Genomic DNA, 107,071 nt, shown 5'->3' with positions numbered 1-107,071 from the left:
AGGTCAAAATCAAAGAATCCACTAGCTTGTGATGAAATCTCAAGATAAGCACGATCTGCCACTGCTTGCAGCGAAGACATCTGCTGGTTCGTTAAGCCTCTCCGATTTCCGAAGGATCGAATCTGCTGCGAGACTGCATCGAATAGCTTTCGAATCTCACCATCGAAAGACGGATTCGCTTCGGCACATTCTTTGATTACTTCGAGTCTACGTTCCAGGACCTCGAGTCCCACACGGTTCGGTATCCAAAGCCTCCCATCGAGAAGCCTGAGCGCCGCGACAAATTCCGAGCGCGCCTGAAGATTAAATCTATAGATGTCGAACAACGCGTTGGTATCGAATGCCACCAGCCCATCCGATATGAATTCCCTAAGCTCTTCGTCGCTTGGCAGGAAATAGCCTGGAAATACGTCCCGCAGGCCACTGGCGGTCGAGTCGCCATTTCCAGCCGACTCGTCTCCCGATTTCACACTGTCCACTTAGTGGATAATAGCTATGAGTTCACGACATTGCACGGGTTTCGGCACAGACCGACCGAGCCTGACCTGAGGATTTCTGATCTGGCCGCGCCGCGATCTGCGACGTAGCCGCTCTGCCCGTATCCGTCGCGCGTGGGCGCGCTGGCCGCGACCGGCCGGAGAGCCGCAGCGCGGCCAGCTGGCGCCCGGACGCGCCGCGGGCCGCCGCAGGCGGGCCGCCTTGATCACGTACAGAGAAGTTGCTTTCGTCGTCTCCGTAGACGTCGCCAGGGTCTAGCTTGATACGGCTTCGCGCTGTTCCAGGCGCGTTCGAAGCTGCTCAGGTAGACGTCCGCGACTCCTTCGCTCTCGACGGCTCTGAGGTCGACCACGGGGGCGCGTGCGGCTGGGGTGCCATAGGCGTGGATGTTGACGAGTAGGTGATCGTCGGCGCGGTAGATCGAGTTGTAGAGGGTCGTACGGTGGAGTCTGATCTCAGCCTGGTCGACTCTGTCTAGAGATGAGCAGAGGGCGAGCGAATTCCTGATCCTCGCCGCCATCACGTCGGCCCCGATGGTTTCGTCTTGGCCTCGCGTGGCCACCTCGGGGCAGTCCGGATCGCCGAGCAGCACCCGGACTCTGACACCCGCGCGAGCGCGCTCGGCAATGAGGTTGAGGATCCCGGCGTCTTCCATGAGGAAGAGCCCGCTGTAGGCCAGGATGTCGATCTCCCGGTCCGCCTCCTCGAACAGGCGCCGCCATACGCTCTGCGGTACTGCCCAACGATGCGGGTAGATGGCCTGCACCTCATCCGAGATCAAGCGCTGCTGCTGGGCGGTCTCGGGCCACAGGTCTGTCTCGTCGACATGGAGGAGATCAGCGACGGCCCATCGATGTCGTGGGTAGGGGAGGCGTCCCTTGAGCCAGCGGTTGACGGTCTTGGGATCAACCGCCAGGCGTGCGGCCACATCAGCGGGCTGGAGGCGGGCATTGATGAGGGCCTGGCGAAGGTTGTCGTTCATGCGGCGCACCTCCGGGGGAGACCGGTCCTGACCGCGAACGTAACACGAGACGTCCCTAGACGTCCCGGAGTCGTGGTGTAGAGGTTCCTTGCTAACGGCGACTCTCGATTCACCAACCGTGACCTCGAAGGGACCGCCCCCGCCATGAACAGCACCCTGGAGCACCGGCGCGCCTACCAACAACGCCTGCTGACCGCCCTGCGCGAAGAGCTGACCGCCCGGGACATCCCCGCCGTCCTGGTCGTCACCGCCGATGGGCGCCCCGGCCTGGACGTCACCGACTCCCGATGCCGTCCCCGCCGCGTCTTCGTCCACCTGCCGTTCTGCTGGTTCTACTGGGGCGACCAGCAAGATGAGCGCGTCACCTTCCTGCGTCTGCCCGCCGCCGTCGATCGGATCGAACAGGCCGCGCGGGACGGCTGGCACGAGGGCGAGCAAGGGGAACTCAGCATGGACCTAAGCAAGATCACCGATGCCTACCGCTCCTGACACCGTGCCCGAGGAACGCCAATGGCTCACCGGCTGGCGGGTCTACACCCAACTCGCCGACCGGCTCCGCGAAAGGATCGCGGCCGGCACCTACCCGCCGGGCACCGCGCTTCCCTCGGAAGCCGAGTTGTGCGAGGAATTCGGCGTCGCCAGGAACACCGCCCGCCGCGGCCTGGCCCTCCTGGAGGGTGAAGGGCTGATCGTGGCCGTCCCGGCCAAGGGGCGAGTGGTCGCCGGCGCAGACCTCGCCGCCCCCTACCGCTACCAGGTAATCGCTGACGACCTGCGCCGCCAGATCCAGCACGGCCACCTACCCCCAGGGACCGCGCTACCAAGCGAACTCGCCCTCAGAAGCCGCTACCAGGCTTCGCGCAACACCGTCCGGCAAGCGCTCGCCGTACTGGAGAACGAGGGCCTGGTCGTCGCCGAGCACGGCAAGGGCCGCTACGTGTGTGAGTGAGACGTCCCAGGACGTCTCACTTGTGCCTCTAGTCCGCCCCCGGTGCCCGCTGACTATCGTGAACAGCGTGGGACAAGCTGAGTGGGCCTGTGACCTGGCCCAACACCTGCTAGAGACGACGCTGCCGCGACGCTGGGCGCACACCCAAGGGGTAGCCGCCCGCGCCATGTCGCTGGCCCCGATCCTCGGCGATGAAGCCGACACGCTGACCGCCGCCGCGTACCTGCATGACATCGGTTACGCCCCGGATCTGGTCGACACCGGGTTCCATCCCCTCGACGGCGCGCGGTACCTGCGCGATGTCGCTAAGGCGGACGACACCCTGTGCCGCCTGGTGGCGCATCACTCATGCGCGGTCAACGAGGCGCTCAACCGGGATCTGTTCGACGCGCTCACCGCTGAGTTCGACGAGGAACGCCCAGAGCTGGTGGAGGCGCTGACCTACTGTGACATGACCACCGGCCCTGACGGCACCCATCTCGACGTCACCGAACGCCTGGCTGAGATTCACTCCCGATATGGCCCCGAGCATCTCGTGTCCCGCTCGATCACCGCATCAACACCGTGCATCCTGGCCGCTGTCCAAGCGGTCGAGAAGGGCCTATCCGCGGTCAGGCAGGGAGGGAACCTTTAGCTCGGGACGCGGTTTGCCGAGTATGCGCGTCATGTACTCCCAGAACGACCGGTAACGGTGAGCGCCGGGATACCAGATGGCGAAATCCCATACCTCCCACTCGCCGTCGGGCGTGATCACGTGAGGGTTGAGCATGAGGGTCTGGCCCTCGATGTACTGGGCGATGCGGAGGGTATCGGGGATGTATTCACACCGCAGGTGAATACAATCCTGCTCCGGGCCGTAAACGAAGTACTCCTCATCCGGGACGGTCGGGCGGCTCTCGCGCGCTGGTCCCCAACTCTCGCCCAGCGCCGGATCGACATCCCGAGTCCACCCAAGCTGGCACAGGTGCAGCAGCGGCGGGAGGACAACAGTGCCACGCCACCCGTTGGCCACCTCAAGGAACTGCCGATAGCTCGGCGGCAAACGCCGCCCGAGTCGCTCCTCATGGTGCGCGATTTCCTCATCGGTGGCCCCGAGTGGCACCGGCGGCGTACGAAGAGACTGCTCGCGGAGCGCTACGACTTGGAGGTATTCAGCCCAGGGGTAGCGAGGGCCGCCGTTCCGGTTCATGGTGGAGACCTTAACGATCAGTCCCGACATTTCAGCCGATGTACGGCTCCGCGCGTCCGGCTAGGTAATGCGCGATCCGCATCCGCATCGATCGATCCATCTGCAAACCGGCGACTTCCCCACGGGGGACCCATCGGACCTCGCGGGACTCGTCGCTCGGCGTCGGCGATCCGGCAACCGCACGCCCGATCAGCACGATGGAGAACTCCTGCCGTGCCTCGCCGTTGGAGGTGTAGAGAACCACATGTCGGGGGTCGCTGTAGGTCCCCACGAGGCCGGTGATCTCGCACGTGATGCCGGTCTCCTCCAGCGTCTCGCGTACGGCGGCCGCCGGGATCGACTCGCCCAGGTCGATCGCGCCGCCGGGGACGGCCCAGTTGTCGTTGTCGCTGCGCCGGATCATGAGGAGATCCCCATTGGCGTTGGTCACCACGACGTTCACGGACGGGACGAGACTGTTCGGCGTGGGAGCGTCGGGATCGTCGTAGAAGTCGATCCGGCGAAACATCGTCAGTTCCCCCTGAGGCGGGATGCGTCCTCGGCTCCGTCGGCCTGGCGCTCGGTGCCGGTGTCGAAGAACGTGTCCAGGTAGGCCTTTGGTTCGAGGTCGCTGTCACGCAGGAGGGAGAAGACCTCCGCGCCGGACTGGATCGCCTCGTCTCCCAGGTGGTAGGCCTGCGCGAGGTTCAGGTAGTCGCAGGGTCCTGCTTCGCCGTATTCGGCGGCCTCCTGCTCGGCCAGCTCGATGGCCTCGGCCAGGGAGGTGGCCCGCCAGATGGTGATGCGCTCCTCGTAGCTGTCGTGCGGCTCCTTCCAGTGGAACAGGCACCGCACGGCGTACCACTCAGCCTTGCTCTTCTTCGGCTTCTTGCCCCGTTTGCGCATGTCACGAGCCTAGCGGCGTTGCTTCATCCCACGTCTTCTCAAAGCTCCGCTCGTAGGTGCTGACCATGTCGCCCCCGGGCACCCGTCGCAGATGCAGGACGGGGGCGTCGCCGGCGGGCTGGCCGTATGCGTGGGTGTTGACCAGAAGCTGATCGTCAGCACGGTAGATCGAGTTGTACAGCACCGTCTGATGCAGCCGGATCTCAGCCCCCGAGGGGGAGAGCTTGCTGCTGTACCAATGAATGGCGTTTCGGCAACGCTCAATCTGGCTATCCCCCACGCCCTCATCCCGGCCGCGCTGGACCACATTCGGACAATCCGGGTCACCAAGCAGAATCCGAACCCGGACATCGGCGCGCGCCTTGTCGGCCAGCACCCGCATCAACCCGTGATCGTCGTGAATGAACGTGCCGCTGTAGACGAGAATCCCGATCTCCTCGGACGCCTCGGCGAACAGACGTCCCCAGACATCCCTGGGTACGGCCCACCGGTGCGGATGGACCGTGATGATCTCACTCTCTGACGCTGAGGCCACCTGATCGCGCGTCAACGCCTGCGGCCACAGATAACTCTCGTCCGCCCCGAGGTACGAAGCCGCTGCAAAACGGTGTCTTCTGTACGGCGGACGCCCCTGCGTGATCCATCGCTCGACCGTCTTGGGATCCACTTCGATCGCCGTCGCGAGCTCGATGACGGTCACACCGCGCTGCAACAGGGCCGCGCGCAACCTCTCGTTGGCCATCTCACCTCTTCGGGGGGACGTCCAGGGACTCCGACATCGTAAGCCGGACGTCTTGAACATGTCCCGTCGTGTAGTGATCTCGTCCTCACCCTCCGTCGCATTCTCGGTCTGCAAGCAAGAACGGCGACCGAAAGGAGAGGTGATCACATGACAGACGAGATCTACCCCACCCCCACGTGCGAGTGCGGCGCGCAGCTGGACGAGACCCGGACCCGCTGCCTCAAGTGCCTGGCCCGTGACCGCTGGCTCAAGAAGCAGACGGCCAAGAACAAGCGGCGCGGCGAGACCCGCCGGCCTCCGCGTGGTCAGCGCAAGAGCTTCAAGGCTGGGGTGATCTGGTCATGATCGCGCTCATCGTCGCTGGACTGCTCGGCCTCGCTGTACTGGTCGGCTTCGTGGCGGTCGTGGTACGCATCCACCTCGACGACAGGGCGATGAGCGCGAGCGTCCGCGCCCGGATGGCTACGAGGGGCGTTCAGTGGACGTAGTCAGTTGCTCCTCGACCCGCGCCAGCCGTACCGACAGCTCTTGGACGGCTGAGCGCAGCTCGGCGACCTCGCCGGCGAGGTCTTCAACGGGGGCCTCGTCGACATCGCGGACGAAGACGCCCTTGCCCTGCTGGCCGATCACCAGGCCCTCGTTGCGCAGGATGCCGACGGCCATCTTCACCACTGACAGCGACGCATCGTACTGCGCGGCAAGTTGGGCCGTGGAGGGCAACGGACTGCCGGGCGCGAGGGAGCCGCCGCAGATCTGCGAGCGCAGATCGTCAGCGATCTGGAGGTAGCCGGGCCGTCCGGTGTGCTTGACCATCGCTCCAATCTCACCACACCAAGTCACCCACGCCAACATTGACAACTGGGACCACTAGGTTAACTATGTTGGCTAGGAAGAATAAGGAGGTCAGACCCTATGCGCTCGATCCCCATCCCTGTGGATGTCAGCAAGCTCGCCATCACCTGCGTGAAGGCCCCGCGCCCACGAGTCCTCAACCGCGACACCGGCGAGATCAAGACCGACAAGAACGGCAACACCGTCTACGAAGTGACCGTCTCGATCGAGGACGAGTTCGGCCGCATCGAACTCGTGAAGATCGGCATCACCGGAGAGCCGCCCATCAAGACCGGCGACCAGGTCAACGCGGTCGGCCTGCTCGGCTACGTCTGGGAGATCGCCGGACGGTGGGGTATCGCCTACCGAGCCTCGGCCCTGCTCCCCGCGCGGGAGGACGCCGATGTCTGAGCCGCTCGCCCTGCTCACGGTCCTGGCCACCGTGGTGGTCGGGCTGTGGGCTTGGCGTCATTACCACTACCAGTCGTTCTGGCTGGCTCTCGGCTTCCCGCTCACGGCGATCAGCGTCCGCGCGTCCTGGCGGCGCGTCGCCCTCGGCTGCGGGCTGACCAAGAAGCGGCAACGCTGGTGGTTCACCCTCACCCCCGGTGCTGTCGCCTCGACCGGCCTGGTCAAAGTGCGTCGCCGCTTCCAGCGGGTCGCCGTCGACACCAAGCCGTTCATGTGGCTCCCGTTGCCCACGCGGTACGGCTGGCGCGTCACCCTGTGGACCCTGGAGGGCCAGATCCCCGGCGACTACGCCGAGGCTGCCGAACGGCTGGCGCACTCCTGGGGCGTGCACGCGGTGCGCGTCTCCTCCGACAAGCCAGGCCGGGTACGGCTGGCCGCCACCATGCGGGACCCACTCGTCAAGGTCGACCAACTCCCGCCCTCGCCCGACCTGCTCAAGGTCACCGTGGGACGGCTGGAGACCGGCAAGCCGTGGGTGGTCGACTTCCGCACCGTCCCACACTGGCTCAACACGGGCGCGACCCAGTCCGGCAAGTCCAACCTCGCCAACGCCCTCATCGTCGGCCTGGCCCCGCAACCGGTGGCGCTGGTCGGCTTCGACCTCAAGGGCGGCGTCGAATTCACTCCCTACGCTGCTCGGCTGTCAGCGCTGGCAACGTCCCGCGCCGAGTCCGTCGACCTGCTGAGCGACCTGGTCGGCCTCATGATCGATCGGATGGGGCTGTGCCGTCAGGCCGCCGCCCGCAACATCTGGCAACTCCCACCGGCCATCCGACCGGTGCCGGTCGTGGTCCTGGTCGACGAGTTGGCAGAGCTCTACCTGATGGCCGACAAGAGCGAGAAAGACGAGATCGCCAAGACCTCGACGGCCCTCCTGCGAGTGGCCCAACTCGGGCGGGCGTTCGGGATCTACCTGTTCTGCTGCGGCCAGCGGATCGGGTCCGACCTCGGCCCCGGAGTCACCGCGCTACGCGCCCAGTGCTCCGGACGCATCTGCCACCGGGTCAACGACCCCGAGACCGCCACCATGACCCTCGGCGACCTCGACCCCGCCGCGCTGGCCTCGGCCCGCACCATCGCCGCCGAGACACCCGGCGTCGCCATCGTGGCCTCCTCCGACGGCCAGTGGTACCGCGCCCGCTCCTTCTACGTCAGCGAGCAGTCCGCCGAACACGCCGCCCGCACCCACGCCCACCTCGCCCCGTCCTGGGACGAGATCACCGCCCACCTGTCCGAGCCCGTCAACGCCTGAACCACGAAAGGGGATGCGACGATGCGACGCTTCGCCTGCTGGCTGGTCGACACCGGCCCGGTCCTCGTCCTGGCCACCATCGCGGGTGCCGGATCGTTCACCCACATCCGCGACACCGCCGCCGACCACGGCCAAACCGGCTGGATGTCCTGGGCGGTAGCGGTCTGCATCGACCTCACCTGCGTCATGGCCGCCCGCGAACGCCAACGCGACAAGAAGACCGACCGGATGCGGCGCGGCCCAGTCTCCTGGCCCGTCCTCGTCCTGGCGGGCGGCATCGTCCTGTCCCTGGCGGCCAACCTCGCCCAAGCCGAGCCAACGGTTTGGGGCTGGATCACCGCCGCCACCCCTGCGGGCGCCTTCCTCGTCGCTATCTCGATGCTGGAGCGCCGCGCGAGCGAGCCTCGTCCCGCGCCGTCCCCGGCAGCTGTCCCCGTCCTGGACGCCAAGGACGAACAACAGGACGAGCGAGAGAACGCCCCTGCCCCGGCCCTGCTCGACTACGCCCGCCGCGTCGCCGACGAACACCACGCCAAGCACGGCAAGCCCATCACCCGCGACGCCCTCCGCACCCATCTCGGCGTCTCCAACCAACTCGCCTCAGACCTGCTCCACACCCTCCGCACCGCCTGACCGAAAAGAGAAGACCCATGACCGACGACAACCGGACCGCCCTCATCACCGGCCTGCGAGACCTAGCCACCTTCTTGGAGGCCAACCCCGGCCTCCCCGTGCCGAGGAACACCACCATCCACTACTTCCCGCGCCAACCCAGCGACGTCGACCTCTGCGCCGAGATCGACCAGATCGCCGCCCAACTCGGCTCGACGGTCCACGTCGACGAGGGCCCGCACGGCCATTACAGGACGTCGCTCCACTTCGGCCCCGTCGAGTACCGCGCCGTGGCCATCCTGTCCGCCGCCCGCGCCCGCTACGCCGCTCACGACAGCTACCACGGCTGTGTCCAGCCTGAATAGGAGCACCGACCATGCGAATCCGCCTCGACGGCACCCGCGCCGAAATCGTCGACGCCCTATTCCGCCTCCGCCTGAACTTCACCGTGGCCGGCGTCTCCCGCGCTTACCCCGACCGCGCACATCCGCACCACTGGCGGGTCTACGTCAACACCACACCCCGCGAAAGGAAGTGACCACCATGACCCGCCTCGCCTGCTGCACGTGCAACGGGACCGGACTCGACCTCGACCGCGAGACCTGTCGCGACTGCGACGGCACCGGCATCGACAACCACGGCGCATAGCGCAGCGCCCCCGGCCTGGCCGCACATCCGCCAAGACACACGCCAGGTCGGGGGCCATCCCCTCACCCGAACGAGCGAAGGGAGGACTCCATCTTGCCCGCAAACACCACACATCCGCACGCCATCACGGGCCTGATCACCCGGCTCAACGCCCCCGACTTCGACCGCTGGGCCGCCCAGATCCGCGCCACCGCAGGATGCCGACAGCCCATCCACCTACGCGGCAAGGTCGAACACTACGACGCCGCCACCGGCGCCCTGCTCCACCGCTACACCACGCGCAACGAGCCGGACGGCGTCCTGCGCCTGCCGTGCAAGACCCGCCGCGCCTCCCGCTGCCCAGCTTGCGCCGAGGTCTACCGCGCCGACACCTACCACCTCATCCGGGCGGGCCTCATCGGCGGCAAAGGCGTCCCTGACACCGTCACCGCCCACCCCACGCTCTTCGTCACCCTGACCGCCCCTTCATTTGGCGTAGTCCACCTCCGCAGGGAGAAGAACGGCAAGACCCTGCCCTGCCACCCTCGCCGCGACGCCAAGACCTGCCCGCACGGCAACGTCATGTCCTGCACGGACAAGCACCACAAGGACGATCCCCGTCTCGGCGAACCGCTCTGTCCCGACTGCTACGACTACACCGGCTCAGTCCTGTTCAACGCCCTGGCGCCGCTGCTGTGGAAGCGCTTCGCCGACTCCCTCCGCCGCCACCTCGCCAAGCTCGGCGGCTTGGCCCTCAAAGACCTCCGCGACCACCTGACGGTCTCCTTCGCCAAGGTCGCCGAATACCAGCGCCGCGGCGTCGTCCACTTCCACGCTGTCATCCGCCTCGACGGCCCCGGCGGACCCGGCGCACCACCACCGGCGTGGGCCACCGCCGACGCCGTGAAGCGAGCCGTACGGCACGCCGCAACCGTGGTCAGCGCCCTGATCCCCGCCATCGACGATCAGCCCGCCCACCTGTTCAAGTGGGGCGCCCAGCTCGACATCCGCCCCATCACCCTGGACGGCGACCTCACCGAGCAAGCAGTCGCCGGCTACATCGCCAAGTACGCCACCAAGGCCGCTGAGTGTGTCGGTACCCTCGACCGCCGCATCAACCCGCTCGACAACCTCGACGCCTTCAACCTCCGCGACCACGCCAAACGCCTGATCGCCGAATGCCTACGCCTCGGCGCGATCGAGGACCTAGCCGACCTCCGGCTCACCCAGTGGGCGCACATGCTCGGCTTCCGCGGCCACTTCTCCACCCGATCCCGCCGCTACTCCACCACCCTCGGCGCACTCCGCGCCGCCCGCGAAGACCACGCCCGCGACCACGAAATCACCACCGGACGCCTCCCGCTCTTCGACGAGGACACCGTCCTCGTGATCAGCGAATGGACCTACGCAGGCAAGGGCCACTCAGCCGGAGACCAGCTCCTCGCCGCTGCTCTCACCGGGACCAGGGACCGCCCATGACCAGGCTCCTCCTCACCGTCCCAGAGGCCGCGGAAGCCCTCGCCATCTCACGCAGCAAGCTCTACGAACTGCTCACCACCGGCGCTGTCGCCTCGCTGCGTATCGACGGCTCCCGCCGCATCCCCGTCACCGCTCTGACCGACTACATCACCCGCCTGACCACGAAGGAGGACGCAGCATGACCAAGACCCTCGCAGGAACCCCGGACGAACAACCCCGCAAGCGTAAGAAGACACCCAAGCTGCGCGACGGCGTGGTGAAGCGCGGAAGCACCTGGTCGTACGTGATCCGGGTCCGAGACCCCGAAACTGGCGAGAGTCGCCCTCGCTGGGTGAGCGGCTTCCCCACCGAGGACGAGGCCAAGGCCGCCCGCGACGAGGCCCGCGTCAAAGCGCGGCGCGGTGAGTACATCGACCGGAACGCGACCACTGTCGCCGAATACCTCGCCGATTGGATCGAGGGCCACGCCGTCGAGATCAAACCGCACACCCTCAAGGGATACCGCGACATGATCCGTCTCTACATCGTCCCGAGGATCGGCAAAGTCCGGCTGCAAGCACTCCGCCCGTCAGCGATCACGAAGCTCTACCGCGACCTCCTAACAAGTGGCGGCAGAACAGGCGGGCCTCTTGCGGCGAACACCGTCAAGCACGCCCACATTGTCCTGCGTAAGGCGCTGACCGACGCGGTGCTCGTCGACGAGCTCATCCCCAACAATCCCGCCGAGCGCGCGAAGCTGCCTCGCGTGCACGCCACCGAACCCGGCATGATCTGGACCGCCGCTCAGCTGCGGGCGTTCCTCGAGACGGCCTCCGACCACCGCCTGTTCGCCTTCTTCCGCCTGGCCGCCTATACCGGTGCGCGGCGCGGTGAACTGCTCAACCTGCGCTGGCGGGATGTCGACCTGGACACGCCTCAGATCCACATCAGAGGCTCCGCAGCTGTGATCGACCGTCAGCGTGTGGAAGGCACCACCAAGAGCGGACGCTCCCGCATGGTCTCGCTCGACGCCGGCACAGTCAGGGTTCTCAAGGCCCATCGCGCCCGCCAGGACGCCGACAAGCTCAAGCTCGGCGAGAACTGGAAGGGGAAGGACACCTACGTGTTCACGACCGGCTGGGGAGAGCCGGTGTTTCCTGACACGCTCAGCTCACTCATGCCGAAGCTCATCGAGGCCCACAACAAGAAGACTCCAGGTCTCCCCCATGCGCGCCTCCACGACCTTCGCCACATCCACGCGACGACGCTGCTCCTGGCGGGAGTTCCCGTCCATGTCGTCGCGGCCCGCCTGGGGCACGCCGACCCAGCCATCACCCTCCGGGTCTATGCACACGTCATCCATGAGCAAGCGGCGACGGCCGCCGACGTGTTCGCGGACGCCGTCAAGAACGCCGCCTGAAGATTCATGCCAGGTACGAGGGCTCTCCAAGCTCGGGAGGGCCCTCTTTTCCTATTCTTCTGGCCAGGCGGCGAGGATCTCGATGCCGATCACTCGGCCGCTCTCGTCCAGGCCGAGGTTGGCCATCGGGCTGTCCACCGTGACCGTCCGCGCCACACCACCGGGCGCGATCGGGCCCCGCAGATAGATGTACGCGGCCTCCGCCTCGGGGTCGTAGGTCCACGTGCCGGGATGCTCTTCGAGGGTCACGAAGTCTCCTGTTAGCAAGACTGTTAGCAAGATCTCAAGATTGTCCTGACAAATGAGAAGCCCCTGAACAGGTCATCCCTGTTCAGGGGCTTCTCGCAACAGAGCCGACGTGGGGAATCGAACCCCAAACCTTCTGTTTACAAGACAGATGCTCTGCCGATTGAGCTACGTCGGCACGGCCCAACAGTCTAGACGCTACCGCCGCCGATGACGAGCGACCTCGTACAACGTCACCCCAGCCGCCACCCCCGCATTGAGCGACTCCGCCGCCGCATGCATCGGGATGCGGGCCACCACGTCGCACTGCTCGCTCACCAACCGCGACAACCCCTTCCCCTCGGACCCGACCACCACGACCAGAGGCTCCTGCAGGAGCTCCACCTCGTCGATGTCGACGCGGCCCGCGCCGTCCAGGCCCACCACGAACAGGCCGGCCTCGCGGTACTCGCGCAGCGCGGCCGTCAGGTTGGACGCGCGGGCTACGCGGAGGTTGGCGAGGGCGCCCGCCGAGGTCTTCCAGGCGCCGCCGGTGACGCCGGCCGCCCTGCGCGAGGGGATGAGCATCCCGTGCGCGCCGAAGGCCGTGGCCGAGCGGGCGATGGCGCCCAGGTTGCGCGGGTCGGTGACGCCGTCGAGCGCGACGATCAGCGGGACCTCGGCGGCGTCGTGCGCGATCTCGAGGAGCTCGGAGGGGTGCGCGTAGGAGTAGGCCGGGATCTGCAGGGCGACGCCCTGGTGGACGGCGCCCTCGGTGAGCCGGTCGAGCTTGTCGCGGCTGACCTCGAGCAGCGCGACACCGTTGTCCGCGGCGACCTTGATGGCCTCGCGGACGCGGTCGTCGTTGTCGATGCGCTGGGCGACGTAGAGCGCGTTGGCCGGGACGCCCGCCACAAGCGCCTCGAGGACCGGGTTGCGCCCGCCGATGTACTCGGGCGCGTCCTCGGAGCGCTTCTGCCGTACCGGAGCCTTGGAGGAGGCTCCGCCCCGATCCTCGCGGGCGATGCGCTCACCGCGCGCCTTGTCCTTGTACCAGTGCCTCATGTGCGCAGGCGGAGTCGCGCCCTTGCCTTCCAGGGACCGGCGTACGTTGCCACCTGTGCCCTTGGCCGGTCCCTTCTTCTTGGAGGGTCTGCCCGACGCTCTTCCACCTGCTGCCATGCAACCAAGGGTACTAGCGGGACAACTCCCATCGCGCCCCATGCGGAGTGTCCTCGACCGTGACGCCCGCCGCGGTGAGCCCGTCCCTGATCGCGTCGGCGGCCGCGAAGTCCTTGCGCGCCCTGGCCAGGGCGCGCTGGTCGAGCGCGACCTTGACGAGCGCGTCGACCACGGGACGAAGGCCGGAGTCGCCCGTGCGCCACTGCGGCGAACGCGGGTCGAGGCCCAGGACGTCGAGCATGGTCTGGGTTTCGGCCAGCAGCCTGGCCACGGCCTCCTTGTCGCCGCGCGCCAGCGCCACGTTGCCCTCGCGCACCACCTCGTGGATGACCGCGAGGGCCTGGGGCGTGCCCAGGTCGTCGTCGAGGGCGTCGACGAAGGCCTGGGGCAGGGGCGCGTCGGCGTCGACGTCGTGGATGACCTCGGCCGCCCGTGTGACGAATCCCTCGATGCGCTGGTAGGCGGCGGCCGCCTCGAGCAGCGCCTCCTCGGAGTAGTCGATCGAGGAGCGGTAGTGCGGTGCCGCCAGGTAGTAGCGCAGCTCCACCGGCCTGACCCGCTCCAGCAGGTCGGGGATCAGCAGCGAGTTGCCGAGCGACTTGCTCATCTTCTCGGCGCCGATCTTGAGCATGCCGTTGTGCATCCAGTAGCGGGCGAACCCGTCACCGGCGGCCTGCGACTGCGCGATCTCGTTCTCGTGGTGCGGGAAGATCAGGTCGATCCCGCCGCCGTGGATGTCGAAGGTGGAGCCGAGGTACTTGGTGGCCATGGCCGAGCACTCCAGGTGCCAGCCGGGACGGCCAGGCCCCCACGGCGTGGGCCAGATCGGCTCGCCGGGCTTCTCGCCCTTCCACAGCGCGAAGTCGCGCGGGTCGCGCTTGCACGACTCGTCGTCGGTGTCGCCGGCGGCGCGCATGTTCTCGAGCTTCTGGTTGGACAGCTTGCCGTACTCGGAGGCGTAGGACTGGACGTTGAAGTAGACGTCGCCGCCCGAGGCGTAGGCGTGGCCGCGCTCGATGAGGCGCTGCATGAGCGTGACCATCTCGGGCACGTGCCCGGTCGCTCGCGGCTCGACGGTCGGCGGCAGGCAGCCCAGCGTGTCGTAGGCCCAGGCGAAGGCGCGCTGGTTGCGCTCGGCGACGACGAACCACGGCACGCCCTCGGCCGCGGCCACCCGAATGATCTTGTCGTCGATGTCGGTCACGTTCCGGCAGAACGTCACGTCGTAGCCGGAACGCGTCATCCAGCGCCTGAGCACGTCGAAGTTCACACCGGAGCGGATGTGCCCGATGTGCGGAGGCGCCTGCACGGTGGCCCCACACAGGTAAATCGACGCCCGGCCGGCTTCGACCGGAACGAATTCACGGATGGCGCGCGTGCTGGTGTCGTATAGGTGCAGGCTCACGAACGCAAGGCTAACGCCTCACCCCGCCTCACAGGCCGAAGAATCAGCCCCTGAGAGTCACCTTCTCGGCACGGATGCGCACGATCAGGCGCTCGTTGCCGGGCGTGTCCTCCCACGGCTTGCCCGTGTACTTGTGCGAGAGCTCCTGGATCAGCTCGCCGGTGGGGTCGTCCTCCATGACCACGCGGCCCCGCACCTCGGCGTACCTGAACGGGTTGGCGGGATCGATGACGAGGATGCTGGCCCTGGGGTCGCGCGCGAAATTACGCGGCTTGCGCCGTCCCTTCACCGTGGAGAACAGGACGTCGTCCCCGTCCGTCCGCACCCACACCACGCTCGACTGCGGTCCGCCGTCGGGGTTGATGCTCGTCACTGTGGCGTAGTTGGCGGCGTCGAACAGCTTACGTACGTCCTCGTTCATGAACACCATTGTTCTGTAGGCTCGAACCCGCCATGGATGTGACTCCCCCCTCCGCTCTGCGCCGCATCGGCATCGCGCTCGCCGGGCTCGCCGTCGCGGGCCTGACCGCCGCCGCCTGCGTCCTCTCCTTCGACGACCTGCGCGCCCTCGCCGTTCTCGGTACGGCCCGCGCCGACCTCGCCTATCTCTACCCCGCGGGCTTCGACGCCCTGCTGGTGGTCGCGCTGATCAGCGTGCTGCTGCTGCGCTCGGGACGACTGCTCGTGCGCGCCCAGGCGGCCGTCGTGCTGGTCCTGCTCATCGTGGCCGCCGCCACCGTCAACGTGCTCGCCGCGGTCGGCGGTCTCGGCCGCCTGCCCGCCCAGCCGGTGGCGGTGGGTGTGGCGGTCGCGCCGTGGGTGCTGCTGGCGGTGGCGCTGTGGCTGTGGCTGGTGCTGATCAAACACGTGCAGACGCGCCGCGCGACCCCCGACGAGCCAGGCGGTACGGCGGAGCCCGACATCCTGCCCTTCCGCGGACATCGTGAGGCGCCTCCCCTGACCGGCTCGGCCGAGCAGGAGCCCGAGCCGACCCCGGTGATCGGGCCCACCCCCGCTCCGGAGACGCCGCCGGTGTCGCAGCTCCCCTCGGTCCCCGAGCCCTCCATCCCGGTGTCGGAGCGTGTCGCCCGATGGGAGGCCGAGTCGCACAGGAGGGTCGAGGCGGAACGGCGCGCCGTACCCGAGCCACGCCTGGACCCCGACCCCCTGGATCTGGAGCCACGCCCGGACCCCGACCCCTCGGGCCAGGCGCCCGCAGGCGCTCCCGGCACGGCCGAGACCAACCCGACGGCAGGCCACCCGACGGAGGCCCACCCGACGGACGCCTACCCGACGGAGACCCGATCAGCGGACGCCTACCCAGAGGACGCCGCCGCGGACGAGCCCGTCCGAGCGGATGACGCCGTAGAGGCGGCTCGCGCCGCCGAGGAGGCCCGCGCGGAGGACGCTCGCAGGGACAAGGCTCAGGCGGAGGCTCGCGCGGAGGAGATCCGCGCGGAAGCTCTCCGGGCAGAGGCTCTCCGGGCCGAAGCTGAGGAGGCTCGCCTGCGGGAGGTCGCCCTGGAGGAGGCTCGACTGCAGGAGAAGGCTCGCAGGGAGGAGATGCGGCTGGAGGAGAGCGCGCCGGTGACCTGGGAGGCCCCGGAGGACGACACCGCGCCGCAGCACCCGCTCTCGCAGGACGACACGGCGCCGCACCACATCCCCTCGGCGGCCGCGCACCCGGAAACCCAGGAGCCATCGGCAGCCCCCCGAGTCGCCGAAGTCGAGCCCGCCCACGAAGCCGCGCCCGTTCCTGAGCCCGCACCCATGCCTGAGCCCGAGCCCGAGCCCGCGCCCGAGCGGCGGCGGCCCGTTCGCTGGGGGGATCTGCGCAGGACCCCGCCCGCCGACGTGCTCGTCCACCCCCGCCCCGACGCCAACCGCGACGCCGACACCCAGCCCGTCCGCGTCATCACCGACCACACCCCGAACCCCCAGAAGACGTTCGCCGCGGCCGACGGCCCCGACCCCGGCCACGGCCCCGAGGCGGCCGACGAGACCGAGCCCACGCACGGCCCCGCCCAAGCCGGCCCGCATCCCACCGGAGATGCCACAGCGCCGCAGGACCCCGGTGAGCCTCCGGCACAGGACCGTGCCGCGGACCCCTCCGCTCCGTCCCCCGGGGACTCCACCGGCGAGCACGACGCGCCGTACGCCGACGCCCCCTCAGGACGCCTGCGCAGCACCCCACGCCCACCCGAGGAGTAACCCTCGAGCCCGCACCAGCGGAGGAGTGCTCCTCGAGCCGCGCCCTCCCAAGGAGTGACCCCCAAGCCCGCGACCTTTCGAGGAGGGCGAACCGACGCGGGAAGTGGTTCACACCGGGAGACTCTTACGAGCCCAGGCGACCAAAGCGGCTCTGGAGAGCGAGTCGGACGGCCCTAAGCGGGAGAGTCGGCCGCGCCAGGCGAGCGGCCGAGAGCGGCCGCAGCGGGCGGCCGAGAGGGGGCCGCAGTGGGCGGCAGGAAGGGGCGCGGTGGGCGGCGGAGAGGGGCCGCGGTGGGCGACTGCCGTACGAGCCGCTCCCCCGCCCCCTGCACACCGCCCGCAAGCCACGATCGCCGGTGCGCTGAGCGCACCGGCGATCTGATGGCCTAGAGGTCGGTCTCCCTGAGGGATGCTGCTGAAGAGGGAACGGGAGACAGACCCGTACTACGGGACGGCGGCAGCCTCCGTCTCAGCGCGCGAACGCCTCACTCCCCGAGGTTCGGCGAGGCTGAGAGGAGCCTCCTGCCGCCTAAACGCTCGTGCCGCGACGGAGGCCCGCCACGATGCCGACGCCGACAACGGCCAGGACGACCTGCATCACCAGTTCGATCCAGTCGATGCCAGGGGTCGTCTGTACGCCCAGGACCTGGGCGAGAGCGGTGCCGATCAGTGCCGCCACGATGCCGACCACGATGGTCAGGATCCAGCCGATGGCCTGCCTGCCGGGAAGCAGAAGACGACCGATCGCGCCGATGACGGCACCGATGACGATGGCGCCGAGGATGGATGCGATTGTCATGAGAACCTCCCCGTGAGAGTGAGCTCTTCACTTCTCACGGGAGTCGATTACCCCTCTACACCGTGATTATCGCGTCCATGCCGAAGACGCAGGTCAGCGTGTACCCCTGCTCATCTGGGCCCGCGCGAGGATGAACACTCCTATGACCGCGAAGAGGATCTGCAGGCCGTGCTGGATCCAGTTGATGCCCCGCGTCTCGCTCACGCCGAGCAGGTAGGCCACGAAGGTGCCGAGCAGCGCGCCTACGACGCCCACCACCCAGGTCATGGCGATCGACATGTCCTGCTTGCCGGGCACGATGAGCCTCGCGATCGCGCCGATGATGATGCCGAAGACGATCGCGGAAATGATCGCACCGATCATGTCAGTCTCCCCCCGTGACGATGACATGTCAGAACGGGACATACCCGGCATTGGCGCAGTTTACGCACGCCAAAGGCGACGGTCCGTACCGCGCCAGTGACGGACCGTCGCCCTCGGTGGCATGGCGGGCTAGACATCACCCGCCGGGATTACCCCTCGCTAGAAAGACGCGCCAGAGCCCGTATCGGTTGTCCTGGCGACGACGAGCGCGGTCGCGAACGCCGCGATGCCCTCGCCCCGCCCGGTCAGGCCGAGGCCGTCGGTGGTGGTGGCGCTGACGCTCACGGACGCGCCCACGGCGGCGCTCAGCGCTTTCTCCGCCTCGGTACGGCGGGGCGCCAGCTTGGGTCTGTTGCCGACCACCTGGATGGCCACGTTGCCGATCTCGAAGCCGGCGGCGCGCACCACACGGGCGCTCTCCTCCAGCAGCGCGACGCCGGTGGCGCCTGCCCAGCGTGGATCGGACGTGCCGAACAGGCCGCCCAGGTCGCCGAGGCCCGCTGCGGACAGCAGCGCGTCACAGGCGGCATGAGCGGCGGCGTCGCCGTCGGAGTGGCCCTCGAGCCCTGTCTCGCCCGGCCAGTGGAGGCCGGCCAGATGGAGCTCACGGCCAGACGCGAACGGGTGGACGTCGACTCCGACGCCCACCCGTGGCAGATTCGTGTTCAGGAGTTGAGAACCTCGTCGAGCAGGGCCTCAGCCTTGTCCTCGTTGGTCTTCTCCGCGAGAGCCAGCTCGCTCACCAGTATCTGACGGGCCTTGGCGAGCATGCGCTTCTCGCCCGCCGACAGGCCGCGCTCGCGGTCACGACGCCAGAGGTCCCGAACGACTTCGGCGACCTTGTTGACATCACCCGACGCGAGCTTTTCAAGATTTGCCTTGTAACGCCGCGACCAGTTGGTCGGCTCCTCGGTGTGGGGCATGCGCAGAACGTCGAAAACGCGCTCAAGGCCTTCCTGGCCAACGACATCGCGCACACCGACAAGTTCCGCGTTCTCCGCAGGCACCTGGACGGTAAGGTCGCCCTTGTCGACCTTGAGAACCAGGTAGGTCTTTTCCACACCCTTGATGGTCCGGGTCGTGATTTCTTCGATCCGTGCAGCCCCGTGGTGGGGGTAGACGACAGTGTCGCCGACCTGGAAAGTCATGTGACAAGTACCCCTTCCGCTGTACTCCAGGGTACCACGCGTTCACAGCCTCCCGGAACAGTGAAATCACCATAACTGCAGGTCAAAGGCGCATATTACCACTTGACAACCGTTCAACTCTGTGAATCACAGAGTCTGACATACCGAATGACCTGCGGGGGCGCGGATATGACCATGAAGGCGGATGGATAAGGTAGGCGCTGCCCCAACTCGCACGCGCGCCATAAGGAGAACCCGCCCGTGACCAGCCGTCGCTGGATTATCGCCGCCGCTGCGTTCCTTGCCGCACCGGTACTGGCCGGCTGCGCCGCCGGATTCGACGCCAACACCAACCAGCCCTATGCCCCGAACGAGGCCGCCGCACTCATCCAGGACGGCTCCTACGGCACGCGCGGCATCAAGATCCCCCAGGCGTTCGTGCTCGGCCCCGACTCGGGCGCCAAGCTCGCTCAGGGCGGCTCGGCCCCCGTCTACCTCCACGTCGTCAACACCAACGGCGCGGCCGACCAGCTCGTCGGCGTCGTCGCCGCAGGGCTCGGCAACGTGAAGCTCGCCGCCCCGATCGCGCTGCCGAGCAACCAGGGCGTGAACACCGGCAAGCCCACGCCCCAGATCATGATCGAGGGCCTCACCAAGCCGCTGAGCGGCGGCGAGAGCGTCAAGCTCGACCTGCAGTTCGCCAACGCGGGCGTGGTGCCCGTCACGGTGCCCGTGATCACCCGTAGCCGTGAGTACATGGCCTACCCCATGGCCCCTGGCGCCACCCCCGCTCCGCCCAAGCCGACGCCGTCCGCGACGACCGCCGCCGAGTCGGGTCACTGACGCCGCTCTCCGTCCGGAGGGGCGCTCTCCGCGCCTCTCCGTACGACAGAAGGCTCTCTCCGCGCCTCTCCGTACGACAGAAGGCTCTCTCCGCGCCCTCCCCGCACGACAGGCGCCTCTCCTCACACGGCAGGGGCTTTCCGTGTCCTCCCCCTACGGCACGCCCGATCGGCGCCTCCGTCCCCGCGGGGTGCCCGTCCGGCGCGGGCGTGCCCCGGGGGGACTCCGGGTCCCGCCGTCACGGCGAGACGTCACAGGGCCCCTCAGCCCCCCGGAACAGCGAAACCCCGCCTGCCGTACAGCAGGCGGGGTTTTCGGTGTGGCGTCAGTCCTCGACGGGGTCGAACTTGTAGCCCAGGCCACGCACGGTCAGGATGCAGCGGGGGTTGGAAGGATCGGCCTCGACCTTGGCGCGCAACCGCTTGACGTGCACGTCGAGCGTCTTGGTGTCGCCCACGTAGTCGGCCCCCCAGACCCTGTCGATGAGCTGGCCACGGGTCAGCACCCTGCCCGCGTTGCGCAGCAGCACCTCGAGGAGCTCGAACTCCTTCAGCGGCAGCTGCACCTGCTCGCCGCGCACGGCCACGATGTGCCTGTCCACGTCCATCCTGACGGGCCCGGCCGCCAGCACCGCCGACTCCAGTTCCTCCACCGTGTCCCCCTGCCGCCGCAGCACCGCGCGGATGCGGGCGACGAGCTCCCTGGAGGAGAACGGCTTGGTGACGTAGTCGTCGGCGCCCAGCTCGAGGCCGACCACCTTGTCGATCTCGCTGTCCTTGGCGGTCAGCATGATGACGGGCACCTTGGAGCGCTGCCGCAGCGAGCGGCAGACCTCGGTGCCGGGCAGCCCCGGAAGCATCAGGTCGAGCAGCACCAGGTCGGCGCCGTTGCGGTCGAAGGTTTCGAGCGCCTCGGGGCCGGTCGTCGCGACCGAGACCTCGAACCCCTCCTTGCGCAACATGTAGGACAGGGCGTCGGAGAACGACTCCTCGTCCTCCACGACGAGAACGCGGGTCACAATCCCTCCTTTGTCGGGTTCGCGACCCGAAGCGTGAGCTGGTTGGTGTTGGCTTCGCGCCGCTCAGCCATTGGCGGCCTCCAGGGAGCGTTGGACGGGTACGGCGGAGCCGCCGAACGCCGGCAGGCGCAGCGTGAAGGTGGAGCCCGAACCCTCCTTGCTCCACACGCTCACCTCGCCCGCGTGCGCCACGGCGACGTGCTTGACGATGGCGAGGCCGAGGCCGGTGCCACCGGTCGCGCGGGACCTGGCCGCGTCGACCCTGAAGAACCTCTCGAAGATTCGCTCCAGCGACTCCTCGGGGATGCCGATGCCCTGGTCGCTCACGCTGATCTCGACCGAGTCGCCCGCGGGCCTGGCGCTGACCACGACCCTGGTGTGCTCCGGGCTGTAGGCGATGGCGTTGTCGATGAGGTTGCGCAGCGCGGTGACGAGCAGTTCGTCGTCGCCCCAGATGCGCAGGCCCTCGGTGCCGCCCGCGACCAACGTGATGTCCTTGGCGAGGGCCTTGGTGTTGCAGTGGTCGATCGCGTCGTGGACCGCCTCGTCGATCGGGACCTGTCCAGGCGTCGGGATGGGCTCGGCGCCCTGGATCCTCGACAGCGTGATGAGGTCCTGCACCAGGTAGGTGAGCCTCGCCGCCTCGTGCTGCATCCTGCCCGCGAAGCGGGTGACCGCCTCGGGGTCGTCGGCCGCGTCCTGGATCGTCTCGGCGAGCAGGCTGAGCGCGCCCACCGGGGTCTTGAGCTCGTGGCTGACGTTGGCGACGAAGTCGCGGCGGACGGCCTCGACCCTGCGTCGCTCGGTCTGGTCCTCCGCCAGCACGAGCACCTGGCCGTGGGAGCCGAGGGGCGCCACGCGCACCGCGAAGTTCGTGACCTCCTGGCCGAACTTGTGTCCGGCGACGTCGATCTCGCTCTCACGGATCTCACCGTCGCGCCGTACCTGCCTGGCCAGCGCGAGGAGCTCGGCGGCCATCATCCGGTCACCCTTCACTAAACCGAAGGCCCTCGCGGCCGAGCTGGCGCGCAGGACGCGGTCGTGAGCGTCCAGCACCACCGCGGAGGAGGGCAGTACGGCCAGAACGGAGGCCACGCCCTGCGGAAGAGCGCCGGTCTCCGCGTCATCTGCTGCGTCGGCCTTGCCCGGAATCTCGATCTGGTTCCGGTAGAACAGGACAGCGACAGCCCCGACGACGAATCCGGCCAAGGCCGCAAAGCTCATGGCCATCTCACCCATGCGCATCCTTCCTGAGTCCTACGACTCGATGGTAGGCGGCCTTTTCGGGCTTACAGACCCCTCACCAGGGCATGAACGGGGCCTTTCCCGGAAAGTTCATCTCTCGGTCGGGGTTCGTTCATCGCGTGACACGTACGGTGACGGCATGCGTGACGCCTACCACGAAGAACTCGATTCGCTGACTGACAAGCTGGTGGAAATGACCAGGCTTGTCCGCTCGGCCATCTCGAGGGCCACCACCGCCCTCCTCGACGCCGACCTGCCGCTGGCCGAGAGCGTCATCTCGCACGACGAGGAGATCGACCGGATCTTCGCGGACATCGAGGCCTCCATCTACGAACTGATGGCCAGGCAGCAGCCCGTCGCCATCGACCTGCGCATGGTCATCACCGCGCTGCGCATGGGCACCGACCTGGAGCGCATGGGCGACCTGGCCGAGCACGTGGCCAAGGTGGCCCGGCTGCGCCACCCAGACTCGGCGATCCCGCCGGAGATCCGCTCCACGATCGTGCAGATGGGCCAGATCGCCGAGAGCCTCATCACGAAGGCGGGCTCCTGCGTGGCCAGCCGCGACGTGGAGGCGGCGATGGAGCTCGAGCATGACGACGACGCGATGGACAGGCTGCACAGGCGGCTGTTCAAGGAGATCCTGCACAAGGACTGGAAGCACGGCGTGGAGCCGGCGATCGACATCACGCTGATCGGCCGCTACTACGAGCGCTACGCCGACCACGCCGTCCGCGTCGCCCGCGACGTCGTCTACCTGGTCACCGGATCCCGTCCGTCCTGAGGCCGTCCGGCGGCCACCGCCGGCTCACCGTGCGCTGTCGAGGAAGGTCAGCACGGCGAGGACCCTGCGGTGGCCGCCGTCGGAGGGCGGCAGGCCGAGCTTGGAGAAGATGTTGCCGACGTGCTTGTGCACGGCGTTGTCGGTGACGAACAGCCGCTTGCCGATCTCGGTGTTGCCGAGGCCCTGCGCCATCAGCGCGAGCACCTCGCGCTCACGGTTGGTGAGCGCGTCGACGGCGTTCCCGCCTGCCATGAGCTGGGCGATGACCTCGGGGTCCATGACGGTCCCTCCGTCGGCGACCCTGCGCAGGTCGTCGACGAACTCGCCGACCCTGCTCACCCTGTCCTTGAGCAGGTAGCCGACGCCGCCGGAGCCGTCGGAGAGCAGTTCGCGCGCGTAGACCTTCTCGACGTACTGCGACAGGACCAGCACCGGCAGGCCCCTGTGCGCCTGCCTGATCGCCAACGCCGCCCTGATGCCCTCGTCGCGGAAGGTGGGCGGCAGACGGACGTCGGCGATCACGGCGTCGGGCCTGTGGTGCTCCACGGCCTCCATGAGCCCTTCCGCGTCGGTGACGATGGCGGCCACGTCGATGCCCTTGGTGCCGAGCAGCAGTTCGAGCCCTGCCGAGAGCAGGACGTTGTCCTCGGCGATCACGACGCGCATGGCAGCTCCACGGTGATCGCGGTGGGCCCGCCGGGCGGGCTGGAGACGAGCACGGTGCCGTCGAGCGCGGCGGACCTGCGCCGGATGCCGACCAGGCCGGTGCCGCGGCTCTCGTCGGCCCCGCCGATGCCGTCATCGGTGACCTCGACGATCAGCCTGCCGTCGTGCCTGCTCATCCGCACCGTGACCCGGGTCGCTCCGCTGTGCTTGGCGGCGTTGGTGAGCGTCTCGGCCACGATGAAGTAGGCGGGCGCCTCGACGGCGGCCGGCAGCCTGCCCAGCTCGCCCAGATCGAGCTCGGCGGGGACGGCCGAGCCTGCGGCGAGCGAGGCCAGAGCGCCTTCGAGCCCCCTGTCGGCCAGGATCGGCGGATACATCGTGCGGATCACGTCGCGCAGCTCGGTCATGGCCTCCTCCGTCCCCTCGTGCGCCTCCTGCAGCAGTCTGGCGAGCGTGCCCGACTCGTCGGGAGGAAGCGCCTCCCTCGCCACCCCCAGCCGCATCGCGATGGCCACGAGCCTGGCCTGGGTGCCGTCGTGCAGGTCGCGTTCGATGCGGCGCAGTTCGGCGCCGTGGGCGTCGAGCACGCCCGCGCGGCTCTCGGTCAGCTCGCCGACCCGTTCGGCCAGCTGCTCCTCGGCCGAGGGCTCCAGCGCGGCCAGGCTCACGCGGGCCTCCCACCGCGCCAGGCGCGGCATCGCCCACGCGGTGAGCGCCCCGCCGAGCACGATCTGCACGGCGCCCAGACCGAGCGCGCTGCCCCATCCCGTCACGGGGACCGCCAGCAGAACCGTCATCGGTTCGTCCGCGGGGAAGATCCACCACAACGTGGCCGCGATGAGGCCGCCCACCGGAAGGCCGACGCAGAGGAGCGCGCCCAGCCCTGAGGCGAGGCCGATCACGATGTGCTGAAGGGCCCAGCGCAGGTCGCGCCTGTTCCCTCTGTCGTCGAGCAGCTGACGCCACTGCGCGCCCACGCCCTTGGCCAGGGTCGCGGACCGAGGGGTGATGGTGACGCCGAGCAGCTCGGCGGCTCTGCGGCGGTGCCACTCGGCCCACAGCCGCAGGCCCGCCACCATCCGGGGGAACACCACGAGCCCGACGCCGCCCAGCCCGGTGGAGAGCGCGCCGACCGCGAGGAATGGCACGACGAGAATCGCCGCGAGCGCCGTCGGCAGGCCGATCAGGAGATATCGGCTACCGCGCCACACTTGGTCCCAACGTTCACGCATGCCGTCCAGTCTGCTGTAACGCGCGAACCGCTCGCACTACAGCAGACTCCACCTTCCGGCCGTACGGCCCGTCAGCGTCCCTGGTTGGCGACGGCCTCGATGGCCGCCTTCGCCGCCGCGGGGTCGAGGTACTCGCCGCCGCGCACGAGCGGGTGGAAGTCGGCGTCGAGCTCGTAGCGCAGCGGGATGCCCGTGGGGATGTTCAGCCCGGCGATGTCCTCGTCGGAGATCCCGTCGAGGTGCTTGACCAGGGCGCGCAGCGAGTTGCCGTGCGCGACGACCAGCACCGTGCGGCCCGCGACCAGGTCGGGCACGATCGAGTCGTACCAGTAGGGCAGCATGCGGTCGACGACGTCCTTGAGGCACTCGGTCCTCGGCATCAGCTCCGACGGCAGCACCGCGTAGCGGGCGTCGCCGACCTGGGAGTACTCGGCGTCGTCGTCGAGGGGCGGCGGCGGCACGTCGTAGGAGCGGCGCCACAGCATGAACTGCTCCTCGCCGAACTCCTCGCGCGTCTGGGCCTTGTTCTTGCCCTGCAGCGCGCCGTAGTGGCGCTCGTTCAGCCGCCACGAGCGGACGACCGGCAGCCAGGCCAGGTCGGCCGCGTCGAGCGCCAGGTTGGCGGTGCGGATCGCGCGGGTCAGCAGGCTGGTGTGGACCACGTCGGGCCTGATGCCTGCCTCGACCAGCAGCTCGCCACCCCTGCGGGCCTCCTCCTCACCCTTGGGTGACAGGGGGGCGTCCACCCATCCGGTGAACATGCCCTTGACATTCCATTCGCTCTCGCCGTGCCGTACGAGCACCAAAGTCGCCATGCGGACAAGCCTAGCGAGCGGGCTTGCGTGCCACACCACACAGGAAATACGGGGGCGAATCCCTGAACGGGACGTGGTCGGGGTCCTCGGGGCGCCACTCGGGCAGGTTGACCATCCCCGGCTCCACCAGCTCGAGACCGTCGAACAGGGCGATGATCTCCGCCGAGCCGCGTGCGGTGAACGGCGCGGACGCCTCCTGGTAGACGCGCTCGACGCCGGGCGCGATCTCGGGCCTGATGTCCTTGCAGGCGTGGGAGAGCGCCATGAAGCTGCCGGGCGCCATCGCGGAGGTGAGCGTCGCCATGATGGGCGTGGGGTCGTCCTGGACGAAGTGGACGATCGCCACCATCAGGACGGCGACCGGCCTGGAGAGGTCGAGGTGCTCGCCGGCGTCGGCGAGCAGGCGCTCGGGCTCGCGCAGGTCGCCGTCGATGATCCGGACGTGGGGGCTGTCCTGGAGCAGGGCGCGGGCGTGCGCGAGGACCTGGGGGTCGTTGTCGACATAGACGACCTTCGCCTCCTCGCCCGCCAGCTGGTGCACATTCTCCTGCGTCGGCAGGCCGGTGCCGATGTCGAGAAACTGGGTGATGCCCTGCTCCCTGAGGAAACGGACCGCCCGCCCGAGAAAGGCGCGATTCTCCCTCACCATGAAGGGGACGTGCGGAACGATCTCCAGCACTTTCTCCGCCGCTGCGCGATCGGCGGGGAAGTTGTCCTTGCCGCCGAGGTAATAGTCATACATTCGCGCGACATTAGGGATACTGGGATCAAAGCTCACGAATCGCGATCGTACGGCAACGAAGGCGGGCCGATCATCTGATTCGGCAACCGATTCGTCGGGCTACGAGGGTGACCGGTCCGGGTCGGCGAAGCGGGCGAAGGCCCGCAGATTGGCCAGCGACTCCCCTCGCTTGGCCCGCCACTCCCACTCGCGCCTGATCGAGGAGGCGAAGCCGAGCTCCAGCGCCCTGTCGAACCACTCGTCCGCGTAGGTGAGCACGCAGCCGAGCAGCCTGTCGAGCTCCTCCTCGCTGATCGCCGCGAGCGGGACCCTGCCGACGAGGTAGACGTCGCCGACGGGGTCGACGGCGAAGTGCACGCCGTACATGCCGCCGTTCTTGCCCAGCAGCCACTTGTAGAACTCGGCGTGGTTCTCGTCGGGCTGGCGGCAGAAGAACGCCTCCACGTGCAGCGCCTGGTCGCCGACGATGAGCCAGGTCATCGTGGCCAGCTTGTGCTGGCCCGGCAGCTTCACCAGGAACGCGCCAGGACGCGGCTCCTCGAAGGAGACCTCGGCGGACTTGAGCGCGGCTTCCAGCACATCCCTCATACGGCAAGCCTAGACATGTCGCGCAGATGTGACACGGCGCCGCCGTAGACGTCCATCAGCCTGGCGGCCGTGGCCGACCAGCCGAACGCGTTGGCGTGCGCCCGCGCGCCCTCGGACAGCTCGTCGCGCCACCGCGGCTCGGTGACGAACCTGCGCAGGACCCGCGCCCACGTGTCGGGGTCGTGGCCGTCCACGAGCACCCCCGAGACGCCGTCGTTCACGGCGGTGCGCAGCCCGCCCACCGAGGCCGCGGCCACGGGGGTGCCGCACGCCTGCGACTCGAGCGCGACCAGGCCGAAGGACTCGCTGTAGGACGGCACGACCGTCACGTCGGCCGCGCGGTACCAGTCGGCGAGCTCGTGCTGCGGAGCGGGGGGCACCAGCCGTACGACGTCGGAGATGCCGAGCTCGGCGGCCATCTCGGTGAGGATCGAGGGGCGGGCGAGGCCGTTGCCCGAGGGACCGCCGACGGCGGCGACCACGAGACGGCCGCGCAGCGAGTGATCCTCGATCAGCATCCTGGCGGCGGCGCGCAGCAGCACGTCGGGGGCCTTGAGCGGCTGGATCCTGCCCACGAACAGCAGCACGTGGGCCTCCTGCGGCAGGCCGAGCCTGTGCCGGGCGGCGCCCTGCGAGGCGGGCTGGAAGACGGTGAGGTTGACGCCGGGATTGACCACGGCCACCTGGTCGGCGGGCGCGCCGTACAGGTCGACGAGCTCGCCGGCCTCGGCCTCGGTGTTGGCCACGAGGCGGTCGGCGATCTCCACGACCTGCTCCTCGCCGAGCACCCGTGCTTGGGGCTCCGGCTTGTCGTCCTCGGCCAGCAGCAGGTTCTTGACCTTGGCCATGGTGTGCATGGTGTGCACGAGCGGCACGCCCCAGCGCTCCTTGGCCAGCCAGCCGACCTGGCCGGAGAGCCAGTAGTGGGAGTGGATGAGGTCGTAGTGGCCGGCCTCGTACATCGCCTCGGTGCGCAGCACGCCGGAGAGGAACGCGCACAGCTGCCCCGGCAGCTCGCGGCGGTCGAGCTCCTCGTAGGGACCGGCGGTGATGTGCCTGACCAGCACGCCGGGGGCCAGCTCCGCCACGGGGGGCAGGTCGCGGGCCGTCTGCCTGGTGAAGATCTCCACTTCGACGCCGAGTTGGGCCAGCCGTTTGGCGGTTTCCACGATGTACACGTTCATACCGCCGGCGTCGCCGGTCCCCGGCTGGTCCAGCGGAGACGTGTGCATGCTCACCGTCGCGACCCTGTTGACGCGTCGCCTCACCAGACATCACCTCCAAAGGGGCTATAACTAGCCAGAACTTTCCGACATTCCCGCGGAAAGATCAGCGATTCGTGCCCTGGCAGGATGGGGGTCATGAAGAAGACGGCAGTGGTGACAGGCGCGAGCAGCGGGATCGGAGAGGCCACCGCGCGGCGGCTGGCCGCCGAGGGCTACGAGGTCGTGGCGGGGGCCAGGCGCAGGGACAGGCTCGACAAGCTGGCCGCCGAGGTGGACGGCATCACGCCCGTGACGCTCGACGTCACCTCCCAGGAGTCGGTGGACGAGCTGGCCGCCTCCCTGTCCCGCTGCGACGTGCTGGTCAACAACGCCGGAGGCGCCATCGGGCTGGAGTCCGTGGCCGAGGGCCGCGTCGAGGACTGGCAGCGGATGTACGACACCAACGTGCTCGGCTCGCTGCGCGTGACGCAGGCGCTGCTGCCCAAGCTGGTCGCCTCGGGCGACGGCGTGCTGCTGATGCTGACCTCGGTCGCCGGCCTCGTCTCCTACGAGGGAGGCGGCGGCTACTGCGCGGCCAAGCACGCGCAGACCTCGATGGTCGAGACGCTCAGGCTGGAGCTGGTCGGCCAGCCGGTGCGGATCATCGAGATCGCGCCGGGAATGGTGCACACCGAGGAGTTCGCGCTCACCCGCTTCCGCGGCGACGCCGACGCGGCCTCGCGCATCTACGAGGGCGTGCCGGGACCGCTGACGGCCGACGACGTGGCCGACGCGATCACCTGGAGCGTCACCAGGCCCGCGCACTTCAACGTCGACCGCATGGTCATCAGGCCGCGCGCCCAGGCCGCGCAGCACAAGGTGCACCGCGTCAGTGGCTAAACCCGTCGGCAGCGTCACGAGGGGCACGACCGGCGTCAACAGGCTGCGCAGGGCCGACCGGTGGCTGACCGCCGTCCACGGCAGGCTGCTGCGGGCGGCCGAGCGGCCCCTCGTGGTCGACCTGGGGTACGGCGCGTCCCACACCACCACGCTGGAGCTGTTCACCCGAGTGCGTGCGGTGGCGCCCGACGCCGAGGTCGTCGGGATCGAGATCGACCCCGCGCGGGTGGCGCTGGCCAGGCCGTACGAGAGGGAGGGGCTGTCCTTCGTCCTCGGCGGCTTCGAGCTGCCCGTCTCGCGCCCGCCGACCGTCGTCAGGGCCTTCAACGTGCTCAGGCAGTACGGCGAGGCCGAGGCGTGGGGCTACTGGGACCTCCTGCGCGGCAGGCTCGCGCCCGGCGGTGTCCTGGTGGAGGGGACCTGCTCGGAAACCGGGCACAGGGCGGTGTGGGTCTGCCTCGACGCGTCGGGGCCGAGGACGCTGACGTTCTCGGCGAGGTTCAACGCCTTCGAGCGGCCGTCGGACCTGGCCGACCGGCTGCCGAAGACGCTCATCCACCGCAACGTGCCTGGCGAGCCGATCCACGCCTTCCTCCGCGACTTCGACAGGGCGTGGGCCTTCGCCGCCCCCTATGGAGCGCACGGCCTGAGGCAGCGCTGGCTGGCGGCCGTCGAGACCCTCGTGGAGGGCTGGCCGGTGTACCGCACGGCGCCGCTGGGTGGAACGGGGCGCTGGCGGCTGGGCGAGCTGACCCTGCCGTGGGCGGCCGTGGCGCCGATCTCGTAATCTGCCCCCTATGTTGCGTTTTGTCCTGAGCCCTGAGCTGACCGAGGACCTCTTCGACGACGTGCTGGACTGCTGGGTCGATGTGACCAACGCGGGAGGCGCGGTCGGATGGGTGCCGCCTGTGACAGCGGACGACATCAGGCAGGTCGCCACCGCGACCTTCGCCCGCTGCGGGGAGAAGGGCCCCGACAGCCTGCTGGTCGGCCTGGACGGCGAAGGCCGGGTGGCCGCCTGGGCCGTCCTGGTCGCCAACGCCAACCCCCTGATGGCGCACTGGCGCACCGTGATGCGCGTGATGGTGCACCCCAAGCACCAGGGCAAGGGCTACGGCGCGGACCTCATGCGAGCCGTGGCCGACGCGGGCCTGCGGCTCGGGCTCGAGGCGCTCAAGCTGACCTGCAGGGGCGGGCTCGGCCTTGAGTCCTTCTACGCCGGGTGCGGCTATCAGGAGATCGGCCGCCAGCCACTGGCGATCAGGGTCGCGCCCGGCGACGACCGCGACGAGGTCGCCATGGTGACATTTCTGGAGCAAAGGGCGTGATGTCGCTCTCATCTGCCTCCCAGATCCCAGCTCGACAGCCTGTAGTACTACGCTGATGAGTGTGAAGGGTCTTGGCGAGCTCGAACGCAGCATCATGGACATCCTCTGGGCGCAGAACACCCCGTTGACGGCCCGTGAGGTCGGCAGGCTCATCGAGGAAAGAGACCTGGCGCCCACCACCGTCATGACCGTTCTCGACCGTCTCACCCGCAAGGGCTTCCTCGACAGGACCCGCGACGGCAGGGCCTGGCGCTACCAGCCGGCCGAGAGCCGCGACAACTATGTCGCTGAGCTTATGCTTGAAGCCTTGGACATGACGGGCGACCGCTCGGCCGCCCTGACCCGCTTCGCCCAGGCCGTGTCAGGCCCGGAGGCGGAGATCCTGCTCAGAGCTTTGTCGGAGCTGGAGGAAGAGTGATCACGGCGGCGGCGTTGTCAGCGCTCGCCGCGGCGTGCGCTCTTGGCGCCTGGCGCTTCACCACCGCGCGCTGGACCTCACGCGCGCCTCGCCTCGCCATCGCGCTGTGGCAGTCGCTCGGTGTCACGTGGGGTCTGGCCAGCATCGGAGCCCTGCTCGCCTACGCCGTCACGCCGTACGACAGGGGCGTGATCCACGGGCTGGCCGCCTTCGCGAGGGGAAGGAAGCCCGACGCGACCTGGGACCTCTGGCACGCGCTCGCGATGATCGCGGGCCTGACCCTGCTGGCCGTGCTCGTGGCGGTCCTGGTGACCGCCGGCGTGCAGACCCTGCGCGCCCGCCGCCGCCACCGCCTGGTGCTCTCGCTGATCGCCCGCGAGGAGCCCGGCATCCCTGGCGTGCGGGTGCTCGACCACCCGGGCGCCGCCGCCTACTGCGTGCCGGGCCTGCGCTCGCACGTCGTGGTCAGCTCGGGCACGCTCGCGCTCCTGTCGCACGACGAGCTGACCGCGGTGCTCGCCCACGAGTCGGCCCACGTCCGCGAGCGCCACGACCTGGTGCTGCTGCCCTTCGGGGCGCTGCGCAGGGCGCTGCCGTGGTCGAAGGTCGTCAGGGACGCCCAGGCGCAGGTCGAGCTGCTGGTCGAGATGGCCGCCGACGACCGCGCCCGCCGCTACTGCTCCCCTCGCCGCCTGGCCACCGCCCTGCTCCGCTTCGGTACGGCGGGAGCCGTCCCGACCCCGAGCGGCATGCTCGGCGTCGCCCAGTCTCAGGTCATGGCGAGGGTCGACAGGCTGATCAAGCCGCGCCCCGAGCTGTCGCGCTCGACGCGCTACGGGCTGGTCGCGCTGAGTGTGACGTTGACCACGTCCGCCCCCTTCCTGTGGGCGCTGCCCTTCTGACCTCACTGTTCGCCGCTTGCAGGTGTTAGCTGTCCGTTTGCAATTGCAAGCACGGCGAGGCAGACTACAGGTATGGCACTACCCAAGGTCGGCTCGATCGGCGAGTACATCCGCGAGCAGCGGCAGCAGGCGAAGATCTCGCTGCGGCAGCTCGCGGCCGCGGCAGGGGTCTCCAACCCCTACCTCAGCCAGATCGAGCGCGGCCTTCGCAAGCCGAGCGCCGAGATCCTGAACCAGATCGCCAAGGGTCTGCACATCTCGTCTCAGGCGCTCTATGTCCAAGCAGGCCTGATCGAGGATCGCGAGCCGCCGAGCGACGTGATCACCGCGATCAGGAGCGACAGCCTCATCACCGAGCGGCAACGCCAGGTGCTGATCGATATCTACGAGTCGTTCCGCAAGGAGAACAGCGCCGAGGACGAGCAGACCTCCCAGAATGCTCATCCCCGGCACGGCTCCGACACGGACGACGAGCCGCCGCTGCCAGAGGAATTTCTCGCCGCTCTTGAGCCCTTCGCGGCGACCTCGAACAACGGCATCGTCACCCAGGAAACCAAGGAAGGTTAACCCATGACGCTGGCCACCGAGGTCAAGAAGCTCACCGAGTCCAAGCCGTTCTACGCCGTCGCGGGCGCGGGCGACTTCGCCGTGGAGAAGCTCCGCGAGTTGCCCGAGCAGCTGCAGAAGCTGCAGTCGCGGCGCACCGACATCACCAAGGACCTGCCGGTCAAGGCGCGCGAGGTCCGCACCAAGGCCGAGGAGCTCGCCCGCGAGTTCCCCGAGAAGGCCCGCGTGTACGCCGACCAGCTCGGCAGCAAGGCCACCGAGTTCTACGAGGAGTTCGCCACCCGCGGCCGCAAGGTCGTCAGCAAGGTGAGCGGCGAGGCCGCGCTGGAGCTGGAGGAGGTCTCCGAGGCGGCCGAGCCGCCCGTGGCCACCCCGGTGAAGAAGACCACCCGCGCTCCCAGGGCCACCACGAAGGCCTGACCAGGAAGCACCGAGGACCCTCGCCCGCAGTGCGGGCGGGGGTCCTTCGCACATCGGCGGCCGTTCAACCCGGTGAAGCGGACCCGGGAGGTCTCGGGCTTGCTTGCCGTAAGGGATTGGCAACCGGTTAGGGTGGGGGGCGACATTGCGGTACTGGGCGGAGCGAACATGATCTCCTTTGGACTTGACCTCATTTTCGCGATCCTCGCGATCATCGCGTTCGGCATGACCGTGTGGGCCCTCATCCACGCGATCCGCACCCCTGCCAACGCGTTCGTCGCCGCGGGCAAGCTGCAGAAGAAGTGGTGGCTTCTGATCCTCGGCCTCGGCACGCTGTTCTCGTTCGCCACGGCGTGGGGCTATTTCGGCGCGAGCGGTCTGGCGCGGCTCAACATTTTCGCGATCGCCTCGGTCATCGCGGCGGGCGTCTACCTGGCCGATGTCAAGCCGGCTGTCACCGGAATGGGCAAGGGTGGCAATAACGGTCCTTACGGGCCGTGGTGACATAGGAAACCATCTGTTAACGCTTCCGGAACAATGCTACGTTCGCGGGAGCGCTCCCACCCTGCGCGCATCATCCGGTGTGTGGAGGACAGATGCCAGATCAGCCCACCCTCGCACAGGTCGCCGCCGAAGCCGGAGTCTCCCCGGCGACCGCCTCCCGTGTCCTGACCGGGTCAGTCAGGGTCACGACCTCGACGCGTCGTCAAGTGCACGACGCGATGTCCCGCCTTGGTTACGTACGGCGGCGCGCGCCGCACGGCGTCTCCTCGCGCAGGACCGACCGGTTCCTCGCCGCCGTCGTGTGCGAGCCCGCGCCACGCCTGTTCGGTGAGCCCTTCTACGCCAGGCTGCTGTCGGCCTTCGAGGAGGCGCTGGCCGAGCACGGCGTCCCCCTCATGGTCATGACGGCCGCGCACGCCGTGCCCCCTCTGGTGGCCAAGGGGATCGACGGCGTGCTCCTGGTCGGGGCGCGCGACGGGCATCCGCTCGCGGTCACGCTGGCCGCCTCGGGCATCCCCGTGCGCTGCGTCGGGCGCCCGCCCGACGGGCTGGCTCTGCCGTACGTGGATCTCGACAACCGCGACGGCGGACGCCAGGCCGCCGAGCACCTGCTGCTGTCGGGCAGGAAGGCGATGGCGGTGATCGCGGGACCGCCCGCGATGCCCGGCGCCCGCGCCCGGGTCGAAGGCTTCCTCACCACGCTGACCAGCGCGGGCATGACCAACGTGCCCGTCGCCTACGGGGACTTCAGTCACCTGTCGGGCGCGCAGGCGATGCGGTGGCTGTTACGCCGCTTACCCCACCTGGACGCGGTGTTCGCCGCCTCGGACGTCATGGCGGTGGCCGCGCTCCAGGTACTCCACCGAGCGGGACGCCGGGTACCCCACGACGTCGCGCTCGTCGGTTTCGACGACGCGCCGGTCGCCAGGCACGTCAATCCGCCGCTGACGACGGTGAGGCAGCCGGTGGAGGAGCTCGCCGTCGTCGCCGCCCGCCTCCTGCTGAACGGCCAGCGGCACAACCCCGTCCTCCCCACCGAGCTGGTGGTCCGTGAATCCGCGTGAGGGCGAGCTGCTCGCCAGGCGGTACGAGCTGCAGGAGCGCATCGCCACCGGCGGGATGAGCGTGGTGTGGCGGGCCTTCGACAGGTCGTTGCACCGCACCGTGGCCATCAAGCTGCTGGCCGGGCCGTTCTCCTGCGACAGGGAGATCATCAGGCGCGAGGCGAGGGCGGCGGCGCGGCTGGTCCACCCCGACGTGATCGAGGTGTACGACTACGGCGAGACCGTCACCCCCGGCGGACGGCTGGCCGCCTACGTCGTGATGCGCCTGCTCGACGGGCCCTCGCTCGCCGACAGGATCGCCTCGGGCCCGCTGCCGTGGCCCGAGGCGGTGACGGTGGCAGGCCGGCTGGCAGGAGTGCTGTCCGCCGCGCACGCCCAGGGCATCGTGCACTGCGACGTGACCCCTGCCAACGTCCTGCTGACCTCCGACGGCGCCAAGCTCCTCGACTTCGGGATCGCGGCTCCGGCCGGGTCGTCGTACGAGGAGCTGTCGGGGACCCCGCCCTACGTGGCGCCCGAGCGGCTGGCGGGCGCGCCCGCCGACCCCGCCGTGGACGTGTACGCGCTCGGGGTGGTGCTCTTCGAGATGCTCACAGGACGGCTGCCGTACCCGGAGACGACGTGGGAGGACGTGGCGGCGGCCCGCCACCACGGTCCCGCGCCGGTGCCCGAGGGCGCTCCCGAGGTGGTGGCCGGGCTGTGCCGTGCCTGTCTCTCGCCGGATCCCGCCAGGCGTCCGACCTCGCGTGAGGCCGCCGCAGTCCTCCGCTCCGCCTGTGCGCGGGAGGGCACGCACCCCGCCCCCTCGTCCGTCGCAGGGGCGCCGAAGAGCTCGCGGAAGGGCGCGCGGAGGGTTCACGGGTGGTCCGGGCGGGCGACGATGACGGCGGGGGCGCTGCTGTTGTCCGGCGCCGCGCTCACGGTCGCCACCGGGTACGGGCTGCCCGACGCCACGCCGTGGATGGCCCTTCCGCTCCCGATCTCCACCGCCACCGCCGAACCCGTGACCCCTGCGTCGCCGAAGGGGAGCCCTCCGGCCACGCCCGCGAACGCTTCCTCGGCGACCCCCTCACCCCGCCCGGGAAGCGGCCTCGAGAGCAGCCCCGTGTCCGATCCGATCGGCACGGAGAAGAACCCGCCGGTCGAGCCCCCTACGGCCGGCCCTGGCCCCGATGGCGGGACGCGTGCATCCGCCGATCCCGTGGGACGAGAGGCCGCGGCGGCCCCGCGTCCCACGGTCGAGGAGGCCGTGGCCGAGTTCAACGACGCGCTGGACAGGGGGCTGGCAGGCGCGTCGATCCGGTACGACGTGGCGCTCGACCTCCGCCAGGTCCTGGCCAATCTGGCCCGTTCGGGCTCAGGCGACCTGGAGCAGGTGCGCGTCAAGCTGCACGACCGCCGGCGCGAAGGGGTGCTGGCCACGGACCTGCTCAGGGTTCTCGACCGCCACCTCGGCGCCGTCGAGAACGCCCTCCGCGCCCGCTAGCCCGGTCCTGCCGCGCGGCGGACGGGCATCCAGGTGGGTGTGGGGCCTGTCGTCAGGAAGTCGGTGATCAGCCTGACGCACAGCTCCGGCTTCTCGTGGAGGAGCAGATGGGAGGTGCCAGGGACGACGGCCAGCTGCGCGTCGCGCAGGCCCCTGTACAACGCCAGCGTGTGCTCCAGGGTCACGATGTCGTCGTCGGCGGCCATGACCAGCGTGGGGCAGGTGACGGCGTCCAGATCGGCGCTCGCCAGCCCCTGCTCCTCGCTCACCGACCTGGCGACCTTGGCGATCACGACGGGGAAGTGGTCGGGGCCGTCGGGCGACACCTCCGCGTAGGCCGCCACCAGAGGCGCGGGCGGCGGAGCGTCGGCGGTGGGCCGCAGGATCATCCCGTCGGGATGGAAGCCGCCGCTGACCAGGACGAGCCGTTCGACCAGGTCGGGACGGCGCACGGCGACCCACAGCGCCACGATCGCGCCCGCGCTGTAGCCGGCCAGCCGTACGGGCCCGTCGACGGTCTTCTCCAGGAACGCGATGGTGTCCTGGGCCATCACCCCGATCGTGATCGGCCCTTCCACGTCGGCGGTGTGGCCGTGTCCCCTGCGTTCGGGCAGCAGGAGCCTGAACCGGTCGGCCAGCGCGTCGAGGTTGCCCGTGAAGTCCCTGCTGTCGGTGAGACCGCCGTGGAGCAGCACCACCGGATCGCCTTCGCCGCGCTCGTCGTACCAGGTCCGCACGCCGTTCACGTCCACGTAGTCAGCCATCGTGCCGCCTCTCCTTCGACTCCGGGTGAGTGTTCATGCCGGTGGTACGAAGCGGCGGCCGGAAACTCATCGGAACAGCGCTTCGGCCTCCTCACCCGACGGCAGGCCGAACAGGGGGAAGAGCCTGCCTGCGTCGAGGTAGGTCGTCAGCTCGGTGATCAGGCCGCCCGACAGCGAGAGGACGACGAGGGCGAACGGCTCGTGCCTGCCGTACGGGCCTGTCGGCAGGTACTGGGCGAAGGCCGGCGAGCCGTTGGCCACGGTGGGCAGCAGGCGGGCGCCCTCGCAGGGACGGCCCGCCGCGAGCAGCATCTCGCGGATCTCCGCGCGGCCGCGCCGCCACCACGGGAACGGGGGCATGGACGTCGTGGCGTCCTCGTGCAGCAGCGACACCAGGCTCTCGACGTCGTAGCGCTCGAAGGCGTCGCAGTAGCGGGCCAGGAGCCGCCGTTGCTCCTCGTCCATCGGCCGGTACGGCTCGGCGGGCGCGACGGGCACCGTCCTGAGCGTCGCCCTGGCGCGTTGCAGCGCGCTGGTGACCGACGCGACCGAGCTGTCGAGCAGCCGAGCGACCTCGTCGGCCTTCCAGCACAGCACGTCGCGCAGGATCAGCACCGCCCGCTGCCTGGGCGGCAGATGCTGCAGCGCGGCGACGAAGGCCAGGCGGATCGTCTCGCGCTGCGCGGCGACCTCCGCGGGGTCGCCGTCGGCGCGCACGAGCCTGCCGTCGGGAATCGGCTGCACCCAGGCGCTCTCGGGAAGCGGCGGGCCCAGGTCGGGACCTGCCTGGGCCTGCGGGCCCAGATCCATCGCGCGGGCGCGACGCTGCGCGCTCCGCAGCATGTCCAGGCAGACATTGGTGGCGATGCTGTACAACCAGGTGCGCAGCGAGGCCCTGCGCTCGTCGAAGCGGTCCAGGCTCCGCCAGGCGCGCACGAGCGTCTCCTGCACGGCGTCCTCCGCCTCGAAGGGCGAGCCGAGCATCCGATAGCAGTATCCGACCAGTTCGGACCTGTGCGGTTCCAGCTCTCTCGCCTCAGGCACGGCCGGCCTCCTTCATGGGGGCGACAGTACCCCGAGGGGCGAACGAAGGCGTGAGCGGCGGCCGGGCGCCCCGTCACCGCTGAAAGTTTCATCCGCGCCGGTCGGGGGCGGCGGGGTGTAGCCGCAGCATGGGTGCCGGATGGGAGCAGGCGCCGGCGGGAGCGCCCCGACCGCTCGTTGACATCACTGGAACGCATCGCAGAATGTGTCTTGGGAGCGCTCCCACGATCCCCCCGCATCTCCCGCAGAGGAGCACCTCCAGCATGTCCAAACCCCGCGCCCGCAGGCGCCTGACCATCGCGGCGCTGGTCGTCATGGCCGCCGGCACGGCCACGATCACACCAGCGCACGCCGCCGTCGCCTGCGGCGTCGACTACACGATGAACGACTGGGGCGGGGGTTTCACCGCCAACGTGAAGATCACCAACCTCGGCGACCCGCTCACCGCGTGGAAGCTCGGCTTCGGCTTCCCCGGCACCCAGAAGATCTCGCAGGGCTGGAGCGCCACCTGGAACCAGTCAGGCGCGAACGTCACCGCCGACAGCCTGTCGTGGAACGGCAACCTGGGCACCGGCCAGTCGACCACGATCGGCTTCAACGCCACCTACACCGGCCCCAACGCCAAGCCGTCCGCCTTCACCGTCAACGGCACCGCCTGCACGGGCGCCAACCAGGCTCCCACCGTCAAGGTGACCTCGCCGAGCGCCGGGGCGACGTTCACCGCGCCTGCCACGGTCGCCGTCGCGGCGGAGGCGGGCGACGCCGACGGCAGCGTGGCCAAGGTGGAGTTCTTCCAGGGCAGCACGAAGCTCGGCGAGGACACCACCGCGCCCTACGCCCACAGCTGGGCGGACGTGGCCGTGGGTGAGTACTCACTGACGGCGAGGGCGACCGACGACAAGGGGGCGATCACCACCTCAGCCCCCGTCGGCATCAGCGTCAAGGCCGACAGCGCGCCCGCCGTCGTGGCCACTCCCAGTGGCGTCACCGTCCCCGAGGGCGGCGAGGCCTCCTACGAGGTGAAGCTGTCCAAGCAGCCGGCGGCCGGCGTGACCGTGGCGACGTCCAGGACGTCGGGCGACACCGACCTGACCGTGAAGTCGGGCGCCTCCCTGACCTTCACCACCTCGAACTGGAGCACCGCGCAGAAGGTGACGATCGCCGCCGCCGAGGACGCCGACCAGACCTCGAGCAGCGCCGAGTTCACCTCCACCGCGACCGGCCACGGCGCGGCCAAGGTCACCGCCTCGGAGGCGGACAACGACCTGGGCGGGGACAACGAGTACACCAAGCGCTTCATCGAGCTCTACAACGACCTGAAGGACCCGGCCAACGGATACTTCTCGCCGGAGGGCGTGCCGTACCACTCGGTGGAGACGCTGCTGGTCGAGGCGCCCGACCACGGGCACGAGACGACCAGCGAGGCCTACAGCTACTACCTGTGGCTCGAGGCCGCCTACGGCAAGGCGACGGGCAACTGGGCGCCGTTCAACGACGCCTGGGCCTCGATGGAGAAGTACATCATCCCCGCGACGGCCGACCAGCCGACCAACTCCTTCTACAACGCCGCCAAGCCCGCCACCTACGCCGGTGAATGGGACGACATCGCGCAGTACCCGTCGAAGCTGGACACCGGCGTCAGCGTCGGCCAGGACCCCATCGCCGCCGAGCTCAAGGCCGCCTACGGCACCAGCGACATCTACGGCATGCACTGGCTGCTCGACGTCGACAACACCTACGGCTTCGGCCGCTGCGGCGACGGCACGACCAAGCCCGCCTACATCAACACCTACCAGCGCGGCCCCGAGGAGTCGGTCTTCGAGACGATCCCCCAGCCGAGCTGCGACACCTTCAAGCACGGCGGCAAGAACGGCTTCCTCGACCTGTTCACGGGCGACGCCAGCTACGCCAAGCAGTGGAAGTACACCAACGCCCCCGACGCCGACGCCCGTGCCGTCCAGGTGGCCTACTGGGCGCACACCTGGGCCAAGGAGCAGGGCAAGGAGTCGCAGATCACCGCCACGGTGACCAAGGCCGCCAAGATGGGCGACTACCTGCGCTACGCGATGTACGACAAGTACTTCAAGAAGCAGGGCTGCACCAGCACGAGCTGCCCCGCCGGCACCGGCAAGGACAGCTCGGCCTACCTCATGAGCTGGTACTACGCGTGGGGCGGCGCGCTCGACACCAGCGCGGGCTGGGCCTGGCGCATCGGCTCGAGCCACAACCACTCCGGCTACCAGAACCCGATGGCGGCGTGGGCGCTGTCGAGCGTCGACGTGCTGAAGCCGAAGGGTGCGACCGCCGTACAGGACTGGGGCACCAGCCTCAAGCGGCAGATCGAGTTCTACCGCTGGCTGCAGTCGGCCGAGGGCGGCATCGCGGGCGGCGCCACCAACAGCTGGCAGGGCCACTACGCCACCCCGCCCGCCGGCACGCCGACCTTCTACGGCATGGCCTACGACTGGCAGCCCGTCTACCACGACCCGCCCTCCAACCAGTGGTTCGGCTTCCAGGCCTGGTCGATGGAGCGCGTCGCGGAGTACTACAACGTGACAGGCAACGCCGAGGCCAAGGCCGTGCTCGACAAGTGGGTGAAGTGGGCGACCGACCACACGACGGTCAACACCGACGGCACCTACCAGATCCCCTCGACGCTGGTGTGGACCGGGCAGCCCGACACCTGGAACGCCGCGAGCCCCGGGGCCAACGCCGGGCTGCACGTCACGGTCAAGGACTACACCACCGACGTCGGCGTCGCAGGCTCCTACGCCAAGGTGCTGATGTACTACGCGGCCAGGTCGGGCGACACCAAGGCGCGTGACATCGCCAAGGGCCTGCTCGACGGCATGTGGAAGAACAACCGCGACGCGAAGGGCGTCTCGGTGGCGGAGACGAAGGCCGACTACAAGCGCCTGGCCGACAAGGTCTACGTGCCCGCCGGATGGACCGGCACCATGCCCAACGGCGACGTCATCAACAGCGACTCCACGTTCCTGTCGATCAGGTCCTTCTACAAGAACGACCCCGACTGGCCCGAGGTCGACGCCTATCTGAAGGGCACCGGCCCCGTTCCCTCCTTCAACTACCACCGCTTCTGGGCGCAGGTCGACGTGGCCGTCGCGCTCGCCGAGTACGGCCGCCTGTTCAGCTAGAGCACCGGAGGGGGCGGCTCGCCAGAGCCGCCCCCTGACGGAAGGAATCCCTCATGCGCAAGGCGCTCATGGCGTTGCTGTTACCCGCGTCCCTGCTCGTCGCCCAGCCCGCGCAGGCCGCCACCTTCGAGTACGGCGAGGCGCTGCAGAAGTCGCTGTTCTTCTACGAGGCCCAGCAGTCGGGCAGGCTGCCGAGCTGGAACCGCGTCTCGTGGCGCGGCGACTCGGGCCTCGACGACGGCAAGGACGTCGGACTGGACCTGACGGGCGGCTGGTACGACGCGGGCGACCACGTGAAGTTCGGCCTGCCGATGGCGTTCACCGCCACCATGCTGGCGTGGGGCGCGGTGGAGTACCGCGACGCCTACGCCGCCTCGGGCCAGCTCACCCACCTGCAGAACAACCTCAAGTGGGTCAACGACTACTTCATCAAGGCCCACCCCTCGCCCAACGTGCTCTACGGGCAGATCGGCGCCGGAGGCCCCGACCACGCGTGGTGGGGCCCCGCCGAGGTCATGCCGATGGCCAGACCCTCCTACAAGATCGACGCCTCCTGCGGGGGTTCGGACCTGGCCGCGGAGACGGCCGCCGCGATGGCCGCCTCCTCGATCGTCTTCCGCCCGACGAACCCCACGTACGCCGACACGCTGGTCACCCACGCGAAGCAGCTCTACACCTTCGCCGACACCGTGCGGAAGAAGTACAGCGAGTGCATCACCGACGCCCAGAGCTTCTACAACTCCTGGAGCGGCTACAACGACGAACTGGTGTGGGGCGCGATCTGGCTCCACCGGGCCACCCAGGACCAGGCGTACCTGGCCAAGGCGGAGTCGTACTACGACAACCTCGGCTCCGAGCCGCAGTCCACGACCAAGTCGTACAAGTGGACGATCGCGTGGGACGACAAGTCCTACGGCGCGTACGTGCTGCTGCACAAGCTGACGGGCAAGCAGCGCTACCTCGACGACGCCAACCGCTGGCTCGACTACTGGACGGTCGGCGTCAACGGGCAGAAGATCAGGTACTCCCCCGGTGGCCAGGCCGTCCTCGACCGGTGGGGTTCGCTGCGCTACGCGGCCAACACCGCCTTCGCCGCGCTCGTCCACAGCGACTCGATCTCCGACGCCACCCGCAGGACGCGCTACCACGACTTCGCCAAACGCCAGATCGACTACGCGCTCGGCGACAACCCGCGCGGCAGCTCGTACGTGATCGGGTTCGGCGCCAACCCGCCGAAGAACCCGCACCACCGCACCGCCCACGGCTCGTGGACCGACCAGATCAGCTCCCCCGTCGACAGCCGCCACGTCCTGTACGGCGCGCTGGTCGGCGGTCCGCCCGACCCCGACGACAAGTACACAGACAGCCGCCAGGACTACGTGATGAACGAGGTGGCCACCGACTACAACGCCGGGTTCACCAGCGCGGTGGCCAGGCTCTACCAGGAGTACGGCGGCGCGCCCGACGCGGCCTTCCCCGTGCGGGAGACCCCGGACGGCCCTGAGATCTTCGTGGAGGCGGGGGTCAACGCCTCGGGCACGGCCTTCACCGAGATCAAGGCCATCGTGCGCAACCAGTCGGGCTGGCCGGCCCGCGCGCTGAACGACGGCTCCTTCCGCTACTACTTCACCCTCGACGGCGACACCACCGCCTCGCAGATCAGCGTCTCGGCGGCCTACAACCAGTGCAAGGCGCCGACCGTGCAGCCGTTCGGCGGCAGGACCTACTACGTGAACGTCGACTGCTCGGGCACCTCCATCGCCCCCGCAGGGCAGTCGCAGCACCGGCGCGAGGTGCAGTTCCGCATCGCGAGCACCGGCACGTGGGACCCCTCGAACGACTGGTCGTACAAGGGCGTCGCCACCACGCCGGGGGCCACCCCCGTGCTCGTGCGGAACATCACCCTCCACAGCGGGGCCACCAGGATCTGGGGCAACCCGCCCGGCGACGAACCTGCCGACCAGAGCCCGCCCACCAGGCCCGGCAAGCCCTCCGTCTCCGGCATCACGGGCACCACGGCCACGCTGACCTGGGCCCCCTCCACCGACGACGTGGGCGTGACCGGCTACGACGTCTACGACGGCACCACCAGGCTGGCCACCTCGACCGCCGCCACCACCACGCTCACCGGCCTCACCCCTGAGAAGGCGTACACCGTCCACGTGGTGGCCCGCGACGCCTCGGGCAAGAGCTCGCCCGCCTCCGAGGCCACGGCCTTCACCACCTCCGACGGGCCTCCGCCCGGCGACTGCACGGCCACCTACAAGCTGGTCAACTCCTGGCAGGGCGGCTTCCAGGCCGAGGTCAGCGTCACCGCGACAGGCGGCTGGACGGTCGGCTGGACCTTCCCCGGCGACCAGAAGATCGGCCAGATCTGGAACGGCACGCACACCCAGAGCGGCGCGGCGGTGTCGGTGAAGAACCTCGCGTGGAACGCCGACGGCGGCACGTTCGGCTTCACCGCCACCGGCTCAGGCGTCACCCCCTCCCCGCTCACCTGCGTCAAGCCCTGAACCCGACGCCCGGGGAGCAGGCGCTCCCCGGGCCTTCGAGGAAGCCCATGAGACTCCGCCACGCCCTGGCCGTCATGGCCGCCGCCCTGCTCGTCCCCCTCGCCGTCCAGCCCGCCCACGCCGCTACCGGCCTGCACGTCTCCGGCACGAAGATCCTGGAGGCCGGCGGCCAGGAGTTCGTGATGCGTGGCACCAGCCACGCCCACACCTGGTATCCGACCAGGACCTCCTCCTTCCAGGGCATCAAGTCGCTCGGCGCCAACACGGTACGCGTGGTGCTCAGCGGCGGACGCTGGACCAAGAACGACACCGCCGACGTGACCAACGTGATCGGCCTGTGCAAGGCCAGCAAGCTCATCTGCGTGCTGGAGAACCACGACACCACCGGGTACGGCGAGCAGTCCGGCGCCTACACCCTCGACCAGGCCGTGGACTACTGGATCAGCGTGAAGGCCGCGCTCCAGGGCCAGGAGGACTACGTCGTACTCAACATCGGCAACGAGCCCGTCGGCAACAACGCCGTCACCCCCGCGTGGACCGAGGCCACCTCCAACGCGATCAAGCGACTCAGGACGGCGGGGTTCGAGCACCTGCTCATGGCCGACGCGCCCGCGTGGGGCCAGGACTGGAAGAACGAGATGCGCGACAACGCGGCCACGGTCATGGCCGCCGATCCGAAGCGCAACACCGTCTTCTCCGTCCACATGTACGGCGTCTACGACACCGCCGCCGAGATCGTCTCCTACCTCGACGCCTTCGAAGCCGCCGGCCTCCCTCTCGTCATCGGCGAGTTCGGCTTCAACCACTCCGACGGCGATCCCGACGAGGACACGATCATGGCGGAGGCCCAGGCCCGCGGGGTCGGCTACCTCGGCTGGTCGTGGAGCGGCAACGGCGGCGGCGTGGAGTACCTGGACCAGGTCACCGATTTCGACCCGGCGAGGCTGACGAGCTGGGGCCGGCGCCTGTTCAACGGCGCCAACGGCATCGCCGCCACCGCGAAGCAGGCGGCGATCTACGGCGCCGTCGTCCCGGACACCGAGAAGCCGACCAGGCCGGGCGCGCCCGCCGTCTCAGCCATCACCGCCACCACCGCCACCCTCACCTGGGCCGCCTCCACCGACAACGTCGGCGTCACCGGCTACGACATCCACCATGGCACCACCAAACTCGCCAGCTCCACCGCAACCTCCACCACCCTCACCGGCCTGACCCCCAACACCCCCTACACCGTCCACATCATCGCCCGCGACGCCGCAGGCAACCTCTCCGATCCCTCGCCCAGCGCCACCTTCACCACCACCACGTCCACAACCACCTGCACCTCCACCTACAAACTGGTCAACTCCTGGCAGGGCGGCTTCCAAGGCGAAGTCACCGTCTCCTGCCCCCCAGGCACCACCGGCTGGAAGACCACCCTCACCTACCCCGCCGGCGTAACCGTCACCCAGACCTGGAACGCCTCCCTCACCGGCACCTACACCTTCACCAACCTGTCCTGGAACACCTCAGGCGGCACCTTCGGCTTCCTCGGCACCTGGACAGGATCCGGCACACCACCCACCCCGACGATCTCCTGACCGACCCCGGGGTACGGCCCTCCCTCTCTCCGAGGGGGAGGGACGCGCCTCAGGCGGGGGCGGACGTCGTCTGCAGGGCGCCGGCCAGCCAGCGGGCCAGCTTGTGGTGGCCGCCGAGCGTGGGGTGCACGCCGTCGGGCAGCAGCACCTCCGAGCGCCTGCCCTCGATCCAGCGCCTGGCCAGCGGGTCGAGGAAGGCCACCCGCTCGCGCGCCGCGACCTCGGCGAGGGCGTCGCGCAGCAGGTAGGCGCTGGGTGGGGCCCTGTCGATCCAGATCGGGCCGACCATGACGATCCTGGTGCCCGGCCAGTGGGCCTTGACCGACCAGACGAGCCTGGCGGCGGCCTGCCGTACCGTGGCGGCGGGCCACCTGCTGTCGTTGTGGCCGCCCGAGATGACGAGCAGGTCGGGGGCGGGGCGCCAGGCCAGCTCCGCCATGAACGACTGCTCGAAGGTGCGGCCCACCCTGCCCTCGTTGACGAAGCCCGTGCCGCCCGCGCCCGCGATCACCGGCTGCCAGCCGAGCTGCCTCGCGCTCTCGCTGGCGTAGGTCTGCCATGTGCGCACCGGCCCGGAGCCGACGGTGAAGCTGTCGCCGACGAACATCATCACCGGCGCCGCCTTCCGTGCGGGCTGCTGTGCCGCCTGCTGGACGGCCGGCACCAAGAGTGGCGGCTGCGACGCGGCGCCATTGCACCCCGTGATAGCGGGACATATCCCGAAAATCGTGGCGGCCGATGCGAGCAGACGACGCCGCAGCAAGCCGCGCATGACCACCTCGAGAGCTCTAGGCTGCCGACATGAGCTTCGATACCCACGGGCGCACGCAGCGGCTCGAACTGTCCGACCAGAACCTGCGCGCCTTCGAGGCGGTCGTCCTGGAGTCGACGCCAGAGGGAATCGTCTTGAGCAAGTCGGCATTCTACCCAGGAGGCGGCGGCCAGCCGGCGGATCACGGAGTTCTCCTCTGGCAGGGGGTGGAGACCAGGATCGTCGGCGTGCGCAAAGGCGACGATCTCCACCTGATTCCGGCAGAGGGCGACCCGATCCCGCCCGCGGGCACGGTCGTCGAGGCCGCCGTGGCCGACGAGCGGCGATCGGCCCTCATGCGCACCCACTCGGGGCTCCACGTGCTGTGCGGCGTCGTCTTCCGCGACTACGGCTCGCTGGTCACCGGCGGCAACATGGAGCCGTTCTCGGCCAGGATGGACTTCAACCTGCCCGAGGTGCCGCCCGGCTTCAAGGAGGCGGTCGAGGACGCCTGCAACGCCGAGATCACCGCCGACCGGCGCATCGACGTTCGGGTGCTGCCGCGCTCGGAGGCCTTCGCGATCCCCGACATCATCCGCACCGCCACCAACCTGGTGCCCGACGACGTGGAGGACGTCCGCGTCGTCGACATCGTCGGCCTCGACACCCAGGCCGACGGCGGCACCCACGTCGCCTCCACCAAGCAGATCGGCCGGATCAAGGTGGCGAAGATCGAGAGCAAGGGCAGGGGCTTCCGCCGCCTGCGGATCACGATCTCCGACTGAGCCAGTCGGCCAGCTCGCCGAAGCCGTTGCGCCTGGCCGCCCCCTCGGCGTCGACAGGCTCCCAGCCGGGCAGCCACGACGGGTCGGCCCCGCGCTCCAGGAGATAGGCGGCGAGCTCGCGCTGACCGCCGTGGGCGGCGTACCAGAAAGCCAGGTCGAGGTCGAAGGGCTCGGTCATGCGATCCAGCAGCCCGAGCGCCGCCGCCTGGTGCGCCTGCACCGAGGCGCCCCTTTCGACCAGCCTGCGCGCGGTGTTCCACTGCGCGAAGGCGACCGCGTCCGCCAGTGGCGTGCCGCCACCGATGACCGCCCCTTCGGCCTCGATGTCGGCTCCCGCGTCGAGCAGCGCGTCGAGCGCCTCGACGTCGTCGTTGCTGGCCGCCCAGTGCAGCGGGGTCTCGGTGTGCGCGCCGACGAACCGGGCGTCGACCTCGGCGCCGTGCGCGACGAGCGTGGCGATCGTCTCGGCCACGTGCGGCAGGTGGCCCGGCCAGTCGGTCGCGACGTGGAGCAGTGACCTGCCCTCGATCCTGGCCCCGATCAGGTCGGGGTGCTCGGTCAGCAGGCGGTCGAGCTCGGCGAGGTCGCCCGCGCGGACGGCGGCGACCACGGCGAGCGTCCTCGGCTCCTCAACGTCCATGCCCGCCATCCTCGATCATCGCGGCCAGACCGTCGAGCTGCAGCTTGAGCCCCAGCTCGAACAGCGCGTCGAGGTCGAGGTCGTAGCCGTCCCCGACGCCCTTCACCATGGCCGCGAAGGCGGGATAGGCGCCCGTGTCCATCAGCGTGCGCAGGCCGGGCTCCTGGGCGTCCATCCACTCGTCCTCCGTCAGCCCGGTGACGGCCTGCGCCTGGGTCTCGCGCTCGGCGTTGACCGCCAGGCCCTGGATGAAGCTGTAGAACAGCACATGCAGGTTGAGCCTGGTGACGGGGTCGAAGCCGAGGCTCTCGATCGCGGCCAGCGCCTGCTCGGCGTGGACGGCCAGGTGCGGAAGGACGACAGGACGGCTGAGCGGCGTGACCTGGGCGAGCCACGGATGGCGCCTGTGCAGGGTCCACAGCGTCCTTCCCACCAGCTCGAGCCGAGCCCGCCAGCCCTCGGGAGGCGGCGTCGGGTAGCCGAGCTCGGCGTAGGCGGCGTCGGCCATCAGCAGGACGAGGTCGTCCTTGCCGCCGACGTACTTGTAGGCCGACATCGGGGCGACGCCCAGCTTGGCGGCGATCCCCCGCATGGTCAGCGCGCCAAGCCCCTCGGCGTCGGCGATCTCGATCGCGACGCGCACCACCCGCTCACGTGACAGCGCCGTCTCGGGCAGGGGTTCGGGCAGGGGTCCGGAGGAGGGCGAGGCCACGACCGTGCCCACGCGCGGCCTGGCCACGACGACCCCCTGCTGCTGCAGGGTGTTCATGGCCTTCGTGGCGGTCGCCAGAGCCACACCCCACTGCCTGGCGACCTGTCTGACGGGCGGGAGCCGGTCACCCGGCTTCAGCTTGCCCGAGGCGATACGGCGTTTGACGTCGTCGACGATGTCGAGATAGGGCGACTGCACTAGTACACAATACATCGTACATTCAGAGCATGACGAACATCCTGATCTCCGGGTCGAGCATCGCGGGCGCCACTCTGGCCTACTGGCTGCGCCACCACGGCTTCTCCACCACCGTCGTCGAGCGCACCGCGGGCCTGCGCCCCGGCGGCCAGGCCATCGACGTGCGCGGCGCCGCGCTCACCGTGGCCGAGCGCATGGGCGTCCTGGACGAGATGCGCGGCCTGCGCACCACCTGGCGCGGCATGTCGATGCTCGACGGCGACGGCAACGAGGTCATGCGCGACACCGAGGGCACCTACAGCGGCGGCAGGTTCGACAGCGGCGACGTGGAACTGCTCAAGGAGGACCTCACGCGGATCGTCCACGACCGCGCGCGGGACGGGGTTGAGTACCTCTTCGACGACACCGTCACCTCCATCGGCCAGGACGGCGAGGTCACCTTCGAGAACAGCCCCCCGCGCCGCTTCGACCTGGTGATCGGCGCGGACGGCCTGCACTCCACCGTGCGCCGCCTGGCCTTCGGCGACGAATCCGACTTCATCCACCACCTGGGGATGCACCTGTGCATCTTCACCATGGACAACATCCTCGACCTGGAGAACTGGCAGATCTGGCTCAGGGACGGCGACGCCGGGCTCGGCCTGTTCCCCGTGCGCGACAACACCCAGCTCAAGGTCAACCTGGGCTTCCACAAGGAGCGGCTCGACTACGACTACCGCGACCTCGACCAGCAGAGGCGGCTGGTCGCCGAGCACTGCGGCGGCCTGCGGTGGGAGGCGCCCAGGCTGCTCGAGGCCATGTGGAAGGCGCCCGACTTCTACTTCGACTCGATGGCGCAGATCAGGATGCCCTCGTGGTCGAAGGGGCGGGTCGCGCTGGTCGGCGACGCCGGTTACTGCGCCTCACCGCTGTCGGGCCAGGGCACCAGCCTGGCCATGGTCGGCGCCTACGTCCTGGCCGAGGAGCTGGGCAGGTCGCTGGAGGGGGCCTTCGACAGGTACGAGTCGCGGATGCGGCCCTTCGCCGAGGCCAACCAGGCCCTCGCCCTGGAGAACCCCGGAGGGCCGGCCTCCGACGAGTCGGTCGCCAAGGCCAAGAACGCCATCACCCTCTGACCGGCTCCCTTCAGAGGGAGCGGAACTGGCGGGTGGAGGAGATCGCGCCCGAGGTGGTGGTGGTGAAGGTGCGCATCGACCCGGCGAACTTCGACAGGTCCCACTCGGCGGGCCCGTGGTACCAGTAGAGGTTGTCGGCCTGCTGGCCGTTGCCCGTGACCGAGGCCACCACCCTCGACCAGTGCTCCACCCCGTCGAAGATCACCGCGTAGGGCAGATAGCGGGAGAACAGCTCGACCCTGTGCTGCTCGGGCACGTTCCCGAGATCACCGGTCATGAGGTAGTGGCGGAAGCCGAGCGTGTGGGCCAGCGCCGCCGAGCCCTTGGCGGTCTTGGCGGGCATCGACTGCCCGCCGATCGCCAGCGCGGCGCCCGCGATGATCACGGCGAGGCCGAGCAGGCCGTAGGTGGTGAACCAGGCCAGCGCCACCGTGGCCGCGACCCCGAGCAGGCAGAGCCCGACCCCGGCCGTGGTCCACCTGGTGCGTACGGCGTCGGGCCTGCGGGCGAACCAGCCCTGCCGTACGACGTCGGTGTAGAGGGCGTCGCGCACCTTGCCGAGGTGGGCGTGGAAGGCGCCGGACAGCTGCGAGAGCAGCACGCTGTCACGCCCTTCGAAGATCGCGTCGTACAGCGCCCTCTCGTACGGCAGCAGCGAGGCGATCGGCGCGTTGGGCAGCCTGACGAGCACCCAGTCGGGCGCGTCGTAGGTCTGGCGGGGCTGCTCGTCGATGCGCAGGTAGCCGCGGACCGCGAGGTCGACGATGGTGGCGGTCACGTCGATCACGTCGGCCTGCTCGTCGATCAGCGTGCCGATCTGGCCTGGGCGCACGCCGTCGGGCGGGGTGAAGTGGCCGTCCTGGACGGCGGCGACGGCGCCCTGCTCGTGACCGACCGCGCGCGCGTCGCGTCCGCGGGTCCACCACAGCAGGCCGACGCCGCCCAGCAGCAGGGCCAGCAGCCCGGCCAGCGCGCCGCCCGTGACGGTGTCGAGAGTGAACGCGCTGGTCATCGACCAGCGCCGCTCCAGGATCGGCTCCCCGCCGCTGGTGCCCTTGGGATAGCCGAGCACCACCGTCAGCGCCTGGCCCGCGTTGAGGCCCTGCTGCTCGAACTCGGCGCGCACGCCCGTGTGGTCCATCGAGGCCGAGGTGCAGCCGATCGCGGAGGTGAGGTCGCCCGCGAAGCAGGACAGGTTCTGGATGGCGGCGGGCCCCGAGACCTTGACCGTCGCCTTCGCCACCGGAGCGCTCCAACCGCCCACGGCGAACCAGCGCAGCTCCTCTGTGCCGCCTACCGGCGTGACCGCGCCGGTGACGTCGTAGGAGACGGTGCCGTCGCCCTGCATGGTGAGCACGTCTCCTGCGAGGGTGCCGCCCTTGACGTTGGAGATGCGGTAGATCCTGTCGAAGTCGTCGTCGAAGCGGGTGCGGGTGAGGAATGTGCGCTCGACCTTGCCGCCAGCGCCGCTGATCTTCTCGGTCACGTGCAGGACGCCGCCCTTGCCGAGCTCCAGCGTCACCTCGTCGGTGAGAGGCGCCGTCTGCGCGGCAAAAGGCATCGCTCCCATGAGGAGAGCGATGAAGGCGACCCTGATACCCGTCATGGCGGCAGATCGTAGCGGTTGGCACCGACCCTCTGAGTGGGTACAGCTTTGACCAGGGGGAATGCAAATGTTGCGGGCTTTGTCAGCGATCTACGACGCGGTCGCCGTCGTCCAGTGGGCCTATGCGCCGGCGCCCGGACGGGGTTTCATCGGCGGTATGCCCCCGCCGGAGGTGTCCTGATGGCGCTGCCCTCCTACGAGCCGATGCTCGCCAAAGCGGGGCCGCTGCCCGCCAAGGGCGAGTGGGCCTACGAGATGAAGTGGGACGGGGTCAGGGCGCTGGCCTACGTCGAGGACAGGGGCGTCAGGCTCGTCTCCCGCAACGGCAAGGACGTCACCGTCGCCTACACCGAGCTGCGCATGCTGGGCGGCGCGGTGGGCGGGCACGATCTCGTGCTCGACGGCGAGATCGTCGCCTTCGACGCGGCGGGCAGGCCGTCCTTCGGCGCGCTGCAGCCGCGGATGCACCAGCGCAACCCCGTCAGGATCGCCGAGCTCGTCAGGTCGGTGCCCGTGACGTTCATGCTCTTCGACCTGCTGCACATCAACTCCGCCAGCGCGGTCGGCCTGCCGTACACCGACAGGAGACGGTTGCTGGAGGAGACGGTCACGCCGGGCGCGCGCTGGCAGGTGCCCGTCTGGTTCCACGGCTCGGGCGAGGAGGCGGTGGCGGCGAGCAAGCAACTGGGCCTCGAAGGGGTGGTGGCCAAGCGGCTCGACTCGCCCTACCGGCAGGGCCAGCGCTCGGCCGACTGGACGAAGGTGAAGAACTTCAGGATGCAGGAGGTCATCATCTGCGGCTGGAAGCCAGGCGAGGGACGGCGGTCGGGGATGATCGGCTCGCTGCTGCTCGGCGTGCACGACGCCGGCGGACGACTGGTCTTCGCGGGGCACGTCGGGACCGGGTTCACCGAGCGCATGCTGGCCGATCTCGGCTCACGCCTGCGGCCGCTGGAAAGGCCCGACCCGCCCGTGCTGGGCGTGCCGCGCGAACACGCCCGCGACGCCCACTGGGTGGAGCCCGTGCTGGTCGGGGAGGTCCGTTACGCCGAGTGGACGCCCGAAAGAAGTCTCAGGCACCCGTCGTGGCGTGGGCTGAGGGAGGACAAGGGGCCAGGCGAGGTGCGCGTCGATCAGGCCTCGTGAAGGATCGGCCAGACCTCGACCTGGTCGGCCGGCAGCTCGGCGGCGAGCTGCAGCGCCCGCTCCTCGCTGTCGACGTCGAGGAGGTACCAGCTGGCGAGGTACTCCTTCGACTCCAGGTAGGGGCCGTCGGTGACGACGGGCGCGCCGGTCACGGTCCTGACCATCTTGGCCTGGGCGGCGTCGGCCACGCCGAACGCGCCGAGCAGCTCGCCGCTCTCCTTGTGCTTGGCGGTGAAGGCGTCGAAGGCGGCGGCCGTGGCCTGCCACTCCTCGGCGGGGATCGACTCCCAGAGCTCCTTGTTGCCATAGATGATCATCACGTACTTCATGTCAGCAACGATACTGAGGGCGTGCTGTCCTATGACACGCTCCGCGCGGCCGGGGCCGGGGCGGGTGACGACGTCGCCTTCGCCCACGCCCTGCTGCGGTGCGGCACTCAGGAAGAGCTCGCCGACGACCCGGAGAGCCGCCTCCGGCTGACGCTCGGCCTGCGCAAGGAGAACGGCCGGTGGGTCGTCGCCCACGAGCGCCACTCGTTCCCGATCACCGGCTAGGACGCTCAGGCCGGTCGGTCACAGGCGGATCAGGCCGCGTTCGACCGCCACGGTGACGGCGGCGGTGCGGGTGTCGACGCCGAGCTTGCCGTACACGTGGACGAGGTGGGTCTTGACGGTCGCCTCGGTGATGAACAGCGCCCTGGCGATCTCCTTGTTGCCCGCGCCCTTCGCCAGGAGCTCCAGGATCTCGATCTCCCTGGGGGTCAGCGCGGGCCCGGGGTCGCGCATGCGGCGCATCATCCGCGTGGCCACCTTGGGCGACAGGACGGTCTCTCCCCTGGCGGCGGCCTTGATCGCCTGGAAGAGCTCGTCGGGAGGGCAGGCCTTGAGCACGTAGCCGGTGGCGCCCGCGTCGATGGCCCTGACGATGTCGGCGTCCGTCTCGTAGGTGGTCAGGACGAGCACCTGCGGCGCGTGGGGAAGCGCGCGGACCAGCCGCGTGGTCTCCACGCCGTCAGGGCCGTCGCCGAGCTGCAGGTCCATGAGCACGACGTCGGGCTCGCGCAGGGCGATGCCGCGCACGGCGTCGTGCGAGGTGGCCGCCTCTCCGACGATCTCCATGTCGGGCTCGCCGCCGACGAGGGCGGCGATGCCCGCCCTGACGACGGGGTGGTCGTCCACCAGGAAGAGTTTCAAAGCGGGATCCTCGCTGCCACGGCCGTGCCCTCACCGGGCACGCTCTCGACCACCAGCGTGCCACCCACCTCGGCCAGCCTGTCACGCATGCCGCGCAGGCCGTACCCCCGGCCTGGCCCTGGCGCGGCCTGGTCGAAGCCGACGCCGTCGTCGAAGACGTCCAGGGTCACCTCGCCCTCCAGGTACGACAGGGTGACGACCACCCTGCTCGCCTGGGCGTGTTCGCGGGCGTTGGCGAGCGCTCCCTGCGCCACCCTCAGCAGGACGGCCTGCGTCCTGGCGTCGAGGGGGTACTCGGCCCCCTCCTGGCGGAAGTCGTCACAGATCGACTTGAGTGCGTCGGGCAGCGACCTCTCGGCCAGGTCGGCGGGCCCGAGGTCCCTGACGAACCGCCTGGCCTCCTCCAGGTTCTCCCCCGTCGAGGTCATCGCCTGCCGCAGGTAGGAGCGGGCGAGGGAGGGGTCGCTCTCCCATGCCCTGTCGGCGGCCTGCAGCAGGATGCGCTGGCTGGTCAGGCCCTGGGCCAGGGTGTCGTGGATCTCGCGGCTGAGCCGCTCCCTCTCCTCCAGGACGCCCGAGCGGCGCAGCTCCCAGAAGATCACCACGGTCATGGCCGCGACCGCGATCGGCGCGAGGACCTGGCTAGGGTCGAATCTGTCGGCCAGGTTGATCTGGGCGACGATCACCGAGACCGTCAGGACGGTCGCCGCCACGATCGTCAGCGGGGGCGAGAGCAGGCGCAGGCAGACGAAGAAGAGCGGGATCGCGCACCACGAGAACGACGGCGCCATCTCCACCAGCACCAGCCAGAGCAGGAGCACCGCGACGAGCCACGCCAGGCGCCCGCGGTGGCCGAGCGGTCGCCAGAAGGCCACGCCCGCGGCGTAGAGGAGCCCCAGCACCGCGGCGAGGCCGACGTTGACGGCGCTCTCGGCGTTGAGACCGTGCCTCACCAGCAACCGGGAGGCGGAGGCGACGAGCAGCAGGAAGAAGCCCACGTGCATGGCGCGGTTCAGCCGGACGCGTTCCACCTGCTCCTCCTCCCTCCACATCAACCAATCGGTTGACGTACGGCTCAGCCGATTTCTTCCCCCGCTTCGACCGGACGTGCGATGGCCCCCGCCACGGGCGACGGCAGGCTGGAGAACATGAACCTCAAGAGCTTCCGCATCCGCACCGCCGCCGCCGGCCTGGCCGCCCTCGCCGTGGTCGGTGGCGTCACCGTCTCACAGTCCGCCGCCATGGCCGACCCCGGCGCCCCCGCCGTCGTCCAGACGAACGTGCTGTCGGCCGACGCCGCCCTGAAGATCGCAGAAGCGGTGCAGAAGGAGGCGGCCAAGCAGAAGCAGCGCGTGACCGTCGCGATCGTGGACCGCTCGGGCGCGACCAGGCTGATCCTGAAGGGTGACGGCGCGGGCCCGCAGACCGAGGAGTCGGCCAGGCGCAAGGCGTTCACCGCCGTGTCGTTCGGCCAGGCCACCAGCGCGCTGTCGAAGAACCAGGCGCTGGCCGCGATCCCCGGCACGCTCCTGCTGGGCGGCGGCGTTCCCGTCGCCTCCGGTGGCAGCCCGATCGCCGGCATCGGGGTCGGCGGCGCGCCCTCCGGCGACATCGACGAGGCCCTCGCCCAGGCCGGTCTCAAGGCCGTCCAGGGGCAGCTCGGCTGATCCCCGATGCCTGTCGGTCGCAGACCTCCGACGCGCAGGGCCGTGCTCCTCGCCGCGGCCCCTCTCGCGCTGGCCGCGTGCGCGGGGCCCGCCGGTCCCGAGCCCGGGTCACAGACTGCGCGACCAGGCATGAAAGGATCGAATGTGCTCACAGGACAACTGCTCACAGCCGCCGCCGCGGGCGACACCACCGCCGTCAGGGAGGCCGTCACCGAGGGCGCCGATCTGGAGGCTCGCGACAGCCAGCAACGCACCGCGCTGCTGCTGGCCAGCGCGGCCGACCACGTCGAGGTCGCGGAGCTCCTGGTCGCGGCGGGCGCCGACCCCAACGCTCTCGACGCCCAGCACGACACCCCCTGGCTGGTGACCGGTGTGACGGGCAGTGTGGCCATGATGCGGGCGCTCCTGCCCGCCAGGCCCGACCTGACGATCACCAATCGCTACGGCGGCGTCTCGTTGATCCCCGCCTGTGAGCGCGGGCACGTCGACTACGTGCGCGAGGTGCTGAAGACCGGCATCGACGTCAACCACGTCAACAACCTGGGCTGGACGGGGCTGCTGGAGGCGGTCATCCTCGGTGACGGCAGCGGGCCGTACCAGGAGATCGTCAGGCTGCTGCTGGCCGCGGGCGCCGATCCCGACCTGGCCGACTCCAACGGCGTGACCGCGCTGCAGCACGCCGAGCAGAAGGGCCAGCGGGAGATCGCCGAGATCCTACGACGCGCCTAGCCGTACCTCGCCGACCGGACGGCCGCCCCCCAGGAGCGGGGCGGTCGCCATGTCGTCGAGTTCGGGAGCGTCGAGTCCGAGCGCCCGTAGGGCGGCCACGGTCACGGGAACGCGGGCGCGGGAGGAGCCGTCCTCGATCTTGACGGTGCCTGCCCTGCCGTCGGAGTAGGCGAAGGCGTCGAACGCCTCGGCCCCCGCCTTCACCAGCAGCCCAGGGATGGCCCGCATCAGCCTGGCCTCGAGCCGGGTGGTGCCCGACGTCCACTCCGGGTGGGTGGTCATGGCCTCGTAGACGCGCCGTTCGGGCGAGCCCTGCTCTCCCAGGGGGAACGCGCGGAAGGCGCGCGTCACCCCCACCATCGAGACGAAGAACAGCGGCGCCCCGCAGCCGTCGACCCCGGTGGCGGCCACGCGCTCGCCGGTCAGCTCCTCGACGGTCTCCCTGATCGCCCGCTGCAGCGGATGGGCGGGGTCGAGGTAGGTCTCCAGGGGCCAGCCGTTGACCACGCAGGTGGCGAGCATGGCCGAGTGCTTGCCCGAGCAGTTCATGAAGATCCGCGCCTTGGTGGTCACGGTCCTGTCGTCGGGATAGTCCTCGGGGCACAGCAGGGCGCTCTCGTCGAGACCGGCGCCCGCGAGGATCTTCCTGGCGCCGTCGACGTGGAACGGCTCGCCCGAGTGGGAGGCGCACGCCAGCGCGAGCAGCTCCCCGTCCAGGTCGAGCCCGCTGCGCAGCATGCCGAGCGCCTGCAGCGGCTTCATCGAGGAGCGCGGCGAGGCCAGCGCGTCGACGGCGCCGTGCGCCTGCACGGGCTTGCCCTCGGCCGACACGGCCAGCATCCTCGCCCGGTGCGTGGACTCCACGAACCCGGAACGGACAACCTCCACAACGAGCGACATTTCCCCTCCCTTTCGCCACGAGTGTATTACCGCCTTCTGGGGGCGTTCCGCCGGGAAGGCGAGGGTGCGCCACAATGGTGTTCCATGCGAGCAGTCGTTCAGCGGGTGAGCCACGCCTCCGTCGTCGTCGACGGCACGACCGTCGGCGCGATCGACGAGCCCGGCCTGATGGTGCTGGTCGGCGTCACCCATACCGACACCCCCGCCGAGGCCCGCAGGCTGGCCGCCAAGCTCTGGGGCCTGCGCGTGCTCGACGGCGAGAAGTCCTGCTCCGACATCGGCGCCCCCCTCCTGGTGATCAGCCAGTTCACCCTCTACGGCGACACACGCAAGGGCCGCCGCCCCACCTGGCAGGCCGCCGCTCCAGGCCCGGTCGCCGAGCCGCTGGTGCAGGCGGTGATCGACGAGCTGCGCGCGCTCGGCGCGCACGTCGAGACCGGCAGTTTCGGAGCCGACATGAAGGTCTCGCTCCTGAACGACGGCCCGATCACGCTCGTGATCGATCTCTGACAGGTGGGGCCAGCCTCACCTATTTCAGTGATGAGCCGCCCATGTCGCCCGTACTCCACCATCTCTACCGTGGACGCATGACCATCTGGCGACGGATCCGCGCCCACTGGGGGGCTGCGACCTGGCTGCGCACGCTCCACGTGGCGACGGGCCTGCTGACCGGGCTGCTCTCGGCGGGGGTGATCGCGACTCTGGTGGTCGGTTCGGTGCTGCTGGTCTGGACCGTGGTCGTCCCCGTGATCGCGATGGCCCTGCTGTTCTGGACCCTGCCGCTCTTCACCGCCCTGCAGCGCTCCCGCTTCGCCGCCCACCTCGACGTCCACATCGCCCCTCTGCCGCGAAGGAACTTCTCCCTCCACCCGCTCAAGTGGCTGGTCCCGCAGGCCAGAGCTCTGAGCACGTGGCGGCAGCTCGCCTACCACCTGCTGTGCCCGCTGCTCAACGGTCTCGGCTCGCTCGCCCTCCTGACCGCGTGGGGCGGAACCCTCGCCATGGTGTTCCTCGCGGCACGCGCCTTCGACTTCTCGCCGTCCCCCGCGTTCGGGGCGGCGTTCGCGCTGATCGGCGTCGGCCTCTTCCTGGCGGGCCCCCTGGTGGCTCGGGCTTTCACGTGGGTGGACGTCATCGCGGGCGAGGCGCTGCTCGGACCGGCGCTCAGCGACGAGCTCGCCCAGCGGGTGGAGACCCTGCAGGAGAGCCGCGCCGAGGTCATCGACGCCGCGGACGCCGAGCGCCGGCGCATCGAGCGCGACCTGCACGACGGCACCCAGCAGCGCCTCGTCTGGCTGGCCATGAACCTCGGCATGGCCCGGGCCACCCTCAAGGACCTGCCCGAACCGGCGATGCAGGTGATCACCCAGGCGCACGAGGAGTCCAAGCAGGCGCTCAAGGAGCTGCGCGACCTCGTGCGCGGGCTGCACCCCGCCGTCCTCACCGACGAGGGCCTGGACGCGGCCCTGTCCGGCCTCGCCGCCCGTGCCCCCTTCCCCGTACGGCTCAGCGTCGACGTCGCGCAGCGCGCCTCGCCCACGATCGAGGCGGTGGCCTTCTTCGTGGTCTCCGAGACGCTCACCAACATCGCCAAGCACGCCGAGGCCACCAAGGCGTCGATCACGGTCGTGCGCAAGGGTGACAGGCTACGGCTGGCCGTACGCGATGACGGAAGAGGAGGGGCCGCGCCCGAACGCGGCTCGGGGCTGCGCGGCCTCGCGCAGCGCGTCGGCTCCGTGGACGGCGAGCTGCGCATCGACAGCCCGCAGGGTGGACCGACGACGATCGAAGTGGAGCTTCCATGCGAGTAGTGCTGGCCGAGGACTCCGTCCTGCTGAGAGAGGGCCTGACGTGGGTGCTCGGCTCGGCGGGCATGGAGGTCGTGGCCGCCGTGGGCGACGCCGAGGAGCTGCTGCGCGCCGTCGGCGAGCACCGGCCCGACCTGGTCATCACCGACGTGCGCATGCCGCCCTCGCACAGGGACGAGGGACTGCGCGCCGCGCTGGTGCTGCGGAGGCAGCGGCCGGGGCTGCCGATCGTGGTGCTCTCCCAGTACGTCGAGGAGCGCTACGCCAGCCAGCTGCTGTCCACCGAGACCACGGGGGTGGGCTACCTGCTCAAGGACAGGGTGGCCGACGTCACCGAGTTCGTGGAGGCGCTGCGCAGGGTGGCCGCCGGAGGCACCGCGCTGGACCCCGAGGTGGTCGCCCAGCTGCTGCTGCGCGGCCGCAGCGACCCGCTGGACCAGCTCACCCGCAGGGAGCACGAGGTGCTCGCCCTCATCGCCGAGGGCCGCTCGAACGGGGCCATCGCCGATGCCCTGGTCGTGTCGGAGGGGGCGGTCGGCAAGCACATCAACAACATCTTCGCCAAGCTCGGCCTGTCCGGCGCCGATGACAAGGACCATCGCAGGGTGCTGGCCGTCCTGCGCTTCCTCAAGGTGTGAGATGAGAGGAGCACGCGTGCGCAGGACGTGGCTCATCGTGGGCGGAGTGTTCACCCTGGCCACCGTGGGCGGTCTGGGAGCCGGCTTCGGTCTGAACGTCGGCCTGCCGGAAGACTCCGCCGACACCTCCCTCATTTACTCCACCACGGCGGAGACCACGGTCAGCGCCTACCGGATCACCACCTCTGAGCTGTTCGTCGAGGTGAGGGGCGAGGTGGACGTCAAGGTGATCGTCACCCCCGCCTCGAAGGGAGCGCGGCGGCTCACCGTCGAGCGGCGGCTCACCGTCGAGCGGCGGCTCACCTGGGCCGGCGACGACGGCCGCCATCAATCCGAGTCGTGGAACGGTAGGTGGCTGCGGGCGGAGATGATGTGCGGCGTGTCGGCGTGCGGCGCGCTCTACACCTTGACCGTCCCCGAGGACACCCCGGTATGGCTGATCACGCCGCCCAGGACCCTCACCTGTCCACCTCGGGTATGCCGGCACGGCTGACCGGGCGGGCGGGAAGCCCGCACCGGATCTAGCGGATGCGGCGGCGCAGGGCGGGGTCGATGGCGACGTTGCGGCCCGCGTCTGGCGGCACGATGACCTCCTGCGCGGCCGCCACCCCGCCCGCCAGCAGCGGCTCGTCGACCGGCACCGTGCGCTTGACGAGCGCCAGCGCGATCGGGCCCAGCTCGTGGTGGCGGGCCGCGGAGCCGACGAAGCCCACCTCCTGCCCGTCGAGCAGCACGGGCGCCCCGTGCGGGGGCAGCGTGTCGACGCTGCCGTCGAGGTGGAGGAAGACCAGCCGCCTGGGCGGGTGGCCCAGGTTGTGCACGCGGGCCACGGTCTCCTGGCCCCGGTAGCACCCCTTGGTGAGGTGGACGGCCGCGCCGATCCAGCCCACCTCGTGCGGGATCGTCTTGTGGTCGGTGTCGAGGCCCAGCCTCGGCCTGTGCTCCTCGATGCGCAGCGCCTCGTAGGCCCACAGCCCCGCCAGCGGCTTGCCGAGGTGGGTGTCGAGCTCGGCGCGCGGCACGAGGAAGTCCTCCGACGCGCCCGACAGCACCGCGAGGTCGTCGGCGAGGGAAACCTCGACGCGCAGCATGAACCGCATCCGGTCGAGGTAGTCGATCAACGGGGCCGAGGCGCCCGGCTCGACGTGGGCCAGGACGGCCTCGCCGTCGTCGACGAGCGTGAGGTGGTGCTCGACGCGGCCCTGCAGGTCGAGGATGAGGGTCTCGGTCCACTCACCCGGCTTGAGGATGTCGAGCTTCTGCGAGGTGAGGTCGTTGAGCCATTTCAGCCTGTCGACGCCGGCGATCCTGACGATCTCGCGGTTGCTGCGGTCGACGACCGCTTCGCCCTTCACCAGCGCGCGCTGTTCGGCGAAGAGGTCGCCGTAGTGGGCGGCGACGTCGGCGTCGGGGGACTCGGCCGCGACGGCGCCGGGAAGATCGAGCAGAGGGCTACGCATGCCGTCAGGCTACCCGGCAGCCACGACAGCGGCCGAAGACGGTCAGGTGCCGGACGTCGGCGACGAAGCCCAGCTCCTCCTCCAGCCCTCTCACCAGCCCGTCGGCCATCTCGGGACGCACCTCGCTGACCTCGCCGCACCCCCTGCACACCAGGTGGACGTGGTCGGCCTCGGCGGCCAGATGGTAGGTCGGGGCGACGTGGTTGAGGTGGGTGTGGGTGACCATGCCGAGCTCTTCGAGCAGTTCGAGCGTGCGATAGACGGTGGAGATGTTCACGCCGCGGGCGGTCTGCCTGACTTTCGCGCAGATCTCCTCGGGCGTGCCGTGCCCGAGCGCCTTGACCGCTTCGAGAACCAGCTGCCGTTGCGGAGTCACGCGGTAGCCCTTGGCGCGGAGCTCCTCGTGCCATGCGGTCTCGGTCATGTCCAGAGTCTACGGCCGGCGAATAATCGCTTGCCCGTTACCGGACCTGCCGCATAGCTTGAAAGCACGCGGAAAGGAGGTGGTCCAAACAATGGTGATTCATAGTTGGGCTAGCGAGGTGGCTGTCCGCTAGCGGCGGAACCATCCGGACCAGGTCTGGATGTCTCACGCCGCAGAGGCGAATCTGAGGCAGCCACCGGGGCTCCGAGCAGCTGGAGGGCGGGGTCCATCCCCGTCTGTGGTCCATCCAGCCCGCCTGTCGACAGGTGGAGCGAGCTCGGGGCCCTTCCCATTTCCTGAGGCTTACCCCGAAGGTCCGCAGACCCCTGCGAGCCGGGGTGCTGCGGCCTTCAGAGCGTCAGTGTTCCCCGCGCGCGGGGACGCCGAGCCTGGCGCAGGCCTCGTTGTAGAGGCGCACCACTGCCTTCCGTACCTGGGGGCGCTCGGTCAGCGTCTGGCCCCACGGCACGCGCACCCGCTCCCCCCCGTCGATCGTGAACTCGATGGCCTCGGCGTCCACGTCGCTGGTCGTCGCGGTCGTCGCCTCGGGACGGCCGCCGAGCGCACGCACGATCAGCAGGCCGTCGGCGGCGTGGTCGTCGTTCATGTGCCGCTTGATCGCCTCGACCACGTCAGGCGTGAAGGGGCCGCTCACGCGACCTTCTTCAGCTCGGCGGACATGTGCGAGGTCAGCCGGACACCCTCGGCCGCCATGTCGTAGGCCCACATCAGGTTGCCGTTGACCAGGCCGTAGAGGCGGTGTCCCGCGGTGTACTCCTTCGCGCTGGCGGTGCGCGCCACCACGTCGGTGCGCAGCTCGATCTTGTGGAACACCACCTCGCCGACGTAGATCTCGACGATGCCGGTGGGGTGCGAGAGCAGCACCTCGAGCTGGCGGTCGGGCTGCTGGCGCCAGTAACCGGTCTCGGTGGCAAGGGGCCGCACCCTGTCGCCCGCGTCGTCCAGCAGCCATGTGCGGCTGGTGTAGGTCAGGAACGGCTTGCCGTTGTGACCGAACTCGATCTCCTGGCCGAAGTTGAAGCTCTCGATCGTCGGGTAGCCGCCCACTCCCGCGCCCTCCCACCTGCCGAGCAGCCAGGCGATCGGCTCGAGGTCGGGATGCACTTCAGGTTCTTCCATGTCTCCCAAGCGTAGGGCGTCCGAGAGGGCGAGGCGGGACCGCGGCCTGATCGGCGCCGCTCTGCAGCCGGGCGGATGCGGACGTGCGGGACGGTTCGGTCTAGGCTGACGACATGGCACGATCACTGGTGATCAAGGTGACCGCTGGGGCCGACGCCCCCGAGCGATGCAACCAGGCCTTCACGGTCGCGGCCGCCGCACTGGCGAGCGGGGTTCCCGTCTCGCTGTGGCTGACGGGTGAGGCCTCCTGGTTCGCCCTGCCTGGCAGGGCCAAGGAGTTCAGCCTGCCGCACGCCGCCCCGCTCGAGGACCTGCTCGACGCGGTGCTGGCGGCGGGGCGGGTCACGGTCTGCACCCAGTGCGCCGCCCGGCGCGACATCACGGTGGACGACCTGATCGACGGCGTCCGCATCGCGGGAGCGCCGGCCTTCGTCGAGGAGGCCGTCACCGAGGGCGCCCAGGCCCTCGTCTACTGACCACCGGGCCTCGGCCGCTCACCGAGGCACGTGGCCGGCCGCGTCCACGGACCAGATCCGGTCGTGACGCGCCCCCCGGGAGTGGGTCAGCGGGCGAGGACGGTGTCGAGGCGCTCCTTGCGCAGGCGGTCGTACCAGCTGTCGTCGATCGGCGCGAGCGTGCTGCCCACCGCCCACTCCAGCAGCAGGTCGGCCAGCGCGGGGTTGCGGGCGAGCGCCGGGCCGTGCAGGTAGGTGCCGACGACGTGCCCCGCGTAGCAACCCTCGAAGCCGTCGCCGTTGCCCGTGCCGACCAGCGTGCGCGACAGCGGCTTGACGCCGGGCCCCAGGTGGGTGACGCCCATGTGGTTCTCGAAGCCGGACAGCGTGGGCAGGTTGAGCTCGCTGTCGACCTCGGCAACCAGCTCGCCGACCGCGCGGGCGGGCCCGCGGGTGCTGGAGATGTCGAGCAGACCGATGCCGTCGACCGGCTGGCCCTCCTCGCCGCCGAACGTGCTGCCCATGATCTGGTAGCCCGCGCAGACCGCCAGCATGGAGGCGCCCCTGGCGATGGCGCGGTGCAGGCCGCCGTCCTTGCGCAGCCGCTGGGCCGCGAGGATCTGCGGCCTGTCCTCGCCGCCGCCGATCAGGTAGACGTCGCCGGTCTCGGGCACCGGGTCGGAGGAGCGGACGTGGACGGTCTCGACCTCGATCCCCCTGCGGCGGGCGCGCTGCTCGAGGACGAGCACGTTGCCCTGGTCACCGTAGGTGCTGAGCAGGTCGGGGTAGATCCAGACCAGGCGCAGGGAGCTGTCAGACGGCACGGCCGAACTCCGATCGGATCTGCTGGAAGGCGGTGTAGTTGGCGATCACGTCGAGGCGCCCCGGCGGGATCGCGTTGAACGCCTCGGTGAAGCTCTCACACAGCTGGAAGGGCACGTCGGCCACGTCGAGCCTGAGCGCCAGGTCGAGACGGCGCTCGCCCGTGATGTAGACGGGACGGCCGCGCAGGATGCGGTAGTCGACGTCCCACAGCCATGAGGTGTCGCGCCCGTCGGGGCCCTGGGCGTTGACCGACAGGATGATCGGCAGCGAAGGGTTGGAGACGTCGAACGCCTCCAGCCAGCCCGCGGGGTTCTTCGACAGCAGCAGCCGCGCGGCCCGCCCGTCACGCTGGACGGTGGTGTAGCGGCCCGCGACCGAGGTGACCTCACGCAGCCTGGGCAGCGCCGACTGCACGTGCAGCCCGAACGCCTCGGCCACCGCGAGCGCCATCGCGCCGTTGGAGCGGTTGGCCAGGCCGGGCAGCTGCAGGTCGAGCACCCACCGGTCGCCGCGAGGGTCGATCACCGCGTCGTCGTCGAGCACCCAGTGGGGCTCGGGCCTGTGGAAGGTGCACTCGCGGCACGCCCAGTCGGCGCCCTTCCTGTCGAGCGGCCCGCCGCACTCGGGGCAGCTCCAGGAGTCTTCCTTCCAGCGCTGGCCACCGGCGACCCAGGTGACCTTGGCCGCGGTGGAGGCGCCCCAGGTGACCAGCGGGTCGTCGCAGTTGGCGATCACGTGGGTGGGCTTGCCTGACAGCGCCCTACGCCACTTCTGGGCCAGCAGCCAGATCTCGGCGGCGCGGTCCATCTGGTCGCGGCTGAGGTTCATCAGGCAGACGACGCTGGCGCCGGTGGTGTCGAGGACCTCGGGGAGGTACTTCTCGTCCACTTCGAGCACGCCGTACGGCGCGGCCTTGTTGGCCGACAGCGCCGAGACGTGACCTGCGGGCATGTTGGCGCCGAACGCGTTGGTGGCCACCTCGCCCAGCTCGGTCAGCGCCGAGGTGATGAGGCGCGTGGTGGTGGTCTTGCCGTTGGTCGCGCTGACGAGCGCGAGCTTGCGGTCCCTGGCCAGCTGCTTGAGCAGGTCGGGCTCGAGCACCAGGCCGACGCGCCCGCCGATCACGGACCCGTCACCACGCCCGGTGACCCTCGACAAGGTGGCGGCGGTGCGCCCCAGGACACTCGCGAGCTGGGCCCGCAGCGGAAGCTGGGTCATGCTGACCGATCCTAGTCGACCCGCACAGGCCGTCACCCTCCCGACGTCCACGCCCGCAAGGGTTCTCGAGGACGAACCACCCCATGACCACCCGCGACCTCGCCGCCGCCGTCACGCCCGGCACCAGAAGACCGAACCTTCCCGGGCGACAGAAGCGAGCGACGAGGGGCGGCCGGCATGGCAGGAGGCGCGGTCAGGAGCGGGGGGTGGCCGAAGGACGGGGGGCAGGGGAGGGAGGCCCGGGGCCGGGGCAGGAGCCCCACAGTCCCTTGCGGGCGGCTCTGGCCTGCCTCTCCAGCCTCGCGAACTCCTCCGCGTGCGCCACGTTGGGCCGCACCCGCAGGGCGAAGGCGTTCCCCTCGGCCAGTTGCCTGGCGTTCACGAACTCCCCCGACGCCGTCCACACGTACCGCAGCTGACGGCGGTGGTCGTCGAACCTGCGTCTGTCGAAGGCCAGCGTGACCGTCGATCCGCGCGGCGCCAGCCGTAGCAGCGCCGACGTCGACTCCCTCGCCCAGCAGCGGGGCCTGGGGCGGGTCTCGGGAGCGTCCAGGCCGATCAGCCTGACCCGCTGCTCGCGTCCCCTGCGCCGCCCCTCGAGCGGCGACACCACGAGGGTGTCTCCGTCGGTCACCCCCAGCACCGTCGCCCGCTCACGCGCCCGCTCACGCGCCCCCTCCTGCGGTGCGACGACGGGCGCGGGGGCAGTGGAGCGCGTCAGGTAGAACGCGCTCCCCACCAGGGCGAACCCGGCCAGCAGTGCCAGGGCGGCCACGGTCCGTCGCACACCGGGACACCTACCCCTGATCGGCGAAGACGATCTCGGCGGGACCCTCCCCGTCGAACGGCAGGACGAAGCGCCTGGGCCAGGACAGCACGCTCTCGAGCCAGCCCGCGCCCATCGTCTGGCCCACGTGCCTGATCCTGGCGGCCTGCTCGACCCCGACGGCCACCGTGCCGATGTCACGCTGGATACCCGCGTTCTCGTCGTCGCCGAGGATGACCCGCCAGGCCAGCGCCCTGTTGTGGTCCATCTCCATGGACAGCGGATGGTGGCGAAGCGCCCTGGCCCTGTGCCCGAGCAGGTCGGTGGGGGCCCCCGCGCTGCCGAAGAGCGCGTACTCCATCGGCGGCGCGGGGCTGCGCAGGTCGGGGGCGGGCCTGCCGTACGGGAAGAGCCTGTCGACCTCGTGCAGCCAGCGCACCTGCGGGATGACCCAGGAGTGCCCGGGACGTTCGCCGCCCGCCTCCATCGCGTCGAGCAGACGCAGCGCCGACGCCGCGGCCTGTTCGGTCAGCAGCGCGGGGTCGAACCAGCTGCGCAGCGACCAGGCCCGCCTGGTGACCGAGCGCTCGACGAGCGTGGCGAGCAGGCACTCCCTGCGCCGCGACGGCAGCTCGCTCCACGCGCCCGCCAGGTGGCGCGGCACGCCGGGCAGCGGCCTGTTGCTGACGTAGGCGAGCACGACCGTGTCGCACCAGATGCGCAGCCACGCCCACTCGGGGGCGTCGGCCAGCAGGTCGGCCTCGCGCAGCTCGACCAGCGTGCAGGCCTGACCCGTACGGCACTGCGCCCCGCACGCCGCCGAGCGTCTGCCCCTGATGGGCGGCGGCGGTCCCGCGATCGCCTTCTCCCTGTCCTCGCCGAGCGGCACCTGGATGCGCAGGGGCCTGTCCATGCCGTCGGCGAAGACGGCGGCGACGCCCGGCTGGAGCGAGACGACCTGGCGCGACTGCTCGTCGTTGAGGTTCATGGCCGCGCCGACCAGCGCCCTGTCGTCGGCGGCGGGCAGCCTGTGGACGACCTTCAGCGCCGTGTTCTTCACCACGTCGGAGATCAGCTTGGTGGGGATCTGCTCGGCCACGACGAGGCCGGAGCCGTACGCCCTGATCTCGGCGAGCATCCCCGCCAGCAACTCGACCGCGTGGGTGGCGGCGCGCCCCGCGCCCCGGTCGCGCAGCAGCCGGTGCGCCTCCTCGATGACGATCACGTGCCGCAGCCCGCTCGCCCGCTCGCCCCTCGCCCGCATCCGCAGGTGCTCGACGATGCGGATGATCAGCGTGCCCATGAGGAACGCCTTGTCCTCGTCGTTGGCCACGTCCTCGATGGCCAGCACGACGTTGCGCTGGAGCAGCCCGCCGATGTCGGCGGGGTGTCCGCCCTCGAAGAAGCGCCCGGCCGAGCCGACCCGCAGCGAGCGCAGGCGCAGCGAGATGAAGCCCTCGACGTCGGCCTGCACCTCGCGCCCGTAGCCGATCTCCCTGATGACGTCCATGGCGTGGTGCTGGAGCTGCTCCAGCGTCGGCACCGAGGGCGGCACCTTGGAGCCCGGCACCGCGCCGCCCGTGACGACGTCCCACCCGTTGGCCTCGTAGACGCGCTGCAGCGCCATCGACATGATCTGGGGGAACGGCTCCTCCGCGTCGAAGGCGGCCATGAACAGCGCTCTGACCATGTCGATGTGCGCCTGCACGGGATAGCCGGGCTCGGGCTCGAGCGGGTTCACGCTGAACGGCACGGTGTCGGGGGCCGAGGGGTTGATGACGGTGACGGGCTCGGCGACGCGTCCCGCCATGGCGGCGTACTCCGACTTGGCGGGCTCGATGGCCAGCCAGGGGATCTTGGCCACGCTCAGCTGTTCGAGCAGGTGCCTGACGGTCTGCGATTTGCCCGAGCCCGTCGCCCCTGTGACGAAGGCGTGCCTGTTGAGCGTGGCGAGCGGCACCCCGAACGAGCCGACGGTCCTGTCGTGGCCGTCGAGGACGGAGCCGAGGGCCAGCTCCCCCGTGGCCTCCGACGTCACGTCGAAGAAGCCGGGGTCGAGCACCCGTACGCCGGGGACCTCGCGTCTGGGCAGGCCCGCGAGGGCGGCCAGCGTGCCCGCCGTCGCTGCGAACGGCACGGCCGCGCCGTCGCCTGGATCCTGCATCGCCGCCGCCAGCGCCTCGGTCAACGCGCCCGCGGCGGGCAGCGCGGTGCGCAGGCGGTAGGGATGGTGGCTCAGCTCGACCGAGCCGACCAGCACGGGCGCGATCTGCCGCAGGTCCTCGGGGGTGGCCGCACCCGCGAGCACCCTGACGTTCCACAGCCCCGCCTCGCGGAAGGCGTCGAGCTCCTGGATGCGGCGTTCGGCCCGCTCGGCGTCGAACCTGGAGCGCTCGGAGGCGTCGCCGTACTGCCTGAGCACGTTGAGCTGGGTGCGCAGGTGCGCCACCTCGGTCTCGAGCAGGTCGGTCGGCTCGGCCACCACCAGCCACGCGAAGGGCCTGGACATCAGCGTGACCAGCGTCGACTCGAAGAGCGTCGGCTCGGTGGGCGCGGCCTCGCGGCGGTTGTCCAGCGGCGGGGCCTGCCGCCCTGGGCACGGCACCCACACGAGGTCGCCGAGGTCGGTCAGGTAGTCGTCGGCCAGCCGCTCGCCGCGGGCTCCGCTGGGGAACAGCAGCGCTCCCCGCATCGGCCCCGCGTTGGTGACCAGCTCGAGGGGCGCGCCGCCGCCGCGCGACACCCACCCGATCACGAAGGGCCTTCCGTGCTGCGCGGCCGAGAGCACGGCCGGCAACACGGTGACGAAGTCCCACTCCACCGACGAGGCGCGGGCGGGCGCGGCGATCGACTGGATGCGGTACCACGGACCTATCAGCACGTCTTTACCTCCTGGGAACTCTCACGAGAACGCGCGCGAGCGTCGGAGGAGGAGGAGACGCACGTTCCTTCTGAGAAAGTCCGCCGATGATCAAGCCGACACCCTGGAGTTGGCCATCTTCTTACCCCTTCTTGCGCCAGTCGAGGCGCTGAGGGGGCGGACCCAGGTTGGGCGGGGGCTCCTCCGGGTCGGCGGGCTCGTCCATGCCGAGCACCGCCTCACGGACCTGCTCCAGCTCGCCCAGCGTGGTCCTGGGGAAGGTGAGGATCGCGGGGTTGGCGTCGGCCAGCCGTACCCTGCGGCCCTCGGCCGTGGCGTCCGTGACGATCACCGAGGTGGTGGGCAGCTGCTGGAGCTGGTGCGGCTCGACGAGGAACTCCCTCGAGCGCTGCAGGACCCGCTCCTTCTCGCCGATCTTGTCGGCGGTCCTGCCCCACTCGGTGGACTCGGTGATGTCCTCCTTCAGGTCGGTGCCGCTGTCGGCCCGCTCCTCGACGCCCTCCTCGACCTGGTCGATCGTGGAGGTGTAAGGGGTGCCGTTGAGGCCGGCCACGGAGGCGCTGATCGTCTCGGTGAGCTGGGCGAGCTCGAGGCGGTGCTCGGTGCCGACGTGCTCGCTGGCCACCCGCGCGTCCTCGGCGTTGCCGAGCCGCATGAACGCCACCGCCGCGTGCCCCCTGCCCAGCCGCTCGCGCACGGTCGGCGTCAGCGACCTGTAGGTCAGCACCAGCCCGGTCCTCGACGTCTCGCAGGCGTCCATCAACCTGTCGAGCACGTCACCGCGCAGCTTGTCCGCGCCCGCGACGATGATCGTGTGATACCACGGCCGGTCGGAGGCGGGCGACTGGCGCAGGATGTGGGTGAGCGCGGTGGCCACGTACGTGCCCAGCACGCGGTTGCCGAACACCCCGGCCTGCCTGTCCATGCTGACCACGCGCAGGCGGGCGGGCGGCAGCCGTACGGCCTCGGTGCCCAGGGTCTCCAGCTTGCGCAGCTGCGACTCCAGCGCCCACGCCCTTTCGATGACCACCCTGTCGCTGACGCCCCTGCCGAACATGGTGCCGATGCGCTCGAGCTGCTCGGCGGTGATGAGGCCGTACCTGAGGTCGTCGCGAGGGTCGCCCACCTGCGCCAGCGCCCGCAGGGCGGCCGTCACCTGGGCGATCGTCGCGTTCTCCCCCAGCACGTCGAGGACCCGCTCCAGGATCGCGTTGTCGAAGCTGAGGTCGCGCGTGGTGCGGTGCTCCTCGCTGACACTCACCACGTGCGCCAGCACGTCGGCGAAGGCCTCGGGCTTCAGCGTCGCCCCGAGGTCGAGCTTGGGCAGGTCGACGGGCAGCACCCACACCAGCGGATCGTCGCCGCCTCTGCGGGCCAGCTCGATCAGGTCCTTGGCGATGGCGCCCTCGGACAGGTCGAGCACGGTGAGGTGCCCTCCGCTGTAGAGGCGGGTCGCGCCGAGCAGCGTCACCAGCGCCGACCAGCCGGGCAGCGTGCCACCCGCCACGTCGACGCGATCGATCTCGTCGGGTACGGCGACCGCGTACCAGGTCAGCTGCCTGTCGTGGCGGTCCTTGAGCTCCTGCCACTCGCGGTAGCGCTCGGCGTGCTCCTCCTGCGCCCTGAACAGCTCCTTGTCGCGTTCCTGCCTGACGCGGTCGTCCCTGGCCTGCTGCTCCTGCACGCGGTAGCGGACCGCCCTGTCGCCCTGCAGGACGGCGTAGCTGCAGATCGCCGCCACGCCTCCGGCCGCGACGAGCCCGATGATCGCGAACGACCAGTTGAGCGCGCCCGCGACGGCGGCCCCCAGGATGAGCACGGCGAGCACCGCCATGAACGTCCTGAAGATCTTCACGGGGCGGTTGAGCAGGTCCTCCTGCATCCGCTCCCTGCGCACGAGCTCGGGATCGGGCTTGCTCTCCCGCTCCGGCTCGACGAAGGGAGAGGGACGTTTGGGCGGCGGCCCCGGATCTGGGTGCAGCAGGACGTACTGCCAGCCCAGGTAGATGCGATCCGCCTGGAGCTGCGCCTGCTCGGGATGCACGTCCGCCACGTGACCCTCCGGCCGCCCTATCTCATTAGTAGTGCCCAAGCCTACGAGTTACACCACCGGTTCCGGCAGGGTTCCCGGCAATTCAACCAGCAGATGGGAGCATTGCGGCAGATGGTGCAACTGTGACCTATTACCATCGTTGCCCATGACGGAACCCTCCTCAGGCGACGACAGCCCACGGCGTCCCGTTCTGGTGCCCGCGGTGGGTTTGGTCCTGGCCACAGGGCTGGGCATCACCGCCCTTCTCGGCGGCCTGAACGAGGCGCCCGACCCGAATCCCCCCTCTCTCAAGGTGGCCGCGGAGATCGACCAGGGTCAGTTCAAGACCCAGTTCGTGGAGAGCAGGGTGGTCGTCGTGAAGCCCGACACCTCGTTCGGCGACCCCAAACGCTTCCTGGAGCTGGAGGCGAAGGTGACCAACACCGGCGACGAGACCGCCCTGGCCGACTCCGCCTTCGCCGCGACCCTGCTGAAGACCACCCCCGAGATCAAGCCGAAGTACGGCGTGATCGCGATCGTGCCCACGCAGAGCGGCCCGAGCAGGCAGCTGCAGCCGGGGGTTCCCACGAAGGTCCTGGTCCGTTACGAGCTGGAGGCGGGCGTGAAGCCGCCTGACCAGCTCACGATCGACGTCGGCAAGCGCGAGTACCTGAAAGGCGATTACAGTCCGGCCAGCGGCTGGGTGACGGTCCGCGAGGAGAAGGACGACAAGCAGGTTCCCGTCGTGCTGGGCAGGATCACGCTCCCCGTGAAGCCGGAGGTCGCCTCATGACCGCCACCGACCAGCGCAGGAGCGCACCGCCACGTCAGTCGCGCAGGGCGCCGCGCGGCGGCGGCTCGAAGGTGCTGAACGCCTTGCTGGGCCTGGCCCTCGCGGGCGGCGCCATCGGCCTGCAGACGCTCATGCTCACCAACGAGGACCTCGCGGCGCCTCTCACCTACACGGGCGCGCTCAAGGAGGACGTGAACGCGGGCCGGTTCTCCGCCAGGGTCGACTCGATCACCTCCGCTCGAGCGATCGACACCGGGGAGAAGACGATCGAGGCGGGAAAGGACCAGGTCTTCGTCGTGATCCAGGCGTCGGCGACGGTCCCGAAGGAGCCGCTGCACCTGGAGCCGGCGGAGTTGCTGACCGGTGAAGGGCAGCGCTACGCCGCCACCGACCGGATCGAGAAGGCCAAGACGCTCGGCAACCCGTGGATCCAGCCCGGCTGGTGGGCGTCGGGCCCCTTCTTCTTCGAGGTGCCCGCCTCCGCGCTCCCCGGCGCCAGAGCGGTCTTCTCCATCCCCACCAACATGTTCTACGGCGAGCCGCACCTGCCCGAGGTCGAGGTGGACCTCGGCCTGGACGACGCGGCCGCCCAACGGCTCTTCACCGCGCCCGAGGACGTCTACCGACTGGGGGACAAGCGATGAGCGACTGGTTCTCCCCCTCCTCGGGACAGCGTCCTCAGCAGCCTCGGCCTCCCCAGCCGCACCGATCTCCCCATCCTCAGCCGCCTCAATCGCAGCCCCATCTTCAGCAACCGCCGCTGCCTCCGCAGCACAGGGCCGTCCATCCCGACCACCAGGTGTGGCCGCCGGTACTGCCGCAACGGGAACCGGCGGGCAGCTCGACACAGCCGCTGCCGGCCGTGCCGAGCGCGGGCCCGTTGCCCCGGCGCTCACCCCATCCCGCGGGCCCTCCGGAGCCGCCCGGCCCGCCCGCAGGGCCGCCCACGGAGGAGGCGGCGGCTGAGCCCCCGCCCAAGCGCCCTCGCCTGCTGCTGCAGGGCGTGGGCGCGATCGTGGCGCTCGCCGTGGCCATCGGGGCGCCCACCTACGACCGCTACCTCCTGTTCCAGAGCGGCCAGCCGACGGACAGGGTCCATGCGGTCACGGCGGGTCAGGGCATCACCTTCGAGCACGTCACATGGAAGGTGTCCTACGGGACGATGACCCCTCCCGCGGGCACCAGGCACAACACCCCCGACAAGCAGTGGCTCAAGATCGCCATCACGAGGACCGCCGAGGACAAGGACGGCGCGCAGCTGACCGGCCAGCCCGAGGTGCTGCTCAAGGACCGCGCGGGCAGGGCGTGGCAGCTGGAGACCCTCGAGGACACCGCACCGAGCGATCACCTCGTGGGCGAGAGCTACGTGACGACGAAGGTCGCCGTCGTTCCCTCGGCCGTGGCCAAGGAGGTGGAGCTGGAACTGCGCCCCAGCTCCTACCGCGCGGACACGCCGACCGAGGACCTCATGAAGCCCACCGCGGACGACGACAACGACGTTCTGAGGTTCAGGCGTTGATGGCCTGACCGCTGCGCCTCGCCCGCGTGGCCGCGATGTCGAACGTCGCGGCCAGCAGGCACATCGTCAGCGTGGTCACCAGCAGGTTCTTGACGAATTCGATCGGCTCGCTGATGACGAGCCACCAGTACGGCGTCTCGGAGCCGATCAGGGTGCGCACACCCCTGTCGGCGTAGTCGGCGCCGAGCCGAAGGGCCACGTAGAACAGGCACATCATGCCGAAGAGCGCGGCACCGCCCTTGATGACGAGCCTGAAGGTGTTGACCAGCGGGACCCACCGCTCCATGAAGCTGCCCGTGACGCGATTGAAGGAGTTCTGGGTGATGGTGTGCGACTGCTCCAGCCTGTCGACGCCCTCTTCGAGACGGCGGACGCCGCGCACGGCCGTACGGGCCTCCTCGCTGAAGGCGCCGAAGACGAGGATCGCGATGGTCAGCCAGGTGAGCGGCACGATCAGCGCGTCCACCAGATAGGGCCTGATCTCTCCGAGCGCGGTCCAAAAGGACTCCCAGCCAGGAACGTTCTCCTTCGCCTGCTTCCACAGCTCGCCTGATTCGGCGACCACCTGCCTGTGCCCGACCCAGTCGGCGCGCAGCGAGGCGAGGGTCATCGTGGCGTTCAGGCCGAAGAAGAACAGCGCGAACTCCGACAGCGCGGCGGCCACACCGGCGACCTTGCCCTCGCCCCGCTCCACCATGCGGTTGAAGAACCACCTGAGTCCCATCGCCACGGCCATCGAGGCCAGCGACACGCGCCAGTCGAGGTCGGAGAGTCCCGCACCGGCCGTGGTCTCAGCCTCCTTGCCTTCGGCCACGCCGGTCAGGATGGGGTTGTAGAAGTTCTGGTCCAGGTTGTGGAGCCAGTCGAGGCTGATGAAGTCCTGCGCGTCGCGTCTGACGAAGTTCCACGTCAGGTAGATCGCGGCGAAGGCGGGCGCGATCCTGTCGAGGGCGACCCAGTACCGCTCGCTCTCGCCCCCTCGCGCGGCGGTCTCCCAGAGCGCGCCGCGCAGGCTGTGGAGCATTCCCGTGGTGATCGCCATGGCGAGCATGACGACCAGCGTCATCACCGCGATGGTCGCGACGAGGCGGGCCTGGCGGTAGTCGCCGTGGGAGATCTCGGTGCCCAGGTAGAGCAGGCCGAATCTGGCCGCCTCGCCCACGGAGAACCACATGATCAAGGGCAGCGCGCACTTGCCCGCGAGGCGTAGCGCGTGCAGGGGCAGCGAGAACGGTGACGGCATCCGCTGGGCCGGTGGCGGCGCAGGTCGGGGAGGTGCCGCCACACCAGACGATCCTGACATCTGGTGAATCGTAGCGTTACACGGTTAACAGCGGGAATGCGATCCTATAGTTGACTGTTCAACTACCCGTGAACGAGATCGAGCGCTACCGCTTCGCCGAGCGACTCCTCGGGATGAAGGACCCGCTCGGCGCCCTGATGATGCTGGAGCCGCTGCTCCAGGAGCACGGCGACGACCGCGGCCTGCAGGAGCTCGCCGCCCGCGCCTACTACCACTCCGCCCAGCTCGGCAGGGCGAGGCAGGCGCTGACCTCGCTGCTCGAGCGCGACCCCAGCGACCACTACGCCCGCTTCCTGCTCGGCAGGACGCTGGAGCGGTCGAGCCTGCTGACGGAGGCCCTGCCGCACCTGCGCATGGCCGCCGCCATGCACGCCGACCCCGACTACGCGGAGTCGGTCGGCAGGGTGGAGCGCAAGCTGGCCGCCTGAGCGGGCCGTACGAGCAGGTGCATGAGACCGCCCGCGACCAGGCCCCAGAAGGCCGAGCCGACACCTGCCCAGGTGATGCCCGAGGCGGTCACGACGAAGGTGACGACCGCGCCCTCCCTGCCGTCGGCCCGGGTGAAGGCCGACGACAGGGCGGCGCCGAGCGCGGCGAAGAGCGCCAGCCCCGCGACCGCCTCCACCAGTACGGGAGGCGACAGGAGCACGAGAGCGGCGGCGGCGCTCGAGCAGAGGCCCAGTCCGATCATGGAGACCCCGGCCGTGACCGAGGCGATCCAGCGGCGGGAGGGGTCGGGCTCCGCCTCGGGCGAGGCGGCCAGGGCGGCGGTGATGGCGGCCAGGTTGACGGCGTGCCCTCCGAGGGGCGCGCCCACCGCGCTCGCCGCCCCTGTCGCCAGCAGCACGCCGCGCAGCGGCGGGCGGAAGCCGTAGCCGGACAGGACGGCCATGCCAGGCACGTTCTGGGCCGCCATGGTGACCAGGAAGAGCGGCACCGCGATCCCGACGATCGAGGGAAGGGTGAAGACCGGCACGGTGATCTCGATCACGGGGGCGACGTCCAGACCGGCGGGCCGCGACGTCAGCGCGATGGCCGCGACGGCCGTCAGCAGCGCGCCGGGCACCGCCCACGTGCGGGCGAACCTGTAGAGCAGCGCCCAGACCAGGATCACGGGGCCCGCGAGGTACGGCACGTCGAGCATGGCGTGCACCGGCGCCAGACAGAGTTTGAGCAGGACACCGGCGAGCATCGCCGCCGCGATGGGCCCGGGGATCGCCGCGATGGCACGGCCGAGCCACGGCACCAGCCCCGCCGCCATGATGAGCGCCCCGCACACCACGAAGGCGCCCACCGCCTCGGCGAAGGTGCCTCCCGCGCCCATCAGGAGCGCCGCGCCAGGGGTGGACCAGGCGATGGCGATGGGCATGCGATGGCGCAGGCCGAGCGTGATGGAGACCACGCCGACGGCGACGCAGAGCGCCAGCAGCCCCGAGGCGGCCTGCCGCTCGTCGGCGCCCACCCCGCGCAGTCCCGCGAGGACCACGGTGAACGAGCTGGCGAATCCGACCAGGGCGGTCACCACTCCGGCGACGATCGGGCGGGCGCGTTCCATATATGGAACAGTAACAGATCGGGCAGGATGACTCCCATGAGCGCGATCGACGGGGACCTGCGCGAGGTCGGAGCCAGGCTGCGCCGCATGCGTGAAGAGCGCGGCCTCTCACTGTCGGAACTGGCCAGGCGGGCAGGGGTGGGCAAGGCGACGCTGTCAGGGGTGGAGACGGGCGTGCGCAACCCCACCCTCGACACCCTGTGGGCGATCACCGCGCAGCTCGGCGTGCCCATCGCCACCATCCTCGGCACGCCCGCCGAGTCCGTCGTGATGCGCGGCGAGGCGGTGGTGGCCACCCTGCTCGAGGTCTTCGAGGACGAGGGCGTCACCTACGAGCTCTACCGGGTGCGCGTGCCGCCAGGGGGCACCCAGACCTCGCCCGCCCACCACGAGGGCGTGACCGAGCACATCACCGTCTTCACCGGCACGCTCAGCGCGGGCCCGCTCGACTCGCCGCAGGTGGCGGGGCCCGGCGGCTACCTCACCTGGCGCTCGGACGTCCCGCACGGCTACACGGCCGTGGGCGCGGAGGAGGTGCTCGCCTCCCTGCTCATCCGCTACCCGGCCACCAGGTGACCGTCGTCGACCAGCCACAGCCTGCCGTCGGGCAGCGCGCCCCGCAGCCCCTCCGTGGCCTCCTCCCCCGCCAGAGCGGGCAACTCGGGCACGGCCAGCCCGGCGAAGGCGATGGTCCTGGACGGCCGCCACACCCCGGTCGCCGCCAACCGCCTGCCCATGCCCTTCCACCCCTCGGGCTCGTCGGCCACCACCCAGAGATCGGGATGTCCCGCGACCATCCGGCAGGCGGGCCGCAGCCACGACGCCGCCTCCTCAGGCCACGACACCACCTCTCCGACGAGCCCGCCCCTGGCCTCCCACTCCTCGACGAACGCGCGCGCCCTGCCCACCGAGGCCGCCGACCGCCCGTGCCCGACGTTCACCAGCATCGGATGGTGCTGGTCCACCAGCCGCAGCACCATGGTCAGCTCGGCGCCCACCCTGGCGCTCACGCCGCCACCTCCCCCGGCCTGCACGTACGGCATGCGCGGTAGCCCGCCGACTCCGCCTGCGCGACGCTGCGGAAGCCGTGCCTGTGCCTGGGCGTGATGCGCCTGGCGTTGTGGCAGGTGGGGAAGCACACGATGCCGGTGGTGTCGCTGGCCAGGTAAAAGACGTTCTCCTGCGCGAGGTCGCGCAGCCCGTCGAGGTCCACGCCCTCGTGCCTGAGCAGCCGCTCCTTCGCCTCGGCGCCGAAGACGTACTCGCCGGGCGCTCCGTCGGACCTGACGATCCTGTGGCAGGGGATGAGCAGCGGGACGGGGTTGCGGGCCAGCGCGGTGCCGACCGCGCGTACGGCGGCGGGCCTGCCGATCTGACGGGCGATCCAGGCGTAGGGCCGCACCTCGCCGCGCGGGATGCGCTGCGCGGCGGTCAGCACGTCGCGCTGGAAGTCGCTCAGCTCTCGCAGGTCGAAGCGCAGGCCGGCGGCCTTTCCCGCGCGCAGCGCGGGCACCAGGCCTGCGGGCGGGCGGTCGCCCTGCAGGAGCGGCCTGCCGAAGCGGGCCCTGAACTCCGCGGCGAAGCTCTCCCTCGCGGCGGGGTCGTCGTGCGGGCCGTACCACCGCAGGAAGGCCACGCCCTGGTCGGTGGCGGCCACGGACACCTCGCCCAGCGGTCCCTCCACGCGGACCCAGCGGGCGGCGATCCTGTCGAGCAGTCCCTCGGGTGGGTCGGCCGTCAGGCCGGCGAGCCCGGAGAGCAACGGATCCTGGTTCATCGGGTCATCTCCCTCAGACGCTTGAGCCCGCGCGACACGTGCGACTTGACGGTGCCCTGCGGGAGTCCGAGCACCGTGGCCACCTCACTGACCGGCAGGTCCACGACGTGCCTGAGCACCACCGCGGCTCGCTGGTCCTCGGGCAGCAGTCTCAGCAGCTCGGCCAGCTCGCCTCCGGTCTCACGCCGTTCGGCCGCCGCCTCCACCCCCTCGCCCGTGTCCACGGAGTCGACAGGCTCCTCCATCAGGTCGGGCGGCGGGTGGCGGACGCGGGTGCGCACGCAGTTGCGCCACACGTTCATGAGGATCGTCATCAGCCAGGGCCGCGGCTGCAACGCGGCGATGCGCTCGCGATCGTAACCCGCCACCGCCCGATAGGCGCGCAGGAACGCCTCCGCGGTCAGGTCCTCGGCATCGGCCCAGCGGCCGCTGAGCCGCAGCGCGGTCGAGAAAACCAGCCCGCGGTAGGTGCCGTACAGCTCGGCGAACCCCTGGTCGAGGTCGTCGATCAGCGCCTTCCTGACCGGGTCCAGGCAGTCGAGTCGGTTCACGTCCTCTACAACACCGCCGGGACCTGGATCGTTGCAGTCCTCGGCGGGAACGCGAGAAGGGGCCACGTCCTGGCGGACGTGACCCCCTTCTCTACGTGCGGCGCGCGGTCAGACCGCGACGGACAGCTGGGCGACCTCGCCCAGCTTGGCCTGGACGGGAACGTCCCTGGTGACGCCGCCGCCCGCGATGATGCGGACGGTCCAGTCACCGGGAGCGGCGAAGAAGCGGAAGACGCCCTCGTCGGACACCACGACCTCGCCGGTGAACTCGCCCGAGTGGTCGAGCAGGCGGGCGTAGGCGGTGCCCGCGCCGGTCACCACACCCTGGATCACGGACTGGGTGGACAGGTCGATTCCGGCCGGCAGCGCGACGGTCTGCTCCGGAGCGGCGCAACCCTGCGTCGAAACGGTCATTAGCGGGCCTCCCCCAACTCGATCGGCACGCCCACGAGCGAGCCGTACTCGGTCCACGAACCGTCGTAGTTCTTCACATTGGCCTGGTCGAGGATCTCGTGCAGCACGAACCACGTGTGCGCGGACCGCTCGCCGATGCGGCAGTAGGCGATGGTGTCCTTGCCGAAGTCGACGCCCGCGCCCGAGTAGAGCTCCTTGAGCTGCTCGTCGGACTTGAAGGTGCCGTCGTCGTTGGCCGCCTTGGACCACGGGATGTTGCGGGCGGTGGGCACGTGGCCCGCGCGCTGCGCCTGCTCCTGCGGAAGGTGGGCGGGGGCCAGCAGCTTGCCGGTGAACTCGTCGGGCGAGCGGACGTCCACCAGGTTCAGCTTGCCGATCGCGTTGACGACGTCGTCGCGGAAGGCGCGGATCGAGGAGTCCTGCTCCTGCGCGGTGTAGGTCGTCGCGGCACGGGCGGGCACGTCGGTCACCAGCTCGCGGGAGTCGAGCTCCCACTTCTTACGGCCGCCGTCGAGCAGCTTCACGTTGGAGTGGCCGTAGAGCTTGAAGTACCAGTAGGCGTAGGCGGCGAACCAGTTGTTGTTACCGCCGTAGAGGACCACCAGGTCGTCGTTGGAGATGCCGCGCTCGGACAGCAGGGCCTCGAAGCCCGCCTTGTCCACGAAGTCACGGCGGACAGGGTCCTGCAGGTCGGCCTGCCAGTCGATCCGGACGGCGCCACGGATGTGGCCCTTGGCGTAGGCGCTGGTGTCCTCGTCGACCTCGACGAGCACGACACCGGGAGTGTCGAGGTTGGCCTCGACCCAGTCGGCATCCACCAGGGCGGCGGAGCGGCTCATTGGGGAACCTCCATGTTGGCAGCGGGCAGTAGACGGCGAATCATCAGGTACATCTCGCAGCCGAGGCAGAATCCGAAGGCTGCGTTGAGGAAGGCGGCGAGGAGAGCCGCGGCCGTCGCCCCGAGGGCGAGCGGTGTGATCCCTGCGATGAATCCGATCAGCCCCGCGGCCGCGAAGACCAGCCCCACCACCTGCGCGAACCGCGGTGGGCGGGCGTCTTCCGTCTTCGTCGGCGGACTCCTGAAGAAGACCCTGTACGGCGAGCGACCTGCCGCACCGGCGGCGAACACCACTGCCTGGACGGCCAGCAGCCAGGCGCTTCCCGTCACGAGGACGAGAGCGAGGACCAGGGTGGTGACGGCCGCGCCGAGGCGCAGCACTCTAGGGTCGGCACGCATCGTGGGATGCTCCTGAAGGGTCGGATGGGGCGGATCGAAATGTCCGCGCGAGACCGTCCTCAGGCAGCGCGACAGAGCGCGGTGGACACGCGGCAGAAATCAACCGCGCGCCGCTTCGTCAGCAGCTCTGTCGTGGGGTTCATGACCACGACCCTACCTGCCGTCTCGCCTTCTGTCACTTCTCGTCCGGGTCGTGAGACAGGAACGCTCCGAGCGCCGCGATCACGTCGGCCTTCCTGGGCTGCCCAGACGCCCTCTTCACGACGGCTCCGCCACCGTCCAGCACGAGGACGGTCGGCGTGCGCATGATGTCGAGCTCGCGCACCAGGTCGAGCCTGGACTCCGCGTCGATCTCGACATGGCTCACCCCCGGCACCAGCGCGCTGACCTCGGCCAGCACCCTGCGCGTGGCCCTGCAGGGCTGGCAGAAGGCGGTGGAGAACTGCACCAGCGTCGCCCGCTCGCCCAGCTCGTGGCCCAGCGCGTGCGCCGTGAGACTCTGCCCTGACTCGCGCAGCCTGCCGTCGCGGCGCAGCTTCACCACCCCGATCACCGTGCCGAGCGCCAGCGTCGCCAGCACCACCCACCAGCCTGTCATCGCCAGGTGCAACCGCGGCGGCGACGGGATTCTTCCCCTACTTCGCGGTGATCCTGACCAAGAGCCCGCCGTCGGCGTCCCTGACCTCGAAGGAGCGGATGGACTCCTGCGGCGTGCGGCTCTGTACCTGGAAGACCTCCGCGCCGGCCTCGTAGCTCGCGGCCCGGACGGTCCAGGGCGCGGAGACCTCCTTGGCGCCCGCCTTGCTCACCACGACGAGCCTGCACTCTGTGCCCGGCGGCACGCCTTCGAGCTGCACCTGCAGCGGCATGCCAGGTGACACGGTCACGGTCGCCTTGACGTCCTTCGACTCTCCGGTGAAGGCCCGCCCCGACTCGCTCATCTTGAGATCGGCCGAAACCGAGGGCAGGGGTGAGGCCGAGGGCGAGGCCATTGTCGCGTTTCGCTCGTCCTCCTCCGCGGCGCGGCTCCGGTCCGGCCGCGCCGCCGAATCCCGCGCCTCCGACTCCTTCGCTGCCAGCTCACCTTCGGAAGGTCGCACCGCCGAGGCAGGGGCGTCCTGCGCCGCGGGCGCCCCCGCCGTCGGCTGCAGGCTGTCCTGCATAGTGGTCAGCACCGTGCCGCCGACCGCGAGCGCCGCGACCGAGGCCGCCGCCACCAGCAGCAGGCGTCCGCGCCTGTGCCGCTTGACGCGGTCGTTCAGCAGCCGGTCGAGCACCTCACGAGGAGGGCTCGCGACCAGCTCCACGTCCTTCTCCGACACCTTCGACAGGAAGACGGGCAGCCCCTCGAGCTCCATCAGCTCGTCGGTGCACCCCTCGCACGAGGCCAGGTGGATCTCGACCTCCTGCGCCTCCTCGGCGTCGAGCGCGCCCAGCGTGTAGGCGCCCAGCGACAGCCGTACCTCCTCGCAGGTCATCATGGCGCCAGCCCCCGCTCTTCCAGGGCGAGCCTGAGCGCCCGCAGCGCGTAGTAGGTCCGCGACTTGACGGTGCCCGCGGGAATGCCGAGCGTCGCCGACGCCTCCTTCACCGATCGCCCCCGGTAGTAGACCTCGAGCAGCACCTCGCGATGCTCAGGACGCAGCGCGGCCAGCGCCTCGGCCACCGCCCACGACTCCACCGCCTTCTCCAGCTCGTCGTCGGCGGGGATCACCGCCAGCGCCTCGTCGCCCGCCTCCTGCGGCCTGGCCTTGCGCGCGCGGTGCTGGTCGACGACGAGGTTGCGGGCCACGGTGAACAGCCACGCCCTGATCGGCCGCCCGGAGATCGCCTCGGGATGCCGCCATGCCCGCAGCAGCGTCTCCTGCACGATGTCCTCCGCTCGGCCCGGGTCCCCGGTCAGTCGCAGTACGTAACCGTAGAGCGGCCCGGCGTGCTCGTCGAAGAGGGTCCTGACGAGTTCCTCGTCGGCGGTGCCTGCTGGGCTCACCCCCTCATCACGTACGGCGGGCCGTCTCGGTTCGAAGTCAGCCACGGAGAGGTACGTCACTTGCCTCGGCGGTGATCTCCAGCCCGGCGGGGACGGCCTTCACGCCTGTCACCTTGACGTCGAACGGGAGCTTGCCCTTGAACGGGATCGTGTAGGTCAGGAACCCCGCGGACTTGGAGGGGATGCCGTTGACCTTGTCGGCGGTGAGCTTGATGCCCCCGTCGACCACCTCGACCTGCATCTCGGCGTCGAACTTCACCTTCGTCACGCCGAGGTCGACCTCGCCTGAGGCGGTGAGCCTGTCGCCGCTGCCGCCGATCTTGACCCCGCGCGGCGCGAACTTGTCCACGGTCGACCTGGAGAGCGTCCCCTGGACGTGCACCCTGCCCGCGGTGATCTGGGCGCGGTTCTGCACGACGTCGACCAGCGGAGCGGTCACGTCGTAGGCGGCGCCGCGCAGGTTGTCCACCTTGACGGTGTTGTACGTCAGGGTGCCGAGGTCGAAGCGGACCTCGGAGTAGCGGCCCGCGATGGCCTGGGTGAGGAAGGGGATGCCCTCGATGGTGACGGTGGGGGTGCCCGAGAGGTCGGAGGACGCGGCGATCCTGGTGGCGATGTCGCGCTGGACCCCCGCGACGGCCACCCTGTCCACGGCTACGAGGACGATGATCAGCACGATCAGGAAAATGATCAGCTTGCGCATCGGGCTCCTTCTGGGGGAATGCCTGGCGCTACCTTATCCCCCGGCAAAGGGCGGAAGGATCTCCACGACGGCCCCTTCCGGCAGACGCACCGCCGAGTGCTCGCGCCTGCCGACCGGATCTCCGTTCACGAGGAATGACGACCGGCGCACGACGCGCGCGAGCTCCTCACGGTCCGCTGTGATTTTGGTCATGAGATCGCCCAGCGTGTCGGCCTCGAAGGCCTCCTCCGCGATACCGGCCGCCTCCTTGGCCGCGGCCCAATAGCGAACTTTTCCAGTAGGCATAGCCACCTCACAATTGATTCCGCTCCATTGTGCGGGTTCGTTAACGAGAATGTTTCGCGTGAACGCATGTTCACCAGGTGGACGCGACCTGGACGCTTCATGCCCGTGGGTTATCCTCACCTACAGCGGGATCCGGGCGACGTAGCCCCCGGGTCCCACACGTGTTTGTACGGCACACCACGTACGGCAAACGCGGAGGCCCCGAACAGAGGAGTCGTAATGAGCAACCTGCTCCTGCTGACCAACGCCCTCGAGCCGTCCTCCGAGGTGCTGCCTGCCCTGGGGCTGCTGCTGCACTCCGTCCGCGTCGCGCCCGCCGAGGCTTCGGCCCTGATCGACGCGCCACCCGCCGACGCCGTGCTGGTCGACGCCCGCCGCGAGCTGGTCCAGGCCAAGAGCCTGTGCAGGCTGATCAGGACCACCGGTATCGACTGCCCGCTCCTGGTGATCGTCACCGAGGGCGGCCTGGCGGGCATGACAGCCGAGTGGGGCGTCGACGACGTCCTGCTCGACAGCGCGGGCCCCGCCGAGGTCGAGGCCCGCCTGCGCATGGCGACAGGCCGGCTGTCCATGGCCGCCACCGACGAGGTGCCCGACGAGATCCGCAGCGGCGACCTGGCCATCGACGAGGCCACCTACACCGCCAGGCTGCGCGGCCGCGCCCTCGACCTCACGTTCAAGGAGTTCGAGCTGCTGAAGTACCTGGCCCAGCACCCCGGCAGGGTCTTCACCCGCGCCCAGCTGCTGCAGGAGGTCTGGGGCTACGACTACTTCGGCGGCACCAGGACCGTCGACGTGCACGTGCGACGCCTGCGCGCCAAGCTGGGCCCCGAGTACGAGTCGCTGATCGGAACGGTCCGCAACGTCGGCTACCGCTTCGTGCCCGACCGCGGCGCGGCCGACGCCGAGAACCACGCCCACGTCTGAGCTCAGCGGCTCAGATACTCCTCGACGAACCTCGTGGTGTGCGTGGCCTTGGCGAACTCGGGCAGCGCCAGCAGCTCCCGCAGCAGCGGGATGGTGGTGGCGACGCCCGGCCCCTCCACCTCGAACTCCGCCAGCGCCCTGTCGGCCCTGGCGATCGCCTGCGCCCTCGTCGGCGCCCACACCACCAGCTTGGCGATCAGCGAGTCGTAGTCTGGCGGCACCCTGTCGCCCTGGGCGAAGCCCGAGTCGACCCGCACGCCGGGGCCGCCAGGCGGGTTGAAGACGGTCAGCGTGCCGGGGGTCGGCCTGAAGCCGGCGGCGGGATCCTCGGCGTTGATCCTGCACTCGATCGCCGCGCCCGTGAGCGTCACCTGCTCCTGGGTGAAGGAGAGCCGCTCGCCCGCCGCCACGCGCAGCTGCTCGGCCACCAGGTCCACGCCGGTCAGCATCTCCGTCACCGGGTGCTCCACCTGGATCCTCGCGTTGATCTCCATGAACGTCGCCGCTCCCGAAGGATCGACGAGGAACTCCATCGTGCCCGCGCCCGTGTATCCGACCCGCGCCGCCGCCGCGACCGCGTACGCGCCCAGCGCCTCGCGCATCTGCTCGGGCAGCAACGGCGAGGGCGCCTCCTCGATGAGCTTCTGGTTGCGGCGCTGCAGCGAGCAGTCGCGTTCGCCGAGATGGACCACCGTGCCCGAATCGTCGCCGAGGAGCTGCACCTCCACGTGCCTTGCGGCCGAGACGAAGCGCTCCATGTACACCGATCCGTCGCCGAAGACCTGCTGGGCCAGCGCGGTGGTGCGCCTGAACGCCTCGCGCAGCTCGGCGCGGTCGCGTGCCACCTCGATCCCGCGCCCTCCACCGCCCGCGGCCGCCTTCACGATCACCGGGTAGCCGATCTCCTCGCCGAGCGACTCCGCCTCGGCCGGCGAGCCGACCGCGCCCTCGCTGCCGGGCAGCACGGGCAGTCCGGCCGCGGCCATCAGCGCGCGCACCTTGGCCTTGTCGCCGACCGCCTCCATCACCTCGGGGCGCGGTCCCACGAAGGTGATGCCCTGGCCCGCGCACACCCTGGCGAAGTCGGCGTCCTCGGAGAGGAAGCCGTAGCCGGGGTGGATGGCGTCCGCCCCCGTCCTGAGCGCCGCCTCGATGACGGCAGGGACGTAGAGGTAGCTGCGGCGCGCGGGCGCGGGGCCGATGTGGACGGCCTCGTCGCACGCGGCCACGAACCTGGCGTGGCGGTCGGCGGTCGAGTAGACCGCCACCGTTCGCAGGCCCAGCTCCCTGCAGGTCCTGGCGATCCGCAGGGCGATCTCTCCCCTGTTGGCGATGAGCACCTTGCCGACGCTCATGCCGAGCCCACTCTGATCCGCACCAGCGCCTGGCCGTACTCCACCGGCTCGGCGTTGCCCGCGACCACCTCCACGACCTCGCCCTCCTGCTCGGCCACCACCTGGTTCATCAGCTTCATCGCCTCGACGACGCCGACGGTCTGTCCCGCCCGCACCCTGTCGCCCACCCGCACGTACGGCGCCGCCCCCGGTTCGGGCGCGTGGTAGAAGGTGCCGACCAGCGGCGCCGTCACCGCCGTGAGCGCGGGGTCCTCCACCGCCTCCTCCGCTGCCGCCGCGGGCTGGGCGGCCTGGGCGGGTACGGCGGGCGCCGCCACGACCTGCGCCGCCGTGGCGGCGCTCGCCCATGTGACCTCCAGCGCGCAGTCGCCGAGCCGCAGCGACACCGCCGCCACCGGCCCTGGCACGGTCTTCACCAGGTGGGCGACCTCCTCCCTCAGCACCCGCAGCGCCGCGTGCTGGTCGTGCTCCTGCTCGCGTTCACTCACCGTGGATCACCCCCAGCCTCCTGAACCGCTCGTAACGGTCCTTGCGCAGTTCGTCGGGTCCCAGCCCTGACAGCTCCCGCAGCGTCTCGGCGACGGCCGCGTGCAGCAGGTCCGTCGCGGCCTGCGGATCCTCCTGGGCGCCGCCTCTCGGCTCGGGCACCACGCCGTCGACGACGCCGAGCCTGAGCAGCTCGGGCGCGGTCAGGCGCAGTGACTCGGCCATCTCAGGGGCGTGGGACGGGTCGCCGTACAGGATGGTGGAGCAGCTCTCCGGGCTGATCACGGAGTAGACGGCGTGCCTCAGCATCAGCACGCGGTTGGCCATGGCCAGCGCCAGCGCGCCTCCGCTGCCGCCCTCGCCGATGATCGTGGCGACCACAGGGACCGACAGCTCCGACATGCCGGCCAGGCAGTCGGCGATCGCCCATGACTGGCCGCGCTGCTCCGCCCCGACGCCGGGGGCCGCGCCCTGGGTGTCGACGAGCGTGACCACCGGCAGGCCGAGCCTGTCGGCCAGCTTCATCAGGCGCAGCGCCTTGCGGTAGCCCTCGGGGTGGGCCAGGCCGAAGTTGCGCTCGACCAGCTCCTTGGTGTCGTGGCCCTTCTGGTGAGCGACGATCATGACGGGGGCGCCGTCGAGCAGGCCGAGGCCGCCGACCACGGCGGGGTCGTCGCCGTGCAGCCTGTCGCCGTGCAGCTCGACGAAGTCGGTGCACAGACGCCAGATGTGGTCGAGCGCGGTGGGCCTGGCCGGGTCCCTTGCCAGCCGTACCGTCTCGTGCGGACGCAGCACGCCGCCCAGCGCGGTGGGGTCGCGCAGCACGACGGGCTCACGGGGCTCGGCGGGCGCGGCGCCCTCGCAGGTCGTCATGGCCAGCAGCCTGGCCAGCAGCGGGCGCAGGCCGTCGCGAGACTCGACTCTGTCGAGCATGCCGTGCGCGAACAGGTACTCGGCGCTCTGGAAGCCCTCGGGCAGGCGCTCCCTGGTGGCCGCCGCGATGACCCTGGGCCCCGCGAAGCCGATGAGCGCGCCGCGCTCGGCCACCAGCACGTCGCCCAGGGTCGCGAAGGAGGCGGTGACTCCGCCGAAGGTCGGGTCGGTCAGCACGCAGACGCTGAGGAGCCCCTCGCGTCGCAGCCGCCTCATGGCCTGGGCGGTCTTGCCCATCTGCATCAGCGACAGCGCGCCCTCCTGCATGCGCGCGCCGCCTGAGGCGATCGACAGCACCAGCGGCAGGCGCTCGGCCATGGCCAGCTCGCAGGCGCGCGCCACGCTCTCGCCGACGGCCGAGCCCATGCTGCCGCCGAGGAAGGAGAAGTCCATCACCGCGACGACCGCGCGGTGCCCGCCGATGGTGGCGACGCCGTACACGAGAGCGTCGGCGAGGCCGGTGCGGACGCGGGCGGAGGCCAGGCGCTCGCGGTAGGGACGGGAGTCGGTGAAGGACAGCGGGTCGTCGCCGGCGACCTGCGGGGCGGCGGCGAAGGAGCCCTCGTCCACCAGGACGTGGAGGCGCCCGGCCGCGCCGAGCCTGTGGTGGTGCCCGCAGTCGGGGCAGACCATGCCGACCCTGGCCAGGCGTGGCTGGTACACGATGGCCGAGCAGCCCGGGCACAGCGCCCACTCCTCGGCGGCGGGAAGCGGCGGCGAGATCGTCACTGGACCCGCCCCTCCGGCGTCCAGGCGTAGAAGCGGGTGGCCATGGCGTCGGCGGGGCTTCGCCAGGTGTCGGGGTCGTACGGCAGGACGTGCGCGCCGAGCCTGTCGCTCAGCTCGGCGAAGTCCTTCCTGCTCCTGGCCCGCGCCATCGCCGCCTGCTGCGGCCCTTCGAACTCCACGAGATGGAAGTAGAGGTCCTGGTAGGTGAACAGCTCGCGCCTGGTCACGCCGAGCGCGTGGGGCAGCTCGCCCGCGTCCGACTCGGCGAACAGGCGGGCGACCTCGGCCGAGTCGCCTGAGGCCAGGCGGGCGACGATGAGAATCCTGTCGGACACGTGAACTCCTGGTGGAACGGGCCGTCATGGACGCTCTCACCGTAGGAACCACGGTCACGGCCTGTCTCCCGCCGCCCGCTCGATTGTGGGCCTCCCCCGGACAGGGGAACCTCTCCCCCTACGGGCTGACGGGAACCAGGCCGTTCTCGTAGGCGTAGATGACGACCTGCACCCGGTCGCGGACGCCGAGCTTCTGGTACAGGTGCTGGACGTGCGACTTGATCGTGCTGTCGCCGAGCACCAGCGTCCTGGCGATCTCCTCGTTGCTGTAGCCCCGCACCAGCAGCCTGAAGACCTCACGTTCGCGCTCGGTGAGCCGGTCGAGGGTCTGTGCCGAGCCCGATGACAGCTCGGGGCGCCTGGCGAACTCGTCGATCAGCCTTCGGGTCACCGAGGGCGACAGCAGCGCGTCGCCCTCGGCGGCCTCGCGGACCGCCTCCAGCAGCCTTTCGATGGGCGCGTGCTTGAGTATGAAACCGCTGGCGCCGCTGCGGAGGGCGTCGAAGAGGTGCTCGTCCTGGTCGAAGATCGTGAGGATGACGACCTTCGTCGGCTTCCTCCTGTCGAGCGCGACGATCTCCCGGGTCGCGGTCAGGCCGTTCATCCTCGGCATGTCGATGTCCATCAGCACCACGTCGGGCTGTTGCGAGCGGACCATCCGCACCGCGTCCACGCCGTTGGCGGCCTCGCCGACGACCACGATGTCGTCGGCCTTCGAGAACGTGGCGTGCAGCCCGCTGCGGATCAGCGGCTGGTCGTCCACGATCAGGACGCGGATCGTTCGCATATCCCTGCCTTTCCGGCCTGTCGCGGGATGACCGCCCGCACGACGAACGAGCCGTCGGCGTGGTGGTCGTGGACGAGGCTGCCGCGGTGTTCCTCGACCCGTTCGCGCAGGCCCTTCAGTCCGTGGCCGCCCGACCTGCTCCAGGCCGCGGCCGAGCGTCTCCACCCCCTGCTGACCACCTCGACGCACAGGTCGTCGGCGTAGGACAGGCTCAGCTCGATCCGGTCAGCACCGTACTTCAGCGCGTTCGTCAGGCTTTCCTGCGCGATGCGGAAAGCGGTGTGCGTGATGTCACTTGGAAATGTCCTTTCGGCGGCAAGATTGTCCAGGCGAAGAGTGGTCGTGCCGTCGGGCAGACGGGTCGCCAACTGCACGACCCGCGACGACAGCGGTTCAACCGAATCGCTTTCTGTTTTTCGCTCGACGGGTTTCGCCGCGGACGTGTCGCGAAGGGTGCCCAGGATGGCTCGCAGGTCGTCGAGGGTGGCCTGCGCGGTCTGGTCGATGATCTCGGCGGCGTGCCCGGCCGAGGTGGACGCCGCGCCGAGATGGCGGGCGTGCAAGGCGATGACGGTCAGGCCGTGGCCGACGCCGTCGTGCAGGTCACGGGCGATCCGCCGGCGTTCGGCGAGGATCGGGCCACGGTGTCGTCCACTCCTCCTGCGGTGTACCAGCAGCACCACCGCGAGGATGAGCGCGCTCCCCAACGCGTCTATCACGGTGTGTAACAGGAGAGTCGCTAAATATCCGGCTATGTCCCCCATGAAACGGCAGCCTACAAGAGCGCGTTAAGAAATCCCACAGGCTCTCCATAGATTAACATTCCGTACATCTTTCGCGAAACGCAGGTCCAGGTAGCACATTCCGGCCGTCCAATCAATGATTCACAGCGCTTTCACAGAACGCTCCTAGAAGCAATTCAATTCTGTACTTATCCATAAGACGAGGAGGTCCACCCGGGAGGGGAGCGCGGGGTTCGCCCTGGCGGTGGAAGACGGGCGGCGCGCGGCGCAACAGGCTGAACGGCGACGGCGCAGAGCCGTACAGACCGAAGGGAAGCCTGATGCAGCGCTACGCGATCACCTTCGAGATCCGACAGGGAACCCAGGCGGCGGTGCGTGAGCTGCTGTCCGGGTACGCGCCGCCCGAGTGGGAGACCGCCGACGGCACCCGGCTGCTGAGCACCTCGATCTTCATGAAGGACACCACGGTGATCCGGGTCATCGAGATCGACGGCAGCCTGCCGAGCGTGATGCGCCACCTGGCCGCACAGCCCAGCATCCAGAAGCTCGAACGCGAGCTCGACCCCTACCTGGCCACCCCCAGGGACATGAGCACCCCCGAGGGCGCCCGCGCCTTCTTCGTCAGCGCCCTCATGGAGCACGTCACCACCCGCGTCGCGGAGCCCGTCCGATGAGCGGGCAGGTCCTGCTCGTCACCGGCGCCACCGGCGGCCTGGGTGGCGCGGTCGTCCCCAGGCTGGCCGCGAGAGGCGACCGGCTCCTGCTGGTCGGCCGCGACAAGGACAGGCTCGCCGAGCTGGAGTCCGTCCACGGAGCGCCTGGCCGGGTGGAGACCCTGACCGCCGACGTGTCCGACCCCGAGGGCGCCAGGTCGGCGGCCGAGGAGGCCGTCACCAGGTACGGCAGGCTCGACGGCCTCGTCCACCTGGTCGGCGCCTTCAAGGCGGGCCCGCTGTTCCTCATGGACGCCGACGCCTACGAGCAGACGCTTCGCGCCAACTTCCTGTCGGCGGTCACCGCCACCCAGGCCGCCCTTCCGCACCTGGGCCAGGGCGCCAGGCTGGTCTTCTTCACCACGCCGCTGGCCGACGAGCCGCTGCCCGCGCTGTCGGCGTACGCCGCCTCGAAGGCCGCGCTGGTGGCCTGGGCGCGCTCGGTCGCGCACGAGCTCAAGCGCGGCGGCGTCCACGTGAACGTGATCAGCATGACCATGGCCGACACGCCCGACAAGCGGGCCGCCCGTCCCGACCTCAACTTCGACCACACGGTCGCGCCCGACCTCGTCGCCCGCGCCGTCGCCTTCCTCACCAGCGAGGAGGCCGACGGGCTCTACGGCGCGGTGGTGCCGGTGCTCGGCCGCTTCGAGTTCCGCTCCGACCTGTCGGGGCCGCCGCGATGACCGCCAGGATCGTCTTCCTCATCACCGTGCCGGCCGAGCGTCAGGACGACTTCCTCGTCGCCTACGAGAAGATCAGGTACCAGGTCTCAGGAGGCGTGCCCGGCCACCTGAAGGACCAGGTCTGCCAGTCGGCGACCGACCCCGAGCAGTGGCTCATCACCAGCGAGTGGCGCGAGCTGGCCGACTTCCTGGCGTGGGAGGCCACGCAGGAGCACCGCGACCTGGTCAAGCCCATGCGCGAGTGCATCACGGCGGCGAGGTCGCTGCGCTTCCTGGTCAAGGCGGAGACAGGGACGTGAACCCGCTCAGGGTGCTCGTGGCGGGCGGCGGCATCGGGGGGCTGACCGCGGCGGTGGCCCTCAGGCGCGCGGGCGCCGCGGTCACCGTCCACGAACGCGCCCCCGAGCTGCGCATGGCCCAGGCCGGTCACGGGCTCGTCCTGTGGCACAACGCCGTGCTGGCGCTGCGCGACCTCGGCCTGGAGCCGGGCGTGGAGAAGATCGGCCACGAGCTGCGCGAGCACCTGTTCAGGAACAGCGGGGGGCGCAGGCTCGCCCGCTGGTCCATGGCGAGGAAGGCGGCCGAGCTGGGGGCGCCCGTCTACAGCGTGAGCCGTCCCGACCTGCACGCGCTGCTGGTAGAGGAGGCCGGCGACGCCCTCAGGCTGGACTCGCCCTGCGGCGGGTTCTCCGCCGACGGCAGCGGCGTGACCGTCCGGGTCGGCGACGCCGAGGAGCGGGTGGACGCGCTCATCGGCGCCGACGGGCTGCGCTCGGTGGTGCGGGCGGCGCTCGTCCCGCACGAGCCGCCGCCGCGCTACGCCGGGTTCACCGCCTTCCAGGGCGTCATCGACCTGCCGGGCTCCGGCGTGCCCGAGCACACCTTCCTCAGCACCTGGGGCAGGGGCCGCTGGTTCGTCTGCTACCGGCTCACCGGCGATCTCGTCTACTGGGACGGCGTGCTGAGCGACCACATCACCGCCCCGTTCGGAACGCGCCCGCTCGACCTGCTCGCCAGGGAGTTCGGCGACTGGCCCGACCCGATCCCCCGGCTGGTCGCCGCCACCGACCCTGCCGACCTGACCACCGTCCCGATCTTCGACAGGCCGCCCATGCCGCGCTGGGTCCACGGCAGGGTGGCGCTGCTCGGCGACGCGGCGCACCCGATGACCTTCAACCTCGGACAGGGCGCGGGACAGTCGATCGAGGACGCCCTCGTCCTGGCCGAGTGCCTGAAGGGCGGCGACGTCGCCGAGGGGCTGCGCCGCTACGAGGCGCGCCGGGTGGCCCGCGCCGCCCGCATCGTCCGCAGGTCGCGGGCCAACGGCGCCCTCACCAGGTGGCGCCATCCCGTGGCGTGCGCCGCGCGCGACGCCTTCATGCGCCTGACCTTCGACCGGCTCGTCTACCGCAAGACCTACCAGCTCACCATGGAGGACACCTCATGACCGTCACAGGTCTGCCGACGGGCGTCAGCCGTACGGCGGTGCTGATCGCCCAGGCCAGGGAGGCCGAAACGGCCCGTCCCAGCGGTCTGTTCAAGGACCCGCTCGCGCGCCCTCTGGTGGAGGCCGCAGGCCGCATCAGCGGTGTGAGCGAGGCGGGCCGCCGCGCGGCCGAGCACTTCGTGCTGCGCACCCGCTACTTCGATGATCGCCTCGGCGAGGCCGTCCGCGCGGGGCTGCGGCAGGTCGTGCTACTGGCCGCGGGGCTCGACACCAGGGCCTACCGGCTCGACTGGCCCACGGGCACCCGGCTGTTCGAGGTGGACCTGCCCGACCTCATCGCCTTCAAGGACAGGGTGCTGGCCGAACACGACGCGCGGGCCCGCTGCGAGCGCATGGCCGTCGCCGCCGACCTGCGCGACGACTGGCCCGCCTCCCTCGTCTCGGCCGGCTTCGACCCTGAACGGCCGACCGCGTGGCTGGTCGAAGGCGTGCTCATGTACCTGACCCCCGAGGACGGCGCCGCCGTGCTGAAGCGGCTGAGCGAGCTGTCCGCGCCGGGCAGCAGGCTCTCCGTCGAGCACGTCAACCAGGCCTACGCCGACCAGCCGAAGATGCGGCCCGCCATGAACAAGCTGGCGGCCACGCAGGCGGCCTGGCTGTCGTCGGTGGAGGACCCCGAGCAATGGCTCGCGGCGCACGGCTGGCGGGCCGAGATCACCCACCAGGCCGACCTCGCCGTGAGCCTCGGCCGTCCCGTTCCCGCCATGGCCCACCCCGCGGTCGCGGGAGCGGCCCGTATCTGGCTCGTCGACGCCACCCGCGACTGACTGACAGGGAGACAATGATGGAATTCACCGAGAGCAACCTGCGCGACCTGCTCGCCACCGTGGGCCTGCCGTCCAGCGAGGGCGGGGAGGAGCTGGAGCGCACCTTCGACGAGCTCGGCCTCGACTCGCTGGCCAGGATGGAGCTCGCCACCCGCATCCAGGACAGGTTCGGCGTGGACGTGGAGGACCGGATCACCGCGGAGGCGACCCCCTCGCTGGTGCGCGACCTGGTCAACGAGCGACTGATCGGAGCGGTGCGATGATCGGCCACACCGACAACGCGATCGAGATCGCCGCGCCCATCGGGTTCGTCTGGGAGCAGACCAACGACGTGCGCACCTGGCCCGACCTGTTCTCCGAGTACGCCGAGGCCGAGGTGCTGGAGGAGGGCGACAACACGGTCACCTTCCGGCTGACCATGCACCCCGACGAGCAGGGCAGGGTGTGGAGCTGGGTCTCCCAGCGCACCTGGGACACCGAGTCGAGGACCGTCAGGGCGCGCAGGATCGAGACGGGCCCCTTCGAGTTCATGAACATCGCCTGGGAGTACGAGGAGCTCACCCCCGACCTCACCAGGATGCGGTGGGTGCAGGACTTCCACATGAAGCCCGACGCCCCCCTCGACACCGCCGCGATGACCGACAGGATCAACACCAACTCCGTGGCGCAGCTGAACCTCATCAAGGAGAAGGTGGAGCGCCGCCGCCGCTCGGTCGTCGGCTTCCACGACGTGCCCGCCAACACCAGGCGCGGCGGCGACCTGCGCACCCTGCTCTCCCCTGCCACCTGCGGGTCCTCCTCGGGCTTCTGCGGCGCCGTACGGCTGGCCCCTGGTGAGGGCATCTCCGAGCACTACCACCCGTACTCGGAGGAGTACCTGTTCGTCGCCTCCGGCACGCTGAAGGTCGATCTCGACGGCGAGCCTGTCACGCTCGGCCCCGAGCAGGCCCTGTTCGTGCCGCGTAACGTGCGGCACAGGCTCACCAACGTCGGCGCCGGCGACGCGCTGGCGGTCTTCCAGCTCAGCCCGCTGGCCCCCAGGCCCGAGCTCGGTCACGTCGACACCGAGCCCTACCCCGAGCAGGTGGGCACATGAGGAGGGCCGTCGTCACCGGCATCGGCGTGCTGGCGCCAGGCGGCGTGGGCAGGGAGGAGTTCTGGAGCAGGATCGTGGACGGCAAGCCCGCCGTCCGCAGGATCACCACCTTCGACCCCTCCCCCTTCAGATCGCAGATCGCCGCCGAGGTCGACTTCGACGCCGCCGCCCTGGGCCTGACGCCGAGGGAGCGCAGGCGCATGGATCGCTTCGTCCAGTTCGCCACGGTCTGCGCGGACGAGGCGCTGGCCGACTCCGGGCTCGACCTGGAGCGCTCCGACCGCGACAGGGTCGGCGTCAGCCTCGGCTCGGCCGTGGGCGCGACCATCTCGCTGGAGGAGGAGTACGTCGTGGCCAGCGACCACGGCAGGGAATGGCAGGTGGACCACCGCCACCTGCGCCCCTTCCTCTACCAGGCGCTGGTGCCCTCCAGCGCGGCCACCGAGCTGGCCGTGCGGTACGGCGCGCACGGCCCCGCCGCGGTCGTCTCGACCGGCTGCACCTCGGGCATCGACGCCATCGGCAGGGCCCTGCAGCTCATCCAGGACGGCGAGGCGGACGTGATGATCGCCGGCGCGTCCGACGCGCCGATCTCGCCCATCACCGTGGCCTGCTTCGACGCCATCAGGGCCACCACCCCCGCCAACGACGACCCCGAGGGCGCCTCCAGGCCCTTCGACGCGGGCCGTCAGGGCTTCGTGCTCGGCGAGGGCGCCGCGGTGCTGGTCGTGGAGGAGCTGGAACACGCCAGGAAGCGCGGCGCCAGGGTCTACTGCGAGATCACCGGCTACGCGGCCAGGGCCAACGGCTTCCACATGACGGGCCTGCGTCCCGACGGGGTCGAGCTGGGAGAGGCGATCGTGGACGCGCTCGGCCAGGCCAGGCTGGTGCCCGAGGACATCGGCTACATCAGCGCGCACGGCTCGGGCACCAAGCAGAACGACAGGCACGAGAGCGCCGCCTACAAGCGGGCGCTCGGCGAGCACGCCCGCAGGGTGCCGATCAGCTCGATCAAGTCGGTCGTGGGGCACTCCCTGGGCGCGATCGGCTCGATCGAGATGGCCGCCTGCGCGCTGGTGCTCGAAAGGGGCGTGGTGCCGCCCACCGCCAACCTGACCACCCCCGACCCCGAGTGCGACCTCGACTACACGCCGCTGGTCGCCCGCGAGGTCGAGGCCAGGCACGCGCTGTCGGCGGGCAGCGGGTTCGGCGGCTTCCAGTCGGCGATGATCTTCTCGGTGCCTGGAGCGGCCGCATGAGCCGCAGAAGGGCCGTCATCACCGGGCTCGGCGTCGTCGCCCCCACGGGCATCGGCGTCAGCGAGCACTGGGAGCGTTCGCTGGCGGGCGCCACCATGATCAGCCGGGTGGAGGGCTCGCCGATCAGGCTGGCTGGGCAGGTCGAGGGGTTCCGCGAGGAGGAGTTCGTCGACAGCAAGCTGCGCGTGCAGACCGACAGGTGGACCTGGTTCGCCATGGCCGCCACCCAGCTGGCGCTGGCCGACGCGGCCTTCGACCCTGCCAGGGAGAGCCCGTCGGACCTGTCGGTGGTCACCGCGGGCGGCTCGGGCGGCAACGCCTTCGGCCAGCGGGAGATCCAGGCGCTGTGGAGCCGAGGGCCGCGCTCGGTCAGCGCCTACCAGTCGATCGGCTGGTTCTACGCGGCCAGCAGCGGCCAGCTGTCCATCAGGCATCAGCTGAAGGGGGCCTGCGGGGTCCTCGTCGCCGACGCGGCCGGCGGGATCGACGCCCTGCGGGAGGCCGCCAGGCTCGTCCGCAGGGGGACCGAGGGGGTGCTCACCGGCGGCACCGAGGCGCCGCTCTCGCCGTACGCGCTGGCCTGCCAGGCCGGCGAGGAGACGGTCAGCCGCGAGAGCGACCCCGCCCGCGCCTACCGGCCCTTCGCGCCCGACGCGAGCGGGTACGTGCCGGCGGAGGGTGGGGCGATCCTGCTGGTGGAGGAGCGCGAGTCGGCGCTCGGACGGGGCGCGCCCTCGGTGTACGCCGAGATCGCGGGCACCGCGTCCACGCACGACGCGCACCACATCACCGACGCGGCGCCCGATCCCCGCCAGTACGCCAGGGCCATGCGCGAGGCGATCGCCAGGGCCGGGCTGCGCCCCGACGACATCGGTGTGGTCTTCGCCGACGGGGCGGGCACGCCTGAGCGGGACGCCCTGGAGGTCGTCGCGCTCACGGAGGTCTTCGGCTCGCGCGCGGTGCCCGTCACCGTGCCCAAGACGATGACCGGCAGGCTGTGCTCGGGCGGTGCCGCCCTCGACCTGGCCTGGGCGGCGCTTGCGCTGGCCGACCAGGTGATCCCGCCGACCGTCAACGCCGGTGCCGAGGTCGGAGGGCTCGACCTGGTGCGGGAGGCCCGCACGGTCTCCGGCCTGTCGGCGGCGCTGGTGGTCGCCAGGGGCTCGGGCGGCTTCAACTCCGCGGCGGTCCTGACCGCCGTCTGACCTCGTCCCCACCGGAACGGCCACCGCCTCTCCCCGAGGCGGTGGCCGTTCCTTCGTCCTCCCCTGCCTGCTCAGTGCACGGGCTCGGGTACGGCGGGCCGTACGTGCTCGTCCTCGGGCCTGGCGGGCGAGGGCTCGACCCGCAGCAGCCTGGCCGCCCAGCCGGGCAGCCACCAGTTCCACCTGCCCATCATGGCCACGACGGCCGGCACCAGGATCGCCCTGATGAGGGTGGCGTCCAGGGCGATGCCGAGCGCCAGGCCGCTGGCGAACACCTTCACGTCCAGCTCGGGCGTCATCGCCAGCGCGGCGAACGAGATGAACAGGATCAGCGCCGCCGACGTGACCAGCCGGCCCGTGCGCCCGACGCCCTCGATCACCGCGTGCGCGGTGCTGCCCGACCTGTCGTACTCCTCGCGCATCCTGGCCAGGATGAAGACCTCGTAGTCCATGCTCAGGCCGTACAGGAAGGCGAAGATCGTCAGCGGGACGAACTCGCCGATCGAGCCCGTCGGGTGGATGTCGAGCAGCTCCTTGGTGCCCCAGCCGTACTGCCACAGCAACACCATCGTGCCGATGACCGCGCCCAGCGACAGCAGGTTGAGCGCGATGGCCTTGAGCGGCAGCAGCAGGGACCTGAACGCCCTGGCCAGCATCACGAACGTGACGAGTGCGATCATGGCGAGCATCCACGGGAACGCGCCGTAGGTCTGCGACCTGAAGTCCATGCTCTGCGCCGCGTTGCCGCCGACCCTCGCGTTGGCGGGCACCGCGGCCCGCACCGCGGAGATCGTCGCCTCGCCCGCCGCGCTGCCGCCCTCGGCCACGGGCAGGACGGTGACCACCGCCGTGCCCGACCTGCGCCAGGCCGCGTGGTCGGGGGCCAGCACGGTCGAGACGCCCTCGACGCCCCTGATGGCCTCGACGGCGGGCGCGGGGTCACCGGTGACGAACACGTCGAAGGCGACGATGGATCCGGAGGGGATGCCCGCCTCCTTGAGCTCGGTCAGGCCTTCGTAGGCGGAGCCGCTGGTGCGCAGGCTGCCGCTCTCGGGCAGGCCGAGGTCCACCCTCGTGCCCGTGACCGCCAGGGCGACGAGCAGACCGCCGGTGAGCAGCGCGGCGGGCCAGCGCAGCCGTACGACGCCTCTGGCCCACGCCGACCACGCCCTGCCCGCCCGCGCCTCGCGGGCGAAGCGCGCCCCGCCCGCCCGCCTCCTGTCCAGCCGCTGGCCCGTGCGGGCCAGCACCACAGGAAGGACGGTCAGCGTGACCGCGACGCTCACCGCCGCGATGATCATTCCGGCGATCCCCAGGCTGCGCAGGAAAGGCACCGGCAGAACCACCATCGTGACCAGGCCGATCGCCACCGCCAGCCCGCTGAACAACACCGCCCTGCCCGCGCCCGCCATCGCCCTGTGGACCGCCTCGTCCCCCCTGTGCCCGAGCGCCTGTTCCTCCCGCCATCGGGCCACGATGAGCAGCGAGTAATCGACCGCGATTCCCAGGCCCAGCAGGGGCATCGTGGTCAGCGCCACGTCGTGGACGGTCATCACCAGCGTCAGCAGCAGGATCACGATGAAGGAGCAGAAGATGGCCAGCACGGAGATCAGCAACGGCACGAAGGCCAGCGCCGACCTGAACACCAGGAGCAGCACCACCACCGCGGCCAGCACGCCGATGCCGATCTTCGTGGGCACGTCCACGCCGCCCGCGTCCACGCTGGGCGCCAGCGCGTCGAGCCCGGTGACATGGACGGTCGAGCCCGGTGGCAGATGCGGGGTCATCGCCTTGACGATCACCGGGCTCTCGTCGGGCGTCTCACCGAGGCCGCCGCCCGGCGGGCTGCCGTCGGAGTAGGTGCCGGGGAAGACCAGGCCGAGCGTGGTCCTGCCGTCCGAGCCCACCAGTTTGGGGTCGGCGGTGTCGGCGTAGGAGACGACGCGGGCCTTGGGCAGCACCGCGGCCACCGCGGCGAACGCCTTGCCCAGGCTCTCCTTCTGGGCCGTCACCGACTGTCCCTCGGGCAGGCGCACGACCGGCACGAACGGACGCTGGTAGCCGCCGTTGCCGTAGACCTTGACGATCTCCTGGTTGGCGTCGAAGGCGGGCATCCCAGGGTGGGCGTACTCCTCCGACAGGCGCTGGATCGCCAGCGGGGTCGCGCCCATCCCCACCAGGAAGGCGACCGCGGTCAGCAGGATGACCAGGCCCTTGCGACCTAGCACGAATGCCGAGATTCTCTCCATGCGAGCAGTTGACCAGCGCGGCGACAGGCGGCTCTGTGATCTCTCTTAGAGAGCCATGTGAGTTTCCCCGATCCCTGACTCTTCGGGTCAGAATGACCACGTGAGCCGAATCCTGGTCGTCGAAGACGAACCCTATCTGGCCGATCTCGTCGCCACCGCCCTGCGTTACGAGGGGTTCGAGACGGCGGTCGCCGAGACGGGCGCGGTCGCGATGGCACTGGTCAGAAGCTTCGATCCCGATCTCATCGTGCTGGACGTGATGTTGCCCGACATTCTCGGCACCGAGGTGTGCCACCGGATCAGGCTCGCGGGGTCGCAGGTCCCCGTCGTCTTCCTCACCGCGAGGGACGCCACCGAGGACAAGGTGGGCGGGTTCACGGTGGGCGGCGACGACTACGTCACCAAGCCGTTCAGCCTGGAGGAGCTGACCGCCCGCATCCGCGCGGTGCTGCGCAGGACCGACAGGAGCGCGCCGGAGAGCGCCAGAGTGGCCTTCGCCGACCTCGTCGTGGACGACGACACCTACGAGGTCTTCCGCGCCGGCCGCAGGATCGACCTGACGCCGACGGAGTTCAAGCTGCTGCGCTTCCTGCTGGGCAACGCGGGCAAGGTGATGTCGAAGCGGCAGATCCTCGACCACGTGTGGGAGTACGACTTCGGCGGCAACGACGGCGTCGTGCAGACCTACATCAGCTACCTGCGCCGCAAGGTCGACGCGTTCGACCCGCCGCTGATCCACACGATGCCCCGCATCGGCTACGTCCTCCGGCTGCCGGTGGAGCGGTGATGTCGCTGCGCACCCGCCTGGTCCTGACCACCGTGGGCTTGGTCGCCATCGCACTCGGCCTGGTCGCGGGGGCCACGTTCGGCGCGCTGCAGGACTGGCACGGCCCCGGCAACAGCAAGCTCATGGCGCTGACCACGCCCGAGGCGTTGCTGGCCGCCTCCGAGGAGCTGACCAGCCGCATCGCCCTGGTCCTGGCGGGCACCTCGGCCTTCGCGCTGGTGTGCCTGACCGTGCTGGCCGCGCACCTGGCCAGGAGGGGGCTGCGCCCGCTCGACAGGATCGTCGAGGCCGCCGCCCACATCGGCTCGGGCGACCTCGACCGCAGGATCGAGAGCGCCCCGCCCGGCACCGAGGTCGGCAGGCTCGCTCACGCGCTCAACGCGATGCTCGTCCAGCTCGAACGGGCCTTCAGGCAGCGCGAGGCCTCCGAGGAGCGGCTGCGCCGCTTCATCGCCGACGCCTCGCACGAGCTGCGCACCCCGATCGCGACCATCCGCGGCTACGCCGAGCTGTTCAGGCGGGGCGCCCACGACAGGCCCGAGGACCTGGCCAGGGCCATGCACAGGATCGAGGCGGAGTCGGCCAGGATGGGTCTGCTGGTGGAGGAGATGCTCCTGCTGGCCAGGCTCGACCAGGGCAGGCCGCTGGAGCGGGAGCCGGTCAGCCTGGTCTCGCTGGCCGCCGACGCGGTGGCCGACACCCGCGCGGTCGATCCTTCGCGCTCCATCACCCTCGAGTACGGCACGCCCGTCGTGGTGACGGGCGACCCCGCACGGCTCAGGCAGGTCGTGGCCAACCTCCTCACCAACGTCCTGCACCACACCCCCGAGGGCACGGCGGCGAACGTGCGGGTGGCCGAGGAGGACGGCTTCGCGGTCCTCGAGGTCAGCGACGAGGGCCCGGGGCTGACCTCCGAGCAGGCCGAGCGCGTCTTCGAACGGTTCTACAGGGGCGACCACCGCCAGCCCGAGGCTCAGCGGGGCGGCGGCGCGGGGCTCGGCCTGTCGATCGTGGCCTCCGTCGTGGCCGCGCACGGAGGCCTGGCCACCGCCTCGTCGGCGCAGGACAAGGGCACCACGTTCACGGTCCGCATTCCGCTCGCTCGAGCGTGACCAGGCGGACGCCACCACCGGTGTGGACGGCCCGCACGATCTCGGCCCGCGACAGCTCCGCGACCCCGACCGTCAGGTCGGCGCGCTCCTCGCACCAGCCGACGATCGCCTCGGGCCGCACGACGGGCGCGGCGAAGTGGACGAGGCTGACGTACCAGATGTCGCGCGTCCAGCTCTCGAAAGCGCCCTTCTCCCCCAGCGCGTGGGCGAAGCGCTTCTGCAACGTGGCGAGCGTCTCGTCGGCAGGCGTGGCCCAGACCAGCACGCCGCCGTGGTGGCCGGCCACACCGCGCAGCTCCACCCGGACCGGCGGCAGCCCGCGCATCGCCTCCTCCAGCGCCGCCCCGTAGACGCGGCGGTCGGTGACGTCCTCCCTGTACGGCTCCAGCGAGCGCAGCGTCACGTGCAGCGCGTCGGGGCCATGGACCCAGTGCCCTGGCCCCACTACGGGCCTCAGCTCGCCGGCCAGTTCCACCAACCTGTCGAGCACGGCACCCGATGGCCGCAGCACCGCCGCCGCGCCCCAGCGTCTGGACCCTTCCGCCGGAGGCCGGTCGTAGGTGGCCTGTCCGGCGAGCAGCGCCGATCGGCCTCTCGCGAAGAACTCCCCGAATCGCGACATTCAGGGAGTATCGCGCAGCTCGCCCTCCAGGAGGCCCATCATCACCATGTCGTGCCACTTGCCGTCCCGGCGGAAGGACTCGCGCGCCCTCCCCTCCTCGACGAAGCCCACCTTCTCGTAGACGCGCCTGGCGCCGGTGTTCGCGTCGGCCACCCAGAGCGTGATGCGGTGCAGCCGCATCCTGTCGAAGCCGTACCTGCAGATCAGCCGGACGGCCTCGGTGCCGAAGCCGCGGCCCCAGCAGTCCTTCTCTCCGAGGTAGACGTCGAGCTCGGCGTCGCCCGTCTCCGGTTCGGCGCCGCTCAGCCGCACCAGGCCGATCAGCCTGCCGTCCTCGAGGCTCTCCACGCCGAGCAGCACGTTGTCGTAGGAGTTGCGGTCGCGGGCCTCGCAGCGGGCCACGGTCTGGGCGAGCGTCTCGGGGTAGCCCTCATCCATCCAGCGCATCACCTCGGGGTCGCTGTTCCAGCGCCAGAGTGTCTCGGCCTCGTGGGGCTCCATGGGACGCAGTCGGATGCGTGTGCCTCTGAGCATGGCGAAAAGGGGATCACCTCATGGCAGAGGCCCGCAACCGAATTGATCGCGGGCCTCTGCGCGGGATCAGTCGACGACGGTGATGCGGTCGGTCGCGGGAGGAGCGACAGGGCTGTGCTTGCCCAGGTAGTCGACGAACGCGTCGATGTCCAGCGGGCCGCTCCACAGGTCGGTGCCGTTCTTGAGCTCGGCGAAGGCGTCACCGCCGCCGACGAGGAAGTTGTTCACCGCCACGCGGATCGACTGGGTGTCGGTCACCGCGACGCCGTCGATCTTCATGGCCGACACCTTCGAGCCCCACGGGGCGCTCCTGCTGTAGGTGTAGGTGAAGTTCGACGAGGGCTGCAGGATCTTGGTGAACGCCTGGTTGTTGGGACCGCCGACGAACTGCTGCTCGAGGACGGTCTTGAGCTGCGCGCCGGTCAACGTGATGACCTGGGTGAGATTGTTGAACGGCTGGACGGCGAACGCCTCGCCGTACGTCACGACGCCGTCGCCCTCACCCGCGGGGGAGCTCGGGTGGTTGAGAGGCATGCGCACGCCGCCGGGGTTCATGAACGCGATCTGCGCGTTGCCACCGGTCCTGGTCGCCTCGAGCTGGCTGTCGGCGATGAGGTTGCCGAGCGGCAGCTCGCCCGAGGGAGCGGCGGTCGTGCCGATCTCCGCGGTGATCCTGCCGACCTGCTTGTTCGCGATGTCCGCGCTGCGGGCCTTCCACAGGGCCACCGAGTCGGCGACGGCCCTGTCCTCCGGCACGTCACGGGTGACGACGTGGTTGGCGGCCGCCACGGTCGAGCGGACGACGTCCCTGGTGCGCTTGTCGACCTGGAAGTCGATCTGGGTCAGCACGCGGCCGAAGGAGGAGCCCTGCGTGTAGTAGCGCGGCTGCCCTGCGGGGTCGGTCGTCTTGCACACGTAGGCCTGGTGCGAGTGGCCGCTGACCACCACGTCCACCTGCGGGTCGAGGCCGCTCGCGATCCGCGAGCCGTTGCCCGGGGTGACCGAGCAGGCGCTCGGGTCCTGGTTCGGGGTGACCTGGTCGCCCTCGTGGACCAGCACGACCTGGGCCTTGACGCCCTGGCGGGCCAGCAGCCTGGAGACCTTGTTGGCCGCGGCCACCTCTTCGGTGAACTTCAGGCCCTGGATGCCGGAGGAGGAGACGATCGTCGGGGTGGTGGCCGTCACCAGGCCGATGAAGCCCACCTTCACGCCGTTGACGCTCTTCACGAAGTACGGCGGCAGCGCGTACCTGTCGTTGCGCTCCTTCAGCACGTTCGCGCCGAGGAAGTCGAAGTCGGTGCCCTCCCACTCGCCGGCGGGCGAGCAGCCGTCGACGGGGTGGCAGCCGCCCTTCATCAGGCGCTGGAGCTCGGTGTAGCCCTCGTCGAACTCGTGGTTGCCCGCCGAGGAGGCCTTCAGCCCCATCTGGCCGAGCACGTCGAGCGTCGGCTCGTCGTGGTAGGCGGCCGAGATCAGCGGGGAGGCGCCGATGAGGTCGCCGGCAGCCACCACCATGGTGTTGCGGCCGGTGTGCTGCTTGAGGTGGGTGGCGAGGTAGGCGGCCCCGCCCGCGATGGAGTACCTGCCGCCGACGATGCCGGTCAGCTTGCCGTCGGCGTCGACCAGCGGTCCCTTGGGGTCGAGGATGCGGCTGGCGGACCCGCTCGGCGGCTCCAGGTTGCCGTGAAGGTCGTTGATCGTCAGCAGGCGGACGGGCACCGTCCGCTCGGGCCTGGCCGCGTCGGCAGGTCCCGCCACGAGCGTGACGCCGCCCATGGCGATGGCCCCCGCGAGAACGAGCGGGAGGAAGGAGCGAGAGGTCATGCCTGCAGACGTTACGGAACGAAGCTATGCGGCAGACGTCTGAAAGGTAACGATTCATCGGCCCCCCACATGGCGTTATTTGCCAGTCGGCAGCCTAGAGTTCGATCTATGACAGTGCGCGTGGTGGATCGGGGACGGCTCGATGACAGGGAAACAGCCGACGTGCTGGACGTCGTCGAGGCGGCGACGGAGGCCGACGGGGCGCGTCCGCTCAACGAGCACGTGATGCTGCACCTGCGCTACGGCGGCGACGAGCGGGCCCGCTCGCTGCTGCTCTACTCCGGCGCCTCGCTGGCCGGCTACGCGCACGTGGACCCGACCGACGAGGTCGAGGGGCCCAGCGGCGAACTGGTAGTCCACCCGGCGTTCCGTCGTCAGGGACACGGCGCGACGCTGCTGCGGGCCGTACTGGAGGTCTCGGGAGGGCGGCTGCGGCTGTGGGCGCACGGCGACCACACGGGCGCGGCCGCGCTGGCGGCCTCGGCGGGCTTCGAGCGGATGCGCTCGCTGTGGCAGATGCGCCGCTCCCTGTTCGCGCCCCTGCCCCCTTCCTCCCTGCCCGAAGGGGTACGGCTGCGCACGTTCGTGCCGGGCCAGGACGAGGAGGCGTGGCTCAAGGTGAACGCCGCCGCCTTCGCCCACCACCCCGAGCAGGGCGGGTGGACCCTCGACGACGTGCGGCTGCGCGAGAGCGAGCCCTGGTTCGACCCGGAGGGGTTCTTCCTCGCCTATCGCGACGGGCGGCTGGTCGGCTTCCACTGGACGAAGATCCACGGATCCTCCTCCGAGGAGCACGGCCACGAGCCCCTCGGCGAGGTCTACGTCGTGGGGGTGGATCCCTCACAGCAGGGCACCGGCCTGGGCAGGGCGCTCACCCTGGCCGGTCTTCGCCATCTACGCTCGCGCGGCCTCGCCCAGGCGATGCTCTACGTGGACGAGGCCAACACGGCGGCGATCAGGCTGTACGAGTCCCTCGGTTTCAACCGATGGGACGTCGACGTGATGTACGCGGCTACTCGATGAGCCAGTGGAGGATGTAGTACGACACAGCGGCCACCAGCGCCGCCGCGGGGATCGTGAGGATCCACGCGGTCACGATGTTGCCCGCCACGCCCCACCGCACGGCAGAGAGCCGCTTGGTGGCACCGACGCCCATGATGGCGCTGGTGATGGTGTGGGTGGTGGAGATGGGAGCGCCGAAACCGATCGCCGCGACGTACAGGACGGTCGAGGCCGCGGCCTCGGCCGCGAAGCCCTGCGGGGGGTCGAGGGCGATGATCCGCCGTCCCAGCGTGCGCATGATGCGCCAGCCACCGGCGTACGTTCCCAGCGAGATGGCACCGGCCGCGGCCAGGATCACCCACTGCGGAATCGGGTCCGCCGGCGCGGCGTAGCCGCCGACGACCAGCGCGAGGAAGATCACGCCCATCGTCTTCTGCGCGTCCTGCAGGCCGTGCCCGAGCGCCATCGCGGCGGCCGAGACGGTCTGCGCGTAGCGGAAGCCCCTGTTGGCTTTTCCTGGTTGCGCGTTGCGGAAGATCCAATAGATTGCGATCATGATCGTGGCGGCGAGCGAGAACCCGACCATCGGGGACAGGATCATCGGGATGACGACCTTCTCCAGCACGCCGTCCCAGTGCACCAGGCTGGCCGAGGCCAGCGCGGCACCCACCAGACCACCGATGAGCGCGTGGCTGGAGGAGGAGGGCAGGCCGAAGTACCAGGTGACGAGGTTCCAGGTGATCGCGCCGATCAGCGCGGCCGCCACCACGACCAGACCGTGGGTGCCCTCTGGCGCGTCGATGATCCCCTTGCCGACCGTCTGGGCGACCTGAGTGCCCAGATGGGCGCCGATGAAGTTCATCCCCGCGGCCAGGAAGAGCGCCGCGCGCGGGGTGAGCGCGCGGGTCGACACCGAGGTCGCGATGGCGTTCGCCGCGTCGTGGAAGCCGTTGGTGTAGTCGAAGACCAGTGACACGACCACCACGCCGATGACGAGGGCGAGCGTGAGGTCCACTTAGCTTTCCTTGACCGCGATCGACTCGACCGTGTTCGCCACGTGCTCGAAGGCGTCCGCGGCTTCCTCCAGGCGGTCGATGACCTCCTTCATCTTCATGACGGTGAGCGCGTCGTACTCACCACTGAAGAGCTTGGCCAGAAGCTTCCTGTAGACCTGGTCGCCCTGGTTCTCCAGGCGGTTGACCTCGATCCAGTACTCGTTGAGGTTCTTCATCGAGCGCAGGCGCGGCATGGCTTCCGCTGTCAGTTCGGCCGCCCGTTCCAGCACCTCCACCTGCCTGACGACGTCCTTCGGCAGGTGGTCGATCTGATACAGGACGATGAGGTCGGACGCCTCTTCCATGGCGTCCATCACATCGTCGAGGTTCGAGGCGAGGCGATAGATGTCCTCACGGTCAAAAGGCGTGATGAAGCTCTCGTTGAGCCGGTTCATGATCGCATGAGTGCGTTCGTCACCGGCGTGCTCGCAGGCGCGCATCTTCTCGGCCAGGGCTTCCCTGTCCGAACCGTCGCTGATGATCTCCACCAGCAACCGCGATGCCGTGACCAGGTTGTTCGCTGAGTCGGCGAACAGGTCGTAGTAGCTGTCCTCACGAGGCGTGAGACGCAGGCGCACGTCGTTCTCCAGATGTGCGGGGATGGTCCGCAGAGAAGGGTACGGGTTACCAGCGGAAATGCGAACTTCATGGTGCGCACACCCACTCTTCTCCCTCTCGCTACCCCTCGTATGATCTGCGACACCGGGTTCGGGAGTACTTTGGGGGGTATTTTGCTCGTGGCCGCTTTGCCCAGGTTTGGGCGCCTGATAAGGGCGTTCAGATGAGCGTGCGGTGGAAGTTCTTGAAGCTGCGCGAGGGCGTGGGGCCGCGCTGACCCTGGTAGCGCGAGCCGTACTTCGCCGAGCCGTACGGGTGCTCGGCGGGAGAGCTCAACCGGAACATGCACAGCTGCCCGATCTTCATCCCCGGCCACAGCTTGATCGGCAGCGTGGCCACATTGGACAGCTCCAGCGTCACGTGCCCGGAGAAGCCGGGGTCGATGAAGCCGGCCGTCGAGTGCGTCAGCAGACCCAGCCTGCCGAGAGAGCTCTTCCCCTCCAGCCGGCTCGCCAGGTCGTCGGGGAGGGTGATCACTTCGTAGGTGCTCGCGAGCACGAACTCGCCGGGGTGCAGAATGAAAGGCTCATCCCCCTCCGGCTCCACCTGACGGGTGAGGTCGGGCTGCTCCACGGCGGGATCGATGTGGGGGTAGCGGTGGTTCTCGAACACCCTGAAGAAGCGGTCGAGCCGCACGTCGATGCTGGATGGTTGGATCATTGCCTTGTCGAACGGGTCGAGACTGACCCGGCCGGACTCGATTTCGGCGAGGATGTCTCGGTCAGAAAGCAGCACGGAGAGCAACTTACCGTGTGCGACAGTGAAGTCGGCTGGGGCGGGGTTGCTTGAGTGGGCGGGATTTCCGCTACAGTGGTGGGCGCGGCGATCGCCGATGCGGGTGTAGTTCAATGGCAGAACATCAGCTTCCCAAGCTGACAGCGCGGGTTCGATTCCCGTCACCCGCTCTCAGCGTGATAGTCCAGGTCGGATGCGAAACCCGAGACCTGGGCTTTCTTGATCGCCTTAGCCCAGATCGTGGTGGAAGCGCTCCTCCTGAACTGGGCCCCGTGCTCGCTTACCAAGCCAACCCGTCAGTCATCGGACATGTGACAGCGCTCCCAGATGCCGGCCTTCCTGCCCTTCACCCATACAGGCGGCGACCACATGCACGGTTCCTCCTCTTCTCCGATGGTGCTCACCGCGATCTCTGCCTCATCTTGCGGTGAGACCTCGAAGTAACCGTCATAGAACGGTTCGGCGAAGTCGCGGGCAATCGACTCCGCGAGCCACGACGCGAAGGTGATGTCCTGAGGGAAGAGCGCATGATCCAAGCAGCACAGGTTGGGGTCCCATCCCCACCTCGCGCTCTCGGGATCGCGGCAATCCAGCAGTGACGCGATTGCACACCCCCAGTCCAACAACTGGATCATGCCCGCGCATCGTCCGTGGGACTCGGTTCGAAACGCCAACGCCGATTCAGTGACCCCTTTTCATCCTCCGGCGGCGGGTGCTGATCACGGCATGATCGCGGGTCCGGTGTTCGCCTGATGACGTAGCAGAGCCCCTGGTAGAC

At 70.1% G+C, this 107,071-nt stretch carries 127 protein-coding genes and 2 tRNA genes (1 of these 129 cut by a window edge); 59 read left to right on the top strand and 70 right to left on the bottom strand.

The annotated features are described in order from the left end of the window. Positions 1 to 479: the 5' end (the start) of a PIN-like domain-containing protein gene (locus ABFX50_RS39810; RefSeq protein WP_346154048.1), read on the bottom strand. 847 nt of this gene lie to the left of the window's left edge; only the first 479 of its 1,326 coding nucleotides appear in the window; its start codon is at positions 477 to 479; its stop codon lies beyond the left edge, outside the window. 224 nt (positions 480 to 703) lie between these two features. Continuing rightward, positions 704 to 1,480 (bottom strand): XRE family transcriptional regulator, encoded by a 777-nt coding sequence (locus ABFX50_RS39805; protein ID WP_346154046.1) that lies wholly within the window; start codon positions 1,478 to 1,480, stop codon positions 704 to 706. 144 nt (positions 1,481 to 1,624) lie between these two features. Here ABFX50_RS39805 and ABFX50_RS39800 point away from each other — a divergent pair, with 144 nt between their 5' ends. The 3 genes from ABFX50_RS39800 to ABFX50_RS39790 all read left to right on the top strand — a co-directional run bounded on the left by ABFX50_RS39800 (position 1,625) and on the right by ABFX50_RS39790 (position 3,063). Then, positions 1,625 to 1,969 carry a hypothetical protein gene (locus tag ABFX50_RS39800; RefSeq protein WP_346154044.1) on the top strand — a complete coding sequence of 115 codons (345 nt, stop codon included), beginning with the start codon at positions 1,625 to 1,627 and terminating at the stop codon, positions 1,967 to 1,969. Beyond that, positions 1,953 to 2,429: a GntR family transcriptional regulator gene (locus ABFX50_RS39795; RefSeq protein WP_346154043.1), complete on the top strand. Its 477-nt coding sequence runs from the start codon at positions 1,953 to 1,955 to the stop codon at positions 2,427 to 2,429. The genes ABFX50_RS39800 and ABFX50_RS39795 overlap by 17 nt, the downstream gene beginning before the upstream one ends. 67 nt (positions 2,430 to 2,496) lie before the next feature. Next, positions 2,497 to 3,063 (top strand): HD domain-containing protein, encoded by a 567-nt coding sequence (locus tag ABFX50_RS39790; protein WP_346154041.1) that lies wholly within the window; start codon positions 2,497 to 2,499, stop codon positions 3,061 to 3,063. Here the strand turns inward: ABFX50_RS39790 and ABFX50_RS39785 are convergent. From ABFX50_RS39785 to ABFX50_RS39770, 4 genes are read right to left on the bottom strand one after another with little or no spacing between them, the layout of a single operon-like run. Further along, positions 3,031 to 3,648, bottom strand: a complete 618-nt coding sequence (locus ABFX50_RS39785) for an SMI1/KNR4 family protein (RefSeq protein WP_346154039.1) — start codon at positions 3,646 to 3,648, stop codon at positions 3,031 to 3,033. The two genes, ABFX50_RS39790 and ABFX50_RS39785, sit on opposite strands and share 33 nt — an antisense overlap. Position 3,649: 1 nt before the next feature. After that, positions 3,650 to 4,126, bottom strand: a complete 477-nt coding sequence (locus ABFX50_RS39780; protein WP_346154037.1) for an NUDIX hydrolase — start codon at positions 4,124 to 4,126, stop codon at positions 3,650 to 3,652. Between the two features lie 2 nt (positions 4,127 to 4,128). After that, on the bottom strand, positions 4,129 to 4,503 hold the full coding sequence (locus ABFX50_RS39775) for a hypothetical protein (protein ID WP_346154035.1): 375 nt from the start codon (positions 4,501 to 4,503) through the stop codon (positions 4,129 to 4,131). Between the two features lies 1 nt (position 4,504). After that, positions 4,505 to 5,245, bottom strand: coding sequence for a helix-turn-helix domain-containing protein (locus ABFX50_RS39770; protein ID WP_346154033.1), 741 nt, complete (start codon positions 5,243 to 5,245; stop codon positions 4,505 to 4,507). Between the two features lie 147 nt (positions 5,246 to 5,392). Between ABFX50_RS39770 and ABFX50_RS39765 the strand changes: the two genes are divergently transcribed. Together ABFX50_RS39765 and ABFX50_RS39760 are read left to right on the top strand one after the other, a co-directional pair. After that, complete coding sequence (locus tag ABFX50_RS39765) at positions 5,393 to 5,590, top strand: hypothetical protein (RefSeq protein WP_346154031.1); 198 nt, start codon at positions 5,393 to 5,395, stop codon at positions 5,588 to 5,590. After that, a complete protein-coding gene (locus ABFX50_RS39760; RefSeq protein WP_346154030.1) occupies positions 5,587 to 5,733 on the top strand; it encodes a hypothetical protein in 147 nt (48 codons plus the stop codon). The genes ABFX50_RS39765 and ABFX50_RS39760 overlap by 4 nt, the downstream gene beginning before the upstream one ends. Here the strand turns inward: ABFX50_RS39760 and ABFX50_RS39755 are convergent. Then, entirely contained in the window at positions 5,708 to 6,058 is a 351-nt protein-coding gene (locus tag ABFX50_RS39755; RefSeq protein WP_346154028.1) for a GntR family transcriptional regulator, read from the bottom strand. The genes ABFX50_RS39760 and ABFX50_RS39755 overlap by 26 nt on opposite strands. A gap of 99 nt (positions 6,059 to 6,157) precedes the next feature. On the opposite strand from ABFX50_RS39755, the gene ABFX50_RS39750 reads away from it, so the two are divergent. The 8 genes from ABFX50_RS39750 (at position 6,158) to ABFX50_RS39715 (ending at position 11,916) form a co-directional block, all read left to right on the top strand. Next, positions 6,158 to 6,487 carry an SCO3933 family regulatory protein gene (locus ABFX50_RS39750; RefSeq protein WP_346154026.1) on the top strand — a complete coding sequence of 110 codons (330 nt, stop codon included), beginning with the start codon at positions 6,158 to 6,160 and terminating at the stop codon, positions 6,485 to 6,487. Next, positions 6,480 to 7,799, top strand: a complete 1,320-nt coding sequence (locus ABFX50_RS39745) for an FtsK/SpoIIIE domain-containing protein (protein WP_346154024.1) — start codon at positions 6,480 to 6,482, stop codon at positions 7,797 to 7,799. The genes ABFX50_RS39750 and ABFX50_RS39745 overlap by 8 nt, the downstream gene beginning before the upstream one ends. 21 nt (positions 7,800 to 7,820) lie before the next feature. Continuing rightward, positions 7,821 to 8,432 carry a DUF2637 domain-containing protein gene (locus ABFX50_RS39740; protein WP_346154022.1) on the top strand — a complete coding sequence of 204 codons (612 nt, stop codon included), beginning with the start codon at positions 7,821 to 7,823 and terminating at the stop codon, positions 8,430 to 8,432. A gap of 17 nt (positions 8,433 to 8,449) precedes the next feature. After that, positions 8,450 to 8,776, top strand: coding sequence for a ferredoxin reductase domain-containing protein (locus ABFX50_RS39735; RefSeq protein ID WP_346154020.1), 327 nt, complete (start codon positions 8,450 to 8,452; stop codon positions 8,774 to 8,776). Positions 8,777 to 8,787: 11 nt separating this feature from the next. Further along, positions 8,788 to 8,949, top strand: a complete 162-nt coding sequence (locus ABFX50_RS39730) for a DUF3970 family protein (protein ID WP_346154018.1) — start codon at positions 8,788 to 8,790, stop codon at positions 8,947 to 8,949. A gap of 203 nt (positions 8,950 to 9,152) precedes the next feature. Further along, positions 9,153 to 10,517 (top strand): replication initiator, encoded by a 1,365-nt coding sequence (locus ABFX50_RS39725; RefSeq protein ID WP_346154017.1) that lies wholly within the window; start codon positions 9,153 to 9,155, stop codon positions 10,515 to 10,517. Beyond that, on the top strand, positions 10,514 to 10,699 hold the full coding sequence (locus tag ABFX50_RS39720) for a helix-turn-helix domain-containing protein (protein WP_346154015.1): 186 nt from the start codon (positions 10,514 to 10,516) through the stop codon (positions 10,697 to 10,699). Before ABFX50_RS39725 ends, ABFX50_RS39720 begins: the two co-directional genes overlap by 4 nt. Further along, positions 10,696 to 11,916, top strand: coding sequence for a tyrosine-type recombinase/integrase (locus ABFX50_RS39715; RefSeq protein ID WP_346154013.1), 1,221 nt, complete (start codon positions 10,696 to 10,698; stop codon positions 11,914 to 11,916). The genes ABFX50_RS39720 and ABFX50_RS39715 overlap by 4 nt, the downstream gene beginning before the upstream one ends. A gap of 51 nt (positions 11,917 to 11,967) precedes the next feature. On the opposite strand, the gene ABFX50_RS39710 is transcribed toward ABFX50_RS39715, so the two are convergent. From ABFX50_RS39710 to ABFX50_RS39690, 5 genes are all read right to left on the bottom strand, one after another. Continuing rightward, the gene (locus ABFX50_RS39710) at positions 11,968 to 12,165 is read right to left on the bottom strand and encodes a DUF2283 domain-containing protein (protein WP_346154011.1); all 198 of its coding nucleotides are present in this window, start codon (positions 12,163 to 12,165) and stop codon (positions 11,968 to 11,970) included. A 102-nt stretch (positions 12,166 to 12,267) separates the two neighbouring features. Continuing rightward, positions 12,268 to 12,340 (bottom strand) — tRNA-Thr (locus ABFX50_RS39705). Between the two features lie 20 nt (positions 12,341 to 12,360). Beyond that, complete coding sequence (gene rlmB, locus ABFX50_RS39700) at positions 12,361 to 13,323, bottom strand: 23S rRNA (guanosine(2251)-2'-O)-methyltransferase RlmB (RefSeq protein WP_183651150.1); 963 nt, start codon at positions 13,321 to 13,323, stop codon at positions 12,361 to 12,363. 13 nt (positions 13,324 to 13,336) lie between these two features. After that, positions 13,337 to 14,728: a cysteine--tRNA ligase gene (gene cysS / locus ABFX50_RS39695; RefSeq protein ID WP_183651154.1), complete on the bottom strand. Its 1,392-nt coding sequence runs from the start codon at positions 14,726 to 14,728 to the stop codon at positions 13,337 to 13,339. A gap of 43 nt (positions 14,729 to 14,771) precedes the next feature. Continuing rightward, positions 14,772 to 15,149, bottom strand: coding sequence for a PPOX class F420-dependent oxidoreductase (locus ABFX50_RS39690; protein ID WP_346154008.1), 378 nt, complete (start codon positions 15,147 to 15,149; stop codon positions 14,772 to 14,774). A 32-nt stretch (positions 15,150 to 15,181) separates the two neighbouring features. Here ABFX50_RS39690 and ABFX50_RS39685 point away from each other — a divergent pair, with 32 nt between their 5' ends. After that, on the top strand, positions 15,182 to 16,939 hold the full coding sequence (locus ABFX50_RS39685; RefSeq protein WP_346154006.1) for a DUF2637 domain-containing protein: 1,758 nt from the start codon (positions 15,182 to 15,184) through the stop codon (positions 16,937 to 16,939). A 529-nt stretch (positions 16,940 to 17,468) separates the two neighbouring features. Here ABFX50_RS39685 and ABFX50_RS39680 read toward each other — a convergent pair. The 4 genes from ABFX50_RS39680 to ABFX50_RS39665 form a co-directional block, all read right to left on the bottom strand. Beyond that, positions 17,469 to 17,738 (bottom strand): GlsB/YeaQ/YmgE family stress response membrane protein, encoded by a 270-nt coding sequence (locus ABFX50_RS39680; RefSeq protein ID WP_183651161.1) that lies wholly within the window; start codon positions 17,736 to 17,738, stop codon positions 17,469 to 17,471. Positions 17,739 to 17,831: 93 nt separating this feature from the next. Continuing rightward, positions 17,832 to 18,101 carry a GlsB/YeaQ/YmgE family stress response membrane protein gene (locus ABFX50_RS39675; RefSeq protein WP_183651164.1) on the bottom strand — a complete coding sequence of 90 codons (270 nt, stop codon included), beginning with the start codon at positions 18,099 to 18,101 and terminating at the stop codon, positions 17,832 to 17,834. A 159-nt stretch (positions 18,102 to 18,260) separates the two neighbouring features. Further along, positions 18,261 to 18,749, bottom strand: coding sequence for a 2-C-methyl-D-erythritol 2,4-cyclodiphosphate synthase (ispF, locus tag ABFX50_RS39670; RefSeq protein ID WP_183651167.1), 489 nt, complete (start codon positions 18,747 to 18,749; stop codon positions 18,261 to 18,263). Between the two features lie 17 nt (positions 18,750 to 18,766). Next, a complete protein-coding gene (locus ABFX50_RS39665; RefSeq protein ID WP_181615762.1) occupies positions 18,767 to 19,249 on the bottom strand; it encodes a CarD family transcriptional regulator in 483 nt (160 codons plus the stop codon). A gap of 240 nt (positions 19,250 to 19,489) precedes the next feature. Between ABFX50_RS39665 and ABFX50_RS39660 the strand changes: the two genes are divergently transcribed. Further along, positions 19,490 to 20,071: a copper chaperone PCu(A)C domain-containing protein gene (locus ABFX50_RS39660; RefSeq protein WP_346154003.1), complete on the top strand. Its 582-nt coding sequence runs from the start codon at positions 19,490 to 19,492 to the stop codon at positions 20,069 to 20,071. A gap of 325 nt (positions 20,072 to 20,396) precedes the next feature. Here ABFX50_RS39660 and ABFX50_RS39655 read toward each other — a convergent pair whose 3' ends face one another. Both ABFX50_RS39655 and ABFX50_RS39650 read right to left on the bottom strand, forming a co-directional pair. Continuing rightward, entirely contained in the window at positions 20,397 to 21,089 is a 693-nt protein-coding gene (locus ABFX50_RS39655) for a response regulator transcription factor (RefSeq protein WP_183651173.1), read from the bottom strand. A gap of 63 nt (positions 21,090 to 21,152) precedes the next feature. Continuing rightward, on the bottom strand, positions 21,153 to 22,319 hold the full coding sequence (locus ABFX50_RS39650) for an ATP-binding protein (protein WP_183660240.1): 1,167 nt from the start codon (positions 22,317 to 22,319) through the stop codon (positions 21,153 to 21,155). 154 nt (positions 22,320 to 22,473) lie between these two features. Here ABFX50_RS39650 and phoU point away from each other — a divergent pair, with 154 nt between their 5' ends. Continuing rightward, positions 22,474 to 23,118, top strand: a complete 645-nt coding sequence (gene phoU, locus ABFX50_RS39645; RefSeq protein ID WP_183651176.1) for a phosphate signaling complex protein PhoU — start codon at positions 22,474 to 22,476, stop codon at positions 23,116 to 23,118. A gap of 24 nt (positions 23,119 to 23,142) precedes the next feature. Here the strand turns inward: phoU and ABFX50_RS39640 are convergent, their stop codons facing one another. The 6 genes from ABFX50_RS39640 to mshA all read right to left on the bottom strand — a co-directional run bounded on the left by ABFX50_RS39640 (position 23,143) and on the right by mshA (position 28,429). Next, positions 23,143 to 23,784, bottom strand: coding sequence for a response regulator transcription factor (locus tag ABFX50_RS39640; protein WP_346154001.1), 642 nt, complete (start codon positions 23,782 to 23,784; stop codon positions 23,143 to 23,145). Next, on the bottom strand, positions 23,772 to 25,016 hold the full coding sequence (locus ABFX50_RS39635) for a sensor histidine kinase (RefSeq protein WP_346153999.1): 1,245 nt from the start codon (positions 25,014 to 25,016) through the stop codon (positions 23,772 to 23,774). The genes ABFX50_RS39640 and ABFX50_RS39635 overlap by 13 nt, the downstream gene beginning before the upstream one ends. Positions 25,017 to 25,087: 71 nt before the next feature. Then, on the bottom strand, positions 25,088 to 25,831 hold the full coding sequence (locus tag ABFX50_RS39630; RefSeq protein ID WP_346153997.1) for a phosphoglyceromutase: 744 nt from the start codon (positions 25,829 to 25,831) through the stop codon (positions 25,088 to 25,090). A 10-nt stretch (positions 25,832 to 25,841) separates the two neighbouring features. Next, positions 25,842 to 26,573 (bottom strand): SAM-dependent methyltransferase, encoded by a 732-nt coding sequence (locus tag ABFX50_RS39625; RefSeq protein ID WP_379504802.1) that lies wholly within the window; start codon positions 26,571 to 26,573, stop codon positions 25,842 to 25,844. Positions 26,574 to 26,672: 99 nt separating this feature from the next. After that, entirely contained in the window at positions 26,673 to 27,161 is a 489-nt protein-coding gene (locus ABFX50_RS39620; RefSeq protein WP_346153993.1) for a type III secretion system chaperone family protein, read from the bottom strand. Continuing rightward, complete coding sequence (gene mshA / locus ABFX50_RS39615) at positions 27,158 to 28,429, bottom strand: D-inositol-3-phosphate glycosyltransferase (protein ID WP_428834723.1); 1,272 nt, start codon at positions 28,427 to 28,429, stop codon at positions 27,158 to 27,160. Before mshA ends, ABFX50_RS39620 begins: the two co-directional genes overlap by 4 nt. Positions 28,430 to 28,522: 93 nt before the next feature. Between mshA and ABFX50_RS39610 the strand changes: the two genes are divergently transcribed. From ABFX50_RS39610 to ABFX50_RS39565, 10 genes are all read left to right on the top strand, one after another. Further along, the gene (locus ABFX50_RS39610; protein ID WP_346126430.1) at positions 28,523 to 29,266 is read left to right on the top strand and encodes an SDR family oxidoreductase; all 744 of its coding nucleotides are present in this window, start codon (positions 28,523 to 28,525) and stop codon (positions 29,264 to 29,266) included. Further along, positions 29,259 to 30,053, top strand: a complete 795-nt coding sequence (locus tag ABFX50_RS39605) for a class I SAM-dependent methyltransferase (protein WP_346153991.1) — start codon at positions 29,259 to 29,261, stop codon at positions 30,051 to 30,053. The genes ABFX50_RS39610 and ABFX50_RS39605 overlap by 8 nt, the downstream gene beginning before the upstream one ends. Before the next feature lie 10 nt (positions 30,054 to 30,063). After that, positions 30,064 to 30,594 (top strand): GNAT family N-acetyltransferase, encoded by a 531-nt coding sequence (locus ABFX50_RS39600; protein WP_346153989.1) that lies wholly within the window; start codon positions 30,064 to 30,066, stop codon positions 30,592 to 30,594. A gap of 61 nt (positions 30,595 to 30,655) precedes the next feature. Next, positions 30,656 to 31,012 carry a BlaI/MecI/CopY family transcriptional regulator gene (locus tag ABFX50_RS39595; protein ID WP_312895672.1) on the top strand — a complete coding sequence of 119 codons (357 nt, stop codon included), beginning with the start codon at positions 30,656 to 30,658 and terminating at the stop codon, positions 31,010 to 31,012. After that, entirely contained in the window at positions 31,009 to 31,914 is a 906-nt protein-coding gene (locus tag ABFX50_RS39590; RefSeq protein ID WP_183651205.1) for a M56 family metallopeptidase, read from the top strand. Before ABFX50_RS39595 ends, ABFX50_RS39590 begins: the two co-directional genes overlap by 4 nt. Before the next feature lie 72 nt (positions 31,915 to 31,986). Further along, positions 31,987 to 32,481: a helix-turn-helix domain-containing protein gene (locus tag ABFX50_RS39585; RefSeq protein ID WP_346153987.1), complete on the top strand. Its 495-nt coding sequence runs from the start codon at positions 31,987 to 31,989 to the stop codon at positions 32,479 to 32,481. A 3-nt stretch (positions 32,482 to 32,484) separates the two neighbouring features. Further along, positions 32,485 to 32,901: a hypothetical protein gene (locus tag ABFX50_RS39580; protein ID WP_346126435.1), complete on the top strand. Its 417-nt coding sequence runs from the start codon at positions 32,485 to 32,487 to the stop codon at positions 32,899 to 32,901. A gap of 168 nt (positions 32,902 to 33,069) precedes the next feature. After that, positions 33,070 to 33,405, top strand: a complete 336-nt coding sequence (locus ABFX50_RS39575) for a DUF2516 family protein (RefSeq protein WP_346153984.1) — start codon at positions 33,070 to 33,072, stop codon at positions 33,403 to 33,405. A gap of 92 nt (positions 33,406 to 33,497) precedes the next feature. Next, positions 33,498 to 34,469, top strand: coding sequence for a LacI family DNA-binding transcriptional regulator (locus ABFX50_RS39570; protein ID WP_183651210.1), 972 nt, complete (start codon positions 33,498 to 33,500; stop codon positions 34,467 to 34,469). Continuing rightward, entirely contained in the window at positions 34,456 to 35,955 is a 1,500-nt protein-coding gene (locus ABFX50_RS39565; RefSeq protein ID WP_346153982.1) for a serine/threonine-protein kinase, read from the top strand. Before ABFX50_RS39570 ends, ABFX50_RS39565 begins: the two co-directional genes overlap by 14 nt. Here the strand turns inward: ABFX50_RS39565 and ABFX50_RS39560 are convergent. Continuing rightward, positions 35,952 to 36,719 carry an alpha/beta fold hydrolase gene (locus tag ABFX50_RS39560; RefSeq protein ID WP_346153980.1) on the bottom strand — a complete coding sequence of 256 codons (768 nt, stop codon included), beginning with the start codon at positions 36,717 to 36,719 and terminating at the stop codon, positions 35,952 to 35,954. The genes ABFX50_RS39565 and ABFX50_RS39560 overlap by 4 nt on opposite strands. A gap of 66 nt (positions 36,720 to 36,785) precedes the next feature. Next, positions 36,786 to 37,763: a sigma-70 family RNA polymerase sigma factor gene (locus ABFX50_RS39555; protein WP_346153978.1), complete on the bottom strand. Its 978-nt coding sequence runs from the start codon at positions 37,761 to 37,763 to the stop codon at positions 36,786 to 36,788. Between the two features lie 263 nt (positions 37,764 to 38,026). Between ABFX50_RS39555 and ABFX50_RS39550 the strand changes: the two genes are divergently transcribed. Genes ABFX50_RS39550 through ABFX50_RS39540 form a run of 3 tightly spaced genes read left to right on the top strand, consistent with a single transcriptional unit; the run spans position 38,027 to position 45,011 of the window. Then, a complete protein-coding gene (locus ABFX50_RS39550; protein ID WP_346153976.1) occupies positions 38,027 to 40,918 on the top strand; it encodes a glycoside hydrolase family 48 protein in 2,892 nt (963 codons plus the stop codon). 53 nt (positions 40,919 to 40,971) lie between these two features. Then, entirely contained in the window at positions 40,972 to 43,431 is a 2,460-nt protein-coding gene (locus tag ABFX50_RS39545; RefSeq protein WP_346153974.1) for a glycoside hydrolase family 9 protein, read from the top strand. 47 nt (positions 43,432 to 43,478) lie between these two features. After that, positions 43,479 to 45,011 (top strand): cellulase family glycosylhydrolase, encoded by a 1,533-nt coding sequence (locus ABFX50_RS39540; protein ID WP_346153972.1) that lies wholly within the window; start codon positions 43,479 to 43,481, stop codon positions 45,009 to 45,011. 49 nt (positions 45,012 to 45,060) lie between these two features. Here ABFX50_RS39540 and ABFX50_RS39535 read toward each other — a convergent pair whose 3' ends face one another. Continuing rightward, a complete protein-coding gene (locus tag ABFX50_RS39535; protein ID WP_246453032.1) occupies positions 45,061 to 45,621 on the bottom strand; it encodes an SGNH/GDSL hydrolase family protein in 561 nt (186 codons plus the stop codon). A 191-nt stretch (positions 45,622 to 45,812) separates the two neighbouring features. Between ABFX50_RS39535 and ABFX50_RS39530 the strand changes: the two genes are divergently transcribed. Then, positions 45,813 to 46,547: an alanyl-tRNA editing protein gene (locus tag ABFX50_RS39530; RefSeq protein ID WP_346153970.1), complete on the top strand. Its 735-nt coding sequence runs from the start codon at positions 45,813 to 45,815 to the stop codon at positions 46,545 to 46,547. Here ABFX50_RS39530 and ABFX50_RS39525 read toward each other — a convergent pair. Both ABFX50_RS39525 and ABFX50_RS39520 read right to left on the bottom strand, forming a co-directional pair. Next, positions 46,531 to 47,187: an ankyrin repeat domain-containing protein gene (locus ABFX50_RS39525; RefSeq protein WP_346153968.1), complete on the bottom strand. Its 657-nt coding sequence runs from the start codon at positions 47,185 to 47,187 to the stop codon at positions 46,531 to 46,533. The two genes, ABFX50_RS39530 and ABFX50_RS39525, sit on opposite strands and share 17 nt — an antisense overlap. After that, positions 47,177 to 48,097: a TetR/AcrR family transcriptional regulator C-terminal domain-containing protein gene (locus ABFX50_RS39520; RefSeq protein ID WP_346153966.1), complete on the bottom strand. Its 921-nt coding sequence runs from the start codon at positions 48,095 to 48,097 to the stop codon at positions 47,177 to 47,179. Before ABFX50_RS39520 ends, ABFX50_RS39525 begins: the two co-directional genes overlap by 11 nt. Positions 48,098 to 48,126: 29 nt before the next feature. On the opposite strand from ABFX50_RS39520, the gene ABFX50_RS39515 reads away from it, so the two are divergent. Further along, a complete protein-coding gene (locus tag ABFX50_RS39515) occupies positions 48,127 to 49,212 on the top strand; it encodes an FAD-dependent monooxygenase (RefSeq protein ID WP_346153964.1) in 1,086 nt (361 codons plus the stop codon). A 10-nt stretch (positions 49,213 to 49,222) separates the two neighbouring features. On the opposite strand, the gene ABFX50_RS39510 is transcribed toward ABFX50_RS39515, so the two are convergent. Next, positions 49,223 to 50,818: a DUF2207 domain-containing protein gene (locus tag ABFX50_RS39510; RefSeq protein WP_346153963.1), complete on the bottom strand. Its 1,596-nt coding sequence runs from the start codon at positions 50,816 to 50,818 to the stop codon at positions 49,223 to 49,225. Between the two features lie 180 nt (positions 50,819 to 50,998). On the opposite strand from ABFX50_RS39510, the gene ligD reads away from it, so the two are divergent. Beyond that, positions 50,999 to 51,964, top strand: a complete 966-nt coding sequence (gene ligD, locus ABFX50_RS39505; protein WP_346153961.1) for a non-homologous end-joining DNA ligase — start codon at positions 50,999 to 51,001, stop codon at positions 51,962 to 51,964. On the opposite strand, the gene ABFX50_RS39500 is transcribed toward ligD, so the two are convergent. Further along, positions 51,952 to 52,293, bottom strand: coding sequence for a YciI family protein (locus ABFX50_RS39500; protein ID WP_183651245.1), 342 nt, complete (start codon positions 52,291 to 52,293; stop codon positions 51,952 to 51,954). The two genes, ligD and ABFX50_RS39500, sit on opposite strands and share 13 nt — an antisense overlap. A 21-nt stretch (positions 52,294 to 52,314) precedes the next feature. Here ABFX50_RS39500 and ABFX50_RS39495 point away from each other — a divergent pair, with 21 nt between their 5' ends. Then, entirely contained in the window at positions 52,315 to 52,518 is a 204-nt protein-coding gene (locus ABFX50_RS39495; RefSeq protein ID WP_346153959.1) for a nuclear transport factor 2 family protein, read from the top strand. Positions 52,519 to 52,536: 18 nt separating this feature from the next. Here the strand turns inward: ABFX50_RS39495 and ABFX50_RS39490 are convergent, their stop codons facing one another. Continuing rightward, entirely contained in the window at positions 52,537 to 53,157 is a 621-nt protein-coding gene (locus ABFX50_RS39490; RefSeq protein WP_346153957.1) for a response regulator, read from the bottom strand. Further along, a complete protein-coding gene (locus ABFX50_RS39485) occupies positions 53,154 to 54,188 on the bottom strand; it encodes a sensor histidine kinase (RefSeq protein WP_346153955.1) in 1,035 nt (344 codons plus the stop codon). Before ABFX50_RS39485 ends, ABFX50_RS39490 begins: the two co-directional genes overlap by 4 nt. 81 nt (positions 54,189 to 54,269) lie before the next feature. Here ABFX50_RS39485 and ABFX50_RS39480 point away from each other — a divergent pair, with 81 nt between their 5' ends. Together ABFX50_RS39480 and ABFX50_RS39475 are read left to right on the top strand one after the other, a co-directional pair. Continuing rightward, on the top strand, positions 54,270 to 54,824 hold the full coding sequence (locus ABFX50_RS39480) for a GlcG/HbpS family heme-binding protein (protein ID WP_346153954.1): 555 nt from the start codon (positions 54,270 to 54,272) through the stop codon (positions 54,822 to 54,824). Positions 54,825 to 54,968: 144 nt separating this feature from the next. After that, positions 54,969 to 55,553: an ankyrin repeat domain-containing protein gene (locus ABFX50_RS39475; protein WP_346153952.1), complete on the top strand. Its 585-nt coding sequence runs from the start codon at positions 54,969 to 54,971 to the stop codon at positions 55,551 to 55,553. On the opposite strand, the gene ABFX50_RS39470 is transcribed toward ABFX50_RS39475, so the two are convergent. Next, positions 55,539 to 56,453 (bottom strand): asparaginase, encoded by a 915-nt coding sequence (locus ABFX50_RS39470; RefSeq protein WP_346153950.1) that lies wholly within the window; start codon positions 56,451 to 56,453, stop codon positions 55,539 to 55,541. The two genes, ABFX50_RS39475 and ABFX50_RS39470, sit on opposite strands and share 15 nt — an antisense overlap. Before the next feature lie 84 nt (positions 56,454 to 56,537). Between ABFX50_RS39470 and dtd the strand changes: the two genes are divergently transcribed. The 4 genes from dtd to ABFX50_RS39450 all read left to right on the top strand — a co-directional run bounded on the left by dtd (position 56,538) and on the right by ABFX50_RS39450 (position 59,392). Then, positions 56,538 to 56,963, top strand: coding sequence for a D-aminoacyl-tRNA deacylase (gene dtd, locus ABFX50_RS39465; RefSeq protein ID WP_346126457.1), 426 nt, complete (start codon positions 56,538 to 56,540; stop codon positions 56,961 to 56,963). 77 nt (positions 56,964 to 57,040) lie between these two features. Next, positions 57,041 to 58,264: a sensor histidine kinase gene (locus ABFX50_RS39460; protein WP_346153948.1), complete on the top strand. Its 1,224-nt coding sequence runs from the start codon at positions 57,041 to 57,043 to the stop codon at positions 58,262 to 58,264. Continuing rightward, positions 58,255 to 58,899, top strand: coding sequence for a response regulator transcription factor (locus ABFX50_RS39455; protein ID WP_346153946.1), 645 nt, complete (start codon positions 58,255 to 58,257; stop codon positions 58,897 to 58,899). The genes ABFX50_RS39460 and ABFX50_RS39455 overlap by 10 nt, the downstream gene beginning before the upstream one ends. A gap of 16 nt (positions 58,900 to 58,915) precedes the next feature. Next, on the top strand, positions 58,916 to 59,392 hold the full coding sequence (locus ABFX50_RS39450) for a hypothetical protein (protein WP_346153945.1): 477 nt from the start codon (positions 58,916 to 58,918) through the stop codon (positions 59,390 to 59,392). A 28-nt stretch (positions 59,393 to 59,420) separates the two neighbouring features. On the opposite strand, the gene ygfZ is transcribed toward ABFX50_RS39450, so the two are convergent. The 4 genes from ygfZ to ABFX50_RS39430 form a co-directional block, all read right to left on the bottom strand. After that, complete coding sequence (gene ygfZ / locus ABFX50_RS39445; RefSeq protein WP_346153944.1) at positions 59,421 to 60,359, bottom strand: CAF17-like 4Fe-4S cluster assembly/insertion protein YgfZ; 939 nt, start codon at positions 60,357 to 60,359, stop codon at positions 59,421 to 59,423. Between the two features lie 4 nt (positions 60,360 to 60,363). Continuing rightward, positions 60,364 to 60,783: a Fur family transcriptional regulator gene (locus tag ABFX50_RS39440; RefSeq protein ID WP_183651274.1), complete on the bottom strand. Its 420-nt coding sequence runs from the start codon at positions 60,781 to 60,783 to the stop codon at positions 60,364 to 60,366. Between the two features lie 358 nt (positions 60,784 to 61,141). Beyond that, positions 61,142 to 61,438, bottom strand: a complete 297-nt coding sequence (locus ABFX50_RS39435) for a DUF2470 domain-containing protein (RefSeq protein WP_346153942.1) — start codon at positions 61,436 to 61,438, stop codon at positions 61,142 to 61,144. After that, positions 61,435 to 61,923, bottom strand: a complete 489-nt coding sequence (locus tag ABFX50_RS39430; protein WP_346153940.1) for a heme-binding beta-barrel domain-containing protein — start codon at positions 61,921 to 61,923, stop codon at positions 61,435 to 61,437. Before ABFX50_RS39430 ends, ABFX50_RS39435 begins: the two co-directional genes overlap by 4 nt. A gap of 113 nt (positions 61,924 to 62,036) precedes the next feature. Here ABFX50_RS39430 and ABFX50_RS39425 point away from each other — a divergent pair, with 113 nt between their 5' ends. Beyond that, positions 62,037 to 62,399 (top strand): DsrE family protein, encoded by a 363-nt coding sequence (locus ABFX50_RS39425; RefSeq protein WP_183651281.1) that lies wholly within the window; start codon positions 62,037 to 62,039, stop codon positions 62,397 to 62,399. An 86-nt stretch (positions 62,400 to 62,485) separates the two neighbouring features. Here the strand turns inward: ABFX50_RS39425 and ABFX50_RS39420 are convergent, their stop codons facing one another. From ABFX50_RS39420 to ABFX50_RS39400, 5 genes are all read right to left on the bottom strand, one after another. Continuing rightward, entirely contained in the window at positions 62,486 to 63,202 is a 717-nt protein-coding gene (locus tag ABFX50_RS39420; protein WP_183651283.1) for a type 1 glutamine amidotransferase, read from the bottom strand. Next, positions 63,192 to 64,421 (bottom strand): MurT ligase domain-containing protein, encoded by a 1,230-nt coding sequence (locus ABFX50_RS39415; RefSeq protein ID WP_183651285.1) that lies wholly within the window; start codon positions 64,419 to 64,421, stop codon positions 63,192 to 63,194. Before ABFX50_RS39415 ends, ABFX50_RS39420 begins: the two co-directional genes overlap by 11 nt. Before the next feature lie 193 nt (positions 64,422 to 64,614). Next, positions 64,615 to 65,208 carry a thermonuclease family protein gene (locus tag ABFX50_RS39410; protein ID WP_346153937.1) on the bottom strand — a complete coding sequence of 198 codons (594 nt, stop codon included), beginning with the start codon at positions 65,206 to 65,208 and terminating at the stop codon, positions 64,615 to 64,617. 10 nt (positions 65,209 to 65,218) lie between these two features. Next, positions 65,219 to 68,068, bottom strand: coding sequence for an ATP-binding protein (locus tag ABFX50_RS39405; RefSeq protein WP_346153935.1), 2,850 nt, complete (start codon positions 68,066 to 68,068; stop codon positions 65,219 to 65,221). A gap of 121 nt (positions 68,069 to 68,189) precedes the next feature. Then, positions 68,190 to 70,121: a hypothetical protein gene (locus ABFX50_RS39400; protein ID WP_346153934.1), complete on the bottom strand. Its 1,932-nt coding sequence runs from the start codon at positions 70,119 to 70,121 to the stop codon at positions 68,190 to 68,192. A 145-nt stretch (positions 70,122 to 70,266) separates the two neighbouring features. Between ABFX50_RS39400 and ABFX50_RS39395 the strand changes: the two genes are divergently transcribed. The 3 genes from ABFX50_RS39395 (at position 70,267) to ABFX50_RS39385 (ending at position 72,412) form a co-directional block, all read left to right on the top strand. Continuing rightward, on the top strand, positions 70,267 to 70,893 hold the full coding sequence (locus ABFX50_RS39395; RefSeq protein WP_346153931.1) for a hypothetical protein: 627 nt from the start codon (positions 70,267 to 70,269) through the stop codon (positions 70,891 to 70,893). Beyond that, positions 70,890 to 71,537 (top strand): hypothetical protein, encoded by a 648-nt coding sequence (locus tag ABFX50_RS39390; RefSeq protein WP_346153930.1) that lies wholly within the window; start codon positions 70,890 to 70,892, stop codon positions 71,535 to 71,537. The genes ABFX50_RS39395 and ABFX50_RS39390 overlap by 4 nt, the downstream gene beginning before the upstream one ends. A 218-nt stretch (positions 71,538 to 71,755) precedes the next feature. Beyond that, positions 71,756 to 72,412 carry a hypothetical protein gene (locus ABFX50_RS39385; protein ID WP_346153928.1) on the top strand — a complete coding sequence of 219 codons (657 nt, stop codon included), beginning with the start codon at positions 71,756 to 71,758 and terminating at the stop codon, positions 72,410 to 72,412. Here the strand turns inward: ABFX50_RS39385 and ABFX50_RS39380 are convergent. Beyond that, positions 72,402 to 73,715, bottom strand: coding sequence for a hypothetical protein (locus ABFX50_RS39380; protein WP_346153927.1), 1,314 nt, complete (start codon positions 73,713 to 73,715; stop codon positions 72,402 to 72,404). The genes ABFX50_RS39385 and ABFX50_RS39380 overlap by 11 nt on opposite strands. A gap of 68 nt (positions 73,716 to 73,783) precedes the next feature. Here ABFX50_RS39380 and ABFX50_RS39375 point away from each other — a divergent pair, with 68 nt between their 5' ends. After that, entirely contained in the window at positions 73,784 to 74,143 is a 360-nt protein-coding gene (locus tag ABFX50_RS39375) for a tetratricopeptide repeat protein (protein ID WP_312895678.1), read from the top strand. On the opposite strand, the gene ABFX50_RS39370 is transcribed toward ABFX50_RS39375, so the two are convergent. After that, positions 74,098 to 75,270, bottom strand: a complete 1,173-nt coding sequence (locus tag ABFX50_RS39370; RefSeq protein WP_346153925.1) for a benzoate/H(+) symporter BenE family transporter — start codon at positions 75,268 to 75,270, stop codon at positions 74,098 to 74,100. The two genes, ABFX50_RS39375 and ABFX50_RS39370, sit on opposite strands and share 46 nt — an antisense overlap. Positions 75,271 to 75,306: 36 nt before the next feature. On the opposite strand from ABFX50_RS39370, the gene ABFX50_RS39365 reads away from it, so the two are divergent. Next, positions 75,307 to 75,846 carry a helix-turn-helix domain-containing protein gene (locus ABFX50_RS39365; RefSeq protein WP_346153923.1) on the top strand — a complete coding sequence of 180 codons (540 nt, stop codon included), beginning with the start codon at positions 75,307 to 75,309 and terminating at the stop codon, positions 75,844 to 75,846. On the opposite strand, the gene ABFX50_RS39360 is transcribed toward ABFX50_RS39365, so the two are convergent. The 11 genes from ABFX50_RS39360 to ABFX50_RS39310 all read right to left on the bottom strand — a co-directional run bounded on the left by ABFX50_RS39360 (position 75,828) and on the right by ABFX50_RS39310 (position 82,227). Beyond that, positions 75,828 to 76,280 (bottom strand): type 1 periplasmic-binding domain-containing protein, encoded by a 453-nt coding sequence (locus ABFX50_RS39360; protein WP_221241208.1) that lies wholly within the window; start codon positions 76,278 to 76,280, stop codon positions 75,828 to 75,830. The two genes, ABFX50_RS39365 and ABFX50_RS39360, sit on opposite strands and share 19 nt — an antisense overlap. Beyond that, positions 76,277 to 77,047 carry a methylated-DNA--[protein]-cysteine S-methyltransferase gene (locus ABFX50_RS39355; protein ID WP_346153921.1) on the bottom strand — a complete coding sequence of 257 codons (771 nt, stop codon included), beginning with the start codon at positions 77,045 to 77,047 and terminating at the stop codon, positions 76,277 to 76,279. The genes ABFX50_RS39360 and ABFX50_RS39355 overlap by 4 nt, the downstream gene beginning before the upstream one ends. Next, the gene (locus tag ABFX50_RS39350; protein WP_312895680.1) at positions 77,044 to 77,598 is read right to left on the bottom strand and encodes an RNA polymerase sigma factor; all 555 of its coding nucleotides are present in this window, start codon (positions 77,596 to 77,598) and stop codon (positions 77,044 to 77,046) included. The genes ABFX50_RS39355 and ABFX50_RS39350 overlap by 4 nt, the downstream gene beginning before the upstream one ends. Before the next feature lie 108 nt (positions 77,599 to 77,706). Then, a complete protein-coding gene (locus ABFX50_RS39345) occupies positions 77,707 to 78,012 on the bottom strand; it encodes a DUF1416 domain-containing protein (RefSeq protein ID WP_183651316.1) in 306 nt (101 codons plus the stop codon). Continuing rightward, entirely contained in the window at positions 78,012 to 78,851 is an 840-nt protein-coding gene (locus tag ABFX50_RS39340) for a sulfurtransferase (protein WP_183651318.1), read from the bottom strand. The genes ABFX50_RS39345 and ABFX50_RS39340 overlap by 1 nt, the downstream gene beginning before the upstream one ends. Then, positions 78,848 to 79,249: a DUF4395 domain-containing protein gene (locus ABFX50_RS39335; RefSeq protein ID WP_346153919.1), complete on the bottom strand. Its 402-nt coding sequence runs from the start codon at positions 79,247 to 79,249 to the stop codon at positions 78,848 to 78,850. The genes ABFX50_RS39340 and ABFX50_RS39335 overlap by 4 nt, the downstream gene beginning before the upstream one ends. 175 nt (positions 79,250 to 79,424) lie before the next feature. After that, complete coding sequence (locus ABFX50_RS39330) at positions 79,425 to 79,847, bottom strand: thioredoxin family protein (RefSeq protein WP_346126478.1); 423 nt, start codon at positions 79,845 to 79,847, stop codon at positions 79,425 to 79,427. A 37-nt stretch (positions 79,848 to 79,884) separates the two neighbouring features. Next, on the bottom strand, positions 79,885 to 80,730 hold the full coding sequence (locus ABFX50_RS39325; RefSeq protein ID WP_346153917.1) for an anti-sigma factor family protein: 846 nt from the start codon (positions 80,728 to 80,730) through the stop codon (positions 79,885 to 79,887). After that, positions 80,727 to 81,239 (bottom strand): sigma-70 family RNA polymerase sigma factor, encoded by a 513-nt coding sequence (locus tag ABFX50_RS39320; protein ID WP_183651325.1) that lies wholly within the window; start codon positions 81,237 to 81,239, stop codon positions 80,727 to 80,729. Before ABFX50_RS39320 ends, ABFX50_RS39325 begins: the two co-directional genes overlap by 4 nt. 37 nt (positions 81,240 to 81,276) lie before the next feature. Then, positions 81,277 to 81,942 (bottom strand): LmeA family phospholipid-binding protein, encoded by a 666-nt coding sequence (locus tag ABFX50_RS39315; protein WP_346153915.1) that lies wholly within the window; start codon positions 81,940 to 81,942, stop codon positions 81,277 to 81,279. Between the two features lie 33 nt (positions 81,943 to 81,975). Further along, entirely contained in the window at positions 81,976 to 82,227 is a 252-nt protein-coding gene (locus ABFX50_RS39310; protein WP_346153913.1) for a MoaD/ThiS family protein, read from the bottom strand. A gap of 219 nt (positions 82,228 to 82,446) precedes the next feature. On the opposite strand from ABFX50_RS39310, the gene ABFX50_RS39305 reads away from it, so the two are divergent. After that, positions 82,447 to 83,154 (top strand): response regulator transcription factor, encoded by a 708-nt coding sequence (locus ABFX50_RS39305; protein ID WP_183651331.1) that lies wholly within the window; start codon positions 82,447 to 82,449, stop codon positions 83,152 to 83,154. A 2-nt stretch (positions 83,155 to 83,156) separates the two neighbouring features. Here ABFX50_RS39305 and ABFX50_RS39300 read toward each other — a convergent pair whose 3' ends face one another. From ABFX50_RS39300 to ABFX50_RS39275, 6 genes are all read right to left on the bottom strand, one after another. After that, positions 83,157 to 84,509 (bottom strand): acetyl-CoA carboxylase biotin carboxylase subunit, encoded by a 1,353-nt coding sequence (locus tag ABFX50_RS39300; protein ID WP_346153910.1) that lies wholly within the window; start codon positions 84,507 to 84,509, stop codon positions 83,157 to 83,159. Beyond that, positions 84,506 to 84,997: an acetyl-CoA carboxylase biotin carboxyl carrier protein gene (gene accB / locus ABFX50_RS39295; protein ID WP_346153908.1), complete on the bottom strand. Its 492-nt coding sequence runs from the start codon at positions 84,995 to 84,997 to the stop codon at positions 84,506 to 84,508. Before accB ends, ABFX50_RS39300 begins: the two co-directional genes overlap by 4 nt. Further along, a complete protein-coding gene (locus ABFX50_RS39290) occupies positions 84,990 to 86,657 on the bottom strand; it encodes an acetyl-CoA carboxylase carboxyltransferase subunit alpha (protein WP_346153907.1) in 1,668 nt (555 codons plus the stop codon). Before ABFX50_RS39290 ends, accB begins: the two co-directional genes overlap by 8 nt. Next, the gene (locus ABFX50_RS39285; RefSeq protein ID WP_346153905.1) at positions 86,654 to 86,992 is read right to left on the bottom strand and encodes a TcmI family type II polyketide cyclase; all 339 of its coding nucleotides are present in this window, start codon (positions 86,990 to 86,992) and stop codon (positions 86,654 to 86,656) included. Before ABFX50_RS39285 ends, ABFX50_RS39290 begins: the two co-directional genes overlap by 4 nt. A gap of 118 nt (positions 86,993 to 87,110) precedes the next feature. After that, positions 87,111 to 87,779 carry a response regulator gene (locus tag ABFX50_RS39280; RefSeq protein WP_183651339.1) on the bottom strand — a complete coding sequence of 223 codons (669 nt, stop codon included), beginning with the start codon at positions 87,777 to 87,779 and terminating at the stop codon, positions 87,111 to 87,113. Beyond that, positions 87,758 to 88,543: a sensor histidine kinase gene (locus tag ABFX50_RS39275; protein ID WP_346153903.1), complete on the bottom strand. Its 786-nt coding sequence runs from the start codon at positions 88,541 to 88,543 to the stop codon at positions 87,758 to 87,760. Before ABFX50_RS39275 ends, ABFX50_RS39280 begins: the two co-directional genes overlap by 22 nt. Before the next feature lie 299 nt (positions 88,544 to 88,842). On the opposite strand from ABFX50_RS39275, the gene ABFX50_RS39270 reads away from it, so the two are divergent. Genes ABFX50_RS39270 through ABFX50_RS39230 form a run of 9 tightly spaced genes read left to right on the top strand, consistent with a single transcriptional unit; the run spans position 88,843 to position 95,755 of the window. Continuing rightward, a complete protein-coding gene (locus ABFX50_RS39270) occupies positions 88,843 to 89,196 on the top strand; it encodes a SchA/CurD-like domain-containing protein (protein WP_183651345.1) in 354 nt (117 codons plus the stop codon). Then, on the top strand, positions 89,193 to 89,921 hold the full coding sequence (locus tag ABFX50_RS39265; protein WP_346153901.1) for an SDR family NAD(P)-dependent oxidoreductase: 729 nt from the start codon (positions 89,193 to 89,195) through the stop codon (positions 89,919 to 89,921). The genes ABFX50_RS39270 and ABFX50_RS39265 overlap by 4 nt, the downstream gene beginning before the upstream one ends. Continuing rightward, positions 89,918 to 90,220: an antibiotic biosynthesis monooxygenase family protein gene (locus tag ABFX50_RS39260; RefSeq protein ID WP_183651349.1), complete on the top strand. Its 303-nt coding sequence runs from the start codon at positions 89,918 to 89,920 to the stop codon at positions 90,218 to 90,220. The genes ABFX50_RS39265 and ABFX50_RS39260 overlap by 4 nt, the downstream gene beginning before the upstream one ends. Next, a complete protein-coding gene (locus ABFX50_RS39255) occupies positions 90,217 to 91,368 on the top strand; it encodes an FAD-dependent monooxygenase (protein WP_346153899.1) in 1,152 nt (383 codons plus the stop codon). Before ABFX50_RS39260 ends, ABFX50_RS39255 begins: the two co-directional genes overlap by 4 nt. After that, on the top strand, positions 91,365 to 92,195 hold the full coding sequence (locus ABFX50_RS39250; protein ID WP_346153897.1) for an SAM-dependent methyltransferase: 831 nt from the start codon (positions 91,365 to 91,367) through the stop codon (positions 92,193 to 92,195). Before ABFX50_RS39255 ends, ABFX50_RS39250 begins: the two co-directional genes overlap by 4 nt. 17 nt (positions 92,196 to 92,212) lie before the next feature. Then, positions 92,213 to 92,458: an acyl carrier protein gene (locus ABFX50_RS39245; protein ID WP_346126491.1), complete on the top strand. Its 246-nt coding sequence runs from the start codon at positions 92,213 to 92,215 to the stop codon at positions 92,456 to 92,458. Next, on the top strand, positions 92,455 to 93,291 hold the full coding sequence (locus ABFX50_RS39240; protein WP_346153895.1) for a cupin domain-containing protein: 837 nt from the start codon (positions 92,455 to 92,457) through the stop codon (positions 93,289 to 93,291). Before ABFX50_RS39245 ends, ABFX50_RS39240 begins: the two co-directional genes overlap by 4 nt. Beyond that, positions 93,288 to 94,550 carry a beta-ketoacyl-[acyl-carrier-protein] synthase family protein gene (locus ABFX50_RS39235; RefSeq protein WP_346153893.1) on the top strand — a complete coding sequence of 421 codons (1,263 nt, stop codon included), beginning with the start codon at positions 93,288 to 93,290 and terminating at the stop codon, positions 94,548 to 94,550. Before ABFX50_RS39240 ends, ABFX50_RS39235 begins: the two co-directional genes overlap by 4 nt. Beyond that, the gene (locus tag ABFX50_RS39230) at positions 94,547 to 95,755 is read left to right on the top strand and encodes a beta-ketoacyl synthase N-terminal-like domain-containing protein (RefSeq protein ID WP_346153891.1); all 1,209 of its coding nucleotides are present in this window, start codon (positions 94,547 to 94,549) and stop codon (positions 95,753 to 95,755) included. Before ABFX50_RS39235 ends, ABFX50_RS39230 begins: the two co-directional genes overlap by 4 nt. Before the next feature lie 71 nt (positions 95,756 to 95,826). Here ABFX50_RS39230 and ABFX50_RS39225 read toward each other — a convergent pair whose 3' ends face one another. Beyond that, entirely contained in the window at positions 95,827 to 98,004 is a 2,178-nt protein-coding gene (locus ABFX50_RS39225; protein WP_346153889.1) for an MMPL family transporter, read from the bottom strand. Positions 98,005 to 98,104: 100 nt separating this feature from the next. Between ABFX50_RS39225 and ABFX50_RS39220 the strand changes: the two genes are divergently transcribed. Beyond that, the gene (locus ABFX50_RS39220) at positions 98,105 to 98,791 is read left to right on the top strand and encodes a response regulator transcription factor (RefSeq protein ID WP_183651371.1); all 687 of its coding nucleotides are present in this window, start codon (positions 98,105 to 98,107) and stop codon (positions 98,789 to 98,791) included. Continuing rightward, the gene (locus ABFX50_RS39215) at positions 98,791 to 99,903 is read left to right on the top strand and encodes a sensor histidine kinase (RefSeq protein ID WP_183651373.1); all 1,113 of its coding nucleotides are present in this window, start codon (positions 98,791 to 98,793) and stop codon (positions 99,901 to 99,903) included. Before ABFX50_RS39220 ends, ABFX50_RS39215 begins: the two co-directional genes overlap by 1 nt. Here ABFX50_RS39215 and ABFX50_RS39210 read toward each other — a convergent pair. The 3 genes from ABFX50_RS39210 to ABFX50_RS39200 form a co-directional block, all read right to left on the bottom strand. After that, complete coding sequence (locus ABFX50_RS39210) at positions 99,872 to 100,525, bottom strand: 2'-5' RNA ligase family protein (RefSeq protein ID WP_346153887.1); 654 nt, start codon at positions 100,523 to 100,525, stop codon at positions 99,872 to 99,874. The genes ABFX50_RS39215 and ABFX50_RS39210 overlap by 32 nt on opposite strands. Continuing rightward, a complete protein-coding gene (locus ABFX50_RS39205) occupies positions 100,526 to 101,059 on the bottom strand; it encodes a GNAT family N-acetyltransferase (RefSeq protein WP_346153886.1) in 534 nt (177 codons plus the stop codon). A 66-nt stretch (positions 101,060 to 101,125) separates the two neighbouring features. Beyond that, positions 101,126 to 102,883 (bottom strand): bifunctional metallophosphatase/5'-nucleotidase, encoded by a 1,758-nt coding sequence (locus ABFX50_RS39200; RefSeq protein WP_346153884.1) that lies wholly within the window; start codon positions 102,881 to 102,883, stop codon positions 101,126 to 101,128. 108 nt (positions 102,884 to 102,991) lie between these two features. On the opposite strand from ABFX50_RS39200, the gene mshD reads away from it, so the two are divergent. Continuing rightward, positions 102,992 to 103,906, top strand: a complete 915-nt coding sequence (mshD, locus tag ABFX50_RS39195; protein WP_346153882.1) for a mycothiol synthase — start codon at positions 102,992 to 102,994, stop codon at positions 103,904 to 103,906. On the opposite strand, the gene ABFX50_RS39190 is transcribed toward mshD, so the two are convergent. The 3 genes from ABFX50_RS39190 to dcd form a co-directional block, all read right to left on the bottom strand. Continuing rightward, a complete protein-coding gene (locus ABFX50_RS39190; protein WP_183651385.1) occupies positions 103,896 to 104,900 on the bottom strand; it encodes an inorganic phosphate transporter in 1,005 nt (334 codons plus the stop codon). The two genes, mshD and ABFX50_RS39190, sit on opposite strands and share 11 nt — an antisense overlap. Then, entirely contained in the window at positions 104,901 to 105,518 is a 618-nt protein-coding gene (locus ABFX50_RS39185; protein ID WP_183651388.1) for a DUF47 domain-containing protein, read from the bottom strand. Positions 105,519 to 105,717: 199 nt separating this feature from the next. Next, complete coding sequence (dcd, locus tag ABFX50_RS39180; protein ID WP_183651391.1) at positions 105,718 to 106,293, bottom strand: dCTP deaminase; 576 nt, start codon at positions 106,291 to 106,293, stop codon at positions 105,718 to 105,720. Positions 106,294 to 106,392: 99 nt separating this feature from the next. On the opposite strand from dcd, the gene ABFX50_RS39175 reads away from it, so the two are divergent. After that, a tRNA-Gly gene (locus tag ABFX50_RS39175) sits at positions 106,393 to 106,463 on the top strand. A 126-nt stretch (positions 106,464 to 106,589) separates the two neighbouring features. Here ABFX50_RS39175 and ABFX50_RS39170 read toward each other — a convergent pair. Next, complete coding sequence (locus tag ABFX50_RS39170) at positions 106,590 to 106,928, bottom strand: hypothetical protein (protein WP_346153879.1); 339 nt, start codon at positions 106,926 to 106,928, stop codon at positions 106,590 to 106,592. Positions 106,929 to 107,071: the final 143 nt, after the last annotated feature.

The sequence above is a fragment of the Nonomuraea recticatena genome (assembly GCF_039533245.1).
Classification (GTDB): domain Bacteria; phylum Actinomycetota; class Actinomycetes; order Streptosporangiales; family Streptosporangiaceae; genus Nonomuraea; species Nonomuraea roseola.
The sequence above is the reverse complement of the archived record's forward strand: the minus strand, read 5'-3'. Positions and strand labels throughout refer to the sequence as shown.

Bases quoted from the DNA above. Each gene is read 5' to 3' on its own strand.
- ABFX50_RS39805 (WP_346154046.1), bottom strand. From the start codon at position 1,480: ATGAACGACAACCTTCGCCAGGCCCTCATCAATGCCCGCCTCCAGCCC.
- ABFX50_RS39800 (WP_346154044.1), top strand. From the start codon at position 1,625: ATGAACAGCACCCTGGAGCACCGGCGCGCCTACCAACAACGCCTGCTG.
- ABFX50_RS39795 (WP_346154043.1), top strand. From the start codon at position 1,953: ATGCCTACCGCTCCTGACACCGTGCCCGAGGAACGCCAATGGCTCACC.
- ABFX50_RS39785 (WP_346154039.1), bottom strand. From the start codon at position 3,648: ATGTCGGGACTGATCGTTAAGGTCTCCACCATGAACCGGAACGGCGGC.
- ABFX50_RS39780 (WP_346154037.1), bottom strand. From the start codon at position 4,126: ATGTTTCGCCGGATCGACTTCTACGACGATCCCGACGCTCCCACGCCG.
- ABFX50_RS39775 (WP_346154035.1), bottom strand. From the start codon at position 4,503: ATGCGCAAACGGGGCAAGAAGCCGAAGAAGAGCAAGGCTGAGTGGTAC.
- ABFX50_RS39770 (WP_346154033.1), bottom strand. From the start codon at position 5,245: ATGGCCAACGAGAGGTTGCGCGCGGCCCTGTTGCAGCGCGGTGTGACC.
- ABFX50_RS39765 (WP_346154031.1), top strand. From the start codon at position 5,393: ATGACAGACGAGATCTACCCCACCCCCACGTGCGAGTGCGGCGCGCAG.
- ABFX50_RS39760 (WP_346154030.1), top strand. From the start codon at position 5,587: ATGATCGCGCTCATCGTCGCTGGACTGCTCGGCCTCGCTGTACTGGTC.
- ABFX50_RS39755 (WP_346154028.1), bottom strand. From the start codon at position 6,058: ATGGTCAAGCACACCGGACGGCCCGGCTACCTCCAGATCGCTGACGAT.
- ABFX50_RS39750 (WP_346154026.1), top strand. From the start codon at position 6,158: ATGCGCTCGATCCCCATCCCTGTGGATGTCAGCAAGCTCGCCATCACC.
- ABFX50_RS39745 (WP_346154024.1), top strand. From the start codon at position 6,480: ATGTCTGAGCCGCTCGCCCTGCTCACGGTCCTGGCCACCGTGGTGGTC.
- ABFX50_RS39740 (WP_346154022.1), top strand. From the start codon at position 7,821: ATGCGACGCTTCGCCTGCTGGCTGGTCGACACCGGCCCGGTCCTCGTC.
- ABFX50_RS39735 (WP_346154020.1), top strand. From the start codon at position 8,450: ATGACCGACGACAACCGGACCGCCCTCATCACCGGCCTGCGAGACCTA.
- ABFX50_RS39730 (WP_346154018.1), top strand. From the start codon at position 8,788: ATGCGAATCCGCCTCGACGGCACCCGCGCCGAAATCGTCGACGCCCTA.
- ABFX50_RS39720 (WP_346154015.1), top strand. From the start codon at position 10,514: ATGACCAGGCTCCTCCTCACCGTCCCAGAGGCCGCGGAAGCCCTCGCC.
- ABFX50_RS39715 (WP_346154013.1), top strand. From the start codon at position 10,696: ATGACCAAGACCCTCGCAGGAACCCCGGACGAACAACCCCGCAAGCGT.
- rlmB (WP_183651150.1), bottom strand. From the start codon at position 13,323: ATGGCAGCAGGTGGAAGAGCGTCGGGCAGACCCTCCAAGAAGAAGGGA.
- ABFX50_RS39690 (WP_346154008.1), bottom strand. From the start codon at position 15,149: ATGAACGAGGACGTACGTAAGCTGTTCGACGCCGCCAACTACGCCACA.
- ABFX50_RS39685 (WP_346154006.1), top strand. From the start codon at position 15,182: ATGGATGTGACTCCCCCCTCCGCTCTGCGCCGCATCGGCATCGCGCTC.
- ABFX50_RS39680 (WP_183651161.1), bottom strand. From the start codon at position 17,738: ATGACAATCGCATCCATCCTCGGCGCCATCGTCATCGGTGCCGTCATC.
- ABFX50_RS39675 (WP_183651164.1), bottom strand. From the start codon at position 18,101: ATGATCGGTGCGATCATTTCCGCGATCGTCTTCGGCATCATCATCGGC.
- ABFX50_RS39665 (WP_181615762.1), bottom strand. From the start codon at position 19,249: ATGACTTTCCAGGTCGGCGACACTGTCGTCTACCCCCACCACGGGGCT.
- ABFX50_RS39650 (WP_183660240.1), bottom strand. From the start codon at position 22,319: ATGGCCATGAGCTTTGCGGCCTTGGCCGGATTCGTCGTCGGGGCTGTC.
- phoU (WP_183651176.1), top strand. From the start codon at position 22,474: ATGCGTGACGCCTACCACGAAGAACTCGATTCGCTGACTGACAAGCTG.
- ABFX50_RS39640 (WP_346154001.1), bottom strand. From the start codon at position 23,784: ATGCGCGTCGTGATCGCCGAGGACAACGTCCTGCTCTCGGCAGGGCTC.
- ABFX50_RS39635 (WP_346153999.1), bottom strand. From the start codon at position 25,016: ATGCGTGAACGTTGGGACCAAGTGTGGCGCGGTAGCCGATATCTCCTG.
- ABFX50_RS39630 (WP_346153997.1), bottom strand. From the start codon at position 25,831: ATGGCGACTTTGGTGCTCGTACGGCACGGCGAGAGCGAATGGAATGTC.
- ABFX50_RS39625 (WP_379504802.1), bottom strand. From the start codon at position 26,573: ATGTATGACTATTACCTCGGCGGCAAGGACAACTTCCCCGCCGATCGC.
- ABFX50_RS39620 (WP_346153993.1), bottom strand. From the start codon at position 27,161: ATGAGGGATGTGCTGGAAGCCGCGCTCAAGTCCGCCGAGGTCTCCTTC.
- ABFX50_RS39610 (WP_346126430.1), top strand. From the start codon at position 28,523: ATGAAGAAGACGGCAGTGGTGACAGGCGCGAGCAGCGGGATCGGAGAG.
- ABFX50_RS39600 (WP_346153989.1), top strand. From the start codon at position 30,064: ATGTTGCGTTTTGTCCTGAGCCCTGAGCTGACCGAGGACCTCTTCGAC.
- ABFX50_RS39585 (WP_346153987.1), top strand. From the start codon at position 31,987: ATGGCACTACCCAAGGTCGGCTCGATCGGCGAGTACATCCGCGAGCAG.
- ABFX50_RS39580 (WP_346126435.1), top strand. From the start codon at position 32,485: ATGACGCTGGCCACCGAGGTCAAGAAGCTCACCGAGTCCAAGCCGTTC.
- ABFX50_RS39575 (WP_346153984.1), top strand. From the start codon at position 33,070: ATGATCTCCTTTGGACTTGACCTCATTTTCGCGATCCTCGCGATCATC.
- ABFX50_RS39570 (WP_183651210.1), top strand. From the start codon at position 33,498: ATGCCAGATCAGCCCACCCTCGCACAGGTCGCCGCCGAAGCCGGAGTC.
- ABFX50_RS39560 (WP_346153980.1), bottom strand. From the start codon at position 36,719: ATGGCTGACTACGTGGACGTGAACGGCGTGCGGACCTGGTACGACGAG.
- ABFX50_RS39550 (WP_346153976.1), top strand. From the start codon at position 38,027: ATGTCCAAACCCCGCGCCCGCAGGCGCCTGACCATCGCGGCGCTGGTC.
- ABFX50_RS39545 (WP_346153974.1), top strand. From the start codon at position 40,972: ATGCGCAAGGCGCTCATGGCGTTGCTGTTACCCGCGTCCCTGCTCGTC.
- ABFX50_RS39540 (WP_346153972.1), top strand. From the start codon at position 43,479: ATGAGACTCCGCCACGCCCTGGCCGTCATGGCCGCCGCCCTGCTCGTC.
- ABFX50_RS39535 (WP_246453032.1), bottom strand. From the start codon at position 45,621: ATGATGTTCGTCGGCGACAGCTTCACCGTCGGCTCCGGGCCGGTGCGC.
- ABFX50_RS39530 (WP_346153970.1), top strand. From the start codon at position 45,813: ATGAGCTTCGATACCCACGGGCGCACGCAGCGGCTCGAACTGTCCGAC.
- ABFX50_RS39525 (WP_346153968.1), bottom strand. From the start codon at position 47,187: ATGGACGTTGAGGAGCCGAGGACGCTCGCCGTGGTCGCCGCCGTCCGC.
- ABFX50_RS39515 (WP_346153964.1), top strand. From the start codon at position 48,127: ATGACGAACATCCTGATCTCCGGGTCGAGCATCGCGGGCGCCACTCTG.
- ABFX50_RS39510 (WP_346153963.1), bottom strand. From the start codon at position 50,818: ATGACGGGTATCAGGGTCGCCTTCATCGCTCTCCTCATGGGAGCGATG.
- ligD (WP_346153961.1), top strand. From the start codon at position 50,999: ATGGCGCTGCCCTCCTACGAGCCGATGCTCGCCAAAGCGGGGCCGCTG.
- ABFX50_RS39500 (WP_183651245.1), bottom strand. From the start codon at position 52,293: ATGAAGTACGTGATGATCATCTATGGCAACAAGGAGCTCTGGGAGTCG.
- ABFX50_RS39480 (WP_346153954.1), top strand. From the start codon at position 54,270: ATGGCCCCCGCCACGGGCGACGGCAGGCTGGAGAACATGAACCTCAAG.
- ABFX50_RS39470 (WP_346153950.1), bottom strand. From the start codon at position 56,453: ATGTCGCTCGTTGTGGAGGTTGTCCGTTCCGGGTTCGTGGAGTCCACG.
- dtd (WP_346126457.1), top strand. From the start codon at position 56,538: ATGCGAGCAGTCGTTCAGCGGGTGAGCCACGCCTCCGTCGTCGTCGAC.
- ABFX50_RS39460 (WP_346153948.1), top strand. From the start codon at position 57,041: ATGACCATCTGGCGACGGATCCGCGCCCACTGGGGGGCTGCGACCTGG.
- ABFX50_RS39455 (WP_346153946.1), top strand. From the start codon at position 58,255: ATGCGAGTAGTGCTGGCCGAGGACTCCGTCCTGCTGAGAGAGGGCCTG.
- ygfZ (WP_346153944.1), bottom strand. From the start codon at position 60,359: ATGCGTAGCCCTCTGCTCGATCTTCCCGGCGCCGTCGCGGCCGAGTCC.
- ABFX50_RS39440 (WP_183651274.1), bottom strand. From the start codon at position 60,783: ATGACCGAGACCGCATGGCACGAGGAGCTCCGCGCCAAGGGCTACCGC.
- ABFX50_RS39430 (WP_346153940.1), bottom strand. From the start codon at position 61,923: ATGGAAGAACCTGAAGTGCATCCCGACCTCGAGCCGATCGCCTGGCTG.
- ABFX50_RS39425 (WP_183651281.1), top strand. From the start codon at position 62,037: ATGGCACGATCACTGGTGATCAAGGTGACCGCTGGGGCCGACGCCCCC.
- ABFX50_RS39415 (WP_183651285.1), bottom strand. From the start codon at position 64,421: ATGACCCAGCTTCCGCTGCGGGCCCAGCTCGCGAGTGTCCTGGGGCGC.
- ABFX50_RS39395 (WP_346153931.1), top strand. From the start codon at position 70,267: ATGACGGAACCCTCCTCAGGCGACGACAGCCCACGGCGTCCCGTTCTG.
- ABFX50_RS39390 (WP_346153930.1), top strand. From the start codon at position 70,890: ATGACCGCCACCGACCAGCGCAGGAGCGCACCGCCACGTCAGTCGCGC.
- ABFX50_RS39380 (WP_346153927.1), bottom strand. From the start codon at position 73,715: ATGTCAGGATCGTCTGGTGTGGCGGCACCTCCCCGACCTGCGCCGCCA.
- ABFX50_RS39370 (WP_346153925.1), bottom strand. From the start codon at position 75,270: ATGGAACGCGCCCGCCCGATCGTCGCCGGAGTGGTGACCGCCCTGGTC.
- ABFX50_RS39365 (WP_346153923.1), top strand. From the start codon at position 75,307: ATGAGCGCGATCGACGGGGACCTGCGCGAGGTCGGAGCCAGGCTGCGC.
- ABFX50_RS39355 (WP_346153921.1), bottom strand. From the start codon at position 77,047: ATGAACCAGGATCCGTTGCTCTCCGGGCTCGCCGGCCTGACGGCCGAC.
- ABFX50_RS39345 (WP_183651316.1), bottom strand. From the start codon at position 78,012: ATGACCGTTTCGACGCAGGGTTGCGCCGCTCCGGAGCAGACCGTCGCG.
- ABFX50_RS39340 (WP_183651318.1), bottom strand. From the start codon at position 78,851: ATGAGCCGCTCCGCCGCCCTGGTGGATGCCGACTGGGTCGAGGCCAAC.
- ABFX50_RS39335 (WP_346153919.1), bottom strand. From the start codon at position 79,249: ATGCGTGCCGACCCTAGAGTGCTGCGCCTCGGCGCGGCCGTCACCACC.
- ABFX50_RS39330 (WP_346126478.1), bottom strand. From the start codon at position 79,847: ATGACAGGCTGGTGGGTGGTGCTGGCGACGCTGGCGCTCGGCACGGTG.
- ABFX50_RS39325 (WP_346153917.1), bottom strand. From the start codon at position 80,730: ATGATGACCTGCGAGGAGGTACGGCTGTCGCTGGGCGCCTACACGCTG.
- ABFX50_RS39315 (WP_346153915.1), bottom strand. From the start codon at position 81,942: ATGCGCAAGCTGATCATTTTCCTGATCGTGCTGATCATCGTCCTCGTA.
- ABFX50_RS39310 (WP_346153913.1), bottom strand. From the start codon at position 82,227: ATGCCTACTGGAAAAGTTCGCTATTGGGCCGCGGCCAAGGAGGCGGCC.
- ABFX50_RS39305 (WP_183651331.1), top strand. From the start codon at position 82,447: ATGAGCAACCTGCTCCTGCTGACCAACGCCCTCGAGCCGTCCTCCGAG.
- ABFX50_RS39300 (WP_346153910.1), bottom strand. From the start codon at position 84,509: ATGAGCGTCGGCAAGGTGCTCATCGCCAACAGGGGAGAGATCGCCCTG.
- ABFX50_RS39280 (WP_183651339.1), bottom strand. From the start codon at position 87,779: ATGCGAACGATCCGCGTCCTGATCGTGGACGACCAGCCGCTGATCCGC.
- ABFX50_RS39275 (WP_346153903.1), bottom strand. From the start codon at position 88,543: ATGGGGGACATAGCCGGATATTTAGCGACTCTCCTGTTACACACCGTG.
- ABFX50_RS39270 (WP_183651345.1), top strand. From the start codon at position 88,843: ATGCAGCGCTACGCGATCACCTTCGAGATCCGACAGGGAACCCAGGCG.
- ABFX50_RS39265 (WP_346153901.1), top strand. From the start codon at position 89,193: ATGAGCGGGCAGGTCCTGCTCGTCACCGGCGCCACCGGCGGCCTGGGT.
- ABFX50_RS39260 (WP_183651349.1), top strand. From the start codon at position 89,918: ATGACCGCCAGGATCGTCTTCCTCATCACCGTGCCGGCCGAGCGTCAG.
- ABFX50_RS39250 (WP_346153897.1), top strand. From the start codon at position 91,365: ATGACCGTCACAGGTCTGCCGACGGGCGTCAGCCGTACGGCGGTGCTG.
- ABFX50_RS39245 (WP_346126491.1), top strand. From the start codon at position 92,213: ATGGAATTCACCGAGAGCAACCTGCGCGACCTGCTCGCCACCGTGGGC.
- ABFX50_RS39240 (WP_346153895.1), top strand. From the start codon at position 92,455: ATGATCGGCCACACCGACAACGCGATCGAGATCGCCGCGCCCATCGGG.
- ABFX50_RS39235 (WP_346153893.1), top strand. From the start codon at position 93,288: ATGAGGAGGGCCGTCGTCACCGGCATCGGCGTGCTGGCGCCAGGCGGC.
- ABFX50_RS39230 (WP_346153891.1), top strand. From the start codon at position 94,547: ATGAGCCGCAGAAGGGCCGTCATCACCGGGCTCGGCGTCGTCGCCCCC.
- ABFX50_RS39225 (WP_346153889.1), bottom strand. From the start codon at position 98,004: ATGGAGAGAATCTCGGCATTCGTGCTAGGTCGCAAGGGCCTGGTCATC.
- ABFX50_RS39215 (WP_183651373.1), top strand. From the start codon at position 98,791: ATGTCGCTGCGCACCCGCCTGGTCCTGACCACCGTGGGCTTGGTCGCC.
- ABFX50_RS39210 (WP_346153887.1), bottom strand. From the start codon at position 100,525: ATGTCGCGATTCGGGGAGTTCTTCGCGAGAGGCCGATCGGCGCTGCTC.
- ABFX50_RS39205 (WP_346153886.1), bottom strand. From the start codon at position 101,059: ATGCTCAGAGGCACACGCATCCGACTGCGTCCCATGGAGCCCCACGAG.
- ABFX50_RS39200 (WP_346153884.1), bottom strand. From the start codon at position 102,883: ATGACCTCTCGCTCCTTCCTCCCGCTCGTTCTCGCGGGGGCCATCGCC.
- mshD (WP_346153882.1), top strand. From the start codon at position 102,992: ATGACAGTGCGCGTGGTGGATCGGGGACGGCTCGATGACAGGGAAACA.
- ABFX50_RS39170 (WP_346153879.1), bottom strand. From the start codon at position 106,928: ATGATCCAGTTGTTGGACTGGGGGTGTGCAATCGCGTCACTGCTGGAT.